General features: G+C 34.6%; 115 protein-coding genes, 1 tRNA gene, 2 pseudogenes and 1 riboswitch (2 of these 119 cut by a window edge). Of the genes and pseudogenes, 73 read left to right on the top strand and 45 right to left on the bottom strand.

All coding sequences use genetic code 11. The features are described 5' to 3' along the window. A protein-coding gene (locus ACKI3H_RS04940) for a YhgE/Pip family protein (protein WP_407371163.1) crosses the window boundary here: on the top strand, positions 1-1,819 show its 3' portion. Its footprint begins 1,001 nt before the window's first position; 1,819 of the gene's 2,820 nt are visible here — the last part of the coding sequence; the start codon falls outside the window, past its left edge; its stop codon occupies positions 1,817-1,819. Between the two features lie 47 nt (positions 1,820-1,866). Here ACKI3H_RS04940 and ACKI3H_RS04935 read toward each other — a convergent pair whose 3' ends face one another. Further along, on the bottom strand, positions 1,867-2,598 hold the full coding sequence (locus tag ACKI3H_RS04935) for an amino acid ABC transporter ATP-binding protein (RefSeq protein ID WP_407371162.1): 732 nt from the start codon (positions 2,596-2,598) through the stop codon (positions 1,867-1,869). Next, complete coding sequence (locus ACKI3H_RS04930; protein ID WP_407371161.1) at positions 2,591-4,045, bottom strand: amino acid ABC transporter substrate-binding protein/permease; 1,455 nt, start codon at positions 4,043-4,045, stop codon at positions 2,591-2,593. The genes ACKI3H_RS04935 and ACKI3H_RS04930 overlap by 8 nt, the downstream gene beginning before the upstream one ends. 187 nt (positions 4,046-4,232) lie before the next feature. Between ACKI3H_RS04930 and ACKI3H_RS04925 the strand changes: the two genes are divergently transcribed. Continuing rightward, positions 4,233-4,793, top strand: a complete 561-nt coding sequence (locus tag ACKI3H_RS04925; protein WP_407371160.1) for a GNAT family N-acetyltransferase — start codon at positions 4,233-4,235, stop codon at positions 4,791-4,793. A 47-nt stretch (positions 4,794-4,840) separates the two neighbouring features. On the opposite strand, the gene ACKI3H_RS04920 is transcribed toward ACKI3H_RS04925, so the two are convergent. The 3 genes from ACKI3H_RS04920 to ACKI3H_RS04910 form a co-directional block, all read right to left on the bottom strand. Then, complete coding sequence (locus ACKI3H_RS04920; RefSeq protein WP_407371159.1) at positions 4,841-5,359, bottom strand: LURP-one-related/scramblase family protein; 519 nt, start codon at positions 5,357-5,359, stop codon at positions 4,841-4,843. A gap of 116 nt (positions 5,360-5,475) precedes the next feature. After that, the gene (locus ACKI3H_RS04915) at positions 5,476-5,640 is read right to left on the bottom strand and encodes a YvrJ family protein (protein WP_407371158.1); all 165 of its coding nucleotides are present in this window, start codon (positions 5,638-5,640) and stop codon (positions 5,476-5,478) included. 120 nt (positions 5,641-5,760) lie between these two features. Further along, on the bottom strand, positions 5,761-6,669 hold the full coding sequence (locus ACKI3H_RS04910) for a Cof-type HAD-IIB family hydrolase (RefSeq protein WP_407371157.1): 909 nt from the start codon (positions 6,667-6,669) through the stop codon (positions 5,761-5,763). A 228-nt stretch (positions 6,670-6,897) separates the two neighbouring features. On the opposite strand from ACKI3H_RS04910, the gene ACKI3H_RS04905 reads away from it, so the two are divergent. The 5 genes from ACKI3H_RS04905 to ACKI3H_RS04885 all read left to right on the top strand — a co-directional run bounded on the left by ACKI3H_RS04905 (position 6,898) and on the right by ACKI3H_RS04885 (position 10,564). Next, a complete protein-coding gene (locus ACKI3H_RS04905; protein WP_407371156.1) occupies positions 6,898-7,581 on the top strand; it encodes a uracil-DNA glycosylase in 684 nt (227 codons plus the stop codon). Positions 7,582-7,681: 100 nt separating this feature from the next. Next, on the top strand, positions 7,682-8,662 hold the full coding sequence (pta, locus tag ACKI3H_RS04900) for a phosphate acetyltransferase (protein ID WP_407371155.1): 981 nt from the start codon (positions 7,682-7,684) through the stop codon (positions 8,660-8,662). 145 nt (positions 8,663-8,807) lie between these two features. Further along, on the top strand, positions 8,808-9,446 hold the full coding sequence (locus ACKI3H_RS04895) for an NAD(P)-dependent oxidoreductase (protein ID WP_407371154.1): 639 nt from the start codon (positions 8,808-8,810) through the stop codon (positions 9,444-9,446). A 117-nt stretch (positions 9,447-9,563) separates the two neighbouring features. Further along, entirely contained in the window at positions 9,564-10,043 is a 480-nt protein-coding gene (gene tsaE, locus ACKI3H_RS04890) for a tRNA (adenosine(37)-N6)-threonylcarbamoyltransferase complex ATPase subunit type 1 TsaE (protein WP_407371153.1), read from the top strand. After that, on the top strand, positions 10,040-10,564 hold the full coding sequence (locus tag ACKI3H_RS04885) for a GNAT family N-acetyltransferase (protein WP_407371152.1): 525 nt from the start codon (positions 10,040-10,042) through the stop codon (positions 10,562-10,564). The genes tsaE and ACKI3H_RS04885 overlap by 4 nt, the downstream gene beginning before the upstream one ends. Before the next feature lie 79 nt (positions 10,565-10,643). On the opposite strand, the gene ACKI3H_RS04880 is transcribed toward ACKI3H_RS04885, so the two are convergent. The 5 genes from ACKI3H_RS04880 to ACKI3H_RS04860 form a co-directional block, all read right to left on the bottom strand. Next, on the bottom strand, positions 10,644-11,375 hold the full coding sequence (locus ACKI3H_RS04880; protein WP_407371151.1) for an amino acid ABC transporter ATP-binding protein: 732 nt from the start codon (positions 11,373-11,375) through the stop codon (positions 10,644-10,646). Next, positions 11,368-12,825, bottom strand: a complete 1,458-nt coding sequence (locus ACKI3H_RS04875; protein WP_407371150.1) for an amino acid ABC transporter substrate-binding protein/permease — start codon at positions 12,823-12,825, stop codon at positions 11,368-11,370. The genes ACKI3H_RS04880 and ACKI3H_RS04875 overlap by 8 nt, the downstream gene beginning before the upstream one ends. Positions 12,826-13,008: 183 nt before the next feature. Beyond that, the gene (locus ACKI3H_RS04870) at positions 13,009-13,542 is read right to left on the bottom strand and encodes a 3'-5' exonuclease (RefSeq protein ID WP_407371149.1); all 534 of its coding nucleotides are present in this window, start codon (positions 13,540-13,542) and stop codon (positions 13,009-13,011) included. Positions 13,543-13,693: 151 nt separating this feature from the next. Then, positions 13,694-16,330 (bottom strand): cation-translocating P-type ATPase, encoded by a 2,637-nt coding sequence (locus ACKI3H_RS04865; protein WP_407371148.1) that lies wholly within the window; start codon positions 16,328-16,330, stop codon positions 13,694-13,696. Positions 16,331-16,831: 501 nt separating this feature from the next. Next, complete coding sequence (locus tag ACKI3H_RS04860; protein WP_407371147.1) at positions 16,832-17,593, bottom strand: exodeoxyribonuclease III; 762 nt, start codon at positions 17,591-17,593, stop codon at positions 16,832-16,834. 148 nt (positions 17,594-17,741) lie between these two features. Between ACKI3H_RS04860 and ACKI3H_RS04855 the strand changes: the two genes are divergently transcribed. The 11 genes from ACKI3H_RS04855 (at position 17,742) to ACKI3H_RS04805 (ending at position 29,225) form a co-directional block, all read left to right on the top strand. Continuing rightward, positions 17,742-18,653, top strand: coding sequence for a Gfo/Idh/MocA family protein (locus ACKI3H_RS04855; protein WP_407371146.1), 912 nt, complete (start codon positions 17,742-17,744; stop codon positions 18,651-18,653). A gap of 110 nt (positions 18,654-18,763) precedes the next feature. After that, positions 18,764-20,143, top strand: coding sequence for a TrkH family potassium uptake protein (locus tag ACKI3H_RS04850; RefSeq protein ID WP_407371145.1), 1,380 nt, complete (start codon positions 18,764-18,766; stop codon positions 20,141-20,143). Between the two features lie 11 nt (positions 20,144-20,154). Then, complete coding sequence (locus ACKI3H_RS04845) at positions 20,155-20,826, top strand: potassium channel family protein (RefSeq protein WP_407371144.1); 672 nt, start codon at positions 20,155-20,157, stop codon at positions 20,824-20,826. 230 nt (positions 20,827-21,056) lie between these two features. Continuing rightward, complete coding sequence (gene murB, locus ACKI3H_RS04840) at positions 21,057-21,995, top strand: UDP-N-acetylmuramate dehydrogenase (RefSeq protein ID WP_407371143.1); 939 nt, start codon at positions 21,057-21,059, stop codon at positions 21,993-21,995. A gap of 178 nt (positions 21,996-22,173) precedes the next feature. After that, on the top strand, positions 22,174-22,716 hold the full coding sequence (locus ACKI3H_RS04835; protein WP_407371142.1) for a helix-turn-helix domain-containing protein: 543 nt from the start codon (positions 22,174-22,176) through the stop codon (positions 22,714-22,716). A gap of 73 nt (positions 22,717-22,789) precedes the next feature. Next, positions 22,790-23,884 (top strand): ABC transporter ATP-binding protein, encoded by a 1,095-nt coding sequence (locus ACKI3H_RS04830; protein ID WP_407371141.1) that lies wholly within the window; start codon positions 22,790-22,792, stop codon positions 23,882-23,884. Positions 23,885-23,894: 10 nt separating this feature from the next. Then, on the top strand, positions 23,895-24,710 hold the full coding sequence (locus ACKI3H_RS04825) for an ABC transporter permease (RefSeq protein ID WP_407371140.1): 816 nt from the start codon (positions 23,895-23,897) through the stop codon (positions 24,708-24,710). Then, positions 24,707-25,540 carry an ABC transporter permease gene (locus ACKI3H_RS04820; protein ID WP_407371139.1) on the top strand — a complete coding sequence of 278 codons (834 nt, stop codon included), beginning with the start codon at positions 24,707-24,709 and terminating at the stop codon, positions 25,538-25,540. Before ACKI3H_RS04825 ends, ACKI3H_RS04820 begins: the two co-directional genes overlap by 4 nt. Further along, on the top strand, positions 25,537-26,610 hold the full coding sequence (locus tag ACKI3H_RS04815; RefSeq protein WP_407371138.1) for an ABC transporter substrate-binding protein: 1,074 nt from the start codon (positions 25,537-25,539) through the stop codon (positions 26,608-26,610). Before ACKI3H_RS04820 ends, ACKI3H_RS04815 begins: the two co-directional genes overlap by 4 nt. A gap of 497 nt (positions 26,611-27,107) precedes the next feature. Next, entirely contained in the window at positions 27,108-27,779 is a 672-nt protein-coding gene (gene rpiA / locus ACKI3H_RS04810) for a ribose-5-phosphate isomerase RpiA (protein WP_407371137.1), read from the top strand. A gap of 144 nt (positions 27,780-27,923) precedes the next feature. Beyond that, positions 27,924-29,225 (top strand): pyrimidine-nucleoside phosphorylase, encoded by a 1,302-nt coding sequence (locus tag ACKI3H_RS04805; RefSeq protein WP_407371136.1) that lies wholly within the window; start codon positions 27,924-27,926, stop codon positions 29,223-29,225. A gap of 43 nt (positions 29,226-29,268) precedes the next feature. Here ACKI3H_RS04805 and ACKI3H_RS04800 read toward each other — a convergent pair whose 3' ends face one another. After that, a complete protein-coding gene (locus tag ACKI3H_RS04800) occupies positions 29,269-29,478 on the bottom strand; it encodes a pyrimidine-nucleoside phosphorylase (RefSeq protein WP_407371135.1) in 210 nt (69 codons plus the stop codon). A 179-nt stretch (positions 29,479-29,657) separates the two neighbouring features. Here ACKI3H_RS04800 and ACKI3H_RS04795 point away from each other — a divergent pair, with 179 nt between their 5' ends. The 3 genes from ACKI3H_RS04795 to ACKI3H_RS04785 all read left to right on the top strand — a co-directional run bounded on the left by ACKI3H_RS04795 (position 29,658) and on the right by ACKI3H_RS04785 (position 31,588). Then, positions 29,658-30,380 (top strand): AzlC family ABC transporter permease, encoded by a 723-nt coding sequence (locus ACKI3H_RS04795; protein ID WP_407371134.1) that lies wholly within the window; start codon positions 29,658-29,660, stop codon positions 30,378-30,380. Beyond that, positions 30,373-30,696, top strand: coding sequence for an AzlD domain-containing protein (locus ACKI3H_RS04790; RefSeq protein WP_407371133.1), 324 nt, complete (start codon positions 30,373-30,375; stop codon positions 30,694-30,696). The genes ACKI3H_RS04795 and ACKI3H_RS04790 overlap by 8 nt, the downstream gene beginning before the upstream one ends. A gap of 106 nt (positions 30,697-30,802) precedes the next feature. Next, positions 30,803-31,588, top strand: a complete 786-nt coding sequence (locus ACKI3H_RS04785) for a GNAT family N-acetyltransferase (RefSeq protein WP_407371132.1) — start codon at positions 30,803-30,805, stop codon at positions 31,586-31,588. 70 nt (positions 31,589-31,658) lie between these two features. On the opposite strand, the gene fni is transcribed toward ACKI3H_RS04785, so the two are convergent. From fni to ACKI3H_RS04755, 6 genes are read right to left on the bottom strand one after another with little or no spacing between them, the layout of a single operon-like run. After that, positions 31,659-32,729 carry a type 2 isopentenyl-diphosphate Delta-isomerase gene (gene fni / locus ACKI3H_RS04780; protein WP_407371131.1) on the bottom strand — a complete coding sequence of 357 codons (1,071 nt, stop codon included), beginning with the start codon at positions 32,727-32,729 and terminating at the stop codon, positions 31,659-31,661. 42 nt (positions 32,730-32,771) lie between these two features. Beyond that, positions 32,772-33,848 (bottom strand): phosphomevalonate kinase, encoded by a 1,077-nt coding sequence (locus tag ACKI3H_RS04775; protein ID WP_407371130.1) that lies wholly within the window; start codon positions 33,846-33,848, stop codon positions 32,772-32,774. A gap of 44 nt (positions 33,849-33,892) precedes the next feature. Beyond that, on the bottom strand, positions 33,893-34,879 hold the full coding sequence (gene mvaD, locus ACKI3H_RS04770) for a diphosphomevalonate decarboxylase (RefSeq protein WP_407371129.1): 987 nt from the start codon (positions 34,877-34,879) through the stop codon (positions 33,893-33,895). After that, a complete protein-coding gene (mvk, locus tag ACKI3H_RS04765; RefSeq protein WP_407371128.1) occupies positions 34,872-35,816 on the bottom strand; it encodes a mevalonate kinase in 945 nt (314 codons plus the stop codon). Before mvk ends, mvaD begins: the two co-directional genes overlap by 8 nt. Positions 35,817-35,868: 52 nt before the next feature. Then, the gene (locus ACKI3H_RS04760) at positions 35,869-37,227 is read right to left on the bottom strand and encodes a tripartite tricarboxylate transporter permease (RefSeq protein WP_407371127.1); all 1,359 of its coding nucleotides are present in this window, start codon (positions 37,225-37,227) and stop codon (positions 35,869-35,871) included. Between the two features lie 27 nt (positions 37,228-37,254). After that, positions 37,255-37,500, bottom strand: a complete 246-nt coding sequence (locus tag ACKI3H_RS04755) for a hypothetical protein (protein WP_407371126.1) — start codon at positions 37,498-37,500, stop codon at positions 37,255-37,257. Positions 37,501-37,718: 218 nt separating this feature from the next. Between ACKI3H_RS04755 and coaA the strand changes: the two genes are divergently transcribed. The 7 genes from coaA to ACKI3H_RS04720 all read left to right on the top strand — a co-directional run bounded on the left by coaA (position 37,719) and on the right by ACKI3H_RS04720 (position 44,351). Continuing rightward, positions 37,719-38,642, top strand: a complete 924-nt coding sequence (gene coaA, locus ACKI3H_RS04750) for a type I pantothenate kinase (RefSeq protein ID WP_407371125.1) — start codon at positions 37,719-37,721, stop codon at positions 38,640-38,642. Between the two features lie 116 nt (positions 38,643-38,758). After that, positions 38,759-40,309, top strand: coding sequence for a glutamine-hydrolyzing GMP synthase (gene guaA, locus ACKI3H_RS04745; protein WP_407371382.1), 1,551 nt, complete (start codon positions 38,759-38,761; stop codon positions 40,307-40,309). Positions 40,310-41,132: 823 nt separating this feature from the next. Next, positions 41,133-41,393 (top strand): hypothetical protein, encoded by a 261-nt coding sequence (locus ACKI3H_RS04740; RefSeq protein WP_407371124.1) that lies wholly within the window; start codon positions 41,133-41,135, stop codon positions 41,391-41,393. Beyond that, positions 41,374-41,913 carry a hypothetical protein gene (locus tag ACKI3H_RS04735; RefSeq protein ID WP_407371123.1) on the top strand — a complete coding sequence of 180 codons (540 nt, stop codon included), beginning with the start codon at positions 41,374-41,376 and terminating at the stop codon, positions 41,911-41,913. The genes ACKI3H_RS04740 and ACKI3H_RS04735 overlap by 20 nt, the downstream gene beginning before the upstream one ends. A gap of 5 nt (positions 41,914-41,918) precedes the next feature. Beyond that, entirely contained in the window at positions 41,919-42,167 is a 249-nt protein-coding gene (locus ACKI3H_RS04730; protein WP_407371122.1) for an ABC-three component system middle component 6, read from the top strand. Then, positions 42,142-43,827 carry a hypothetical protein gene (locus ACKI3H_RS04725; RefSeq protein WP_407371121.1) on the top strand — a complete coding sequence of 562 codons (1,686 nt, stop codon included), beginning with the start codon at positions 42,142-42,144 and terminating at the stop codon, positions 43,825-43,827. The genes ACKI3H_RS04730 and ACKI3H_RS04725 overlap by 26 nt, the downstream gene beginning before the upstream one ends. Positions 43,828-44,189: 362 nt before the next feature. Further along, entirely contained in the window at positions 44,190-44,351 is a 162-nt protein-coding gene (locus ACKI3H_RS04720; RefSeq protein ID WP_407371120.1) for a hypothetical protein, read from the top strand. Between the two features lie 315 nt (positions 44,352-44,666). Here ACKI3H_RS04720 and ACKI3H_RS04715 read toward each other — a convergent pair whose 3' ends face one another. From ACKI3H_RS04715 to ACKI3H_RS04705, 3 genes and pseudogenes are all read right to left on the bottom strand, one after another. Next, positions 44,667-45,323: a hypothetical protein gene (locus tag ACKI3H_RS04715; protein WP_407371119.1), complete on the bottom strand. Its 657-nt coding sequence runs from the start codon at positions 45,321-45,323 to the stop codon at positions 44,667-44,669. A gap of 3 nt (positions 45,324-45,326) precedes the next feature. Next, the gene (locus ACKI3H_RS04710) at positions 45,327-45,527 is read right to left on the bottom strand and encodes a hypothetical protein (RefSeq protein ID WP_407371118.1); all 201 of its coding nucleotides are present in this window, start codon (positions 45,525-45,527) and stop codon (positions 45,327-45,329) included. A 556-nt stretch (positions 45,528-46,083) separates the two neighbouring features. Beyond that, positions 46,084-46,314, bottom strand: a pseudogene (locus tag ACKI3H_RS04705) (DUF961 family protein). A gap of 891 nt (positions 46,315-47,205) precedes the next feature. On the opposite strand from ACKI3H_RS04705, the gene ACKI3H_RS04700 reads away from it, so the two are divergent. After that, positions 47,206-47,508, top strand: coding sequence for a hypothetical protein (locus tag ACKI3H_RS04700; RefSeq protein ID WP_407371117.1), 303 nt, complete (start codon positions 47,206-47,208; stop codon positions 47,506-47,508). Between the two features lie 389 nt (positions 47,509-47,897). Beyond that, on the top strand, positions 47,898-49,436 hold the full coding sequence (locus ACKI3H_RS04695; protein WP_407371116.1) for an ATP-binding cassette domain-containing protein: 1,539 nt from the start codon (positions 47,898-47,900) through the stop codon (positions 49,434-49,436). A gap of 92 nt (positions 49,437-49,528) precedes the next feature. On the opposite strand, the gene ACKI3H_RS04690 is transcribed toward ACKI3H_RS04695, so the two are convergent. Then, positions 49,529-50,719: an NADH-dependent flavin oxidoreductase gene (locus tag ACKI3H_RS04690; protein WP_407371115.1), complete on the bottom strand. Its 1,191-nt coding sequence runs from the start codon at positions 50,717-50,719 to the stop codon at positions 49,529-49,531. Positions 50,720-50,871: 152 nt separating this feature from the next. Between ACKI3H_RS04690 and ACKI3H_RS04685 the strand changes: the two genes are divergently transcribed. Further along, positions 50,872-51,246, top strand: coding sequence for a winged helix-turn-helix transcriptional regulator (locus ACKI3H_RS04685; protein ID WP_407371114.1), 375 nt, complete (start codon positions 50,872-50,874; stop codon positions 51,244-51,246). 97 nt (positions 51,247-51,343) lie between these two features. Here the strand turns inward: ACKI3H_RS04685 and ACKI3H_RS04680 are convergent, their stop codons facing one another. From ACKI3H_RS04680 to ndk, 3 genes are all read right to left on the bottom strand, one after another. Then, a complete protein-coding gene (locus ACKI3H_RS04680) occupies positions 51,344-51,520 on the bottom strand; it encodes a hypothetical protein (protein ID WP_407371113.1) in 177 nt (58 codons plus the stop codon). A gap of 40 nt (positions 51,521-51,560) precedes the next feature. Then, positions 51,561-52,016, bottom strand: coding sequence for a hypothetical protein (locus ACKI3H_RS04675; RefSeq protein WP_407371112.1), 456 nt, complete (start codon positions 52,014-52,016; stop codon positions 51,561-51,563). A 535-nt stretch (positions 52,017-52,551) separates the two neighbouring features. After that, complete coding sequence (gene ndk / locus ACKI3H_RS04670) at positions 52,552-52,953, bottom strand: nucleoside-diphosphate kinase (RefSeq protein WP_407371111.1); 402 nt, start codon at positions 52,951-52,953, stop codon at positions 52,552-52,554. Positions 52,954-53,228: 275 nt separating this feature from the next. On the opposite strand from ndk, the gene ACKI3H_RS04665 reads away from it, so the two are divergent. Beyond that, positions 53,229-53,681 (top strand): hypothetical protein, encoded by a 453-nt coding sequence (locus ACKI3H_RS04665; RefSeq protein ID WP_407371110.1) that lies wholly within the window; start codon positions 53,229-53,231, stop codon positions 53,679-53,681. Positions 53,682-53,730: 49 nt separating this feature from the next. Here ACKI3H_RS04665 and gpmA read toward each other — a convergent pair whose 3' ends face one another. Next, on the bottom strand, positions 53,731-54,417 hold the full coding sequence (gene gpmA, locus ACKI3H_RS04660) for a 2,3-diphosphoglycerate-dependent phosphoglycerate mutase (protein WP_407371109.1): 687 nt from the start codon (positions 54,415-54,417) through the stop codon (positions 53,731-53,733). 229 nt (positions 54,418-54,646) lie between these two features. Here gpmA and ACKI3H_RS04655 point away from each other — a divergent pair, with 229 nt between their 5' ends. The 4 genes from ACKI3H_RS04655 to ACKI3H_RS04640 all read left to right on the top strand — a co-directional run bounded on the left by ACKI3H_RS04655 (position 54,647) and on the right by ACKI3H_RS04640 (position 59,798). After that, the gene (locus ACKI3H_RS04655; RefSeq protein WP_407371108.1) at positions 54,647-55,432 is read left to right on the top strand and encodes a glucose-1-dehydrogenase; all 786 of its coding nucleotides are present in this window, start codon (positions 54,647-54,649) and stop codon (positions 55,430-55,432) included. 238 nt (positions 55,433-55,670) lie between these two features. Then, complete coding sequence (locus ACKI3H_RS04650) at positions 55,671-56,651, top strand: glycosyltransferase family 2 protein (protein ID WP_407371107.1); 981 nt, start codon at positions 55,671-55,673, stop codon at positions 56,649-56,651. Continuing rightward, on the top strand, positions 56,626-57,042 hold the full coding sequence (locus tag ACKI3H_RS04645) for a GtrA family protein (protein ID WP_407371106.1): 417 nt from the start codon (positions 56,626-56,628) through the stop codon (positions 57,040-57,042). Before ACKI3H_RS04650 ends, ACKI3H_RS04645 begins: the two co-directional genes overlap by 26 nt. An 8-nt stretch (positions 57,043-57,050) precedes the next feature. Then, positions 57,051-59,798 (top strand): YfhO family protein, encoded by a 2,748-nt coding sequence (locus ACKI3H_RS04640; protein ID WP_407371381.1) that lies wholly within the window; start codon positions 57,051-57,053, stop codon positions 59,796-59,798. Between the two features lie 53 nt (positions 59,799-59,851). Here ACKI3H_RS04640 and ACKI3H_RS04635 read toward each other — a convergent pair whose 3' ends face one another. The 3 genes from ACKI3H_RS04635 to ACKI3H_RS04625 form a co-directional block, all read right to left on the bottom strand. After that, a complete protein-coding gene (locus ACKI3H_RS04635) occupies positions 59,852-60,559 on the bottom strand; it encodes an MgtC/SapB family protein (protein WP_407371105.1) in 708 nt (235 codons plus the stop codon). A gap of 123 nt (positions 60,560-60,682) precedes the next feature. Continuing rightward, positions 60,683-61,255, bottom strand: a complete 573-nt coding sequence (locus ACKI3H_RS04630; RefSeq protein WP_407371104.1) for a chromate transporter — start codon at positions 61,253-61,255, stop codon at positions 60,683-60,685. Then, positions 61,252-61,830 (bottom strand): chromate transporter, encoded by a 579-nt coding sequence (locus ACKI3H_RS04625; RefSeq protein WP_407371103.1) that lies wholly within the window; start codon positions 61,828-61,830, stop codon positions 61,252-61,254. Before ACKI3H_RS04625 ends, ACKI3H_RS04630 begins: the two co-directional genes overlap by 4 nt. Positions 61,831-62,099: 269 nt before the next feature. Here ACKI3H_RS04625 and ACKI3H_RS04620 point away from each other — a divergent pair, with 269 nt between their 5' ends. Further along, positions 62,100-62,951 (top strand): glycosyltransferase family 8 protein, encoded by an 852-nt coding sequence (locus ACKI3H_RS04620; RefSeq protein ID WP_407371102.1) that lies wholly within the window; start codon positions 62,100-62,102, stop codon positions 62,949-62,951. Between the two features lie 67 nt (positions 62,952-63,018). Further along, the gene (gene gorA, locus ACKI3H_RS04615; protein WP_407371101.1) at positions 63,019-64,371 is read left to right on the top strand and encodes a glutathione-disulfide reductase; all 1,353 of its coding nucleotides are present in this window, start codon (positions 63,019-63,021) and stop codon (positions 64,369-64,371) included. 82 nt (positions 64,372-64,453) lie between these two features. Here gorA and ACKI3H_RS04610 read toward each other — a convergent pair whose 3' ends face one another. Beyond that, a complete protein-coding gene (locus ACKI3H_RS04610; RefSeq protein WP_407371100.1) occupies positions 64,454-64,681 on the bottom strand; it encodes a glutathione reductase in 228 nt (75 codons plus the stop codon). Positions 64,682-64,812: 131 nt separating this feature from the next. Continuing rightward, positions 64,813-65,040, bottom strand: a complete 228-nt coding sequence (locus ACKI3H_RS04605; protein WP_407371099.1) for a glutathione reductase — start codon at positions 65,038-65,040, stop codon at positions 64,813-64,815. 287 nt (positions 65,041-65,327) lie between these two features. Further along, positions 65,328-65,428: riboswitch (purine riboswitch) on the top strand. 167 nt (positions 65,429-65,595) lie between these two features. Between ACKI3H_RS04605 and ACKI3H_RS04600 the strand changes: the two genes are divergently transcribed. Both ACKI3H_RS04600 and ACKI3H_RS04595 read left to right on the top strand, forming a co-directional pair. Beyond that, a complete protein-coding gene (locus ACKI3H_RS04600; RefSeq protein ID WP_407371098.1) occupies positions 65,596-67,056 on the top strand; it encodes an NCS2 family permease in 1,461 nt (486 codons plus the stop codon). 192 nt (positions 67,057-67,248) lie between these two features. Continuing rightward, positions 67,249-67,725 (top strand): AI-2E family transporter, encoded by a 477-nt coding sequence (locus ACKI3H_RS04595; RefSeq protein ID WP_407371097.1) that lies wholly within the window; start codon positions 67,249-67,251, stop codon positions 67,723-67,725. A gap of 51 nt (positions 67,726-67,776) precedes the next feature. Here the strand turns inward: ACKI3H_RS04595 and ACKI3H_RS04590 are convergent, their stop codons facing one another. Together ACKI3H_RS04590 and ACKI3H_RS04585 are read right to left on the bottom strand one after the other, a co-directional pair. Continuing rightward, a complete protein-coding gene (locus ACKI3H_RS04590) occupies positions 67,777-68,529 on the bottom strand; it encodes an NAD-dependent epimerase/dehydratase family protein (protein ID WP_407371096.1) in 753 nt (250 codons plus the stop codon). An 85-nt stretch (positions 68,530-68,614) separates the two neighbouring features. After that, the gene (locus ACKI3H_RS04585) at positions 68,615-68,812 is read right to left on the bottom strand and encodes a CsbD family protein (protein ID WP_035020045.1); all 198 of its coding nucleotides are present in this window, start codon (positions 68,810-68,812) and stop codon (positions 68,615-68,617) included. Between the two features lie 256 nt (positions 68,813-69,068). Here ACKI3H_RS04585 and tsaB point away from each other — a divergent pair, with 256 nt between their 5' ends. From tsaB to tsaD, 4 genes are read left to right on the top strand one after another with little or no spacing between them, the layout of a single operon-like run. Next, positions 69,069-69,791, top strand: a complete 723-nt coding sequence (tsaB, locus tag ACKI3H_RS04580) for a tRNA (adenosine(37)-N6)-threonylcarbamoyltransferase complex dimerization subunit type 1 TsaB (protein ID WP_407371095.1) — start codon at positions 69,069-69,071, stop codon at positions 69,789-69,791. Next, positions 69,775-70,353 carry a ribosomal protein S18-alanine N-acetyltransferase gene (gene rimI, locus ACKI3H_RS04575; RefSeq protein ID WP_407371094.1) on the top strand — a complete coding sequence of 193 codons (579 nt, stop codon included), beginning with the start codon at positions 69,775-69,777 and terminating at the stop codon, positions 70,351-70,353. Before tsaB ends, rimI (ACKI3H_RS04575) begins: the two co-directional genes overlap by 17 nt. An 11-nt stretch (positions 70,354-70,364) precedes the next feature. Next, positions 70,365-70,835, top strand: coding sequence for a ribosomal protein S18-alanine N-acetyltransferase (rimI, locus tag ACKI3H_RS04570; protein WP_407371093.1), 471 nt, complete (start codon positions 70,365-70,367; stop codon positions 70,833-70,835). A gap of 49 nt (positions 70,836-70,884) precedes the next feature. Next, complete coding sequence (tsaD, locus tag ACKI3H_RS04565; RefSeq protein WP_407371092.1) at positions 70,885-71,904, top strand: tRNA (adenosine(37)-N6)-threonylcarbamoyltransferase complex transferase subunit TsaD; 1,020 nt, start codon at positions 70,885-70,887, stop codon at positions 71,902-71,904. Between the two features lie 83 nt (positions 71,905-71,987). Here tsaD and ACKI3H_RS04560 read toward each other — a convergent pair whose 3' ends face one another. Beyond that, positions 71,988-73,934, bottom strand: a complete 1,947-nt coding sequence (locus ACKI3H_RS04560; RefSeq protein ID WP_407371091.1) for an ABC-F family ATP-binding cassette domain-containing protein — start codon at positions 73,932-73,934, stop codon at positions 71,988-71,990. Between the two features lie 316 nt (positions 73,935-74,250). Here ACKI3H_RS04560 and ACKI3H_RS04555 point away from each other — a divergent pair, with 316 nt between their 5' ends. Continuing rightward, a complete protein-coding gene (locus ACKI3H_RS04555) occupies positions 74,251-74,892 on the top strand; it encodes a redox-sensing transcriptional repressor Rex (protein WP_407371090.1) in 642 nt (213 codons plus the stop codon). Positions 74,893-74,909: 17 nt separating this feature from the next. Here the strand turns inward: ACKI3H_RS04555 and ACKI3H_RS04550 are convergent, their stop codons facing one another. Continuing rightward, positions 74,910-75,068, bottom strand: a complete 159-nt coding sequence (locus ACKI3H_RS04550; protein ID WP_407371380.1) for a DUF4305 domain-containing protein — start codon at positions 75,066-75,068, stop codon at positions 74,910-74,912. 79 nt (positions 75,069-75,147) lie between these two features. Further along, entirely contained in the window at positions 75,148-75,798 is a 651-nt protein-coding gene (locus ACKI3H_RS04545; protein ID WP_407371089.1) for a CPBP family intramembrane glutamic endopeptidase, read from the bottom strand. 302 nt (positions 75,799-76,100) lie between these two features. On the opposite strand from ACKI3H_RS04545, the gene groES reads away from it, so the two are divergent. Then, positions 76,101-76,385: a co-chaperone GroES gene (gene groES / locus ACKI3H_RS04540; RefSeq protein WP_407371088.1), complete on the top strand. Its 285-nt coding sequence runs from the start codon at positions 76,101-76,103 to the stop codon at positions 76,383-76,385. A gap of 52 nt (positions 76,386-76,437) precedes the next feature. After that, a complete protein-coding gene (gene groL / locus ACKI3H_RS04535; RefSeq protein ID WP_407371087.1) occupies positions 76,438-78,063 on the top strand; it encodes a chaperonin GroEL in 1,626 nt (541 codons plus the stop codon). 96 nt (positions 78,064-78,159) lie between these two features. On the opposite strand, the gene ACKI3H_RS04530 is transcribed toward groL, so the two are convergent. From ACKI3H_RS04530 to ACKI3H_RS04520, 3 genes are all read right to left on the bottom strand, one after another. Continuing rightward, positions 78,160-78,471 (bottom strand): hypothetical protein, encoded by a 312-nt coding sequence (locus ACKI3H_RS04530; RefSeq protein WP_350450648.1) that lies wholly within the window; start codon positions 78,469-78,471, stop codon positions 78,160-78,162. 266 nt (positions 78,472-78,737) lie between these two features. Then, complete coding sequence (locus ACKI3H_RS04525) at positions 78,738-78,929, bottom strand: helix-turn-helix transcriptional regulator (RefSeq protein WP_407371086.1); 192 nt, start codon at positions 78,927-78,929, stop codon at positions 78,738-78,740. Next, on the bottom strand, positions 78,929-79,294 hold the full coding sequence (locus ACKI3H_RS04520) for a hypothetical protein (RefSeq protein ID WP_407371085.1): 366 nt from the start codon (positions 79,292-79,294) through the stop codon (positions 78,929-78,931). The genes ACKI3H_RS04525 and ACKI3H_RS04520 overlap by 1 nt, the downstream gene beginning before the upstream one ends. 392 nt (positions 79,295-79,686) lie before the next feature. On the opposite strand from ACKI3H_RS04520, the gene ACKI3H_RS04515 reads away from it, so the two are divergent. Beyond that, a tRNA-Leu gene (locus ACKI3H_RS04515) sits at positions 79,687-79,770 on the top strand. Positions 79,771-79,857: 87 nt separating this feature from the next. Here ACKI3H_RS04515 and ACKI3H_RS04510 read toward each other — a convergent pair. Continuing rightward, positions 79,858-80,781 carry an AEC family transporter gene (locus tag ACKI3H_RS04510; protein ID WP_407371084.1) on the bottom strand — a complete coding sequence of 308 codons (924 nt, stop codon included), beginning with the start codon at positions 80,779-80,781 and terminating at the stop codon, positions 79,858-79,860. 204 nt (positions 80,782-80,985) lie between these two features. Here ACKI3H_RS04510 and ACKI3H_RS04505 point away from each other — a divergent pair, with 204 nt between their 5' ends. The 3 genes from ACKI3H_RS04505 (at position 80,986) to ACKI3H_RS04495 (ending at position 82,383) form a co-directional block, all read left to right on the top strand. Beyond that, entirely contained in the window at positions 80,986-81,522 is a 537-nt protein-coding gene (locus tag ACKI3H_RS04505) for a GNAT family N-acetyltransferase (RefSeq protein ID WP_407371083.1), read from the top strand. A 22-nt stretch (positions 81,523-81,544) separates the two neighbouring features. Further along, the gene (locus ACKI3H_RS04500; protein ID WP_407371082.1) at positions 81,545-81,925 is read left to right on the top strand and encodes a VOC family protein; all 381 of its coding nucleotides are present in this window, start codon (positions 81,545-81,547) and stop codon (positions 81,923-81,925) included. Positions 81,926-82,002: 77 nt separating this feature from the next. Beyond that, positions 82,003-82,383 (top strand): VOC family protein, encoded by a 381-nt coding sequence (locus ACKI3H_RS04495; RefSeq protein ID WP_407371081.1) that lies wholly within the window; start codon positions 82,003-82,005, stop codon positions 82,381-82,383. Positions 82,384-82,465: 82 nt separating this feature from the next. On the opposite strand, the gene ACKI3H_RS04490 is transcribed toward ACKI3H_RS04495, so the two are convergent. Then, positions 82,466-82,891: a hypothetical protein gene (locus tag ACKI3H_RS04490; protein WP_407371080.1), complete on the bottom strand. Its 426-nt coding sequence runs from the start codon at positions 82,889-82,891 to the stop codon at positions 82,466-82,468. Between the two features lie 615 nt (positions 82,892-83,506). Between ACKI3H_RS04490 and ACKI3H_RS04485 the strand changes: the two genes are divergently transcribed. The 3 genes from ACKI3H_RS04485 (at position 83,507) to ACKI3H_RS04475 (ending at position 87,129) form a co-directional block, all read left to right on the top strand. Continuing rightward, on the top strand, positions 83,507-84,784 hold the full coding sequence (locus ACKI3H_RS04485; RefSeq protein ID WP_407371079.1) for an alkaline phosphatase family protein: 1,278 nt from the start codon (positions 83,507-83,509) through the stop codon (positions 84,782-84,784). 4 nt (positions 84,785-84,788) lie between these two features. Further along, positions 84,789-86,063 carry an MFS transporter gene (locus ACKI3H_RS04480; protein WP_407371078.1) on the top strand — a complete coding sequence of 425 codons (1,275 nt, stop codon included), beginning with the start codon at positions 84,789-84,791 and terminating at the stop codon, positions 86,061-86,063. A 130-nt stretch (positions 86,064-86,193) separates the two neighbouring features. Then, complete coding sequence (locus ACKI3H_RS04475; RefSeq protein WP_407371077.1) at positions 86,194-87,129, top strand: dipeptidase; 936 nt, start codon at positions 86,194-86,196, stop codon at positions 87,127-87,129. Positions 87,130-87,201: 72 nt separating this feature from the next. On the opposite strand, the gene ACKI3H_RS04470 is transcribed toward ACKI3H_RS04475, so the two are convergent. Then, positions 87,202-88,860, bottom strand: coding sequence for a peptide ABC transporter substrate-binding protein (locus ACKI3H_RS04470; protein ID WP_407371076.1), 1,659 nt, complete (start codon positions 88,858-88,860; stop codon positions 87,202-87,204). Positions 88,861-89,052: 192 nt separating this feature from the next. On the opposite strand from ACKI3H_RS04470, the pseudogene ACKI3H_RS04465 reads away from it, so the two are divergent. The 3 genes and pseudogenes from ACKI3H_RS04465 to ACKI3H_RS04455 form a co-directional block, all read left to right on the top strand. Beyond that, positions 89,053-89,370 (top strand): annotated as a pseudogene (locus ACKI3H_RS04465) (YrhK family protein); the annotation flags it as partial. Positions 89,371-89,664: 294 nt separating this feature from the next. Continuing rightward, positions 89,665-91,203, top strand: coding sequence for a glucose-specific PTS transporter subunit IIBC (gene ptsG / locus ACKI3H_RS04460; RefSeq protein WP_407371075.1), 1,539 nt, complete (start codon positions 89,665-89,667; stop codon positions 91,201-91,203). Position 91,204: 1 nt separating this feature from the next. Beyond that, positions 91,205-91,897 (top strand): N-acetylmannosamine-6-phosphate 2-epimerase, encoded by a 693-nt coding sequence (locus ACKI3H_RS04455; protein WP_407371074.1) that lies wholly within the window; start codon positions 91,205-91,207, stop codon positions 91,895-91,897. Positions 91,898-92,037: 140 nt separating this feature from the next. Here the strand turns inward: ACKI3H_RS04455 and ACKI3H_RS04450 are convergent, their stop codons facing one another. Further along, positions 92,038-92,844 carry a MurR/RpiR family transcriptional regulator gene (locus ACKI3H_RS04450; RefSeq protein WP_407371073.1) on the bottom strand — a complete coding sequence of 269 codons (807 nt, stop codon included), beginning with the start codon at positions 92,842-92,844 and terminating at the stop codon, positions 92,038-92,040. 137 nt (positions 92,845-92,981) lie between these two features. Further along, on the bottom strand, positions 92,982-93,833 hold the full coding sequence (locus tag ACKI3H_RS04445) for an alpha/beta hydrolase (protein WP_407371072.1): 852 nt from the start codon (positions 93,831-93,833) through the stop codon (positions 92,982-92,984). Between the two features lie 179 nt (positions 93,834-94,012). On the opposite strand from ACKI3H_RS04445, the gene allC reads away from it, so the two are divergent. The 7 genes from allC to arcC are packed head-to-tail and all read left to right on the top strand — an operon-like array spanning position 94,013 to position 102,050. Beyond that, a complete protein-coding gene (gene allC, locus ACKI3H_RS04440; RefSeq protein ID WP_407371071.1) occupies positions 94,013-95,239 on the top strand; it encodes an allantoate deiminase in 1,227 nt (408 codons plus the stop codon). A gap of 18 nt (positions 95,240-95,257) precedes the next feature. After that, a complete protein-coding gene (allE, locus tag ACKI3H_RS04435) occupies positions 95,258-96,043 on the top strand; it encodes a (S)-ureidoglycine aminohydrolase (protein WP_407371070.1) in 786 nt (261 codons plus the stop codon). An 11-nt stretch (positions 96,044-96,054) separates the two neighbouring features. Next, positions 96,055-97,125, top strand: a complete 1,071-nt coding sequence (allD, locus tag ACKI3H_RS04430; protein ID WP_407371069.1) for an ureidoglycolate dehydrogenase — start codon at positions 96,055-96,057, stop codon at positions 97,123-97,125. A 32-nt stretch (positions 97,126-97,157) separates the two neighbouring features. Beyond that, complete coding sequence (gene fdrA, locus ACKI3H_RS04425) at positions 97,158-98,921, top strand: acyl-CoA synthetase FdrA (RefSeq protein ID WP_407371068.1); 1,764 nt, start codon at positions 97,158-97,160, stop codon at positions 98,919-98,921. 15 nt (positions 98,922-98,936) lie between these two features. Further along, a complete protein-coding gene (locus ACKI3H_RS04420) occupies positions 98,937-100,202 on the top strand; it encodes a DUF1116 domain-containing protein (RefSeq protein WP_407371067.1) in 1,266 nt (421 codons plus the stop codon). A gap of 34 nt (positions 100,203-100,236) precedes the next feature. Next, positions 100,237-101,121, top strand: coding sequence for a DUF2877 domain-containing protein (locus ACKI3H_RS04415; RefSeq protein WP_407371066.1), 885 nt, complete (start codon positions 100,237-100,239; stop codon positions 101,119-101,121). Next, positions 101,106-102,050 carry a carbamate kinase gene (arcC, locus tag ACKI3H_RS04410; protein ID WP_407371065.1) on the top strand — a complete coding sequence of 315 codons (945 nt, stop codon included), beginning with the start codon at positions 101,106-101,108 and terminating at the stop codon, positions 102,048-102,050. Before ACKI3H_RS04415 ends, arcC begins: the two co-directional genes overlap by 16 nt. A 44-nt stretch (positions 102,051-102,094) precedes the next feature. Here arcC and ACKI3H_RS04405 read toward each other — a convergent pair whose 3' ends face one another. Continuing rightward, entirely contained in the window at positions 102,095-103,723 is a 1,629-nt protein-coding gene (locus ACKI3H_RS04405; RefSeq protein WP_407371379.1) for a PucR family transcriptional regulator, read from the bottom strand. A 172-nt stretch (positions 103,724-103,895) separates the two neighbouring features. Here ACKI3H_RS04405 and ACKI3H_RS04400 point away from each other — a divergent pair, with 172 nt between their 5' ends. The 5 genes from ACKI3H_RS04400 to ACKI3H_RS04380 all read left to right on the top strand — a co-directional run bounded on the left by ACKI3H_RS04400 (position 103,896) and on the right by ACKI3H_RS04380 (position 111,125). After that, positions 103,896-105,110 (top strand): pyridoxal-phosphate-dependent aminotransferase family protein, encoded by a 1,215-nt coding sequence (locus ACKI3H_RS04400; protein ID WP_407371064.1) that lies wholly within the window; start codon positions 103,896-103,898, stop codon positions 105,108-105,110. A gap of 250 nt (positions 105,111-105,360) precedes the next feature. Beyond that, positions 105,361-106,623, top strand: a complete 1,263-nt coding sequence (locus ACKI3H_RS04395; RefSeq protein WP_407371063.1) for an MFS transporter — start codon at positions 105,361-105,363, stop codon at positions 106,621-106,623. 128 nt (positions 106,624-106,751) lie between these two features. Then, positions 106,752-107,984, top strand: a complete 1,233-nt coding sequence (locus ACKI3H_RS04390; RefSeq protein WP_407371062.1) for a dicarboxylate/amino acid:cation symporter — start codon at positions 106,752-106,754, stop codon at positions 107,982-107,984. A 250-nt stretch (positions 107,985-108,234) separates the two neighbouring features. Next, positions 108,235-109,605, top strand: coding sequence for an allantoinase AllB (gene allB / locus ACKI3H_RS04385; RefSeq protein ID WP_407371061.1), 1,371 nt, complete (start codon positions 108,235-108,237; stop codon positions 109,603-109,605). 197 nt (positions 109,606-109,802) lie between these two features. Beyond that, a complete protein-coding gene (locus ACKI3H_RS04380) occupies positions 109,803-111,125 on the top strand; it encodes an FAD-dependent oxidoreductase (protein WP_407371060.1) in 1,323 nt (440 codons plus the stop codon). Between the two features lie 208 nt (positions 111,126-111,333). On the opposite strand, the gene spxA is transcribed toward ACKI3H_RS04380, so the two are convergent. After that, positions 111,334-111,738 carry a transcriptional regulator SpxA gene (gene spxA, locus ACKI3H_RS04375; RefSeq protein ID WP_407371059.1) on the bottom strand — a complete coding sequence of 135 codons (405 nt, stop codon included), beginning with the start codon at positions 111,736-111,738 and terminating at the stop codon, positions 111,334-111,336. 269 nt (positions 111,739-112,007) lie between these two features. On the opposite strand from spxA, the gene gcvT reads away from it, so the two are divergent. The 4 genes in view from gcvT to gcvPB are tightly spaced (at most 31 nt apart) and all read left to right on the top strand, a layout consistent with a single transcriptional unit that may run on beyond the window. Continuing rightward, positions 112,008-113,120 (top strand): glycine cleavage system aminomethyltransferase GcvT, encoded by a 1,113-nt coding sequence (gene gcvT / locus ACKI3H_RS04370; RefSeq protein ID WP_407371058.1) that lies wholly within the window; start codon positions 112,008-112,010, stop codon positions 113,118-113,120. A 31-nt stretch (positions 113,121-113,151) separates the two neighbouring features. Further along, positions 113,152-113,550 (top strand): glycine cleavage system protein GcvH, encoded by a 399-nt coding sequence (gene gcvH, locus ACKI3H_RS04365; RefSeq protein WP_407371057.1) that lies wholly within the window; start codon positions 113,152-113,154, stop codon positions 113,548-113,550. Between the two features lie 4 nt (positions 113,551-113,554). Further along, positions 113,555-114,901, top strand: coding sequence for an aminomethyl-transferring glycine dehydrogenase subunit GcvPA (gene gcvPA / locus ACKI3H_RS04360; RefSeq protein ID WP_407371056.1), 1,347 nt, complete (start codon positions 113,555-113,557; stop codon positions 114,899-114,901). After that, positions 114,898-115,343 carry the 5' end (the start) of an aminomethyl-transferring glycine dehydrogenase subunit GcvPB gene (gene gcvPB / locus ACKI3H_RS04355; RefSeq protein WP_407371055.1) on the top strand. Its footprint extends 1,015 nt past the window's final position, so the window shows 446 of its 1,461 coding nt (coding positions 1-446); it begins with the start codon at positions 114,898-114,900; its stop codon lies off the right edge, out of view. The genes gcvPA and gcvPB overlap by 4 nt, the downstream gene beginning before the upstream one ends.

Below are 115,343 nucleotides of genomic sequence, written 5' to 3'. Positions count from 1 at the left end.
TAAAAGTTTATCAAAGGAGAATACTGAACAACTACAATTTTTAATGGAAAACTTGTCTTCAATGAACATAGGAATTCAAAAGTTAGATGCCGTTCTTAATGGACAAGCGGATGGTAATGACTTTAGTGGAATTCAAACGAATTTACAACAATCTGGCGTAAGCTTAAATGAAGTTGCTCAAGATATTGGAAAAACGGGAGAGGATTTATCTGGGGTAACGGCTGAAGTTGATGCACTTGAAAAAACGATTCAAGCAGACAATGAAGCTGCTATTGCATTACTTGATGCAACTACTTTTGATAGTCTAACTACTGAACAAAAAAATGAATTGCTAAATGCAGTAGAAACATCAACTGAACAAAAAAATACAGAATTAGCAACTCTTAAAAATCAGCTAGGTATTGCAAATGAAGATGTAAATAATACAGCAGCAGCTGCAAATGAAATGGGCACTTCGTTAACCGATTTGCAGACAGAATTAGCTGCTGTTAGTGGGCTTACGGATCAATTAACTGAACTAAAAACGCAAGTAGATACATTAGCTCAAAGTTCAAATCAACTATTACCAGCAACCAATCAAGCAATGAATGAGTTGATCACAGGTTTAACAGGTATTCAATCAGCATTGGAACGTCAAGGGACCAATTCGAATAAAGGAATCATTCAAGGGATGACTGAATTGAATCAAGGATTATCAGCTATTCAGAGTGGTTTATCAGGAGATAAGGGTCTAGTTGACGGAGTAACAAACTATACAAATGGAGTAAACTCCTTACAGGCTGGAGCAGATGAACTAAATGCAAATTCAACAGCATTAAACACAGGTTCTGAAAAATTAAACAGTGGTATAGGACAATTAACATCCCAATTGCCAAACCTTATTGCAGGAATTGATCAGTTGAGTAGTGGATCAAATCAATTAGCCCAAGGAACATCTCTTTTGAACGAAAATTCGGCTAGTTTAACTAATGGTGCAACAAGCTTAGCAGATGGTTCGGCACAGCTTAGAGAAGGTTCAAAAGCACTGAGCAGCGGATCCCAAACATTAGGCAATGGAATCAACTCGCTAAAAGATGGAACTAGTCAATTATCAACTAGTTTATTGGAAGGTTCCACAAAAGTTAATGAAGTAGATGCAACGGATAAAACAATGGATATGTTTGCAGATCCAATCGAATTAAACCAAGAAAAATATAGTGAAGTACCAAACTATGGTGCAGCATTAGCACCCTATATTATGTCAATGGCACTGTATATTGGAGCAGTTGTCTTTACTACAATATATCCTGTTCGTAAGAGGTCACTTGAAGGGAAATCCGGTTTTGAGTGGTGGCTTAGCAAAGTTTCTGTAGCTATACTTGTAGCAACCTTGATGGCTGTATTTGAATGTGGCATCTTATTAATGATCGGATTAAATGTTTTATTTATAGGGAAATTCTTTTTATTAGCCGTACTAACTTCTTTAGCCTTTATGTCTATTGTGTTGACTTTAGTGGTGGCACTAGATAACGTTGGGCGCTTTTTAGCAATGGTTTTACTCGTCGTGCAATTAGGCGGCTCTGGTGGAACGTTCCCTATTCCATTAACGAACGGGTTCTTCCAAGCTATTCATTTACTGTTGCCAATGACATACTCTGTTTATGGGTTTAGGCAAGCCATCAGTAATGGTCTAGGAAATGATATTTATTGGCATGCTAACTTTGTGATGATTGGAATCATACTGTTTTTCAATGGTTTATTGATTGTAACGATGCATATCTTACAAAAAAAGAGCCAAAAGAATGAAGAAAACGAAGTAGATGAAACAATTAAAGCTTAAAAAAAGATCTGCCCCACGAGAATTTACTCGTAGGGCAGATCTTTTTTTTAAACTAAAACTTTTTCTAAAAAGTTCTTTGTCCGTTCGTGTTGAGGATGGTTAAAGAGTTGTTCAGGTTTGCCTTCTTCAACGATGTATCCACCATCCATGAAAATAACGCGATCGGCTACTTCTTTAGCGAAGCCCATTTCATGAGTCACGACCAGCATAGTCATACCTTGTTCCGCCAGCTTTTGCATGACTTCCAACACATCGCCAACCATTTCTGGATCAAGAGCACTTGTGGGTTCATCAAACAACATAATATCTGGATTCATTGCTAAAGCACGTGCAATCGCGACACGTTGCTTTTGTCCACCAGATAATGATTTAGGGTAATCATTTGCTTTTTCAGAAAGTCCGACGGTTTCCAATAATTCTAGTGCATGGTTTTTAATAGCCTCAGTAGAATCCTTTTTGAGTTCTTTAGGTGCTAAGGTAATATTCTCTAAAACCGTTAGATGAGGGAACAAGTTGAATTGTTGAAAAACCATTCCAATATTTTCGCGTACTTTATTGATGTCTTGTTTTGGATCAGTAAGGTCAAAGTCATCAATGATCACTTTACCACCAGTAATTTCTTCTAAAGCATTCAGACAGCGGAGAAATGTACTTTTACCAGACCCTGAAGGACCGATGATACAAACGACTTCTCCTTCTTGAACTTCAACATTCAAGTCTTTTAAAACTTCTAAACTTCCAAAATTTTTCTTTAGATGTTCTACTTTTACTTTAGTCATTTGATGTTCTCCTTTCAATATAGTTCGAAAACTTCGTTAGAATCGTGATGATAATAATGTACATCAGTCCAACAATCAACCACATATCTCCAGAAGAGTAAGTCCGGGCAATAATAATTTTTCCGGTTTGAGTCAATTCAACGATACCGATAACGGAAAGAATTGAAGTATCTTTAAGGGTAATAACAAATTGATTAATAAAAGACGGAATCATTATTTTAACAGCTTGTGGCAATACAACTTTACGCATAGATGTATTGTAAGTAAGTCCTAAACTTCTTGAAGCTTCCAGTTGACCAGTATCTACTGCTTGGATACCACCACGAACCAATTCAGCAATATATGCTGTGGTATTTAAACTTAGCGTGATCACACCAGCAATGTAAGCAGGTATTTGGATACTTAAAAATTGAGGAATAGAGAAGTAAATGAAAAACGCTAATACAATCAACGGGATACCACGTAAAATATCTACGTAAATCGTTGCTATCCAGTTTAATACTTTATTAGGCGAAGCGTTAAATAATCCTAAAATAACACCAAAAACAGTAGCAATAGCGAAAGAAATAATAGTTAGTAATAATGTTCTACCTAGTCCTTTTAATAATTCTCCACCATTTTGCTGAATCAAACCAAAGAAACCAAGATTAGCTGATTCATTTACGGTAGATGTATCACCTAGGTAAGTATCTAGTATTTCATCATAAGTTCCATTGGCGCGTATATTGATCAGACCGTTATTAAACATTTCCAATAACTCAGCATTTTGTCCTTTATTTACAGCAAAACCATAATTGTCTCCAGGTTCAGCTTCAGTCGGTATTTGCAAACCTAATCCTGACTGAATAGCATAAGCCATTACAGGGTAATCTTCAAAAGCAGCATCTGAATTTCCTGTTAAAACATCTTCATACATATTTGCAGAATCTTCAAAAGTATTTAATTCGAAACCGAATTCTTCTTGAATTGATTCAGCAAAAGCAGCGCCCGTTGTTCCAACTTTAACAGCGACTGTTTTCCCTTCTAAATCTTCATAAGAAGTTATTTCATCATTTGTTTCAGAAGTAGCCATAACAACGCCACTCTCGAAGTATGGTTCAGAAAAATCAAAAGATTCCTGACGTTCAGGTGTAATGCTCATTCCAGCAATCATACCGTCTATTTGATTTGATTCTAAAGCTTGCAGTGCAGCACTGAATCCCAAAGGTCGTAATTCATAGTTGAAGCCTTGATCTTTGGCGATAGCATCTAATAAATCCACATCAATTCCTTTGTATTCCCCATCAACATCTTTGTATTCAAATGGAGCAAAGGTAACATCCGTTCCAATAATATAAGTTTTGTTTGTTTCTTTGGCAGAAGCTGTACCAGGCAATAGTGTAGTGAAAATGACTGTCAGTAGTATAGCTGTCATAAGTGTAAAAAGTGATCGTTTTCGTAAATTCATTAATAAACCTCCTTGTCTAAGTTATTATTCTAATTTAAGTTTAACTCGATTGCAACAATAATGTAATATTATCATGTGATATGTTCTTACATATATATGTTCTTATGGATAAATTAAATAGTTGAATAGGTATCTCTCATTCGCTATGATAGAAATGAAAATAACTCTAAAGAAAGGTGGTAGGAAAATGATTCGAAAAGCTGAAGTTTCAGATATAGAACAATTAGTAGAATGGGTATGGATTATTTTAGAAGATATGGAACTGCCATTGCTAACAGAAATAGATTCTATTAGCTTAAAAAATATGATGAAAGAAGCTATGGAAAATAAAAATTATCGTTATAGTTATCATCGTGCAATTATCTGTGTCCGTGATGGAAAAAGAGCGGGAGTATGCTTTGGTTACAAAGGCGAGTTGGAAGCTGTAATTGATGACCCATTAAATGAAAAATTGAAAGAACACGGGATAGTGGAACCACTGTTTAAAGATATTGAAACAACTAAGGGAGAGTGGTACTTAGATTCTCTAGTAACAGATGAGAATTTTAGGGGACAAGGTGTGGCAACAGAATTGTTAGAGGCTTTGCCCGCTATTGTAATGGCAGAAAATGAAAAAATTATTGGGTTGAATTGCGATCAACAAAATAAAAAGGCACAACAACTTTACCTTAAAGTAGGTTTTAAAAAGACTTGGAAATGTACTTTAGGCAATCATTTGTATGATCATATGCAATGGAAAGTGAATTAAAAAAGCATTGACCTGAAAAAAAATCAGATTAATGCTTTTTTCGTAGGTTAAAAAGATTGGAGAGCTCGGTTAACTTTTTTTGGAGATGGTTTAGGCAATCGTGTTAAAGTTAGATTATCAACAATCAAAGCAATACACAAACAAACGGGTGCATGCTGGGCTTCTGGGACAGACAACTTGTAATAATCTCCAAAGGGCGTATAAGCTTTATCCAATTCCATAATAAGGTGATTCTCGCAGTGTACAAAATAATGATGATTATAAAAGTCTCCAGTTACAACCCAATTTAATGGAGTAACTTTAAAATAAACCATCTTTAAAGTACGATGTTTCGCTATCGAGCCTACTTTTTTGTTTTGACTATAAATATCAAACTTAGGAAATAAGGATAATACGGTTTGTTTGAATTCTACAAGCAAAGTTCCATCCATAGCGTATAAAGAGATACTGTCGCCGACTCTGCCCCACTTACCTGAAATTAGGTACATGTCTTTGCCTTGTTCATTTTTTACGAGGATTTTTTCTTGTTTTGAAACGTATTCTTGTTTCATATACAAAAGTACCATATTGAACGCTCCTCTAATGTTAAATTAAGCGGTTACATGTTCGTCTTAATTATACCAAAAAAAATAATGAAACGGAATAAAAAAAAGAATCCACCGTCATAAACGGTGGATTCTTTTTATTCAGCTGACTTAATGACTTGACTCAGTTCATGAAGAGCTTTAACAACATCATCAAGTTTGGTTTCCATACGCTGAAGTAGAAAAAAAGCGATAAAAATAGGAAAACCAACATTACCGACCATTTCTATTACAGTGGAAAACCATTGTGTACTGGCATCCATAATAGTCTCTCCCTTCATTCAATAGGTAGCGAAGCGAATATAAGCCTACTGCTAATAACGAAAAAAGAAAGCGAACTGTTACATTTCAATTACATCATTAAATGTCTGGGGGAATTACCTTTATTCTGCATTTTCCATGATACTTGGGGCTTTAGCTGATTCCAAATTGTTGTTTAAAGCTAAGGTTATAGCATGTGCTACGCCATTGCTGTTATTGCTGGTTGTCCGGTATTTCGCATATGTTTTAACTTCTTCCTCGGCATTTTCCATAGCAAAACTATAACCAGCTACTTTCAACATAGAGACATCATTAAAATTATCGCCCAGAGTCATGATATTTTCAAGTGGGATATTCAATTTTTTTGCAGCTTCTTCAAGAGCGATTCCTTTTTGTGCGTTAATATTATTGATTTCAATATTATTAACGAAAGAAGCTGTAACAGCAAGATTTCCAGATTTTTCAAGGTCCTCAGTAAGTGGCCCCAGTACTTTGCGACCTTCATCGCTAAACGCAATGATTTTTAAAATTTCAATGGAGTCATCATGTACAAGTTCTTCGTAATCCTCAACGTAATTGATGTTCATAATTTCTAAACGGGCAGCTGCTAAAACAACAGCCATTTTGTATGTCGTATCAGGGTTAGTTTCGTATAATAAAGAAGCCACAGACTCAATACGTTTAGCTTTATTGTCTGAATAAATTCCATTTGATGTCGTCATCTCACAATAAAGATTTCTTTTCTTTATTTCAGCGACGATTTCATGAACAGTTTTTTTATCAATTCCAATATTTTGGATTACTTTACCTTCTTCGTTATATACTTGAGCTCCATTTAAAGTGATGAATGAACAGTTAATGCCCACTTCTTCAAGCAACGGATGAGCTTCAGTAAAGCCGCGTCCTGTTGCAACCATAAAATGGATCCCTTGTTTCATAGCCGCCTTAATAGCATTAGCGTTTGTTTCAGAAACTTTCATTTTTTCATTTAATAATGTTCCATCCATATCAGATACAATAAGCTCTATCATTTTGTTTCCTCCCAAGATTCATTTGTCTTAATAAGTCTACCATTAATAGAGACAAAATAAACGCAAAATGCCTTTTCTTCTTAAATTTTACCAAAAAGAAACATGAAAATAACAAACAAAAAATAATGATCAGATGAAGAGTAGAGTTGTGTGAAGCGACTAATTCTTGTAGGATAGAAGTAAAGTAAAAAGAAGAAACTTTTTTAAAGAGACAAAGGAGGATTCATGGTGAGCGTACCTGTAGAGAATGATTGGCTGCCAATTTTGCAAGAACAAACAAACACAACATCTTACCATTTACTGAAAGAATTTCTTGTACAAGAATATCAAGAAACAATCGTTTATCCAAAGATGCATCACATTTGGCAAGCTTTTGAATGGACACCTTATAATGAAGTGAAAGTAGTTATTTTAGGACAAGATCCTTATCACGGGCCAAATCAAGCTCATGGATTAAGTTTTTCTGTGTTGCCAACTGTGAAAATTCCCCCTTCACTAGTTAATATCTATAAAGAATTAGAAAGTGATTTAGGAATTGCGCCTGTAAAGCATGGTTATTTAGAATCATGGGCTAAACAAGGTGTTTTATTGCTAAATACTGTGTTAACCGTGCGTAAAGGACAAGCTCATTCACATAAAGGAAAAGGATGGGAAACACTAACCGATGCTGTCATAAAGAAATTAAGCGACCGAGATCAGCCAATAGTATTTATTCTATGGGGCAATCCTTCAATAAAAAAGAGAGTATTGATTGATGAATCAAAACACGTTGTGTTGACCTCAGTTCATCCAAGCCCTTTATCCGCTTACCGTGGTTTTTTCGGATCGAAACCATTTTCTAAAGCAAATGAGGCATTGATCAAATTCGGCGAAGAGCCGATAAACTGGCAGTTGCCTGAATCGGTTCAATAAGGAATACTTATAGGTTTTGGGCTCAAAAGACTGTCATTTTCATGAATATAAGAGTATGATAGTAATGTATAAATAATCACAAATAGTGGAGGTTTTTAGTGTGGAACTAATTGAAAGTTTATCAGCAAAAATTAAAGGTAAAAAAGTACGTATTGTATTTCCAGAAGGATCTGAACCTCGTATTCTTGGTGCTGTAGTTCGTTTAGCATCTGAAGATTTAATTCAACCCGTATTAATTGGAAATCCTGAAGCTGTAAAAGAAGCTGCAAAAAATCGTGGTTTTAATGTAGAAAATATTGAAATTATTGATCCAGCTAATTATGATAAATTAGATGAAATGATTGCTTCTTTCGTAGAACGCCGTAAAGGAAAAGTTACCGAAGAAAAAGCTATTCAATTATTAAAAGATGAAAATTACTTTGGGACAATGTTAACATACATGGGATTAGTTGATGGTTTAGTAAGTGGAGCAATCCACTCAACAGGGGATACTGTTCGCCCAGCATTGCAAATCATTAAAACTAAACCAGGCGTTAGCCGTACAAGTGGCGCATTTATCATGATGCGTGGCCGTGGACAAGAAAAATACTTGTTCTCAGATTGTGCAATCAACGTAAATCCAAATGCTCAAGAATTAGCTGAAATCGCTGTTGAAAGTGCTAAAACAGCAGAAATGTTTGGGATTGAACCAAAAGTTGCCATGCTAAGCTTTTCAACAAAAGGATCAGCTGTTGCTGAAGAAGCAACTAAAGTAGCAGAAGCTACTAAGATTGCTCAAGAACTTGCTCCTCAATACGACATTGATGGTGAGATGCAATTTGATGCTGCATTCGTTGCTTCTGTTGCTGAACAAAAAGCTCCAGATTCAAAAGTTGCTGGACAAGCAAGTGTATTTGTTTTCCCAGAACTACAATCAGGAAACATTGGCTACAAGATTGCACAACGTTTTGGTAATTTCGAAGCTATTGGACCAATTTTGCAAGGGTTAAACAAACCAATTTCCGATTTATCCCGTGGTTGTAATGAAGAAGACGTCTACAAATTAGCAATTATTACTGCTAACCAAACCTTAATGGGTTAATAAGGCTAAAAAACTGACTCGATTGAGTCAGTTTTTTTGTTTTATCATTTTTAATATTTTTTAATAAAGGGAGAATAGTTGCTCAATTGGATACTTTCTCATTATAATTAAATAAGAATAATCAGCAGCATAAGGAGGAAATTATATGAAAATCGGAATTATCGGTGCAACAGGTAAATCAGGTTCAAAAATTTCAGCAGAGGCCTTGATTAGAGGGCATGAAGTCATTCCTTTAGTTCGAAACGCTTCTAAGCTTACAGACAGTAAAGATAGCCGTTATATTGAAAAAGATTTATATGACTTAGATTTTGATGATATAAAAGAGTTAGATGTAGTGGTCGATGCATTTAATGCCCCACAAGGAAAAGAAGAACTGCATCAAACAAGTCTAGCTCATATTGTATCCTTAATTCAAGGACATGATAAACCACGTCTAATCGTTGTTGGTGGAGCAGGCAGTTTATATATCGATGATACAAATACAACACGTTTGATGGACACTGCAACTTTTCCTGAGGAAGCAAAACCTACAGCACTTAATATGGCAAAAGCTTTTGACCTTTTAAGTCAAACAGAAGATATCAACTGGACCTACTTAAGTCCATCTGCTTTTTTTAACCCTGAAGGGGAAAGAACTGGAAATTATCAATTAGGTCAAGACATATTATTAACGAATAGTGAGGGAAATAGTGAAGTGAGTTACGCTGACTTTGCCTTAGCACTCGTTGATGAGATTGAAAATCAAAATTTTATTAACCAACGGATAACGGTATGTAGTGAATAAATGTACTAAATAAAAAATCAATCAAACAGTTATTCATTTGATTGATTTTTTATTTAGCTTTTTTTACATACTTGAATTACAATAAAAGGTAAGTAGAAACGGATAGAGGAGAACAATATGAAACGACTAAAAGCACATAATGAAGAAGAAACTAGATCAATAGCTGCAGAGTTAGCAAAATTTCTTGAACCAGGAGATGTCATTCTTTTAGAAGGAAATTTGGGAGCAGGTAAGACAACCTTTACAAAAGGCTTAGCCCAAGGTCTTGGTATCAGCAAAGTGATTAAAAGCCCAACCTATACGATTATTAGAGAATATTTAGAAGGGAGACTTCCTTTGTATCATATGGATGTCTATCGACTAGAAGAAACTGGTGGGATTGATCTAGGATTAGAGGAATATTTTGAAGGAGACGGTGTTTCCATTATTGAATGGGCAACATTTATTCCAGAAGATTTACCACAAGAATATTTACAGATCAAACTTGTTCCTGTTGGAGAAGAATTATTGGAACGTGAGCTGACTTTTGATCCTGTTGGAAAAAGATACGAAGAATTGCTTTATTCATTTGAAGAGGGTCTGGGTGATAGCAAATGAGAGATGAGATAACTATTCGTGAAGCTATCCCTAGCGATGCCCAAAATGTGCTGAACCATTTGCAGAGAATTGCAAGTGAGACAGGTTTTATGACAATGGGGGCCGAGGGGCCAAATAAAAGTATAGAAGAAGAATATAAAGAAATTGAAGCTATTCTAGAATCTAATAGAACAGTTTTATTAGTCGCTTTAGATAAAGAAGAAGTCATAGGTATTGCTGAAATCCATGGAAATGATAAACCTAAATTGAATCATATTGGAGACATCAGTATTTCAATTGTAAAAGAGTATTGGGGTTTACGATTAGGTACCACGATGATGGAGAAATTGATTGAATGGGCAAAGGGTCCATCAAGTAATATAAAACGATTAGAATTAACTGTTCAAGCTCGCAATGAACGAGCACGCCGCCTTTATCAAAAAATGGGCTTTGAACTTGAAGCTATCATGCCAAGAGGGGTTAAAGATAATGGTGTTTATTTGGATGTTTGTCTGATGAGTATGATGATTGGAGATATATAAAAAAGGCTGGGACAAAATCCCAGCCTTTTTACTATATACGAATATTTATTCTAAAAGCTTTTTGTCACACTCTCTTTTTTTAGATCAATACTTTCTCTAAAAAGTTTTTTGTCCGTTCATGTTGAGGATTACCAAAAACATCTTCTGGAGTTCCTTCTTCAACAATGTATCCACCATCCATGAAAATAACGCGATCGGCAACTTCTTTAGCGAAGCCCATTTCATGCGTTACGACTAGCATAGTCATACCTTGCTCCGCCAGTTTTTGCATGACTTCCAACACGTCACCAACCATTTCTGGATCAAGAGCACTTGTGGGTTCATCAAACAGCATAAGGTCTGGATTCATTGCTAAAGCACGTGCAATCGCGACACGTTGTTTTTGTCCACCAGATAATGATTTAGGGTAATCATTTGCTTTCTCAGAAAGTCCAACTGTTTCCAATAGTTCCAATGCACGTTTTTTTATGTCTTCCGAGGAACCTTTTTTGAGTTCATTAGGTGCTAAAGTAATATTTTCTAGAACCGTTAAATGTGGGAACAAGTTGAATTGTTGAAAAACCATTCCAACATTTTCGCGTACTTTATTGATGTCTTGCTTTGGATCAGTGAGATCAAAATCATCAATAATGACTTTCCCACCCGTAATTTCCTCCAAAGCATTCATACAACGTAAAAAGGTACTTTTACCAGACCCTGAAGGACCAATGATACAAACAACTTCACCTTCTTGGACTTCAACATTCAAGTCTTTTAATACTTCTAAACTTCCAAAGCTTTTCTTTAAATGTTCCACTTTTACTTTAGTCATTTGACATTTTCCTTTCCATCATGTTTGATAGTTTCGTTAATATAGTGATTAAAATAATATACATAATTCCAATAATCAACCACATGTTTCCAGAAGAGTAGGTCCGGGCAATAATAATTTTTCCGGTTTGAGTCAATTCAACGATACCGATAACGGAAAGAATTGAAGTATCTTTAAGGGTAATAACAAATTGATTAATAAAAGATGGAATCATTATTTTAATTGCTTGTGGTAAGATGATTTTCCGCATTGACGTTTGATAAGGTAAACCGAGACTTCTTGCTGCTTCTAATTGTCCTACAGCTACAGCTTGAATACCTCCACGAACCAATTCAGAGATATAAGCCGTCGTGTTAAGACTTAAGGTAATGACACCTGCTACATAGGCTGATAATTGAATATTTAAAAATTGAGGAATCGAGAAGTAAACGAAAAAGGCTAGAACAATCAACGGAATGCCTCGCATAATCGTTACATAAATAGAAGAAATACCAATCAACAGTTTATTTGAAGTAGCACTAAATAACCCTAAAATAACTCCGGCAACTAAGGCAATGCCAAAGGAGATAAGAGTCAATACTAATGTACGTCCAAGACCGGTCAATAATTCTTTGTAATTATTTTGAATCAAGGCCAAGAAACCGTTACTACTTATAGCAGCTTCTGAGTCTTCACCCGTATACTTAGTTGTGATTTCTTCATGAATGCCATTTTCCTTGATATTAGCTAATCCAGCATTAAATTTTTCCAACAATTCTGGATTTTGATCTTTATTAACGGCAAATCCGTAGACATCACCTGCTTCTGGATCAAGTGGGAATTGAAGTTGAAGACCTTGTTGAACAGCATAAGCCATAACAGGATAATCATCAAATACGGCATCCGAATGACCAGCAACGACATCTTCGTACATCGTAGCCGAGTCTTCAAATTGATTGACGTCAATATTAAATTCTTTACTTAGTTCAGCTACAAATGCTGCTCCGGTTGTTCCCACTTTAACAGCAACGGTTTTTCCATCTAAGTCTTCATATGACGTTACTTCATCGTTATTTTTTGCTACAGCCATAACTGTACCAGCTTCGAAATAAGGGTCAGAAAAGTCAAATGACTCTTTACGCTCATCTGTGATGCTCATAGCAGCAATCATTCCATCAACTTGGTTACTTTCCAAAGCCTGTAAACCTGCGCTAAAAGCCAATGGTCGTAATTCATACGCGAATCCTTGGTCTTGCGCAATAGCATCTAAAATTTCTACGTCAATACCGACATAATTCCCATCTGCGTTTTTAAATTCAAATGGAGCATAGGTGACATCAGTGGTGATCATGTATGGATCACTTTCTGTTCCTTTTTCTGCTGAAACGGAAAGGGGGGTTGCTAAATTTATGAATAAACCTAACATCAGTATAAAGACAGCTCCTAAAAACTGTTTTTGTTTTTTTATCATGTAAATTCCTCCAAAGTATTTTTGCTATCATCTCAAAATATAGCTAGTATATTAAAAGTACGGGAATCGTTTGAGCATTTCAACTAATAACACTTAATAGAAATGCAAAAAAAACGACTTATTTTTTAAAATAAGTCGTTTTTTTTGTTGTAAAGTGTTTAGAAAAATCAATCCTAATCGAAACTAGACATGCTTAACAAGTTTTTTTAAAGGATCTGTTCCAAAATGATCTTCTAAATACAGAAGAATAGCTGCACAAGCATTGCTGTCTTCGAGTGCATTATGATGGTTGTCTAATCGGATTCCTAAATGGTCACAAACTGTGTTCAATTTATGATTAGGAATTTCGGTGATCAATTTCCGACTCGATTGGACCGTGCAAAGTGTTTGGAAATGAGGTTGTTGCAATTGATAATAATCAAGACAACCTTGTAAAACACCACGATCAAATGGAAGATTATGAGCAACGATCAGTTTGTTTTCTTTGAAGAAAGGTTTTATAGTTTCCCAAACTTCTGGAAAAGATGGAGCAGTTTGAACATCTTCTTTGGTAATGCCGTGAATTTGAACATTACGCCAAAAAAATTCAGTTTCAGGTTTAATGAGAGAGTAATAATGATCAACGATTTGACTATTTTTTACAACCGTTAGTGCGATTGAACAAGCACTATGACGTTGATGGCTAGCCGTTTCAAAATCCAATGCAACAAAGTTCATGTTTCTTCCTCCTCGAACAAGCATTCGGTTAATAGTATAAAGGATTTAACCGAACTTTGCTAGCGATAAATTTCAGTAAAAAAGAAGAAAATCTCTAGCTGCTAATTTTATCAGCAGACAAAAGATTTTCTTCTTTTTTCAGTTAGTTGTCTTAAGCTTCTTTTTTATGAGGGAGAAATTTAGCTAATTCCATTAGAATAACGGCAACTAAAGCTAAGCCTGCAGCAATTCCCCATTGTTCCCATCCAAAATTATCTGGAATATTAAAGATTGAACGAACACCTGGAAGAACTGTCACACCATATAAAACAGAACAGAATAAAACAGCATATATAGCATACATATTAGAGAAGAAACCTGCTCCAATGGATGTTTGTGTATTTGAACGTGCTGGGAAAGTTTGTAACGTACGAGCCAGGATAAGTGTAGTAAAGGCCATAGCAATACTCATTTCATTTGAATAACCTAATCCGATATATTGTGAGATGACAACAGCGATACCAATAAGCACACCACGATAAAGAACAGATCTTAAAGTATCACCTGCGAAGATGCCTTCGTTCGGATCTCTAGGTTTACGTTCCATAACATTTGGTTCGCCTTTTTCCATTCCTAAGGCAATAGCAGGAATAGAGTCATTAACTAAGTTGATGAACAATAATTGTAAAGCAGTGAATGGGTTAACCCAGTTCATTAGTAACGCAACAATGATTGCGATAATAGCACCAAGGTTACCAGCAAATAGGTAAGCAACAGCTTTTTTGATGTTATCAAATACATTACGACCAACTTCAACGGCACTAATGATTGAAACAAAGTTATCATCTGTCAATACCATTGCAGCAGCATCTTTAGCTACGTCAGTTCCGCTACCCATTGCGATTCCGATATCTGCTTGTTTCAATGCAGGTGCATCGTTTACACCATCACCAGTCATCGCAGAGATCTTATCTTTATTTTGCCAAGCGCGAACGATTCTGATTTTATTTTCTGGAGAAACACGAGCATAAACTGAAATTTTTTCTAGTTTAGCATTTAACTCATCTTCACTTAAAGCGTCTAATTCTTGACCAGTCAAAGCAATGTCGTCTGGTTCTGAGATTCCGATATCACGAGCAATTGCACGTGCAGTTGTTTTGTGGTCACCGGTAATCATAACTGTTTTGATACCAGCTTTTTTAGCTTGTTCTACAGCGCCATAAACAGCTTCACGAGGCGGATCAATCATAGCAACTAAACCAACTAGGATCAAATCATTTTCGTCTTCAAAGGTAATCGTTTCTCCTTCTGAAACTGGTTTATAAGCAAATGCCAATACGCGTAAAGCACGATCTGAAAAGACTTCATTTTGTTCAGCTAAAGATTTCAGGTTGTCATCTGTTAAAGGAACGACTTTTCCGTCAATCAATATTTTTGAACTGCGGTTAAAGACTACATCGGGGCCACCTTTAGTTAACATAAGATTTTCGCCGTCAATGACATGAACAGTAGACATTAGCTTACGATCTGAATCGAAAGGCAACTCAGCTAATCTAGGGTAAGCATTACGTAATTCATGATAAGGTTTGTTCACTTTATTACTGAAAGCAATCATAGCAACTTCAGTTGGGTCACCAAGTTCTTGACCTTGGTCGTTAATGTTTGAATCATTTGCTAATACAGCAATCTGCATTAAACGAGCTTCATCAGTCGTCCATGTATCAGGAGTAGAATTGAAGTCGCCAGTTTGTCCATTTGGTAAAAAGTAATCAACGATAGTCATTTTGTTTTGAGTCAATGTACCGGTTTTGTCTGTACAAATAACACTTGTTGAACCTAATGTTTCAACTGCTGGAAGTTTACGAATAATCGCATGTTTCTTAGCCATTTTGTTTGTTCCAGTAGAAAGAACGATAGTAACGATAGATTGTAATGCTTCAGGGATAGCAGCAACGGCTACTGCAACTGCGAACATAAATGCATTTAACAATTCAGTGTTTACATCTGTTGCTCCACCAAAGAAGATACGAGCGGCTTGGATAGCAAAGATAATAATAGAAAGGATAAGAATACCAAATCCTAATTTTTTACTAAAGTCGTCTAATTTTCTTTGCAATGGTGTTTGTTTAGCCACTGCGTTATCAATTAAGCTAGCAACTTGACCGATTTCAGTGTTATTACCTGTACCTGTAACAACCACAAGACCACGACCATACGTAACTAAAGTTCCGCTATGAACCATGTTTGAACGATCTCCAACAGGTACTTCTTTTTCAATAACATCGATATTTTTGTCTGCCGGAACAGATTCACCAGTTAGCATTCCTTCATTGATTTGAAGTGATCCTGCTTCTAATAAACGTCCATCCGCTGGAACGTAATCCCCAGCATCTAAAATAACAATATCTCCTACAACAAGTTCTTTTGCCGGAATGGTTACTTTAACGCCATTACGGATTACTTTCGATTCAGGAGCAGAGAGACTGGACAACGCATCAAGTGAACTTTCAGCTTTTTTCGTTTGAATAACACTGATAACAGAGTTGATCATTAAAACAGCAAAAATAATCAATGATTCAACCACTGAACCTAAAGCCATTTGGATAACGGCTACTATTAATAGCACGATAACCATTGCGTCTTTAAAAGTTGCTAAAAATAATTTAAGAACGGAATCTTTAGTTTTTTGTTTTAATTCATTTAAGCCATCGCGTTCCTGACGTATTTTGACTTCTGCATCTTGCAAGCCTTTTGGTGAAGTCTGTAATTCTTTTAATATTGTTTCTTGGTCTTTTTGATAATTTTCCAAGTGATACACCCTTTCGTAAAAAAAATTAGACGGTTTGCTAACAAACAATCAGAGTTGCCTGTAGAAACTGTTGTTAAGAAGAACTAATAAAAATAATTTCATTATAGTACAGTTGCCAAAAATAGTAGCATATTCATTATCATCAAACAAGTTTTATGTTGATTGGCAATGATCTTGTAAAAAACTAGACGAATCATTAGCTAAGCTTGTTTTTGTACGCTCAATATCCTCCTTTAATTAATGGTCAGTAAAATCGATAAAAAAAGAGACTTATGCAGGATTGTCCTTATAGAGAACAATGTGCATAAGTCTCACTATTTAAGACAACACCAGAAGATTGTTGCAAATCTACTTGTTGGTGACGTTGCCACAGCTGTTGCTGCCAGTTACTCCCTTATGAAAAACTATCGATTTCATCTTAATTAGTATATAGTTTTAAAAAAAAATTTGCAACAAAAAAATTCTTTTAAATGAATAGTATTTATTTCATCTAAAAATTAATTATATTGTTTCTTTTAAAATTAATTCTACAGGACAATGATCTGAACCAACGATACCATCTAAAATTCGAGCCTCTTGCAAATATTCCTGTAGGCGAGTAGAGACACAGAAATAATCAATTCGCCAGCCAGCATTTGTCTTACGGGCATTAAATCGATAATTCCACCATGTATAAGCTCCTTCCATATCAGGATAGAAATAACGAAAAGTATCAATGAATCCAACATCTAATAACGCAGAGAATTTTGAGCGCTCTTCTTTGCTAAATCCCGCACTTAATTGATTCGTTTTCCAGTTTTTTAAATCGATGTTCTCGTGAGCAACATTTAAATCGCCGCAGAGAATAACTGGTTTTTCGGAATCCAATGTTTTTAAGTACAATTGGAAATCATCTTCCCATTGCATACGATAGTCTAAACGTTTCAGCTCACTTTTAGAATTAGGCGTATAACAAGTTACTACGTAATAATTAGGGTAGTTTAAAGTGATTACTCGTCCTTCTTGATCGTGTTCGGGTTTCCCAATGCCATAAGCCACATCCAATGGTTTATGTTTGGTAAAGATAGCAGTTCCAGAATACCCTTTTTTTTCTGCATAATTCCAATAATCATAATAACCTGGAAATTCCAGCTCAATTTGTCCTTCTTGAAGCTTTGTTTCCTGTAAACAAAAAAAATCCGCATCTAATTCTTCGAAAATTTCAACAAATCCTTTTTTTACAATGGCCCTTAAACCATTAACATTCCATGAAATAAATTTCATCAATAGATTCCTCCTAATGTAACAAGTTATCTTTATTGTACAAAAGTAAAACAATTAGTAAACTGTAGAGCATTTTAAAAGAGTAAATTCAGTTGAAATATGATAGGATATGAGATGGAAATGAAAAATAGAAAAGAGGGACTGAATAATGAAAATTGGAATTATTGGTTTAGGAAATATTTCTCAAAAAGCTTATTTACCTGTAATGATGGCGCTAGATTTTGAAATAGAATGGCACTTATTTACACGGGATCAAGAAAAATTAGCTAAAATTGGTAAAAAATACCGGATATCAAATTTATATTCTTCAATAGATGAGTTATTGAACAGCGGCATTGAAGCTGTGTTTATACATACGGCCACACATACTCATGAGGCGCTTATCAGAGAGTGTATCGAAAAAGGCATCCATGTTTATGTGGATAAACCAATCAGCGAAAATCTTGAAGAAGTAAAAGCGTTAATGGAATTGGCAAAAGAAAAAGATATTTTATTGATTACAGGTTTCAATCGCCGATTCGCACCGATGATTCAAAAAGTTAAAGAAGTTTCCAATAAAAATATGGTTTTAGTTCAAAAAACAAAGCCAAACAGTTTAGGCAGTGTAAAATATGCGATTTATGATTTGTTTATTCATGTAGTTGATACCGCTTTATTTTTATTGGATGAACCAGTTACACAAACACACTTTAGCATTAAAGAAGAAAATGGTGAGTTGAAAACATGTGTTTTACATCTTACTACAGAACATTCCGAGTGTATCGCAACAATGAATTATGTCTCTGGCGCGAATTTCGAATCTGTAGAAGTTCAGTCTCCAACTGGAACTCATCGAGTAGTTAACTTAACTGATTATGAAATCGAAACTGCAGAATATAAGCAAATTATACCCTTTGGTGATTGGGACCAAACTCTTGAAAAAAGAGGTTTTGCTCCATTAATTCGACTAGCAATAGACGGTTTCCAAAATAATAAAAATCCTGTAAGTATGGATTCTTCTTTAGAAAGCCACCATGTATGTCAACTGATTGTAGACAGTTATGAACAAAGAATGAACTAAAAAACAGAACTCTAACATCTTTTTTTCTTATAAATAGAATAATGCTTTACTTTTGTATATATAAGAATATAATACATTTTTGTATGAGAAAAAAGAAAGAGGAGAATAAGATGTTTTCTAAAAAGCTCAGGAGTATACCTCCGGCTGCTAAAATAGCTTTAACTTTTGCACTTGTTATATTCATTGGGTCGCTTTTATTAACGCTACCTATAAGCAATCTTGAAATTTCAGAAACAACGTATTTTGATAATTTATTTGCAGCAGTTTCAATGGTATGTGTGACTGGTCTCTTTATCTTGCCAGTTGCAACTTCATATACATTATTTGGCCAAATTATTTGTATCATTCTTATGCAAATAGGTGGGTTGGGATTAATGACAATACTTGCAACTTTAATTACGAGAATGGGAAAGAAGATGCGGTATTCGAATACAATTGCTGTTAAAGAAGCTCTCAATCATAGTGAACTGGGAGACTTTAAAACTTATTTAGCTTCAATACTTAGATATACATTTATTATCGAAGGAACAGGAATGCTTCTCTTAGCCATTAGATTTGTACCTGAGTTAGGGTTAGCAAGTGGTCTTTTTGTCTCATTATTTTTAGCAGTTTCTAGCTTTTGTAATGCAGGATTCGATAATCTAGGAGCTTACAGCCTACAAGAATACGTTCACGATCCGTTGATAAATTTAGTGATCACAACGTTGATTATTTTGGGTGGTATTGGTTTCTCAGTTTGGTTTGATGTTACTCACAATATCCAATCTACTATAAAAAATAAGTGTAGAAGTGGTTGGCGAAGAACCTATCGTATGTTGAAAATCCATACTCGATTAGCAATCAATATGACTTTAGCGCTAATTGTAATAGGAACATTGGTATTCCTTGCGGTTGAATGGAATAATCCAAACTCTATTGGAACATTCACATTTGGAGAAAAAGTCTTAGCTTCTTTTTTTCAAACCGTCACAATGAGAACAGCTGGGTTTGCTACACTTGATTATGAATTGATCAAACCTTTTTCTTTGTTATTTTTTATTGGTACAATGTTTATTGGTGGTTCTCCCGGTGGAGCTGCTGGTGGAATTAAAACCACAACATTTGCTTTAATGGCTTTATTGATCATTAGTGAGATCAAAGGACAAAAACATGTCAATTATGCTCACCACACGATTCCTATAGAAATTATTCGTCGCGCAATTGTTATTGTTGCAACTTTTATTCTATTTTTATTTGCGGGTATAAGTGTCCTTATGTTAGTTGAAGATCAGCCATTTTTATACTTACTGTTTGAAGCTGTATCTGCATTGGCAACAGTAGGGGTTAGTGTGAATTTAACGCCAGAATTGTCTTATATTAGTCATATCGTATTAATGGTCTTAATGTTTGTTGGCAGAATTGGACCCATTACGATTTTATTGAGTTTGAGTCGGAAAAGTAAACTGACCAAAGACCAACAATATGCAAAGACAACAATTTTAATTGGTTAGGAGAAATAAAAATGGCAATAAAAACAATAGGTGTATTGGGACTTGGAATCTTTGGGTCATCCATTGCAAAAGAATTAAATGAATTTGATTGTGATGTCATTGCGGTTGATAGAGACATAGATAATGTTGAACGCATTGAACCTTATGTAACCCAAGCTGTACAAGGAAATATCACAGATTTAAATTTTTTACGTAGTATTGGTTTAGATAATTGTGATGTAGTGGTAGTGGCAACAGGTACAAGTTTGGAATCCAGCGTTTTAGCGATTATGAATTGTAAAAAATTAGGTGTAGCTTCTATTATTGCAAAAGCGAAAAACAAATCATTTATGGAAGTGCTTTATGAAATTGGAGCAACAAAAGTTATTCGGCCTGAAAAAGAAGCTGGAACTCGCGTAGCAAAAAATGTGTTAAGAAAACACATTACTGATATTGTTGATTTAGATGAAGATTACGCAGTTATTGAATTCAGACCGCCAATTCGTTGGATCGGTAAAACATTCGATGAATTAGACTTGCGACAAAAATATGAAATTAATATTATTGGAGTCAGAAAAACAGCTCAAAAACGGATGGATGTTTCATTTAGCCCAGACTATCGTATCGAAGAGGGAACGGTTCTTGTAGGAATAGCAGAATCAGAAATATTTGAACGCTACGATTATTTAAACAAATTGAAGTAACTTGAGTTTATATAGGATTGGGACACTTGTCTCAGTTCTATTTTTTTAAAACGAAAGTTATGTTAAAAAACTACTAAATCTTTAGTTTAAAGCGAATCTAAACTACAAAAAAGAAAGATTGCATGTTAAACTAGGGATAATGATGGAATTTTTTTGAGATAAAGAGAGTTGTTAAATCCATTAAAAAGTAGAGCAATAGGCTCCACTCAGACGAAAGGGTATTAAATATTATGTTAATCGAAGAATTTAAGAAAGACTTCCCTAATTTGATTATAAAAGAAAATGAGCCATTGTCACTTTACACCTACACTAAAACCGGTGGACCAGCAGATATTTTAGTTTTTCCAAAAACGACAGAAGAAGTTAAGGAAGTTGTTAACTGGGTAAAAAAAGAAAATTTACCATTAACTGTTCTTGGCAATGCAAGTAATCTTATTGTTAAAGATGGCGGCATCCGTGGCGTTGTCATGATATTAACAGAAATGAAGCAGATCAAAATTGAAAATAAAAAAATCATTGTCCAAAGTGGAGCCCGTTTAATTGATACTTCTTATGCAGCTTATGAAGCTGAATTGACCGGATTAGAATTTGCATGTGGTATTCCTGGTAGTATTGGTGGAGCAGTCTATATGAACGCAGGAGCCTATGATGGCGAAGTGAGTGAAGTCATTGAATCTGTTACAGTATTGACCCGCGAGGGAGAATTAAAGACATTTGATAATCAAGAGTTGGAATTTAGCTACCGCCACAGTCGGATTCAAGAAATACAAGATATTGTCTTGGAAGTTGTTTTTCAATTAAAAAAAGGTCATTCAAGGGATATAAAAATTAGAATGGAAGAATTAACTTTTTTAAGAGAATCCAAACAGCCTTTGGAATATCCTTCATGCGGCAGTGTCTTTAAACGACCGGCCGGTTATTTTACTGGTAAATTGATTCAAGAAGCTGGTTTGCAAGGGAAAATATGGGGTGGAGCACAGATTTCAATGAAACATGCAGGTTTTATTGTGAACATCAATCATGCAACTGCTACAGATTACATTGAACTGATCGACCACATTCAACAAGTTATTTTTGAGAAAAATAACATTAAACTTGTACCAGAAGTTCGGATTATTGGCGAAGAATTATTAATAGTAAGTCATCTTGAAACAAAAAATGTTTTATAAATAAAGGACTATCAAAAAAATCGTAACCTGTTTATATGGATTGCGATTTTTTTATTGCATTTTATTTGAAAAAACTTATAATATAAAAGGCTATGGTAAACATTAACCTTGCTGACAGTAAACTTTAGTGAGTTGTAGTTTACTTGTGGTAAACAAGTGAATTCGAAGGAGAGTTTTTATGGAAATTGGGAATCGAATTAAAAATTTAAGAATTCAAAAAAATCTAACACAAGAAGAGTTAGCAGAACGCACTAATTTGAGTAAAGGATATATTTCTCAAGTTGAAAGAGATTTAAGTGTGCCATCGATGGAAGTTTTTTTTGATATTTTAGAAGTTTTGGGATGTAGTCCAAAAGATTTCTTCGACGAAAAACAAGAGGAACAACGAGTGGTTTATACAAATGATGAGATGACCGTCTATGAAGATGATGAAAAAGGGTATGAAATAAAGTGGCTTGTACCAGAATCCAATGAAAATGAAATGGAACCTGTTTTTCTTAAATTTGCTGAAAAAGGTCAATTTAAAGAATTTAGTCCTTCATTATCCGAAACATTTGGCTATGTTTTAGAAGGCGAAATTTGTATTGAAATTGGATTAAAGAGGTATTTTGCTAAAAAAGGCGAATCAATTTATTTTCATGCTACTCAAAACCATCAAATGACGAATCAATTCAACGGTGAGAGTTTATTGTTGTTAGTAGTTACAAATTCTTATCTTTAATAAATCCTTCCACTAAGTTGTTTGATAGCTATCTGGTAAGAAAGTAAAAATTCATTATAAGGGAGAAAAATAAATGACAAATAGTGCAATTATTACATTTGAGAATGTAAAAAAACAATACGATGATGATGAACCCGTTTTAAAAAATATCAATTTTGAAATTGAACAAGGAAAATTTTATACATTGCTTGGACCATCCGGATGTGGAAAAACAACCATTTTAAATTTAATTGCTGGTTTCACGGAGACATCAGAAGGTACGATTACATTGGATGGAGAAAAAGTAAATGATGTTCCTGCTAATAAACGTAAAGTAAATACAGTTTTTCAAGACTACGCTTTATTTCCACATATGAATGTTTTTGAAAATGTAGCTTTTGGCTTAAGAATCAAAAAATTAGATAAAAAAATTATTAAAGGTAAAGTAGAAGACGTGTTGAAGATGGTTCAGTTATCGGGTTATGAAGACCGTGCAATCAGTGAAATGTCTGGTGGACAACGTCAACGTGTCGCTATTGCACGTGCATTAGTAAATGAACCAGAAGTTTTGTTATTAGATGAGCCTTTATCCGCACTTGATTTAAAATTGAGAACAGAAATGCAATATGAACTGCGCGAATTGCAACAACGTTTGGGTATCACATTTGTGTTTGTGACTCATGATCAAGAAGAAGCATTAGCAATGAGTGATGAAATATTTGTTATGAAAAATGGTGAAATTATTCAAAGCGGTACTCCAGTAGATATTTACGATGAACCAATCAATCGTTATGTTGCAGATTTTATCGGAGAGAGTAATATTGTTAAAGGCACAATGGTTCAAGACTATGAGGTTTCTTTTGTTGGCCATAATTTTGAATGTGTAGATGCAGGGATGAAACCGAATGAAAAAGTTGAAATCGTTTTGCGTCCAGAAGATTTAGCCTTAACTACAGTAGAAAAAGGGAAGTTAACCGTTAAAGTGGACACACAATTATTCCGTGGTGTGCATTATGAAATTATAGGTTATGACCGCGAAAATAACGAATGGATGGTACATTCGACTAAAAAAGCAGTCGTGGGAAATGAAGTAGGCTTGTATTTTGAACCGGAAGATATCCACGTTATGCGATTTAATGAAACAGAACAAGACTTTGATGCACGTCTTGAAAGTTACGAAGAAGAATAGGAGGAGAATAATGACGAAAAAAACAAATGTGTTTTATTTTATACCGTACACTTTTTGGTTGCTCTTATTTGTTGTTGCTCCTTTACTCTTAATAGTGTATCAATCATTTTTTACTGTTGAGGGGCAATTTACCTTAGGGAATTATCAAACATATTTTCAATCAGGTACATATCTTAGAATGACTTTGAACTCATTTTGGTATGCATTCCTCATTACATTGTTTACTTTGCTAATAAGTTATCCAACTGCGTATTTTTTGAGTAAAACAAAGCACAAACAATTGTGGCTATTATTGATTATTTTACCAACTTGGATCAATTTGCTGTTAAAAGCCTATGCGTTTATCGGTATTTTTAGTGCAAATGGTACAGTTAACGATTTCCTTTCTTTTGTCGGAATAGGAAGACAGCAGTTACTATTTACAGATTTCAGTTTCTTAGCGGTTGCGACGTATATCGAAATTCCATTTATGATTTTGCCTATATTCAATGCACTTGAAGAAATGAATCCTTCTTTTATTAGAGCAAGCCGTGATTTAGGTGCAAATAGTTTTGAAACGTTTAGAAGAGTAGTGTTTCCTTTAACCCTAAATGGTGTTAAAAGTGGCGTTCAAGCAGTCTTTATTCCTTCTTTATCCCTCTTCATGTTGACACGTTTAATCGGTGGGAACCGAGTGATCACTTTAGGAACAGCTATTGAGCAACATTTTTTAGTTACTCAAAACTGGGGTATGGGTTCGACAATTGGTGTCGTATTGATTATTGCAATGATTCTTATCATGCTCTTTACGGGAGAAAAGAAAAAGAAAGGGGCAGTTCGTAAATGAAAAAAAAGCGATTCAAATGGTCCAACCTCTACTTGATTTTTGTATTTATCGTTTTGTATGCACCGATTGCCTTCTTAATCTTTTACTCGTTTAATGACGGCGGAACTATGAATAGTTTTACAGGTTTTACATTAGATAATTATATCTCAGTATTTGAAGATACACGATTGATCGGTATCGTTTTAGATACGCTCCTCATCGCGTTGCTGTCTTCATTATTAGCAACGACTATTGGAACATTTGGAGCAATTGGAATTTACTTTTTGAAAAAAAGAAAAACAAGAAATACTGTACTAAGCTTCAATAACATTTTGTTGGTTTCCCCTGACGTAATTATTGGAGCAAGTTTTTTGATTTTGTTTACTTTCATCGGATTTCGTTTAGGGTTTACATCGGTACTGTTATCACATGTTGCTTTTAGTATCCCGATTGTCGTGTTAATGGTGTTGCCAAAGTTACAAGAAATGAATGACACGATGATTAAAGCAGCACGAGATTTAGGCGCAAATACTTGGCAAGTACTGACAAAAGTAATTCTTCCCAGTATTACTCCAGGTATTTTAGCAGGCTATTTTATGGCATTTACTTACTCGCTAGATGATTTTGCGGTAACGTTTTTTGTCACAGGAAATGGGTTCACAACCTTAGCTGTAGAGATTTACTCTAGAGCTCGACAAGGAGTGAGTTTGGAAATCAATGCTTTAAGTGCTTTAATGTTTGTCTTTGCATTGATTCTAGTGGTTGGTTATTACTTTATCCAACAGCACAATTTGACAAAAAAACAAAAGAGCAAAAAAAGACAACATGCTGAGGCGGTGGGCATGCGATGAGAAAATTACTATTCATGGTTTTAGTGATTCTAATAGTTTGTGGGGGCTTGTACCTTGGTGCAGATCAATTAGAAAAGGCACAAGGAATCACAGGAGAAAATAGTTTGAATTTATATAACTGGGGAGATTACATCGATCCAGAATTGATTACTAAATTTGAAGAAGAAACAGGTTATAGAGTAACCTATGAAACCTTCGATTCTAACGAAGCAATGTACACAAAAATAGAACAAGGTGGAACGAATTATGATTTAGCCGTTCCTAGTGAATATATGATTGAAAGAATGATTGATGAAAATTTATTGATTGAACTAGATCAGTCAAAAATTAAAGGACTCAATCATATTGATGCTCAATTTTTGGATCAACCCTTTGACCCAGATAATCAATATTCTATTCCTTATTTTTGGGGGACATTAGGAATCATCTACAATGATAAATTTGTGGATGAAGATGTCATTCAACATTGGGACGACTTATGGAACCCAGCTTTAAAAAATAAAGTCATGTTGATTGATGGAGCGCGTGAAATTATTGGTTTATCATTAGACAGTGAAGGACATTCTCTAAATTCAAAAGATGATAACCAACTAGCTGCAGCAGCTGAAAAATTAGGCAGTTTGACGCCTAACGTAAAAGCTATTGTTGCAGATGAAATCAAAATGTATATGATTCAAGAAGAAGCTTCAGTAGCCGTTACTTTTTCTGGAGAGGCATCTGAAATGTTATGGGAAAATGAAAATCTTCACTACGTCATTCCAAGCGAAGGCTCAAACTTATGGTTTGATAATTTTGTTATTCCAAAAACGGCTAAAAACTTTGATGCCGCATATGCATTTATCAACTTTATGCTAGAACCAGAAAATGCAGCGCAAAATGCTGAATACGTAGGCTACTCAACACCCAACGAAGAAGCTAAGGAGTTATTGCCCGCTGAAATAACAGAAGATGAACAATTTTATCCAAATGAAGAAACTATGAAAAACCTAGAAGTCTACGAAGACTTAGGCTCCGAATACATCGGCATCTACAACGACTACTTCCTAGAATTCAAAATGCACAGAAAATAAGGATGCGAAGTGACACTGAAAGACACGCAGTAAAAACAGGAAATCACAAAGAGGATGTTCCATCTTCGGCGTGATTTATCTTTTTTACAAAGTGTCTGGGTTTCGCAGCTCAACTAAAGGATGCGGAGTTCGACGTTTAGGCTCGAAAGAAAAACAAAGAATTTAGTAGAGGATGTCTCATCCTCGCAGAGATTCTGTTTTTTCCGAGAGCCTGTCGAACGCAGCTCAACTAGAAGGATGCGGAGTGTCCTGCTTAGCTCCGTAAAACCTACACAAAAACCCACTGAAGGCACAACCTCTTCAGTGGGTTTTACTGTTTAATGGACAAATAAAGCATGAATTCTCGAAGAGTTGTCCATTTTGAAACTAAAATTGACTGTTTCATTAACAAATAAAAAATTCTTTTTATGGATTATTTTTATTTGTTAATACTCTATAGAGTAAGCGTTATGCTATACTAATACTGAATAAAAGTATGCATCAGGAGGATCAAAAGTATGAATTTAAAGCAATTAGTTGGGGAAAAGGCAGCAGAATATGTAACAGAAGGTATGGTTGTTGGATTAGGAACAGGATCAACGGCTTATTATATGGTTGAAGCTCTTGGAAAGCGTGTTAAAGAGGGATTAACAATTACTGGAGTAACAACGTCCACTCGTACAAAAGAACAAGCTGAACAGTTAGGTATTCCACTGAAAACAATTGATGAAGTTGAAAAAGTAGATGTAACGATTGATGGTGCTGACGAGATTGACGCTCATTACCAAGGAGTAAAAGGCGGAGGAGGAGCTCTTCTATTCGAAAAAATTGTTGCTGACTATTCAAAAAAAGTGATATGGATCGTTGATGAAAGTAAGATGGTCGAAACATTGGGTGCATTTCCCTTGCCAATAGAAGTATTGCCTTATGGAAGTCAGCAATTGATGCGTTTATTTGATGAAAAAGGATTCCAACCGTCGATGAGAAAAAGTGAGACTGACGAGAACTATCTAACAGATGGCGGACATTATATCATTGATTTACATATGGCTAAGATAGAAAATCCTCAGTCATTAGCTTTATGGTTAGACGGGTTAACAGGAGTTATGGAACATGGACTGTTTCTTGATCGTGTGAACACCATCATTGTAGGGCGTGAATCAGGTTTAGAAATTATTGAGGCACGTTAAAATAAACGAAGATTCAGAACGTCACTATGGCTAAAAGATTGGCGATTGATGAGGAAATTGTTAGAATGTATAAATGGTGAAAACGTTTTTTTTAAGATTGTGGTAAGATAAATGAATCAATTTAAATAAAGGGGTATCAGCTAAATGAGAATGGTCGATTTGATTACAAAAAAACAACATGGAAATGCTTTAACTACTGAAGAAATCAATACCATGATCGAAGAATATACAGAAGGTAACATTCCAGAGTACCAAATGAGTGCAATGTTGATGGCAATTTACTTTAAAAATATGGATGATCGCGAGAAAAGTGATCTAACGATGAGTATTGTTCATTCTGGCGAAGAAATTGATCTGTCAGCCATTAAAGGTGTGAAGGTAGACAAACACTCGACAGGTGGAGTAGGCGATACCACAACGCTTGTTTTAGCGCCTCTAGTAGCAAGTTTAGGTATTCCAATGGCTAAGATGAGCGGTCGCGGTCTTGGTCACACAGGTGGGACAATTGATAAATTAGAAGCCATTCCAGGATTTAACGTAGAATTGACTCAAGAGAAATTTATTGAATTAGTAAATGAAAATAAAGTAGCTGTAATCGGGCAATCCGGTAACTTAACGCCAGCAGATAAAAAATTGTACGCTCTAAGAGACGTAACAAGCACAGTTGAATCTATTCCATTGATTGCAAGTTCGATTATGAGTAAAAAAATAGCAGCTGGAGCAGATGCTATCGTATTAGATGTGAAAACAGGTGCTGGAGCCTTCATGAAGACAACAGAGGATGCTAGATTGTTAGCTCACGCTATGGTTCAAATCGGAAACCGCGTTGGACGTAATACAATGGCCGTCATTTCTGATATGAGTCAGCCACTAGGTTTTGCAATCGGGAATGCTTTAGAAGTTAAAGAAGCAATTGACGCTTTAAATGGTAAAGGACCTGCTGATTTAATGGACTTGTGTTTAACATTAGGAAGTCAAATGGTTCACTTGGCTGGCATAGGAAAAGATTTAGATGAAGCAAGATCTTTATTAGAAGAATCCATTAGCAATGGTAAAGCACTTGAAAAATTTAAAACGTTTATTGCTTCTCAAGGCGGAGACACGAGCGTTATTGATAATCCAGAGTTATTGCCAAAATCAGATTTCCAAATTGATGTTTTAGCAAATAGAGACGGATTCGTTTCAGAAATTATAGCGGATGAGTTGGGAATTGCAGCAATGATGTTAGGTGCTGGACGAGCAACAAAAGAAAGCGAAATTGATTTAGCTGTAGGTATTGTCTTGCATAAAAAAGTAGGCGACGCTGTTAAAAAAGGTGAAGCGTTACTGACGATTCACACAAATCAAGAAGAAGTTCCAGACGTAGAACAAAAAATCTGGGAAGGTATCACAATAGCTGATTCAGCTACACCCATTCCTTTGATTCATGAAGTTATCTTAAATTAACAAATAAAAAAAGCGTGTTGAGATTTTTCTCAACACGCTTTTTTTATTTTTTATGAGGATCCGAAAATAAATAGTAAAGAACATAAAGGATAATACTAAAAATACCAACGACTAAGATGACACCCATTAAAGCGTGCAATATAGCCCAAAATCCTCCACTATAAACAGCATTTTTAAGTGCTGGTACAAAAAAGTACACTAAAAAATAAGCAATACTAACAAAGAAAGATCCAATGACTATTCTTTTTAACATGCATACTGACTCCTTTCCCATATCATTCAATAGGTTTACATTATCAAAAGTGGGAAAGAGTTACAATCTAATTAAATTAAACCAACTTTTTCGTAGTGCTAATTAAGAAGAAGTTCTACTAAAAAAACATGACAATGTGATATACTAGCTGTTACACGTTCGTTAGGAGGGATTGAAAAATGAAAAAACAAGATTGGATGGATGGATTAAAAGTGATTTATCCAGTCATGATCAGTTATGTGCCATTGGGGTTAGCCGGTGGTATGGTTTTATATGATGCAGGATTCAACGCGGTCACTATTTTAGCAATGAGTTTACTCGTTTTTGGAGGAGCAGCTCAATTTATGGCGGCTTCAATGGTGAGTATGGGAGCTTCAATTCCAGCAATTATTACCATGACATTCTTTTTAAATTTACGTCATTTATTGATGAGCTCCAGTATGTCTGGTTTTATTAAAAAACCATCGCTACCATTCACTCTTTTTTTCAGTCACACTCTAGCGGATGAGTCATTTGCTATTAACTACAATCAATTTAAAAATCATGAATGGACTGCAAATAAAGCTTTATCGATCAATATCTTAAATTACCTCACATGGTCTTTCAGTACTTTTATTGGTGCAATTGTTGGAAGTGCTTGGGTGATTGATACAACAATCATAAATTATGTTTTAATCGCTATGTTTATCAGTTTACTGGTCAGTCAATTTGTGTCTAAACTGTACATTTTTGTGGGTTTAACAGCCGGAGTATTGGCTGTTGTTTTTACGATTCTTTTACAACATACGATTGCACTAGTAATTGCGGCAATCTTGGCCTCTTTTATCGGTTATTTGGCTGATGAATACTTAATAACGAACAAAAAAGTAAGCATAGGAAATGAGGGGATAGATTATGACTAGTCAGCAACTACAGCTAATCCTAGGTATGGCAATCGTTACATATATCCCACGAGTATTGCCCATGCTTGTTTTAAGCAATCGTTCCATACCGGATAAAATTTCAAAATGGATGTCATTTATTCCTGTGTCCATATTTGCAGCTTTAATATTTTCGGATATTTTCTTTTGGGAAGGCCAATTTAATGTTGATCCAATTAATAACATAAAACTGATTCCTTCTGTAATTGTTTTTTTTGTGGCCTATAAAACAAAAAATCTTTTATGGTCTATGGTATTAGGGATTAGCGCTATTACTTTACTGGTGTATCTGTTTTAAAAATGAGAAAGAATAAATATTCAAATGAAGTGCAAAATGCTACAATTATTTTGTTGAAAAAGTATACTTAAAGGACTAAGGCCGTTATTGGAGAGGAAGAACGAAAATGATTTATAAATGTGATGAAAGTAAGCGAGAAGATGTATTGAATTTTCTCTATCAGGATCCAAGTGTAAATTTATTTGCTATTGGCGATATTGAAACATATGGAGTTGAGCATTTTGATGTAGATGTATGGACTTACGTCAACAGTAAGGATGACATTATTGGTGTTTTAGTGCGTTACAAAGAAAATATTATGCCGATTCATGGGAAAGATTTTGAAGGATTCGATACTTTCTTACCTTTGATTCAAAGTTTGAATCCTATGTATATCTCTGGCAGTGAGGAAGTTATTGCTCAATATGAAGAAGAGTTCATAGATTATGAAAAAGAAGAAACTTGTTTGGCTGAGTGTAAAGAACTGGAAATGGTAAGCCCGCTTCTTCAACAAGTTGCTCCCTTAAATAAAGAAGATATTCAATCATATATTGATTCTCTAAAAGAAACGGGTATGAAGCACGAACAAACAATTGAAGAAATTGCAAATGACTTGGATTTAAACACGAGTGGAATCCAAGTGATCAAAGATGAAAATGGTAAAATTATTTCCTCTGGTAGAATTGCCATTGAAACAAAGCTTTCAGGTATGATATTAGCTGTTGGTACGATTGAGAGTTACCGTAAACAGGGATACGCAACAGCTGTAGTATCTGCCTTAGTGAATTATTGCGACCTGAAGAATAAAACGGCTTGTTTATTTTATTCTGATCCGGATGTCGGCCGATTGTATCAACACTTGGGTTTTAAAGATACACAAAAGTGGATCATGTTAAAAAATAAAGAAGCGTAAGAAACAGAAATACAAAAAAGGTCAACCAGTGAATTCACTGGCTGACCTTTTTTGTATTGCATTAGAAGAATCAGTGCTGTTGTGAAGAGCGATTAGCAAAGATAGAAGCATCGATCTTGCGAAGATCACACCAATCTTTTACTTCTCCAAGCAAGATAATATCAGCTTGACTTAAATCTTTAATCGATTTTTTCCCAAGTAGAGTCATGATTGATGCGATTTGATTCTTCCAGGCATTTACTTCTAGAATAGTAGCCTCTACACCATCTCTTAAAGCCATATGCAAGAATAGACCTGAAATACCAACACCTTTTGCTCCCAGAGATAAGGATTTAACGATGTCTAAGGGGTTGCGTATACCGCCTGAAGCCAAAAGTTCTATTTGATTGATAAACGGCTGAGCTTCTACTAAAGAAATAACGGTTGATTGTCCCCAGTCTTCTAAATAATCGAATTTCTCGGTAGTTCGGCGATAGTTTTCAATCTGGGCAAAATTTGTTCCACCTTGTCCACTAATATCAACAGTTTTTACACCGATTGAAGTCAATTGCTGGATAGTTTCTCGGCTCATTCCGAAACCGACTTCTTTAACGATGACAGGTACAGCTAAATGGTGAACAATGTTTTCTAATTCTGTTAACCAATTGGAAAAATCACGATCGCCTTCTGGCATAACAATTTCTTGTGGTGAGTTTACATGAATCTGAAGTGCATTCGCTTGAATTAAGTCAACAGCCTTCTTAGCATTTTCAAGTGTTTGACCTGTACCTAAGTTAGCAAAGACGATCCCATTTGGATTAACTTCTCGGACAATGGTGTAACTGTCTTTAACAGAAGGATCTTTAAGAGCCGCACTGATCGAACCTGTTGCCATAGCGATGCCAGTTTCGCGGGCAATCAAAGCTAATTTTTCGTTTACCTTTTTTGTCCAGGCACTTCCACCGGTCATCGCATTAATATAGAAAGGGGACGCCATTTCTATTCCTGCAAAGGAAGTAGAGAGAGAGGCATCAGCTACGCTCATTTCAGGAAAAGAATGGTGAACAAAACGGAAAGAATCAAAATCTGATTTGCGTGTCTCTTTAGCAAATTTTTCGGCTAATGAAACATGTTCATTTTTTCGGTTATTCGTAGGTTTCATAATGTGCTCCTCCAAAATTTTTTATCCATAAGAAAGGGGGTATTACTGATCCGATTTTTTGAATACGTGTAATGGAAGATTTATGATTCCTTCTTTTTCCCAATTTGTAATCAGTGACAATAAGCCTTCTTTTCGATTGAAAATAACAATTCCACAATCTCCGCCACCAGCACCTGATGATTTAGCAGCTCCTTTAAACTCTTCTGCCATTGCGCACAATTTAGTCAAAGCAGGTGTTTCAATCGTGACAGAGGTGTCTTGGCTCATTTGAAGCAGAAGTTGTCGGTTTTTTCTTATTTGACGTTGAATCTCATTTACATTTCCTTCTTGAAAAGCATCTATCATCGCGTTAACACAGTGTTTGCTTTCTTTTAAAAAAGTCTCATATGCAATCGCATCTTGGCTGCGTTTGTTGGTTACTTCATCCACTAAGTGAGAAGTAGAAGCCGGCGAACCAGTCCATCCAATAACCAAACGTAAATCTTTTGGAGGAGTTAGCGGCGTAAATGATAAATGAGGCCATTCCATTTCGATCAATTCTTTTACTGTGTTGTGTTCTTTTTGTTCCAATACCCATTTAGGATCAAAAGTTGTAAAGGCTAACCATCCGCCATAAACGCTGGCAGCAACATCCCCACAGGAACCGTTACTTTTAACAGATAAATGAGCTAGAGCTGCTAATTTGAAAATAACGTTTTTGCTGTCTTCAATGCCATAAAAAAGACACAATGCTTGAACAGTTGCAACGGTAACAGCTGCACTTGAACCTAAGCCGTATTTTTTACCTTGTGAACTGTCTAACTCACTATCAACGGTTAAGTGATAAAAGGATAATTCTTTTCCTTGTTCCTTTGCGTATTCTTCGGTCAAACGGATAGCGGCTAAAATATAGTGAAAAGGATTCTCACGTTTATCAAGTACTAAACGATCATTTTCTCGTTTCCATAAAATAGGAAGATTTCCATATTGAAAAGAGGTAATGCTTCCTACGCGTTCCGATTGTTCAAGTGATACGGTAATAAATTGATCTACAGCTACTAAGATAGCTGGATGACCTGGTTCAACAACGGCGTATTCTCCCGCGATATATAACTTACCAGGTGCAGAAGCTTCAATCATACTGTAATTCCTCCTAAGTAATGAACACTGTTTTTTTCAATCTGTTAGAGTGTAACTTCTTTTAAGTCACTTCCAGGACCAGAGATAATCAATTGTTCTTCGCTAAAGTAATTTAAAAAAGCCATTTTTATTTTTTGGCTATCAGATAAACGGCAAAGTACTTTAACATTTGGGCCGGCATCCATTGTGAAGTAACAAGGAATTCCTTGCTTACGTAAGTGCCTTACGAGTTGCATAGCTACAACGCTATCGGGTTCCCAATAAGAAATTGGCGGGTTAGCTCCTAACATAGTACCATGCATTTTCATGCCATTGCTTTCTGTGATCTCGCCAACTTGTTCAAAGTCTTGTTTCCGGATAGCGTTCTTGATATTCACAAGATCAAGTGCGGTACTTTCGACCCATCCTGAATAAAAAGGAGACGTTGCAACGGTTTGTTTCATGCCTTCACGACTAGAGAGTTCTTTTTGTTTTTTATTTACTACCACCACAAGCATACCAATATCCCAAGCAGCATCGTCAATTTTTACAGCATAAGAATCCAGTGAAGAGGTCCCTTTTTGCCATTCAACAAAACCACCATAAATACTACGAGTTGCTGAACCAGAACCTTGTCTTGCGAAAATAGAAAGTTCTTGAGGAGACAGATTTAAGCCAGTTGCTAAATTAGCAGCTCCAGCTAGAGCAGCCATTCCAGAAGCAGAAGAAGCCAGACCTGCCGCTGTAGGTACATAATTGGTGCTTTTAATGATTGCAGGAGTAGTTACATCGGCAGTTTCTCTAAACAAATTTAAAAAGCGACTAACTTTCTGAGTAGCAGCTTCACCTTGAAGAGTATCATTTAAGTAAAACGTATCTTTTTCAGTAGATTCATCAAAAGACACCGAAGTTTCAGTATAAAAAGCATCTAAAGTGAGAGAAAGGCTACTGCTCGTAGGTAAAATAAGAGCATCATCGCGCTTTCCCCAGTATTTAATTAAAGCAATATTTGTATAGGCACGTACTTTTCTTGCATTACTCAACTTATTCATCTCCTAATTGGTGTGTCCATGTGTTTACAGCACCAGCATCTACTAAAGCATTTGAAATACGTGCAGCTGTATCTTTATCGGCTGCTAAAGCAATCATACAGCCTCCGCGTCCGCCACCCGTAAGTTTTGCGCCTAATGCTCCGTTAGTTCTTGCCGTTCGCACTAAATGGTTCAATCGTTCGTTGCTTACACCTAAAGATGAAAGTGTTTCGTGAGCGTCATTCATGACTAACCCTAATGTTACAGGATTAGCAGATTCAATTGCAAATTTTGCTTGTCGTGCCAAGTCGCCTAAGCCATGGATAGCAATCATTGTTGTTTGGGTATTCTCTTTATTTAATTGAGCAATACTAGCAACAGCATCTCTAGTTTGGCCTTTTAAACCTGTGTCGGCAACAATTAAATAGGCAGATAGAGATACTTTAAAAGGAACGAAAGGTTTTCCCTTTATATAATAAAGCGGGTGTCTACCGCTTGTCATTGCAGCATCTAAGCCGCTCGGATTTCCATGAGCGATTGTTTCTGAGATATTGGCTAACCTCAAAAGTTTATCATCTGTAAGAGGGACTGAAAAATAAGCAAATATCGCACGAACTGTTGCGATGGCTACTGCAGCACTGGACCCCATTCCTCTTTCAACCGGAATGGTACTTTCGATGGTCAATTTAAAATTAGTCAATTCTTGTTTCAATTCATTAACTGTTGATTCGACAACAGCTATCAGATTTTCTAAATGTTGAGGAGCTGAAGCTAAGTCTCCTTGATAATAGACACAGTCTAATTGGATAGGCCCTTCAATAGGCGTTATCGTCGCATGGATATGTGTTGCAGGAAAGGGAATGGCTATGGCCGGTTCTCCATAAACAACAGAGTGTTCACCCATTAGAATGATTTTTCCATTAGCTTTTCCTATTGCTGGTTGATTCAGATTCAACATGTTGTAACTCCTTTATTTCGTAATGTAGTGAACGAACTCAAATTAGGAAAGATTAAATTTGAGCAAGTTTTTCGACTAACCATGGAGCAGCATATAGTGTCATAAATTGTATACCATAGTTCATGCCCATTTTATTTAAGGTTCCACTTGCAATTCCAATCAAGAGAACGCCAAAGATATTTATTAAACCTGCATCCATATAAGCTAATAATAGGATAAAGGAAATGAAAAGACCTAAAATTGCTTCATGTGGAATTTTTAATAAAACAAACCGCGAAATTTTTCCAGCATAACGATTGATCACGATATAGCTGATAATTGCAGCAAGAATTGAACCAATTAGGATAGCAACGGTAAATTCGGTTGTACTCAAAATATGATGCAAGTTATGATCAACGGTAAAAACAGGAGGAGCATTAAATAAGGGACTTCCGGGTCCAATAGCAGTGGGAGATAAAGGTATTCCTAAAGCTATCAAGGGAATAATAATACCTGAAAGGTACGTTGATTGTGCTAAAGCACTCATCGTAATAATAGCAGTAGAAGCTTTTTCAACAGGATCCTGTTTTTTATTTGCAACTAATTCGCCAAATAAAATAATCAACCCAACTGGACTTAAGACAAAGAGGAAATTTGAAAAAAGTGCAGATAGGGATGCAGGTTTTAACTCGTTTTTGGATAAGACTTTGAAAGGATTTATTGTTTGATGAGCAGAAGTACTTTTAGGTAACGCAATTTTTTTATACTCATCGGTCAACATCTTCTCACGATTCACCTTATTTAACAGCGAAAGAAGTGAAATAATCAAAGGTCCTATTGTAATGCCTAAAAAGAAAGAGGTCGTAATATTGGTGTCTTTTGGAACAACACCAATTCCCCAATACAAATAGCGCAACCCTTGGAAAAGCATTGCCAAAGGAAGAATGCTCACTAAAGATAAAATTTTGTTTTTTCCTATTAAAGAAAGGAAAATAGCTCCAATAACAAATAAAAGTGAAGAATAAGGTTGAATGATTTCTGCAAAAGGCGTTAATAGATCAGCTAACACTAAAGCAATTGGAACAGATATCAGCGTTCCAATCAAAGATCCAGAAGCCATTTTTTTGATCGTAATCGCGGACATGCCTCGATTTTTTAAGTATAACGCATGTTCAATCATAGGGCTAGAAAGAACTCCGCCGGGGAGCCCAACTAGAGCAGTAGGCATTGAATTGGTTAAATTTAATGTCACGATCGCTGCGATAAAAAAAGTTAATACAATAATGGGTTGTACCCCAGATAAAATAATAGCTAACGTAACTGGCATTAATACAGATGTTTCATCGGTACCAGGGATGAAACCTATAAAAGTATACAAAACAATTGCTGCAAGAGCAGCTATGACCATTTGAATCAACAATAAGAATTCCATAATTTTTGTTCTCTCCAATACTCGTTCTTAACTGTTCTCTTGTTCGTCTTCTATCGTAATGATTCTTTTTGGTTTAATAATGAAAGTTGAAAGGATAAATCCAATCACTGCACCTGCTAGACCAAAAAAAAGTTGTTTCGTTTTGTCATCGCTTGGAGCCAAAAAATAAGCGCCCATAGTAGACCCGCTAGATAAAATGATAGAAATGATTAAGTCTTTTAATTCAACAACGTCTCCCCAAATTTCAAATTTTTCCTGTTTCCCTTTTTTCATTGCAATCTCCCTTAACTGTATCCTATTAGATAGGATGGATTGTAGTCTTATAATGCTATACCAAAATATATAGTACACTATATATAAGATAAATGGCTAGTTAAGTTTCTTTTAAGATAAGCAGTTTCTAATGATAAGGGAGAATAAAAACTATAAAACGAGACATAATTTTGGTACAATAGTCCGGAAGTCTAGGAACTTGGGGGATCTACTATTATATGAAAGAGTCTGCTACATTTCATATCATTGAGCGTGAAGAGTGGAAAAAATTAAACATTGATAGCATTGCTCCATTATCGTCCAATGAATTAGAAGAATTAAAAGGGTTGAATGACCAAATTTCGATTAAAGACGTGGAAGAGATTTACATACCAATTGTTCACGTGTTAGACGTGTATTTGAAAAATTATGAACAGCTACAAGCAAAAAAAAATAAATTTTTAAAGAGAGATACACTTCAAAAACCTTACATCATTGGAATTGCTGGAAGTGTAGCCGTTGGGAAAAGCACAACAGCACGGTTACTTCAAATGATGCTTTCAAGAGTATACAAAGACAAATCTGTGGAAATGATTACCACTGACGGATTCTTATACCCTAATAAAATACTGGTAGAAAAAGGAATCATGAACCGTAAAGGATTTCCTGAAAGTTACAATATGCAGCAATTGATTTCATTCTTAGGAGATGTAAAAAACGGCAAATCAACTGTTGTTTCACCTGTTTATTCCCATGAATCGTATGATATTGTGGAAGGTGAAGAACATGTCTTAGAACAGCCAGATATACTCATTGTTGAAGGAATCAATGTCTTACAACTTCCGGCAAATCAACAAATTTATATTAGTGATTTTTTTGACTTTTCAATTTTTGTAGACGCTGAAGCAGAATTAATAGAGAAATGGTATTTAGAACGTTTTGGCCTATTGTTAGGTACGGCATTTAAAAAACCAGGAAACTATTATTATTCTTACGCGCAAGGCGATCGAGAAGAAGCGTTTGAAATGGCTCGTGGAGTATGGAAAACGGTGAACTTGAAAAACTTGAAAGAATACATTTCGCCTACTAAGAATAGAGCAGAATTGATTATTCATAAAACAGATCATCATTACATCGATCAGCTTTTATTAAAAAAGTATTAAAAAGGAAAAGGGATACATCTACTGTGCGGTTGACCAATGTTAAAATAGTCGGTAGAATGAAAAAATACAATAAAAATTAGATTTGAAAATAATAATTTGGGGTGGACTGTGTGGTAATGGTTACAGATTTAACAAATGTTGAAAAAATGATAGTACTAGATTTTGGAAGTCAATACAATCAATTGATTACACGTCGTATTCGTGAATTAGGCGTTTATTCTGAATTGTTGTCTCATAAAGTGACTGCTGAAGAATTAAAAGGCATGAATGCTAAAGGGATCATTTTTTCTGGCGGTCCAATGAGTGTTTATGATGAAGGTTCTTTTTCTGTTGACCCTGAGATTTTCAATATGGGAATTCCTATTTTAGGAATTTGTTACGGTATGCAATTAATGACAACTGCTTTAGGTGGTAGAGTTGAAGGCAGCGAAAACAGAGAGTATGGTAAAGCAAGCATCAACATCAATGATCAACATGCTCCTTTATTTAACTCATTAGCAGAGACTGAAACAGTTTGGATGAGCCATGGAGATTTGGTGACTCAAGTTCCAGAAGGTTTTGTTATCTCAGCTACTAGCCCTCATTGTCCAATTGCTTCAATGTTTAACCCACAAAAGAATTTTCATGCCGTTCAATTTCACCCTGAAGTACGCCATTCAGAACACGGAAATGAAATGTTGAAAAACTTTACTTTTGATGTGTGTGGCTGTGAAGGAAACTGGAGTATTGCTGATTTCATCGATTCTGAAATTGCCATTATCCGCGAAACAGTCGGCGACAAAAAAGTATTGCTTGGATTATCAGGCGGAGTAGACTCAAGTGTTGTTGGCGTATTGTTACAAAAAGCAATCGGCGACCAATTGACGTGTATCTTTGTGGATCATGGTTTATTGCGTAAAGGCGAAAGCGAACAAGTAATGGAAAGCCTAGTTGGTAAATTTGGGTTGAACATCATTCGTGTAGATGCGAAAGAACGTTTCATGGCTAAATTAGCTGGCGTGAGCGATCCAGAAACCAAACGTAAAATCATCGGTAATGAATTTGTTTATGTCTTTGATGATGAAGCAACAAAACTTGAAGGTGTTGATTTCCTAGCTCAAGGAACGCTTTACACGGACGTGATTGAAAGTGGAACAGATACTGCTCAAACAATTAAATCGCATCACAACGTAGGTGGACTTCCTGAAGATATGCAATTCAAACTGATCGAACCTTTAAATACTTTATTTAAAGATGAAGTTCGTGAATTAGGAATTCAATTAGGCATGCCAGAAAGCCTTGTATGGCGTCAACCATTCCCGGGTCCTGGTCTAGGAATTCGTGTAATTGGTGAAATAACTGAAGAAAAATTAGAAATCGTTCGCGATAGTGACTTTATCTTAAGAGAAGAAATCGCTGCTGCCGGTCTTGACCGTGACATCTGGCAATACTTCACCGTTCTTCCTGGATTCCGCAGCGTCGGAGTAATGGGAGACGGACGTACGTATGATTATACTATCGGAATTCGTGCCGTAACTTCAATTGATGGTATGACAAGTGACTTTGCACGTATCCCTTGGGACGTCTTGCAAAAAATCTCTGTTCGTATCGTAAATGAAGTAAAACACGTTAACCGTATCGTGTATGACATTACGAGCAAGCCACCAGCAACTATAGAGTGGGAATAAAACATATAGATAATAAGGAATGGCAGTCCTGTTTGAATAGCTTTCTTTTCTAAATAGTTGAATCGAAAATGATTTGTAAGAAATAGTTCACCACCAATCTCCCTACCAAAAAGAAAGTGATTAGGTGTTATATTTGCTCAAAAAAGAAGGTCTTAAGAAAGCTCGTAAAGCTTCTCAATTCTCAAAACGTTAATTTTTTATTGTACCAACGTTTAAAGACACTTTCCAACTTGTTGGAAAGTGTCTTTTTTATTTTTTTGGCACATATATTGGGACTAAAAAGTGTTAGTATTTTACTTAGTAATAAAAAATTCAATTATATAATTAAACTCATATTTTTGTTTGTATAATATAGAATGATGTAGAGGGTATAAAATAAGTTACTACAAGCAAGAATTGCTATTGACATAACAAAGTTACTTGAATAATTAAAATGTATTATTTAGAAGAATTCAGATTTTCTATTATATGCGTTATGTTTTTAATGAAAGCTTGTGAAGAGTTACTACTGTTATCTGATTTTTAAGATGTTTATTCATACCAAATCAAGCTAGCAAAATACTATTATAAATAATCCAACTCTTTGAAATTAAGAATTTAGATAAGTGAAAATAATGATCTAGGTATAAAAAGTTCAAAAGAAATATCAACATTTTGACACACAAAACTCAGTCTAAATAAAAGGAAATACACGTGAAAACATTTGTAGAAATTTATAAATGTGAAGGAATCATCATACCTAGTGACATCCCAGCAACTCAAAAACTTCAACACATTGCAAAGTGAGTTTTATGTTATAATAAATCAAATTGGAGGAAGAAAAATGAAATTAGAGTTTATTAATATTATTTTAGGAATTATTGCATCTGGGCTTTCAATATATAGTTTGGTTAAAAGTAAAAAATCAGAAGATAAAGTAGAAAATTTAACACAAATATTAAACGATGCTGGAATTGAAATAAATTTTGCTAGTGGCAAAAAGAGTAAACAAGTTGTAGCAAAAGGTGGTTCTGTTGGATTTATGGGAAATAAAAATTCAATAAATTATAATAGGAGTAGTGAGGATGATGAGAATAGGAAATGATATATCTGCAACTGATTATTCGATAGCATTTAGCGGCAATGATAATATTGTTAATCAATATATTTCTCCTGTAAGACAACCAAAGAGAGCATTTATTTATGATATTTGTAAAATAATAGTTGAAAAAAATTTTGATGGAAGTGTTGAATACTCTATAAGTGATAATGTTAATTGGAGCTTAAAAATTGAGTATAATGAGATAGTGAAATATAAGATGCTATTTGATGAGTATTCGTTTGCAAGAGAAGATATTGAAGGATTATTGGATGGATATGAAAGTAGAACTATATTAATTAGGAGTTTTAAACGACTTTATGTTGATTCGGTTTGTGACTTTCCTGATAAAAGTAATGACGATAGATTAGATTGGATATTTAAAGAGTTATGTAAGGCAGTTGACGAGGCTAGTGATCCAATGGCTTCAATGTATATTGAAGAAAGAGATCAAGCAATACTTCAATTGATGTTTTATGCATTTACTAAGTGCCAAATATTGGAAAAACCTCCTAAGAAAGGATAAGTAGAATGGAAAGTATTTTAATTAATTTAGATGCTAAACCAAATGATAGTATATATTACATTTCGGCTTGTATTCTAGAAGAAGTAGAAAAAACTTCTAATGTTGAAAAATTATTTAATATTATGCAATCTACTTATAATGAAACACTTACATATCATGATTATATGTTATCGTTAAACTTTTTATTTTTGTTAGGTAAATTATCAATTAATGAAAGAGGTGATTTATTTGTTTATAAAAAGTCTAGCAATTAGAGAATCTTTAGAGGATAAAGAAATTAGAAAAATAACCTTTAAAAAAGGTATGAATATAATTACCGATGGAGCAAATAACGACGGAGAAAAAGGGAATAGTCTTGGTAAAACAACAGTTTTAAGAGTTGTAGATATATGTTTAGGATCCAAACATAGAAAATTTTTATATCATGATGCAGAGTTAGATAACACAAACACTATTTTAGAAAAATATATACATGAAAATAAAGTATATGCAGAAATGGAGTTATGTGATGATTTAGTAGATACTAAAACAATCGTTACTTTAAAAGTAGAATTGTTTCAGAGAGGCAAAAGGTATATTAATAATCAATTTTTAAATGAAACAGAGTATCATAAAAAATTAAATGAACTTTTATTTAATAATTTTTCGGAGAAACCAACCTTCAGACAGTTAATAGGAATGTTTGTGAGAATTGGACAACAGGATGATAATAATAGGTTTTTAAAATTTATAAATTATAATGTCGCTTCTGAGGTATATGAAAATATATATTCTTTTTTATTTAGATTAGATGATACAGTGCGTAGTGAACAGATATTACAGTTAAAAAATGATATAAAAAACCTAAATAATGATATTAAGCAATTTAAGTATTTTCATAGTATAAAAAATGAAAATATTTTAAAGCAACAATTGTTAAGTTTAAATTCAGATATAGAACGTATTACTAGTAATATGAATCAATTAGTAAATGCTGATGAGTACAAAAAAAATGAACAAAAGATACAGCAAATAAGATTAGATTATACAAACATGCTTGATGAAATAGATAATAGAGAATTTAAGTTATCCAAACTTAAGGGCAATTTAAAAAAAGCTGAGACAGAAAGTAACTCTAAAATTAATCTTTCAGTTTTAGAAAATTTATATACAGAAACTGAAAAAGAAGTTGGAGGATTACAGAAAACTTTTTTAGAACTAGTTGAATTCAATGATTCAATAACAAAAAATAAAATAGATTTTTATACAGAACAAATAAAAAACTATGAAATTAAAGTGGATGAAATAAATTCTCAAATAGAAAAATATTTTTTTGAGAATCAAAATATAATAATACTAATTAAAAATAATCAGTTAGAGGAATACCAGGAATTTGAAAATGAGAAGAACAAATTATTAGAAGATAAGGGACGTTTATTAGAAGTAAAGGAAAAGTATGAATCTTTACTAAGCAACCTTTTGAATGTGGAAAAAAAGTTGGAGGATATTCCTGAAACTTCTACAAATATAGATGAAGTAACAAATGATTTTAATGCTTACTTTAGATTGTATAGTGAAAAAATAATACAGGAAAAATTTATACTATATCCGACAGGGAAAACATTTCCAATAGGTGTTACAAATGAAGAGACTGGATTAAGTACTGGTACAAAAAAATCTGCTATAGCAGCATTTGATTTAGCTTATCAAAGCTATTCTAAAGATAAAGGAATAACAGTTCCTAACTTTATAGTACATGATGTATTAGAATCAATGGATAAAGTAGGATTAGATGGTATTATCGATATTACTAATTCTATTGATTGCCAGTATATTTTTGCTATTTTAAGTGAAAAATTAAGCAATTCTGATAAGATTAAACAAGAGGATATTCGTTTAACTTTAACTAGTGATGATAAATTCTTCAAAGTTTAATTTGATGAAAATCAATTATATAGACTGAATTAGTTTATGTTTTGAATATTATTACTAATACAAGTTGAATAATATTTTAATTATGTTTAGAGTACAAGAGACTCAAAGCTGATAGGATTTGTAGGTATTAGACTAAATCTTAAAAAATCCCGTAAGTCTTTTCAATTCTAAAAACGTTAATATATAGTATATATCAACATTTTTGACACTTCCTAATTTTTTTGGGAGGTTTTTTTTCTAAGATGATTGTTATAAGGAATGTTTAAATAATTTGTTGAATTGATCGAGGTACATTTTATTTTCAATTGATTTCAATAAATTAGTTAGTTAATAATTGATAAAGATTTTGGGAATTCATAACTATGATTGATAAAAATAAAGAAGTTATTGCGGATAAAGGTGTCGAGTGGTTCAATCAAAATAATTTAGAGTTATCTTCTTATGAAAAAAAATATTATATAAAACAGACATATCAAGCTTCACCAATATACTCACCACTGATACCTCAATTTAAAAAAAGCTAAAGGTAAGTGTTTTAAGAGAAACAGCTTCTCTTTAGTGGGAATAGTGAGTAAGAACTGAAAGTCCTTTAGTAATAACGGCTTTCAATTCTTTTTATGAGACTATTTAAAATGAAACTGTATCAGTATTAATGCAGTTATGGCTGAATTATATAGTAGATGTTTTTATTATACTGTTACGTGTTTGTCTTTGTATTAAAGTCAAAGAATCCTCTTTTCTAAAAAAACAAGCAGTTATTATAACTACTTGTTAGCGATAACAGTATAGATAGCTACTCGATAATTTCACCTCATTCAGATAGTAGTTATATTTCCTTTTTAACGTGTAATTATCTGCGAAAATGTATTGTTTTTTATTGTAGTAAGTTGAAAATAGTATTCGGGAAATTTAGGATTAGTAATTTCAACAAGTCTTTCTTCATTTTCATACGTTCTAACATCAATTTTATTACCATAAAAATCAAAGTTTTTAGAATATAAATACTCATTCAATTCATCAAATGTAATATGCGTATCATAATTAAAATGTGTTTCCAGTAATACATTTATATCTTTTGGAATAACAGTATTTACATTAATAGAAATTGTTACGGCTTCTCCTGCATCCAACATAAAGGGAAAAGAGAGCGGTGCGTTACCAATTGTAATGTTTTCTACTATGTTTGAATACTCTGTATGATTAGCATTATTTAGAAAGAAATCATAATTTAAAAAAGAAGCTTTTTGTTTTGAATTATTGGAAATTGTTATATCGTATACAACTCCATTTATTAGTCCAGAGCCATCAATGAATTTCTTGTATTCGCCTACATGGTTATAAGAAACAGACTTATTTATAATTGAAATATTTTCTTCTTCGAAATTTTTATCTTTTCTAATATCATAATTAAATTGTACAACAGTAAAACCAAAAGATATTATTGATAAAATTAAAGCAACTAGAGCAATAATGTTTTTTTTTATGAATTTTTTCAAAGCCTATTCCTCCTTATTTTGATTGATAGTTTTTTGAGAAACTTTTCCAGTTGATAAAGCCAAATGTTTTCTTTTATCTTTTTCATGATGAAAAATCAACTCTATTTTAGTAACACCCTCAATTTTGTACAAATCTTCATTTGAAATATAAATGGAATGCTTCAAGATTTGTATTTCTTTAGAATAAATATTTAATATATCCATTTCACTAACATTTGAAAAGGGCTGGTAGTATAATCAAATTTCTTCATTATTTAGTTCATCCAAATATATAATTTTACCCTCTTTGAAAAATTGAACTCTAAAATCTCTCATGATTCGTAGAAAATTAGTACCATTGTATATTTGAAATGTATAATTCAATTTATAGCCATAAAAATCATTATCTGTTTCCCTCCGTTTTCCAGCCCCGATGTCACCATAAGTTTGGTAAATACCTTAGAACTCTTTTAAATATAACTTAACTTTACCTTTTGATTTTAATAATTCAGTGGCAATTAAAATGGTTACACTACCAAGAACTATTCCAAACATGCCTTCAAATTCAAGTGAAGTTTAATCAAATTATCCACTTTTCTTCCTCCATATAAAATGATTTACAACATATATTATAACAGGATTTTCTTATTATGGTTGTAAAGTTCTATTTATTATTCTGATTAATTTCTTAAGTCGACTTAAACTAATTAATCTTATTTTGATCACTTTTTATTTTCCTTAGAATAATATCAGCTACTAATCGCATTATTTTTCTCTCTCTTTATTCTTTTACCATGTCAATACAGCATAAAAATATAATTAATAAATCAAGGGTACCGATTTTATAGTCCTTTATGAGTAATGCGCGGATTGAATAACTTCACACGTTCCTTAAAGCCGAAATGTTTTTTTTATTTTTAGTAGGAAGAACCAGCTAATATCATCTGCTTCTTAAAAGTCAACAAGAGTAGGAATGGTAGCTCCGAGATAAGACTGTTAATTATCCGCTGATTCTTCGTTATGCGACTTTATCCTCTTCAGTAAATTCTAAATTTCTGAATGTTTTTTCATGTTGGGAGTGACATTTGTTTATTTTTTTTCGGATCATTCCTTCATTTCAAAATAGACAAAAAAGATACTCTTCATTTTTTGAAGAGTATCTATATAGAAAAAATTCCACATTAATTATCACTAAAGACCACTTCCAGTATTAAATTTAGCAAGTTATAATTTTTATGTAGTTCCATCCAAGCTCTAGTAATGTTGATAGCCTAACTTTTTCATGATTTTACAAATAATAGTCCAGTTTTAAATTCGGATATTATCTGGAGCTTCCCATCCTCTAGGATCACCAGGAACATATATATCTACATCTTGAGTATCCTAATCTTTCTGGGTCAAATGCTCTAATCCAAAAGATCTCGTAAGCAGAGGTATTACTCCAGATTCATTTAAAAAATTAGTTGCTTTTAGAAATTCCTCAAATTTATTCTTCAAAGTACTTCCTCCAATTTTATAAAAGTTATTAGTTTTAACTTTCAATCTCAAAATGAGTATAACAATATTTAAACATATTTGGTGTTAAAATTAATTAGCTAGTCTATTGATTTAAGTATATTTATAGTAGTATTATAAAAAAAAAAAACTATTCACAATAAATCTTGAGATTTTTTTTGAAACTGTACAAAGGAGGAATTAACATAAGTATCTATAATTTTTTAGCTACTGACCTTAAGTTGCCTATTTCTAATAATGAAGAAGATATTCAATCTGTTAACGATTTGATAAAATTAGGGTACGCTAAAAAAACATACATAATAATTTTGGCAATATTTCAAAAGGCCTAGGTATTGATAATGATGAAAAATTTTTTCTTCTTGATGGTAAACAAAAGGAGACTAAGTTGGAAATTTATGAAGATAACCATAATCATTTCGCTAGATACTATTCACAAAAGAAATATATCTATCGGACAGAAGGTATCAATAGCGAATCCTTTTCCGCAATGATTTTAGACTTTTTAAACACAATCAAGATAGATTATAAAGAAATAGAATTATGGAATACTTGGCTAGATAACTATGAGTTAGATGAAGTAGAGTATGAAAAAACCAACTGTTCAAAACTTACTGTTGATAGGTTAGATACTTTTTTTGATGATTATACTTATTTGAATCCTAAAGTAATGCTTATGTACAAATATTAAAAGACGGGAAAAAATTTCTTTTTAAGCTAGTCAAATCTATAGGAAAAGGTATCCATTTTAAGCCAATGTTTCGCTACTAATTTGACTAATACTCTATTCATTGCGTACGCTAACATTATTTGATACAATGTACCTAATAAATCGAAAGGTTGTGCTTAAATGTACACTATCTAAAACAAATCGTAATTGAAGAAGAAACTTTTTCTGCCAATAGGGTAGGTTTCTTTGCAACGGTTTTTTTAGATACATCATTTAAACAACTTTTTGAATCGGTAATAGAGTTGCCATCTATAGGCATACTAGGATTCTCTCTGTTTAATTGAACTTGACCGACCGTCTGCAGAAATTTGCTGGCGGTCGTTTTTATTTATTAGATAGGAGGAATCAGTATGTTACAAGTGAGAAATTTGACCTTGTACCACTTAATGGATTTAAAAGAAATCATCAAGGACTTGAGTTTTACAGTCAATCCTGGAGAAAAGGTAGCGATTATCGGTGAAGAAGGAAATGGCAAGTCAACATTATTAAAATGGATTCTTGAAGATAAAAGTATCGAATCGTATATTCAAGCAGAAGGGGAATTGGTCAACCAGTTCAGTCGCACCGTTTATTTGCCGCAATCCTTACCTCAAGAATATATGGAGTATACTGTTGATCAGTACTTTTTCAGCCAAGCTGATGCTATGGACATCGACTACCAAATGCTCTATCAATTAGTGGGGCAACTTGGATTTGATGCTGATCGTTTAACAAGCTCTCAAACATTAAGCAGTTTATCTGGTGGCGAAAAAATTAAAGTTCAGCTACTAAAAGCACTCTCAACAGATCCTGATTTGCTATTGCTTGATGAGCCTTCTAACGACTTGGATCTTGATACAGTCAAATGGTTAGAGCATTTTATAAAAGCTACACCACTAACGATTATTTTTATCTCGCATGATGAATCTCTGCTTGCAGCGACAGCGACCAAAGTCATTCAGATTGAGCTGTTAAGGCATAAGACAGTACCCGTAGCGACTGTGTCCAAGTTATCGTATAAAGAATACATTGAACAAAAAGAAGCACGCTATGAACATCAATCTCAAGTTGCCAACAAGCAACGGGAAGAACACCAAAAACAAATGGACAAGTACCGACAAGTTGAAAGCAGTGTACACCATGCACAAGGAGCCATTTCAAGACAGGATCCGTCTGGAGCAAGGTTATTAAAAAAGAAAATGCATGCTGTAAAATCAATGGGCAAAAGGTTTGAACGCGAAAAGGAAAACTTTGAAGATATTCCGCTAAAAGCAGATGCTATTTTAGTGAAATTCTCAAATACCAAATCCCTTCCTGCAAATAAAACCATTCTCCATTTGGAAGATAAGAGTGTGAAACTAGGAGAAAAAGTTTTAGCACACTCACTGAATCTGCTAGTGAAGTCTCCACAAAAAATAGGAATTATCGGGCAAAATGGAGTAGGTAAGAGTACACTGCTGAAGCAATTATGGGCAGAATTAAATCAGCGTACCGATATTGCAGCTGGATATATGCCGCAAAATTATGCAGAGTATTTACGGATGGATGAAACACCGGTTGAATTTCTGAGTGAAACTGGAGACAGTGAAGAACGCACTCAAGTGATGACTTACCTAGGAAGCATGCGTTTTACGACAGATGAAATGCATCATTCGATCCAGTCACTATCAGGAGGGCAACAAGCCAAGTTGTTATTATTGAAAATCGATTTATTGGGACAGAATGTGTTGCTCCTAGATGAGCCGACACGAAATTTTTCGCCACTTTCCCAACCAGAACTTAGAAAATTATTTAAAAACTTCGAAGGATCGATTATTACAATCTCCCATGATCGGCTGTTTTTAAAAGAAGTCTGCGACCATGTCTATGAAATGAAAAATGATGGATTGGTTTGGGTAGAGATGGAATAGATTAATAGTAAATGAAAAAAGCCTGATCCTATTGGTAAATCAACAGGATCAGGCTTTTTTATGGAATAATAGTACTTTTTAATTAAATAGTCTTATAGTTTTTTCTCGTAGCCTTCCATTGGAGCAAATTGGTCTGAATACTCGTCGTTCAATGTAGCGGAATCAGTTGTAAAGTGCATAACAGAACTGAACGATTCGACTAGGTACACTTGCATGACAGAAGGGATAGCTAACTCATCCATATCCAGTGGGCTAAGTTCTTTACGAATGCTGCTTTCATCGTTGGAAGCAACTTTTTGTACCCATTGAGGTTCACGAATCAATTCTCTTCCCACTGCAACCAGATCAGCACCGTTTGCTAAAACGTCATCTGCGTCTTCAGGGTTTTCTACTGAACCGACTCCAATTAAAGGAACACTATTTTCTGTTATTTTAGCAAATTGATTCAAGATTGGAGTAACATCAGTCTTATCATTTAATGATGTACGTTTATAACTTGCGACTGATAAATGAAGATAATCTATTTTTTCTTTAATAGCATCTGCAAAATAAAGAGAATCTGCTAAACGAATTCCAGGAGTTTCTATTTCTTCTGGAGACATTCTATAGCCTAAAATAAATGGAGTTTTTGCGTACCGTTTAATCACATCTGTAGCGTGATCAATGACTGCTAGAGGAAAAGTAAGTCTCTTATCTCTTGATCCGCCCCATTTATCGGTTCTTCTATTTGAATGTTCTGAGTAGAATTGTTGTAGAAGGTAAGTGTTAGCACCATGCAACTCAACGCCGTCAAAACCAGCAGTTATTGCTCTGCGGATTGCTTCTCCAAAATCAACAATAATTTGCTCAATCTCTTCGTTCGTCAATTCTTTTGGCAATTCAGAGTCTGTTGGGTAAGGAGCAGCGATGGCACTTGCGCTTACGGGCTGATCGCCTTTTAAGATTCTTGAATACGTTTTTCTACCAACATGAAAAATTTGCAGAACAGCTTTTGTGCCTTTTTGTTTGATAGCTGTTGCTAATTTTTCAAGACCTGGAATCATAGAATCATCTGCAACGGATAATTCACCTTCGAATCCTTTACCATTATCACTCACATAAGCGACTCCAGTAATAATCATTGCAGGGCCTCCAGCGCGAGCAGCGTAATAATTGATTTCATCTGAAGTAACCATACCATTATGAAAGCTAGTCATTGTTGTCATTGGCGCCATTACAACTTTATTTTTCAATTGTTGTCCATTTTTAAATTCAAAACCATCTAAAAAATTATATTTAGTCATTCGTGTTCCTCCAACTAGTTATTTGAGAAATGAATTCTTCCCATCAAATCTTATATATGTTAGTATACGTGTTACAATCATATAAAATAAGTACGCACTTTAAAGTGCTATAGGTACCTAAAAGTGCCTAAAAGAGAGATAGGGGAATTAGCATGGAAAAAATTTATAATCTTGGTGTAGAGGCAACGCTCGAGGTGATTGGTGGAAAGTGGAAACCCATCATCTTATGCCAATTGGGTCATGGAGCGCTACGAACAGGAGAAATGAGAAGAAGAATCCCTGCCATTACTCAAAAAATGTTGACACAACAATTAAGAGAACTTGAAGGTGATGGTATTATTGCAAGAGAAGTATTTAACCAAGTACCCCCTAAAGTGATTTATTCTTTAACAAAAGAAGGAAAGTCATTAAGAGAAGTTTTGATTGCCATGTCCGTCTGGGGCGAAGACCGAATAAGCAAAGATCAAAAAAACGGTAAAAATGTCCAGATACTTAGCCCGGATTATACTGGATTTGTGGAAATGTAAGAACTATTCATAAATGATACTAAAAGAAAGAAGCAATCAAACTATTGAAATGTTTGGTTGCTTTTTTTTTCTATAAGAAATACTTAGACTCAATAGACTAGTAGATTTTCTTTTTTCTTTTGTTCATCTGCTTATCTTTAAAATAAAAATATAAAGCATAAAATTGTATGACTAAACCGATAAAAAAAATAAACTTGGTGTGCTCTTGAACCAGCAAGCCAACAGCTGTAATTAGTCCACCAATTAAATTATACTTATAAAATTTATCTTTCATTTAATCGTCCTCTTTTCTTTTCGAATAATACGGACAATAGTTAGTTGTTTTCTTGAAGAGCTACTTCTACTTTTTCTGTTACTTGCTGATTATCTTTTTCATAAACAAATTCAATAAAAATATTTTTTCCAGGTTCGATATTTTTAGAAGGGGCAATAAAGCCAACTAAATCGTCATCTAATAGAGTGGTACGCGTATCCAAGATTCCGTCTTGGTTTGCGCCAGTATTGATGGTGAAAAAAAGATTATCCTCTTCATCATAGAAAATCATATTGGCCTGTTTAACTAAATCAGCAGGTTTGCTATTCGCATGTTCAATAGCAAATAGGTGATAGGTTGGCTGAATATAGGATTCAGTTCCATTTGAAACAATTATCAGATTTTCAAGAGCAACATCTTTTGATCGGGCATCAACTGAAAAACTATGTAAGGTATTGGGTGTCGTACAGGCACTTAAAAATATAGAACATATCAAAAATAAGACAGTTTTTTTCATTTTTTGCCTCCTAATAGTAGAGCTTTTCTTAAGTATACAATAAAGAATAGTTAAATAAACCAGTTGTTTTTTTATAATTTAAACAAATCAACTATCGAAGAAGGACTAAAATTTTGACAGAATTACTTTTAACTAAATAGCACATAAATTTCTGGAGGAATAGGAGTTGCTTGTAGCCATGTCAAGGATTCAATGCGAATTAAAGAGCGTTAGTGCTTCAGCAATTACGCTCTATTTAAGGCTTGAAAACCTGAAGATTTACAGGCTTCAGGTGGTCCCATGGCTTTCCACAAGCAAATCCGTCCATTCCAGAAGAAATTTTCATTTTTTGTATTCTAGTCCTTTTCTAAATAATGTATTCAATAGGAAAAGAGCTATTATTTAGGTTTATTGATTAAATGAGATCTAAATAAGTCTCCATATTGACTAATAAAGTAGAATATTGATTAAATGAGCATCAAAGAAGTTTACATTTGACTAATAAATACAGACTTATCGGTTAATACCAAAATATAGTTTTATTTAGCCTGAGTTTTTAACCAAACCAGATGAATTGTTCTCTAATAGCACTTTCTTTTGAGTCAGAAGCGTGAACGGTATTTTCAGATAAACTAAGGCCATAAAGAGCACGAATGGTATTATCAGGGGAGGTTTCAGGATTTGTGGTCCCGTTCAGAGCCCGAACCCGACTAATGGCATTTTCACCTTCAAATACGAGAGCCACTATTGGACTTCTTGTAAGATAAGAAACCAAGCGGTTAAAAAACGGTTTTCCATTGTGTTCTGCATAATGTTTTTCTGCTAATTCTGTAGAGGCATGAATGAATTTCATATCACAAATTTTCAACCCATTTCTTTCATATTCTACTAGAATTCTCCCAATTAGATTTCGTTCTACAGCATCTGGCTTGATCAATACAAGTGTCTTTTCTGTCATTTTTAATCATCCCCCTATAAGTATACTTATTATGAGTTTAACATGTCCTGTTTCTTTAGTGTAGGAGAGTGTCTTTTATAAATAAATAAAGTGAGTGTCTGTAAAATAGGTAGCATAATGTAACATTACGCGGTTAAAATAGGGATAATTAGCTAATGATGATATACTTATTGTAATATAACGAAGACATTTTTAGGTGTATAAAATTCAAAAAGGATGTAATAGGTGTTGTATTCAATAGCATGCTAAAGAAAAACGATGGAGGAGGAAATAATATGGGATTAATGTTGTCAGAAAAAGAGATATTAGCAAACTTAGAAGCTAACGGGTTACTGAGTCCAATGACAGAAAGCACAGCCGTGTGGGCGCAAATTATGCCTTCTACAGGATCTTTAGTTCTATTTGGAGCCTATGCACAGTTGGCAAAGGGCTCTTATTTCATTTTATGTATGGAACAAGATAAAGTTATTTTGTTGCCTGTTCATAAAATAACTGGAAAAATAGATGCAAAAAAAGAACCAATCATCATGCCTTTTGAAGAATTAGACTCAGTCGAAGTGGGTAAAAATGCGTTATTACACAAGGTAACTTTTACAGCGGGCGAACAAGTGATGCCTCTAAAAATAAATAAAATTGCTGCTGGAACGAAATGGCACAAAAATAATTTAGAAAAAGCATTAGTAGAAATAAAAAAATGCCAATCACTTGTAGTTCAACAGACTACATAGGAATAAAATGAAAAATCCATCCTTTCTTTCGCGAAGGGATGGATTTTTGTTAGTCTAAATAATACTTTTTAGTAACAATCAATTCTTCATTTAGTTCATAAACAAGCGGTTGACCAGTAGGTATCTCCACTGCCATAATCTCATCGTCTGATATTTCTTCTAGGTATTTGATCAAAGCCCGGATGGAATTTCCGTGAGCAGCGATCAATACGGTTTTATTGTCTAAGATAGCTGGAGCGATATGATCTTCCCAAAAAGGAATCACACGTTCCAAGGTGACTTTCAAACTTTCACCCATTGGAATGGTCCGTTTTTGGAGGTTGGCATAGCGGCGATCATTTAATGCAGAGTTCGGATCATCTGGCTTCAATAGTGGTGGTAAAGTATCATAGGAACGACGCCAAATGAGAACTTGTTCTGGACCGAATTCTTCAACTGTTGCTTGTTTGTTTAACCCTTGCAAAGCCCCATAATGACGCTCGTTTAACCGCCATGATTTTGTTTCTGGAACCCATAATTGATCCGATTCTTCTAAGACAATATGGCAAGTCTTGATGGCTCTTTTTAAGACAGATGTAAAAGCAAAATCAAAATTAATGCCGGCATTTTTGATCTTTTGCCCTGCTTTGCGTGCTTCTTCATACCCTTGCTCGCTTAAATCAGCATCCATCCAGCCTGTAAATTGGTTTAATTTATTCCATTCGCTTAATCCATGTCGCACAAAAATAAGTTTCAATTTGAACACCGCCTTCTTCTATAATAGAAAGTAAACTTCCTCTTTATTTTACTCTTGTTTTTTATAAAAGCTAATCATATGGTAGCAACTCTTATGGCATAATGATGAATAATTTTTCTTGTAATGAAAGAGATGGGTTGTCGAGTGTTGAAAATAGACGCTCATTTATTAATGGGCTATACTTATTTTGAGTATGTATATAGGAGTTAGAGAAAATAGGAGGGATTAGATGTACACTGATTTAAAAGGGAAAGTAGCTGTCATTACAGGTGGTTCAAAAGGGATTGGAAATGCAATTGCTAGAAGATTGTCGGAAGAAAAAATGAAAGTAGTTATCAATTATCATAGTGATAAAGAAGGAGCCGAAGAAACGGTAGAAGAGCTTAAAAAAGTTGGCGGAGAGGCTGTGGCTGTTGAAGCTGACGTCAGTAGTGAAGAAGGTGTAAAAGCCTTATTGGATGCAGCGATTTCTAATTTTGGCGATTTAGATCTGTGGATCAATAATGCAGGCATGGAAAACAAAGTGCCCACTCATGAATTGACTTTGGAAGATTGGGATAAAGTCATCAATGTGAATTTAACAGGAGTTTTTCTTGGTTCTAAAGCAGCATTGAATCATTTCATAGAAAATGATAAAAAAGGAAACATTATTAACTTGTCTTCTGTACATGAACGTATTCCATGGCCAACATTTGCGCATTATTCAGCTAGTAAAGGTGGAGTGAAATTGTTCAATGAAACCATCGCTCTAGAATATGCACATAGAGGAATCCGGGTAAACAGCATTGCTCCAGGAGCGATCAATACACCGATCAATGCTGAAAAATTTGAAAATAAAGAAGAAAAAGAAAAAACGTTAACCATGATTCCAATGGATTATATTGGAAAACCGGAAGAAGTTGCAGCAGCTGCAGCTTGGCTAGCTTCAAATGAATCAAGTTATGTGACAGGTACCACACTGTTTGTTGATGGCGGTATGACGTTGTATCCATCTTTTGAAAAAGGTGAAGGTTAAAGAAATAATCAAAAGGGTCTTGAATAATGTAGTTTTTACCCTAGTAAATAGCTGTTTGTTGGGGCAAGAATAACAGTCGTTCAAGACCTTTTTTTTTCTGGATAATTAATAGATTTAAAAGAAATTTCTCATTTAAAGGGTGCAAAAATAGACGTCTATTTTACGGTAAGATATACTGGTTAAGAGACGAACGTTTACAACTATGGGTTCGATGTACGATAATGAAGGGTTAGATTGAATGAAAACTATTACAATATTGATTCCTGCTTACAATGAAGAGGCAGTAATTGACAAAATGTATGAAAAATTAGATAGCGTCTGTGGAGGTTTATCTCAGTACGCATTTGAATTTTTATTTGTGAATGACGGAAGTACCGATAGAACACTTGAGCAAATAAAAGCTTTTAAGGAAAAGGATTCACGTGTACAATATGTAGACTTATCTCGTAATTTTGGGAAAGAAACAGCCATGTTGGCAGGATTTGATTACGCTAAAGGAGATGCTTTGATCATTATTGATGCCGATCTTCAACAACCTCCAGAAACATTTGCTGAAATGATTCATTGGTGGGAAGAAGGCTATGATGATGTTTATGCGGTCCGTAAAGATCGCGAAGGGGAAACGTGGGTAAAAAAATGGACCTCTGAAATGTATTACCGTGTATTACAAAATGTTGCTAAAGTAAAAGTTTACCCGCAAGCAGGTGATTTTAGATTACTAGACAAAAAATGTGTAGCTGCATTGACTCAATTGAGAGAGCATGAACGTTATACAAAAGGAATGTACGGCTGGATAGGATTTAAAAAGAAAGAAATATCTTATATAGCAGAAGCTAGAGCAGCTGGAGAAACAAAATGGAAGTTGTCAGCTTTGATGAATTTAGCTTTAAATGGCATAACTTCATACAGTACGATGCCTTTAAGAATTTGGTCAATTATTGGATTTATCATTTCGATGTTTGCCTTTGTCTATTTGACGATTGAAATTATTCGAACGATGTTATTTGGAACGAGTGTTGCTGGTTATCCATCTTTAATTGCCGGTATATTATTTTTAGGTGGTATTCAACTGATTTCCCTTGGTATCATTGGGGAATATTTAGGTCGGGTTTTTGTGGAAACGAAGGAACGTCCTGTATATTTTATTCAAGAATATTCAGAAAAAGAAATGAAGAAAGAGATGGATGTAAGTGATGACAAAGATAAAGAGTCTCATTAGTAAGTACGAAGAATTAATTGGTTATTTGATTTTTGGAGGATTGACAACTATAGTAAACATCGTTGTTTTCTATTTGTTTGATTCGGTTTTTGAAGTACATTATTTATTTGCAAATGCAATTGCCATTGTTGTATCTATATTATTTGCATTTTTTACCAATAAAAAATATGTCTTTAAGTCTTCTACGCCTACATTCCAATTATGGGTAAAAGAATTTAGTTTATTTGTTTCTTTCCGTTTACTATCAGCTGTTTTTGATATGGGAAGTATGTGGTTGTTGGTTGACGGTCTGAATTTGAATGCGAATGTTGCCAAAATCATTACACAATTTATCGTTGTGGTATTGAACTATGCCTTCAGTAAATTTTTTATCTTTAAACAAGGAGAGTGATTCAGTTGATGAAAAACCTTGGCGAGAATTTAGTTGAAGAAAAAAAAATCACTAAGCTGACATTTGCTCTCTTTACAGGTTTATTTCTCATTATGATAACGGCTATTTATAGCTACTTTATCGTATTGCAAAAATCATTTATCTGGGAAGGCGATGGCTTTTCACAACATTATTTAATTTTTAAAGATTATTTATCTCTAATAAAATCATACTTTGCAGATCCGTCAGCTGGTTTACAGTTTTGGGATTGGACAAATGGCATGGGTGCAGATGTCTTAAGTGCGTATGGGTATTATGTAGTAGGTGATCCGTTTGTTTACCTAGGGTTGTTATTTCCTGCAAGCATGACGGAATTTGCCTATCATGTGCTCGTTTTACTGCGTGTATATGCTATAGGAATTGCTTTTTTATTTTATTGCCGCAGAATGCAACTAGCGAGTTCAGGTGCTTTAGTTGGTTCACTGATATATACCTTTGCTTTTTATGTGGTATTAAATGTTACACGGCATCCTTTTTTTCTAATGCCAATGATCTTTTTTCCGTTATTGTGTATCGGAATTGAAAAGATTTTGCACAATGAATCCAATACATTATTCATTGTAGTTATTTTTGTTAGTGCATGTAGCAATTTTTATTTCTTTTATATGTTGAGTGTACTAATTTTTATTTATGCAGTTATTCGATATTTTAATCTGTATGGTACTAAAAACAACAAATTACTGTTAGGTTATGTTTGGAAAGCTGTCTATTCTTATTTAATAGGGCTATTATTGTCGAGTGTTTTATTCGTTCCGATTGTAGGAGGGTTCTTACAATCATCTAGAGAGCCGGGAAATTTTGCCAGTGGGCTGCTTGTGTACCCCGTTAAGTATTATTGGTCATTAATCTTAAATCTATTTATTTCTGAACGTTACTTATGGACGGTCTTTGGCTATTCATCATTTGCACTGTTGATGGTGCCAATGCTTTGGATGCAACGCAAAATGTTTAGCTTTATTCCAGTCACTCTAGGGATATTTGCATTGATGTTGACACTGCCGGCATTTGGTTCCATTATGAATGGTTTCGCAGGCCCCTACAATCGTTGGACATTTGCTATTCCGTTGTTTGTATCTTTAGGAGCCGCAATACTCTACAATAGTCGGTTTAGCTTAAAGAAAAAAGAGATTTTAGCTATGGGCTGTATGATCCTGCTTTATGGAGGAATATTGTTTGTAGTTATCCAAGTAATCGATTTGAGAACAGCCTTTATCACTCCTCTGATTTTTGCAATTCTGATGTGGCTGGTATTACTTTTAGCAAATAAACAGCAAAATAAAAAAGTCTTAACAAGAGGTTTTAAAGGATTTTATTCCGCTGTATTATTACTGCTGATTATGGCAAATTTAAGCTATAATGCAATGGATTATTATTATTCATGGGGACAAAATACGATTGAGTTATCTGTAGATTACGGAACGATTGATGATGAGTATTTAACGACTTTTGATCGATTAGAGCAACAACTTCCACAAGATACGGATATCTCTCGCATTGGAGTAACCAGTAAAGACAATCATATAAAAAACCAATTCATTATTTTAGAGGAAATGGGACTGAATTCTTATCTATCTGTTTCAAATGGTTTTATTTCAAATTTTGCCCGTCAATTAGGAACCGGCCAATTTCAGCTTATTCAACCTTTACGAAATGGATTTGACGACCGACAAACTGCAAATAATTTTTTAGGTGTTCGCTATATTCTGACAGAAAAAGAAAATGAAGTTTATCTTCCATATGGGTACGAAGTAGTGGAAAACCTTTCTGATAAGAGTTCAGATTTTATTGTAGCTGAAACAAAAAATTATTTTCCTTTTGCATCTGCCAACCCGGTATATCTAACTTATGAGTTATTTGAAAAAATGAATCCTATCGAAAAAGAACAATTCTTATCTTACGGAGTTGTGATTGATTCAAAAGAGGTTGAGACAACGGATTTAACATTGTTTGATCAGCCGTTAAAAGTCAAAAGTGAAGGGTATCAATTAGTTTCGGAGAATAAAACTAAAATTAACATTGAAGAAGATGGAATAACGATAAAAGAGGATAATGGGAAAGTTGAACTGCTACTAGATGATCCGACAGCTTTGCAACAGGCTGAAGTGTATGTTTATTTAGAAGGGCTGGACTTTACACCTAGCGTAAGCGATCCTTTAACAGGAACTCCTACTGCGTTTAATGCTCAAGTAAAATTAGGAGAACGAAAAAAGACGATTCGTCAATCAGATGTATTAAGTTTTAGTTCCTATTTTAAACGGACAAATATGTTGTTTAATATGGGGTTTCAAGAGGAAAACAGCAAAGAAGAGAAAATTACTCTTCAATTTTCTAAAGCAGGAAACTATAAACTAGAAGATATTACTGTGTTCGTTGTTCCATTAGATAATGATTATTCAGACAGAGTGATGGAGAAGAGAGACAATCAATTAAACATTGAAACGTTCACCAACAAAATGATTAGTGGCTCAATTACTATGGCTGAACCATCGATTTTAGCTACTACAATTCCGTTTACTAAAGGTTGGAAAGCGGAAGTCAATGGTGAGAAAGTTGAAACTATTCTTGTTAATGAAGGTTTTATAGGACTTCCATTGAAGTCAGGAAATTCAGAAATAACATTTACGTATCAACCACCATTTTTAATTTTGGGAGCTTTTCTTTCTTTAGCAGGAATACTCTTGTTGATATTAAATCATGTATTTTGGAATAAACACTAAGAGTTAGTAGAATAAAAAAAGAACAAAAGTGAATCATTCACTTTTGTTCTTTTTTAATTTTCTCTTAACGTATGAATACGACGAATATATTCAAATTCTGATAGATCTTCTACTACAGAAGCAATCGATTTGGTATCCGGTAAACTAAGTGTGTAAAGGTTAATGTAACTATTTTTTTCAATATTATTAGTGTCTACACTGTAATCTAAGCCGAGAACATTGATTCGCATACTAGCAAAATAACTAGTAAGAAATTCTTTTGTCTCTTCACGATTTACATAATAAATTTCAATTCTCTTTGAACTTTGAACACGGAAGAGCTTTTTGATCACACGTAAAACAAGTAAAATGACTAAACAACCCATTAGAGCTAAAAAATAGCTTCCCATACCAACCGCTATACCTAAACCAGCAATAGTCCAAATAGAAGCAGCTGTTGTCAGTCCGGTAACACTTTTTTTAGTCACAATAATTGTACCGGCACCTAAGAATCCGATTCCACTGATGATTTGAGCTGGCATCCGAGTCATATCTGTATTTAGTACTTGAGCTAAATCTGGTTGGCTTAACCCCATTTCAACAGTACTGTACGTGACTTGTAGTTGAACTAAGGTAATGATACAGGCACCGGCACATACCAAGATATGTGTGCGTAAACCAGCATCATGCCCTTTTATCTCACGCTCATAGCCAATTACGCTTCCAACTGCAACAGCTAAGATTAAGCGGAGAAAGATTTCGCTGTATTCTAATTCAAACATTTAAACACCTACTTTCTAGGGGAACTATGCGAAATGAAAGTGCTTTAATTGACTCTTTTTCTTTAGTATAAAGCAGACAAAAAGATTCACAAATGATTTAACTTTAAAAGAATTATTATTTTTTTAGATGAGTGTGGTTACTCCATAAATTATGAGTCTAACTAGTCCCGCCGTCAACATGACAAATATTGGTCCAATTTTTGTTTTGCGCAGTAAAATTAAGCCAATACCAAACAAAATCAAGGAAATCCAATCTAATTCGACCCATTCAATTGGAAGGGAATCGCTATTAAACAAAGCAGTTAATAGAATAGACAACCCTGCCGAAGCAATCAAAGCCACAACAGCTGGACGCAAGCCTTTAATAACTCCTTGGACTAAAGACAACCCTTTGTATTTATAATAGAGTACTGCTAAAAGCAGCACAATAATAACAGAAGGTGTGATACATCCTAACGTAGCTATCAGTGAACCGGGGATTCCGGCTACTTTTGTCCCTACAAAGGTAGAAGCATTTAAAGCGATTGGACCAGGTGTCATTTGAGAGATTGTTAGAATATCAATGTACTCTGTACTAGACAACCAATTGTTTTGCTCTACTACTTGTTCTTGAATTAAAGGCAAGGCTGCATAACCGCCTCCAAAACTTAAAGCTCCAACTTGGAAAAAGCTCCAAAATAATTGCAAATAAATCATTTGTTTAGCCCTCCTTTAGGTATATGTGACTCTCTATAGGTTGTATACGCACCTATTGCGCCACAAATAAATAAAATAATGACAATATTAATTGATGTAAAGGCAGCTGCTAAGAAAGCAAAAAACATGACAATGATGGGTAGGATTTTTTTGTTTTTCGTAATTCCTTTGACCATGTCAATAACGACATTTACGATGACAGCTGCGACTCCAGCTTGCATACCAAACAATACAGCATTTACAATTGCATTATCACGGAAAGCTAAATAAAAATAAGAAACAATTGTAATGATTATAAGTGGAGGTACAGAAGTTCCTAATACAGACAAGAGAGCTCCTCGAATGCCAGCCATGCGGTAACCAATAATAATTGAAGCATTAACCGCGATTGGTCCAGGAGAAGATTGAGCAATCGCTACTAAGTCGAGCATTTCTTCTTCTGTGATCCATTTTAATTCCTTTACAAAACGTTTTTGCATAAGAGGAACAATTACATAGCCTCCACCAAATGTAAAAGCACTTAATGTGAAGGTAGATAAAAATAATGTCCAATAAAATGATGCATCTTTTTTCATGAAATTCTCCTTTGTATTATAAAATAAATTCATTAATTTCAGTATACATTAAATCAAAGTAAAAAAAAAAATGTGCGCTGCGAGGTATAGTAATTTTTTTTATAAAATAGTATTTTTTAAACTACTTTGATTGCAACTTAAACTTTTTTAATTCATAATTTAAAGTAAATACTAAGTTGATGGAAGAAAGAATATTTGAAAATAGTACATTAAAAAAAATTAGTAACAATTGAACTATAAAATAAGCAACAGGATATAGGAGAAATGTTATGAACTTATTATTTACACTTAATGAAAATTATTTAGATCCATTGTATACTGTTCTTCGTTCTATTTTTCGTTCAAATGATAAAGAAGAAATTACTGTTTATCTGATGCATCAAAATATACCGCAAAAAAAAATTACCGAAGTGCAACAATTTATAACCGAATATGAGCATACATTTTTTTCAATAGACTGCAAAAATCTTTTTTCAGAAGAAGTTGTGGTTAATCGATACTATTCAATTGAAATGTATTATCGCTTGTTAGCTCCATTTGTATTGCCAACAGAATTAGACAGAATCTTGTATCTTGACCCTGACATTGTAAATTTACAACCTTTTTCATCCTTTTATGAACAAAATTTTGAGGGGAACTTATTTGTAGCGACCACACATGATTACGCAACAAAATGGATACAACCCATTAATAATATTCGATTAGGAACACTATCATCTGAAGATTATTTTAATACAGGCGTTATATTAATGAACCTTCCATTAATCAGAAAGACGCGTAATCGGGAGGAAATATTTGCAGCTATAAAAATCAATAAGAAACGGTTAGTTCTTCCTGATCAAGACATTTTTAATTATTTGTATTGGAAAGAGGTCAAAGAAGCTGATTGGCAAATCTATAATTTGGATGCCCGTTTTTATTCCCAATTAAACCGTGTTTTTCCACGTAAATTTTCAAATGAATGGGTAGAAGAAAAAGTAGTATTTATTCATTACTGTGGAAAACATAAGCCTTGGATCGAAAGAGACAATTATCGATATAAATTAGGTGAGTATTATTATTATTTTGAGGATACTTTAAAACCAGAAAATGAGTTAAACTTGTTAATAGAAGACGAATAAGCAAGTGAATAGTCTTTGGGAAAAAGCTTACAGCAAATTGAAAACATAAAGAAAGTAGGAATAGTTAATGGTTATAAAGTATGATTACATTGCAATTGGTGGAGGAAGCGGCGGTATTGCTTCAGCTAATCGTGCTGGAATGTACGGAGCGAAAGTAGCTTTGATTGAAGGCAACGCTATTGGCGGAACCTGTGTCAATGTAGGGTGTGTTCCTAAAAAAGTTATGTGGCATGGCGCTCAAATAATGGAAGATATGGAACTATACGGAGAAGATTACGGCATTACAAGTAAGGATCGTCAATTAAATTTTGAAAAATTAGTAAAAAATAGAGAGGGATATATCTCTCGATTGCATACTATTTATCAAAAGAACTTAAATAATAATAAAGTCGATTTAATCAACGGCTATGCAACATTTGTCGATGCACATACTGTTGAAGTTAACGGAGAGCATTATACAGCGGATCATTTCTTAATTGCTACAGGTGGTCGTCCAGCTTGGCCAGAAATTCCTGGAGCAGAATATGGGATGGACTCAGATGGTTTCTTTGAGCTAACGGAACTACCTAAGCGAGTAGCTGTTGTAGGAGCTGGGTATATTGCTGTTGAATTAGCAGGTGTTTTACATGGGTTAGGTTCAGATACGCATTTATTTGTTAGAAAACATGCACCGCTAAGAAATTTTGATTCAATTATTGTCGAAGGACTTGTTGAAACAATGGCTAAAGAAGGAGCAGCTTTACATATCCATGCTGTTCCTAAAGAAGTGAAAAAAAATGAAGATGGTTCTGTCACTATTCATTTTGAGGACGGTTCTTCACATACAACAGATGCTATCATTTGGGCAATTGGTCGTGAACCAAATACAAAAAATTTAAATCTCGCGGTAACGGATGTCGAATTAAACGATGGCGGATACATTAAAGTTGATAAGTACCAAAATACTACAGCTAATAATATTTATGCTATTGGAGATGTAGTCGGTCGTATAGAATTAACTCCAGTTGCTATTGCCGCAGGACGTCGATTATCTGAGCGCTTATTCAATAATAAACCAAACGAGTTTTTGGATTATACGAATATTCCAACCGTTATCTTTAGTCACCCGCCAATCGGAACGATTGGAATGTCCGAAGAAGAAGCAAAGGAAACCTATGGTGAAGCAGATATTAAAGTGTATACATCCATTTTTACTTCTATGCACAGTTCCATAACAGCTAACAGACAAAAAACGTATATGAAATTAGTATGCCAAGGTGAAAATGAAAAAGTAATTGGTTTGCATGGACTTGGAAGAGGTTTGGATGAAATGGTCCAAGGATTTGCTGTGGCCATAAAAATGGGAGCAACAAAAGCAGATTTTGACAATACAGTTGCTATTCATCCTACTGGATCGGAAGAATTTGTTACAATGAGGTAATAAAAATAACTTGAATACAGCAAAATAAGGTTGAGGCTTGTTGCTCAACCTTATTTGCTTATGTCACAAATTTTTTTAAAGTTCAATACCAAGAACCATCAGCTGTATAGTGGGAAATTTTACCGTTTTTGAATGTGATAGATACAAAGTTTCGTTTAGAATCGACGTTGATTTCAACGATGTTATCCATAGTGTATTCTGGAGGGTTATGCAAGGTATCCATGTGGCGAGCATAAACTAAACTAAGAATTTGCATTTGTTCCTCATCTAAGTCGAAATAGCCTTTGATTTCAGTTTTTTTTGAGACCATAACAACCCCTCCTGTTGTTTATTACTAATTATACTATTAACCGAAAGTAAAAAAAAAACAGTTTTGAAACAATAAAAAGAGCACCAAAACATTCAATTGTTTTGGTGCTCTTTATGAATGATAAAATTACCCTACTCGTAAGTCCATTCACCAGTGCTATTGTAATGAACAAGTTCACCATTAACAAAGTGAATGTCTACAGTTTGGAGACCGTTGTTCCAGGAAACTTTTTTAATATTTTCTAAATTATATTTTACAGGATCATCCAACGTATCCATATGTTGGGCATAAACATTTGCTAACCAACTGATTTGATTTGAATCTAATTCATCATAGCCTTTTATTTGTGTGAAATCCATAAAAAATACCCCCTTGTTAATTATAAAACTATTGTAACGTATTCTAGATGAAATGAAAAAGAGAACGCTTTATTAAAGGGTTTGAAATTAGATGGGTATAACAATAAACTAACGAAAAAAATAAGAAAGCGGTTAAGAATTAAAAACAAATAAGAGGGATTGAAGCTTTATTTTTTATATATTCTTAATATAACTGATTTTTACAGGCGAAACACGAACGATTAGTTAATTAATTTGATGGAATATTTATTATATGGTTGTTTTATAATGAATCATCTTCTATAATTGGAAATGCAATGTTTAGAACCGAATATAATTAAGCGATATGGGCTTTAAGTTTCTACCGGACACCGTAAATGTTCAGACTATTGGTTCTAAATAAACTCATTTAGGTTTATTTAGAGAGTCATTAGACATATTGGAAGAACTGCGATTATTTAGAATTATTTTTTTGTCCTTATATTTTTACGATGCAGTTAGGTAGAAAAACTAAAACTCAGTAGGTTTAACTATTCAGGTTCACTTGTAATACAAAAAAAGTGAGGAAATAGTAAAATGGAAAAGTTTTTTAAATTGAAAGAAAATGGCACTAAAGTAAGCACTGAAATCACGGCAGGTCTAACAACTTTTTTTGCAATGTCGTATATTATTTTTGTTAACCCAGCAATTTTATCTTTAACAGGTATGCCTACACAAGCTGTTTTCTTATCTACTATAATAGCTGCTGCTATTGGTACGTTAGTAATGGGATTATTTGCAAATGTCCCTTATGCACAAGCTCCTGGAATGGGATTGAACGCATTCTTTACGTATACAGTTGTTTTTGCACTAGGTTTTTCATGGCAAGAGGCTTTAGCAATGGTGTTTATCTGTGGAATAGTAAATATCTTAATTACGGTAACAAAAGTACGTAAATTAATCATCCATTCAATTCCAGAAAGTCTGCAACATGCAATCAGTGCTGGAATCGGTGTTTTTGTTGCTTATATCGGGATTAAGAATGCAGGTTTTCTTCAATTTACTTCAGAGCCTGGCAATATTGAAACAATCAACAATGCACCTTTTGATGCAGCTTCTTCTTATCCAGATGGTATCTCAAGTGTTGTAACTGGTGGAGGAATTGTTCCTGCATTAGTGAATTTTACAAGTCCTGGATCATTATTAGCCTTGATTGGTTTAATCATTACAGTGATTCTATTAGTTAAAAATGTTAAAGGTGCTATTTTGATAGGAATCATTCTTACAACAATTATTGGAATTCCAATGGGAGTGGTTGATTTATCTGTCGTATCTAATCCAGCTAATTCACTAGGAAATGCTTTCTCAGAATTAGGAACAACTTTTGGTGCAGCATTCGGTAATGAAGGAATGATTTCATTATTTACAGATGTTTCACGCTTACCTCTAGTTATTATGACGGTTTTTGCTTTTAGTTTATCGGATATATTTGATACTATTGGAACCTTTATTGGGACTGGTCGTAAAACAGGAATATTTAGTGCTGAAGACGAACTAGCACTAGACAATAGTGCTGGTTTCAAAACAAAAATGGACAAAGCATTATTTGCAGATGCAATTGCAACTTCTGCAGGAGCAATTTTTGGGACTTCAAATACAACAACTTATGTTGAAAGTGCGGCCGGTATTGGTGCTGGTGGAAGAACTGGTTTGACAAGTGTTGTGGTAGCTGTATTATTCTTATTAACAAGTTTATTTTCACCACTAGTAGCACTTGTACCAACTCAAGCAACCTCGGCTTCTTTAATATTAGTAGGTGTAATGATGATGTCATCATTCTTAGAAATCAATTGGGAAAGCTTGGAAGAAGCCATTCCAGCATTTTTTGCTTCAATATTTATGGGATTGTCTTATAGTATTTCATATGGTATTGCTGCAGGATTCATTTTCTATGTTATTGTTAAAGTTGCTAAAGGAAAAACAAAAGACATTCATCCCGTATTATGGATCTCAACAGGACTGTTTGTTCTTAATTTTGTAATTATGGCCTTTATCTAAAAGAAAGAAAATATAAATAAGTTAACCTAAAAATGATCACATATACTTTAAATCACCTTAATCGATACAGGAGAAAAAAATGTATCGATTAAGGTGATTTTTTGTAGCTTTAAAGATACTACTCAAGTTGGATTGCATCAATTCATTCTTCTTGTACAATAGAAGAAATGAATGAAGAAATGAGGAGTAAAAATGAATGATATAAAAGAAATTTTATCTCAATCAGCAAAAGGAATCAAAGGGTATTTTAAAGCGGAATTAAAATTATCGGTGTTGACCTTTATCCTACTGTGCATAGGTTTTGTTATCATTGGAATTGATCATTGGGGATTAAAAGCTTTAGGGATTGCTATTGTAGATATGGTTCCAATTTTAGGAAGTGGAATCATTATGATTCCATGGGCATTAATTCATTTCTTTATGGGAAATACCACATTGGCTTGGCAACTAGGATTATTGTACATCGTTATCAATGTTATCCGTCAAATTGCTGAACCGTTTGTCACAGGTAGAGAGATTGGTGTAAGACCTCTGTACACCTTTATTTCGACTATTGCTTGTATCCTGCTATTTGGTCCATTTGGAGCAATATTAGGAGCGCTCGTAGCTATAGTTATAAAAGCAGTTTATGAAGTGAAAATGGTCCGGAAAAGTTATCCAAGTAAATAGAAAAATAGTAAAAAGGCTTTGTTACTCTATTTTAGAGTAACAAAGCCTTTTTTATTCATCTTTTGTAAAGTAACCGAGTAGTTTAAAACCGTCATCTTGTGGTTGGTAGCCAATATCAACGCGAGCTTGGTCAATATCTAAACGTGGGAAAGTATTGTTCGAGATACCATTAACCAGTAAGAAAGGTTCTTTCAATGTTGCAGTTAAACAGCAGTCTACAAGATGGCACATATCTTTGCCTGATAAGTAATTGGACATGGCATCCGGAGTAGCTAATGCAGGCAATTCATCGCCTTTAAAATCTCCAATCCGAAGGCCAATCGATTCTAGCCCGGTTGTAAAAGCGTAATGGCTTGCTAAACCTTCTAGATAGACTTTAGACACTCCATACAAATCAGCAGGACGTACGGGATCATTTGTAGCGACTTGTACATTTCGCGGATAGGCATCAACAGAATGGATTGAACTAGCAAAAATAATCCGTTTGATGGATTCACTTTTGGAAGCTTCTAAGTAAAGATTATGTGGAATCTTATAATTTAAATCTAAAAGACTATCATAAAGTTCTGCGTCAGGGCTAGGATCTCCAGCTAATTGAATGACGTAATCTGCTCCATTTAATAGGCCATTCCAGTTATCTAAAACGGATAAATCTAACTCTTTTGTAATGGTACCATCTACAAGTTCTTTATCTGACTCAGAAAAATCGATATCTACTAAAGTTAACTTATGGTTCTTTTTAAGATGAGTTGTTAAAACTTCTCCAATGGTTCCCGTTGCACCAGTGATTAGGATGTTAGCCATATTATAATCTCCTTAGTAAAAAATAAGTTAAGTTAAAAAGAGCACTACGTTAGCAGTACTCTTTAGGGGGAAACAAGTTTAAAGGTTACTTGTTGTTCTTGTCATCTAAGTCGCTTTTCACTTTGCCGACCTTTTTTTGAACTTCGCCTTTGGCTTTTTGAGCTTTACCTTCAGCTTGTTTGCTATGGTCGTTTGTAGCATCACCATATGAATCTTTGGCTTCTCCAACGACTTTGTCTTTAATACCTTTTGCTTTATCTTTCATTCCGTTATCTTTTTCCATGTTCAATTCCTCCTATGAAACTAGATTTTTTGGCGGTGAACCTATTATCTAACTAAAATTTTAAGTGTAAACTTAAAAATTTTGGAGATGAGATAATAAATATCTTTTACATAAAGAAGCATAACTTCTTGTAAATAAAAAATCAACTAATACGCTTTCAGATTAGTTTGGGAAATAAGGAATTTAAGTTTTTTTAAGATATGTGCTAAAATAAAATTAGAATAAGTGGCCTAGTCATATAAAAAGGAGTTGTCTCATGAAGGTATTAGCAATAGACACTTCTAATCAAGCAATGAGTATTGCAGTGTTAGATGGAGAAAGAATTATAGGAGAAATTACGACAACTATTAAACGGAATCATAGTGAGAGTCTGATGCCTGCTATTGACGAGTTAATGAATGATGTTCAATGGAAACCTAGTGAACTAGATAGAATAGTGGTTGCTAAAGGGCCGGGTTCTTACACTGGTTTGCGAATTGGTGTAACGATTGCTAAAACGTTAGCGTGGACTTTGGGTATTGAATTAGTTGGTATTTCTAGTTTGAAAACACTAGCTGGAAATTGCGAATCCTCAACACACTATCTTGTTCCTTTATTTGATGCACGTCGTAAAAATATTTATACCGGTTTATACCAATGGCAAAAGGGGAATTTGGTTCAAGTTGAACCCGATGCGCATATTTCAGCAGAATTATGGGCTGAGCATTTAAGTAAAAGAGAAGGCACGTTTGAATTAATTGGAGAAGACCGTTCTTTGTATATAGATACATTTGAACAGCATTTAACGGACCGGGTGTTTGAAGCGCCATTAAAAGATCATCTGCCAAAAGCTGGTGTTTTAGGTTTATTAGGGATAAAGGAAGAACCTGTAGATGTACACATGTTCATACCTGACTATTTGAAACTAGCAGAAGCGGAGGAAAATTGGCGTAAAGAGCATCCAGATCAACTGGAGGAATCTTATGTTGAAAAAGTTTAAGCAGTGGTTTATTAATGAGGAAGTCTTTACCCCTATTAGTCAAACAAGTCACAACAAAAAGCTGGCGAAACGAGCGCAATTAAAAAATAAAACCTTTCAGTTGGATGATGGCTCACTTTTGCAAGTTTCGATTGGTTCAGAAGCTGATATTTCTACTATTTTAAAAATAGAAACGCTTTGTTACAATGGGAAAACACCGTGGAATAAAAAAGCGTTAGAAAATGAAATCAAAACAAATACTCGCTCTATCTACTTAATTGCTCGAAAATCTAATCAAGCAATTGGCTTTATCGGCGCGTGGTTAGTCGATGAAGAAGCTCATGTTACAAATGTTGCTGTCATTCCAGCTCATCAAAAACAAGGGATTGCTACCTTTTTGATTTCGGAATTGCAGATAATTTCCCAACATGAAGGCATGAAAAGAATGAGTTTAGAGGTTCGTGTCTCTAATGAAACTGCACAACGATTGTACAGTAAACTAGGTTTTGAAAAAGGAAAGATAAAAAAAGCTTACTATACCGGTGACCGAGAAGATGCACTAGAAATGAGTAAGCCGTTATGAGGAATTAAACAATGAATAATTATTTAAAGGAAGAGACAATTTTTTTATTTAATCAAAACGGGAATTTAACAGCTTATGAATTATTTCAATTGGCTGAAAGCAGTTATCCTAATGGGAGCCCTTGGCCTATTGAATCATATAAAAGTGAATTAGCAGGATCCCAGAACAAATACGGAATAGCTTTGCAAAATGCAGAAAAAGTTGGTTTTATAGGGTATACTCAACTTTTTGATGAGGTAGAAATCACCACATTTGGAATTCTAAAGCCTTTTAAAAATCAAGGAATCGGCCAATCCTTTCTAAGAGCATTTATCAAACAGGTAAAATCTGAAGATATCAAAACAGTCTTTTTAGAAGTTCGAGAGCAAAATAAAGCTGCGATTGCTGTATATGAAAAAGTTGGTTTTGAAATGATTGCGCTACGTAAGAATTATTACCATGACCCAGTTGATCATGCCTTGATCATGCAGCTGAAGATTTAAAAAATACAGATATAGGTTGAATAGATTCTAGTACAGAAAGAGTGAAAGCATGACTATAAAGAGAAATCTAATTTTAGCAATTGAATCGAGTTGCGATGAAACCAGTGTGGCTGTGGTTGAAGACGGGATGATTGTTCATTCAAATATTGTTGCTTCACAAATAAAAAGTCATATGCGTTTTGGTGGAGTAGTACCTGAAATAGCCAGTCGACATCATGTTGAACAGATTACCCAATGTATTGAGGAAGCGATGATTGAAGCGGACGTTAATTATGAAGACCTTTCAGCAGTAGCTGTTACACAAGGACCAGGATTAGTTGGTGCACTGTTGATTGGAGTTAACGCTGCAAAGTCCGTTGCTTTTGCACATCAATTACCGTTGATTGCTGTTAATCATATGGCTGGCCACATTTATGCCAATCGTTTGATTAAACCGCTTGTTTTTCCACTCTTAGCATTAGTTGTTAGTGGGGGACATACTGAGTTGGTTTATATGAAAGAAGATGGAGATTACACAATTATTGGCGAAACAAGAGATGATGCAGCAGGAGAAGCCTATGATAAAATCGGTCGCGTATTAGGATTGCCTTATCCTGGCGGGAAAAAAATAGACGAGATGGCTCATCTTGGAGAAGATACTTATCATTTCCCAAGAGCTATGTTGAAAGAAGATAACTATGATTTTAGTTTTAGTGGATTAAAAAGTTCTTTTATCAATACTGTCCATAATGCCAATCAAAAAGGAGAACCGCTAAATGACATAAATTTAGCTGCTAGTTTTCAGGCAAGTGTGATTGAAGTTTTAGTTTCAAAAACGCTAAGAGCTGCTAAAGAATTTAATATAAAGCAATTAGTTTTGGCAGGAGGAGTAGCGGCAAATAAAGGGCTGCGTGATACGCTTACGAAAGTTATAGCTGAAGAATTGCCAAATGTAGACTTGGTCATCCCACCATTGTCGCTGTGCGGAGATAATGCAGCTATGATTGGAGCTGCTGCTTCTGTTCAGTATCAAAAAGATCAATTTACGGATTATGCGTTGAATGCTAAACCAGGATTAACATTTAACTAATAATGAGAACAAAAGATTTAGTTCTGCTTTCTAAATCAAAATAAAAAGGAAGAGACAAAAGTCTCTTCCTTTTTATTTTGATTTTATTGTAATTCTTCTAATTGCAAACTTTTTTCTTCCCATTCACTCACTAACCTGTCTAGATTTTCTTGAGCAACGTTAATTTCTGTGTTCAGTTCCTGTACACGTAAATGGTCACCAAATACTTCTGGATCAATTAATTGTGTTTCACAGTTTTTAATAATCGTTTCAAGTTCATCCATTTCTACTTCGATTGTTTCAATGCGACGTGTCAGTTGACGAAGTATTTTTTGTTCAGCTTTGTTGATTTCACGATTTCCTTTGACAGTTGGAGTGATTTCAACTTTGGACGTTTCAGTGTCCTTCGCTTCGGCCAATAAACGTAATTCTTCTTGTTCAGCTTTTTTTGCAAGGTAATAGTCGTAATCACCTAAGTAAAGGGTACTGCCATTCTCAGAGAGTTCAATGATCGTTGTTGCAATTCGGTTGATAAAATAGCGGTCATGAGAAACGAATAGTAAGGTTCCATCAAAATCAATTAAAGCATTTTCTAAAACCTCTTTACTATCGATATCCAAATGGTTTGTTGGTTCATCTAACATTAGAAAATTGTTTTTATTCATCGCCAGCTTAGCTAGAGCCAATCGTGCTTTTTCTCCTCCGCTTAGTGAAGAGACCGATTTTTCCACATCAGCACCAGAAAATAGGAAACTACCTAAAATGGAGCGAATGTCTTTTTCAGGAGTAGTCGGATGTTCATCCCAGAGCTCAGCCAATACAGATTTCGTTGAATTTAAATCAGATTGTTCTTGGTCATAATAACCTAGTAATACATTTGTTCCTATGTGCTTTTCGCCTTGAATCAAAGGAAGTTGTCCAATTAAGGATTTTAATAAAGTTGATTTTCCAATTCCGTTTGGCCCCACTAATGCAATCGAATCGTATTTTCGAACATCTAATTCAATAGGACTAGATAAAATAGTATCATCATAGCCAATGGCACCATTAGCCAAAGTTAAGACAACATTTCCACTTTCTTTTTCTGATTTGAAAGAGAAGCGAGCAGACTTTTCATCTCCTTGAGGTTTATCGATCCGGTCCATTTTTTCTAATTGCTTACGTCGGCTTTGTGCGCGCTTAGTTGTTGAAGCACGGACTAAATTGCGACTGACAAAATCCTCTAGTTTTGCTATTTCACCTTGTTGTTTTTCAAATTCTTTCCATTCTTGTTCAAGTTGAGCAGCCTTTAAGTCCAGGTATCTCGAATAATTTCCTTTATAATGAGAGATTTTTTGACGACTGATCTCATAAACTTCATTGACTACTTTATCTAGAAAGTAACGGTCATGAGAGACAATCAGTAGTGCTCCAGTATAAGACTGTAAATAATTTTCTAACCAACTCAACGTTTCGATATCTAAATGGTTTGTAGGCTCATCAAGAATCAATAAGTCTTTCTTTTCTAATAATAACTTGGCTAAAGCTAATCGAGTTTTTTGTCCACCAGAAAGCTGGCTGATGTGTTTAGAATAATCGTCTTCGTAAAAACGAAACCCATGCAAGACAGAACGAATCTCAGCTTGATAACTAAAGCCGTTTTCTTCACGAAAGCGATTTTGAAGGTGATCATAGCGGTTTAAAGTTGACTTATAGAGTTCTTCATTAGAAAGTAATACAGGATCTCCGAGTTGTTGTTCAATATTGCGCATGTCTTTTTCTAATTGAATGACCGGTTCAAAGACTGTTAGCATTTCATCCCAAATACTTTTTTCAGAAGATAAGCCAGTGTTTTGAGCTAAATAACCAATAGTCACTTGTTTTCCTTTGACAATCTTTCCAGCATCAGGCTGCTCGATATCCGCAATCATTTTTAAAAGTGTTGATTTTCCGGTACCATTTCTACCGACTAATGCAATGCGTGAGTTTTCTTGAATCTCTAAATAAATATTTTCAAATAACACATCTGCTCCAAAATAACGAGCAACATGTTGCGCTTGTAATAGAATCATAGTTTTGGTCCTCATTTCATCATTCTCAATAATAGTTTAGCACATATTGAGGACGAGGGAAATTACAATCCAAGAAAAGCTAACTTTTTAGAAGCGGCTTCACAATCTTTCTTGTGAATTTTAATAAGATAATAAGTAGTGAGAAAAAGGTTGTCATTATTTTTTGAAATTAGTGGTAGTATTAAAACCAAAAAATGATATAATAAGAACGTTCACTAAAAAAAGATTGTGAAGAAAAAAATATAACGATTTGCTTGTGAAATGAAACAACGAATCAATCATGAAAGTAGACTAATGACTGATGGAGGAAAAAAGAATGGTAGAGAAGAAAATACCCAATGCAACGGCTAGGCGATTGCCAATATATTATCGCTATTTGCGATTCTTACATGATTCCGGAAAAGTACGTGTTTCTTCAACTGAATTGAGTGATGCTATTAAGGTGGATAGTGCAACAATTCGGAGAGACTTCTCTTATTTTGGTGCTTTAGGAAAAAGAGGATACGGATACGATGTTGAAGATTTAATGAATTTCTTTAGCAAAACACTTAAACAAGACCGATTAACCAACGTTGCCTTAATCGGAGTAGGGAACTTAGGACATGCTTTATTAAACTATAACTTCCATCAAAGCAACAACATGCGAATAAGTGCAGCTTTTGATATAAACGAAGAAATTGTTGGCACTATTTTAAGTGGTGTTCCTATTTATCATATGGATGATATGGTTGAACAATTGAAAATTCAGCAAATCGAAATTGTCATTATTACTATTCCATCAGATGTAGCACAAGCAACAGTTGAACGCTTAGTTGAAGCAAATGTAAGAGGAATTTTGAATTTTACTCCTATTAGATTATCTGTACCAGACAATGTGAGAGTTCAAAATGTTGATCTAACCAATGAACTACAAACATTGATTTATTTCCTAGATCATTACAAACCTGAAAATGCGTAAAAAAAGCCCAAACCGTTTTATGGTTTGGGTCCTTTTTTTATTTTAAAGTAAACTTCAAGTATTTTTGAAGCTCTAACGAAATAACTGGTAGAAAAAACGACATAGAGGACAGAAAAAAATGACCAACCGGTATCCTGTACAGAACTAATCGCAAACCAGATGAATACTCCTGACATCAAGTAAGTAAAAATGATTTGCATTATAAAATTACGTTTATTTATCAAATGAAAATTCCTTTCTACACTTAGCACATACTTATAAGAAATTTACTAATATAACTACTGTGTTCATAATAATATGGGTAATAATGGGAGTGGCAATATTTTTAGTTTTACTATATAGAAAACAAAAGACAAAAGCCATAGCAGAGTACAATAAAATATGTCCATCAAAATGCATAAAAGCAAATATAAGAGAACTGATCACTGCAGCACCTATTCCACCAGTGAGGTCATATAAAAAACCAAAAATAACTTTTCTGAAGACAAATTCTTCCATAATTGGTCCCATAATAGAGACAACAATTATGTAAATTGGATAATTGTCAACGAACACAAGTATATTTTGAGTATTAACAGAATCTATTGGAATTCCTAATAGTAAAGTTTCAATTAAGTTTGCCATGTATTGAGCGAAAAGCACTAGTGGGATTCCGGCAATACCCCAGTAAATAATACTTTTTCTAGGTAATGATGGGCTTAATGTCAAAGAATTTCGTATGGTAGATTTTCGATTAAGTAAGATCATACCTATTGCGCCTAAAGTAAAACTAAAAATCGTCCCGTAAACGGAAGCTTCAGTATGGAGATTTTTGGGAGCTAGAGAAATGATGATGATCGGTAAAAATTGAGCAATTAAATAAAATAAAATAATTAAAATCGATGTGTGACTCGTAAGTTTCTTCATATGATTAAAACCTTCTTTTTTTCAAGATAGCGTACACTCGTTTATATACAGTTTAGTAGATAGCGACCAAATAAACTGAAAATAACTTCGTTTTTCAGTATAACATAAAAGGTGTAAAAAGGGGTATAACAATAGATGTCATCGAACCCTGTTCAATAAACCGAGCGCTAGTTAAAAAGGGATCGAAATCAAGTTTAAAATTCTTGCAATCTTTTTTATATTTGTTATTATAAAGAAGTAGTTTAGCACTTGGTATGTTTGAGTGCTAAAGATGAAGAAATAATTTAGATGGAGGGATTTACGTGTTAAAACCATTAGGAGATCGTGTCATCATTGAAGTTGCTAAAGAAGAAGAAAAAACAATCAGCGGGATTGTTTTACCGGGTTCAGCTCAAGAAAAACCTCAAACAGGTTCTGTAATAGCTGTTGGGGAAGGTCGTGTTTTAGAAAACGGATCGACAGTAGCTTTGTCCGTTAAAGTAGGCGATACCGTATTGTTTGAAAAATACGCTGGAACAGAAGTGAAGTACGATGGAAAAGAATATTTAGTGGTAAAAGAGCACGATATCGTTGCAGTCATAGATTAATCAGATAAATAAAGGCAAATGAACAAACTAAATGGATGAGGTGAAGGAAAAAATGGCAAAAGATATTAAATTTTCTGAAGATGCACGTGCATCAATGCTACGTGGAGTAGATATTTTAGCAGATATTGTTAAAGTAACATTAGGACCCAAAGGAAGAAATGTTGTTTTAGAAAAATCTTACGGCTCACCACTTATTACAAACGATGGTGTTACAATTGCAAAAGAAATTGAATTAGAAGATCATTTTGAAAATATGGGAGCCCAACTTGTTTCAGAAGTTGCTTCTAAAACAAATGATATTGCTGGAGATGGTACTACAACAGCAACCGTTTTAACTCAAGCTATCGTTCGAGAAGGATTGAAAAACGTAACAGCTGGAGCTAACCCTGTTGGTATTCGCCGCGGAATTGAAATGGCAACAAAAGTTGCTGTAGAAGAATTGTTGGCTATTTCTAAAAAAGTAGATTCAAAAGAATCAATTGCTCAAATTGCTGCTATTTCTTCAGGAAGTAATGAAACAGGAGAATTGGTTGCAGAAGCAATGGAACGCGTTGGAACAGATGGTGTTATTACAATTGAAGAATCTAAAGGAATCGAAACAGAATTAGGTGTAGTTGAAGGAATGCAATTTGATCGTGGTTACCTTTCTCAATACATGGTAACAGATAACGATAAAATGGAAGCAAACTTAGAAAACCCTTATATTTTAATTACTGATAAAAAAATCTCAAATATTCAAGAAGTTCTACCTTTATTGGAACAAATTTTACAACAAGGACGTCCATTGTTAATCATTGCGGATGATGTTGATGGAGAAGCTCTTCCAACATTAGTATTGAATAAATTGCGTGGAACATTTAATGTTGTAGCAGTTAAAGCTCCTGGATTCGGTGATCGTCGTAAAGCTATGCTTGAAGATATTGCTATCTTAACTGGCGGAACGGTTATTACTGAAGATTTAGGTCTTGAATTGAAAGATACTGAAATCAGTCAATTAGGTCATGCAAGTAAAGTAGTTGTGACGAAAGATGCTACCACGATCGTTGAAGGAGCTGGTTCAGCAGAATCTATCCAACACCGTGTAGCCTTGCTTAAAGCTCAAGCAGCAGAAACAACTTCTGAATTTGATAAAGAAAAATTACAAGAACGTCTAGCTAAACTTTCTGGCGGAGTTGCAGTTATTAAAGTTGGAGCTGCTACTGAAACAGAATTAAAAGAACGTAAATTACGTATTGAAGATGCTTTAAATGCAGCTCGTGCAGCTGTTGAAGAAGGAATCGTTTCTGGTGGTGGAACAGCGTTGATCAATGTTCAACGTAAAGTATCAGAAATTGAAGCAACAGGCGATGAAGCAACAGGTGTGAAAATTGTGATTCGTGCTCTTGAAGAACCTGTTCGCCAAATCGTAACAAATGCTGGTCTTGAAGGATCTGTCATTGTTGAAAAACTAAAAAGTGTGGACTTAGGCGTAGGATATAATGCAGCTACTGATGAATGGGTAAACATGATTGATGCTGGGATCATTGACCCAACTAAAGTAACTCGTTCGGCTTTGCAAAATGCAGCTAGTGTTGCAGCACTATTGTTAACAACTGAAGCGGTTGTTGCAAACCAACCAAAACCTGATGCTCCAATGGGCGGAATGGGAATGGATCCTGGAATGGGCGGCATGATGTAAGCTCATTACCTTGAGACTTAAATAAAAAGTAGAGTAAAAAAAGAGTTCTGACAAATGTCAGAACTCTTTTTTTATGCAGATAATGATTCCGTCAAATTATTCAAATTCTAAATCATTCATCATTTCATCTAAATTTTCTAAAGCTTCATTTTTTTCAAAAAATTCAATCCAAGCTTGATAAGGATCAGATGACTTTGTATTAATTGTTGTTTTGAATTTATCATAGATACTTCTAACGATATCTGTCCACATTCTATTAACTGCTCGTTCTAATTTTGCTTCATTCCATCTTTTTGCGGGGGGTCTTCTGCCGTTACGTCTAAGTTGATCGTCCATAGCTTTTTCGAAAAAGATACTTTTACTTCCCAAATTAGCGTCTAAATACTCTTCGAACTCTTTAAAATTCAATTATATCACCTTTCTAATACTCGTTTTTTAACCCTTTATACCTAGTTCTACTCATCTAACTATCAGAGAATTTAATAGCGGAGCCTACAGCTAAACTTAACTTCTTCAATCCTTTGCAACTTTCTCAACAAGGATAGTAGGTATCTTTAATCATACCATAAAGCATAAAGCAATAGAAAGCTACCGGGAGATAAAAGTGTCTGATAGACAGAATAATTATAGGTGTATTATGATTTATACTGGGAATTTATGAGAAACTATTCTATTCAGTCTGGAGTAAAGAGATTATCAACTTCAGTGTTCAGTATTTTAGACAATGAAAAGGCCAGTTGTAGAGTAGGGTCATATTTATTGTTTTCGATAGCATTAACAGTTTGGCGGGTTACATTACAGGCTTTTGCTAAGTCAGCTTGTGTCAGCCCTTTATCTTTACGTAATTGTTCAATTTTATTTTTCATTAGTCTCCGCCTGTTTTTCTCTTGTTGATAAATAAGCAGATTCCTAGGACACTCATCATTGCAGAGACTACTCCAATAGAAAGATTAGAAGCTGCCATTCCAAAATGAAGTAGGTTCCAAAGACTAGTTAGTTGATTTACATTAGCAGCAGTTACAATAAGTTCTAGGATGTAATAGCTGAGATAAAAAATGAGCAGTATACTAAAAGCATGAGCTGTGCTGCGTAGAACAATAAATTTTTGGCGTTCATCTTTTGACTTGAAGTAGGCATAGTAAACGGCGTAAGCACCATAAATGGATGAGATCCATAGGACTAAAGTTAAAAGTACAAAAGAGATAAAATAACCAAGTTGACCAATATTCATAATTATTCCTCCTTAAATGATATGTCAAAAACTATTTACATTTTATAGTTCAAACTATAAATCATTTCTTTTACAATGTCAAAAGTTTTTGACTTTTAATAAACAAAGTATACTTTATGAATACAAAATTGTCTTTTCATTTGATGATTTGTTATGGTTCATTAAGCTACTATTTTGCCATTTTAATCAAAGGAGTATAAAAGTAATAGAATAAGGTGAAAATACAATAATATCAAAAAATTGTGAGTATTTATTCATTAGTGGTAAGTGGAAAGAAAGAGGAATAAAAAAACGTTTAGTTGGGATATTAACGGGATCTTTTGCAAAAAAGGGATTTCGACAAACCTTTACAATTGATTAATGCATTGATATAATAGTCGTTGTTATCATAAGCGGTCGTGGCGGAATGGTAGACGCGCCAGCTTGAGGGGCTGGTCAGGGTAACCCTGGTGGAAGTTCGACTCTTCTCGGCCGCATTAAATAAAATTTGTTATTATATAGCGAAAAAGAAGCAACATTGAGAAGACTGTCTTCTCAATGTTGCTTCTTTTTTAATACTTATTTTAGTTCATTGAAAACGCAAATTCAGCAATTTGTAAAACCATAGGCATACTGATGATGGAGAGCAAAGTAGATAAAACCACTAAGCGCGCACCGTATTCATAGTCTCCACCATAAAGCTGTGAGAATAGGGCTGTATTTACAGCAATAGGAGCAGAAGATGCAATGGCTAATACAAAATAGACTAAATAGCTATCTAAAGGCAGTAGCCATAGCACAAAGATACTGATAAGCGGAGATAGAATCAAGGATAAGAAAGTAGTCCAGTAAGCTCGTGGATGAGTAAATACATCCATTAATTTAGACTGCGCAACATAACTGCCTAATAAAATCATAGCTAGTGGTGTGTTTAGATTCGCGATTGTATAAAGAGAATCGCTGAAAATAGTAGGCAACTGTATTTGAAGTAAATAAAAAATTAAACCTAGAAGAGAACCTAAAGAAGCAGGATTCAAAAAAGAATTTCTAGGAGTGATTAATGATTTATCTCCAGAAATAAGGTAAAGTCCATAAGTTCTTTGCACGATATTAGTCACAGTAATAAAAGCCGATACAAAAAAGACTCCTTCATAGCCAAGAACGGCGAGAACTAGCGGAATCCCGATAAACCCTGCATTTGTAAAGGTTGTTGCGTAACGGTCTGTTCGAGAAGAATTGCGTAAGAAAAAATGATTTACTAAAATGCGCACGGCCATCAACAAGATTGTGATGGCTATTGTTGCTAAGAACCATTTAAATTGATTAGCTTCATATGATTGCTGAAAAGACATAAATAAAAGTACGGGTGTAATGAAATTTGCTAACATATTAGCAAATTGTTTAGTTCCTGATATATTCAGGACATTTTTTTTAAAAAGTATGTATCCGAAAAAAATAAGAACAAACATACTGCCTAATTGTTGCAATATGATATTACTGATCGTCAATTGAGCATATCCCTCCTTATAAAAAGTAAACTATATGAAGTATACCGTAAATCATTCTGTTACGGCAAAAAAATGTTTTAAATTAAAACAGTAAGCTCGTGACAAATGAGTTATTTAATGCTAATTTAGAATAGCCAAGAAAGTACAGCTGAGAAGGGTAAGAGCTGAATACTTTATTAGGAATTTGAATAAAGGAGCAAAATTATGGAATCAATCAAAGTTGGAGAATCTTCAGATTTTGAAGAAGTTCGTATCGAATTAGCAACTGCTGAAGATGTGGATGAAATTGTTGCGATTTGTACACAAGGGTATGCTTGTACTGCTGAAGCTGTAAAGGATAAACAAAAAGTTCAAGAAAAAGTTGAAGAATACTATAATCCTAAAAGAATCCTAAATGAAATTGAAGAAGTATCGGCTAAATGGAGTGGCTGGATTGTGGCTCGGTTAGACGAAAAAGTAATTGGTGTTATCGGCGGTGGAATCGTTGATTCTAAAGTGGGGAAAGTTTTTGTTTTATATGTCAATGTCGATTATTTAAGAAAGGGTATTGGAACGCGTTTGGTAAATCATTTAACACAAATGCAACAGTTATTAGGAAACAACACTCAATTGGTTAGTTTTCTTAAGTCTGATAAAGTGAGTAGTCAGTTTTATGAAGCTCTTGGATTTCATTATCTTCAAGATATTGAGGATAATGAAAATGTAGAATTTACTAGTATTGAAATGATCCGCGATATTTAAAAATTAATGGAAGGAATGTTGTATGAATATTAAAGGCATTCATCATGTTGCAATCATTGCATCTGACTATAAAAAATCAAAACAATTTTATACTGAAGTATTAGGTTTAGAAATCTTAAGAGAAAATTATCGTTCAGAACGGGATTCTTACAAATTAGATTTAAAGTTAGGGGCTAGTGAAATTGAATTGTTTTCTTTTCCTCATCCAACAGAGCGGCCAACTCAACCAGAAGCGGCAGGCTTAAGACATCTATGCTTTTATGTAGATGATTTTGACGAAGCCATTCAATCATTGAATGGAAAAGGTATTGAAACAGAACCCATTCGTATAGATGAGTACACAGGTGGAAGATTTACTTTTTTTAAAGATCCAGATAATTTGCCATTGGAAATACATGAATGACATATTTTTTGAACTCTTTATAAAAAACCATTAAGATAAAGAAGTACAAATAATCGTAATGAGAGGATGAAGGACAGATGGCAAAAAAAATGTTGCATACTTGTGTTCGTGTGAAGGATTTAGAAAAATCGATGGAATTTTATACAACTGTATTAGGTTTTAAAGAAGCGAAGAGATTAGATTTTCCGGAACTTAAATTTACATTAGTTTATCTAGCTTTGGATGGAGATGACTATGAATTGGAATTGACATATAACTATGATCAAGAAGAAGCATATACCCTTGGAAATGGATATGGTCACATTGCAATTGGTGTGGATGATTTAGGCGCAACACAAAAAGAATATAAAGCTAGTGGTTATGAAGTAACTGATTTAAAAAGTCTTCCAGATAATGCAGCAAACTTCTTTTTTATTACAGATCCAGATGGCTATAAAATCGAAGTCATTCAAAACTAGAATCAAACAATTTGCTTTTACCTACGTTAAGGATAAAAAAAAACGATTTTTAGACAATAAAGTCTAAAAATCGTTTTTTCTATTACGTAGATTCCTTGAAACCAAAACGTTCAATTAATCGTTCCAGATTTTCTTTATGCCAAGGACAATCGGCAACTTCTTTAGGAACTTTGTATTTTTTTATTCGATCATCGGTAGCAGTAGCGTCGTTATATTGAATGAGTAGGTTATAGAAATTGGATTGCTTTTTGAAATAGATAGATTTAACTTCTGTTAAAGGAACTTGGGCATAATCGCCTTCAATAGGGGTCATAGAATCTTTTTCAATTGGCAATATAACGAATTCTCTTTCAGCAAAATTCAGGTAAATTTTTTCAGTTTCATTCTTACCTAACAATGTAGCATACCATTTTCGATTCCGAGTTTTTCTTTCAACCAAAATGGTATCACCTGTTTTTGCATCTAAGCCATGACGTTGTAGATAATGTATAATGACTTCTTCTTTCATAAAAAGGCCTCCTTAAATTAAAGTCTTGCCTAGGAATGAGAAAAACTCTTCTAATGAATCACCCCTATTATAGAACAGCTTTTTTGTTAGTACCAATGATATGCATGGAGAACAACAAGAGAAAGATTTGTGAGAGGTTCAAAGATGATATAATTCCTTTTGATCTAGTGCGGTAAAGGAAATTCAAATTTTTTGTTTTGATAACTCAATGAATAAATGATTGAAAATAACTTGTATTTAGTAAATAAACATGTTAAAGTACATACATGCGATGAGTTGACCTCCAATCAGGTGACTTCGGTCATTTCGCTGCGGCGACAAGTGATTGGAACTTTAGACAGGGCACAACCGTACTTCGGTACAACTGCAAGATGCAGGTGTTTGGACCCCTCTGTTTTGTGGAATTCACGGGACCTATTTATGCAAATGAATACTGTCGGAAAAAACACTGATTTTATCAGTGTTTTTTTTTTTGTAAAAATAGATAAAATGAAATGTTTGCCAAGCTACTTAACGTATACAAAAAATTAAAATTCTTTACTTAAATATAACACAGATGCTCTTTCTCTAAAAGTAAGCTTGTGGGATAATAAATTAATTAAGGGGGAAGAATGAATGCAGAAACAACGTCTATACATGATTTCTTTAGATGCTTTTGGTGCAAAAGATTTAGAATATGCCCAAACGCTTCCAACATTTAAGTATTTATTGGATCGAAGTGCAAGAGTAGAAAAAGTAGAAACGGTTTACCCATCTTTAACCTATATGGCTCATACATCAATTGTTACGGGAGTATATCCTAATAAACACGGTATTACAAACAATACATATGTACAACCAAAAAGAGAGTCACCGGATTGGCATTGGTATGCTAAAGATATTAAAGTTCCAACTTTATTTGATATCGCTCATGAATCAGGATATACGATTGCTTCTTTTTTATGGCCGGTTACTGGACGAAACAAAGCCATAAAGTATAATTTAACTGAAATTTTCGCCAATCGTCCTTGGCAGTCACAAGCATTAATCTCGTTGTGGTCATCTTCACCAAAATTCGTTTTAGATTTAGAGCGTAAATTTGGCAAAATGCGTAAAGGTATTCAGCAACCAGAATTAGATCATTTTTTAACTGCTGGAATTGTAGATACGATTCACTCTAAAAACCCTGATTTAATGGCGATACATCTAGTTGATTTAGACAGTACGAGACATCATTTTGGTGTTGATTCCCAAGAAGCAAAGGCTGCTATTAGACGCATGGATGATCATCTGAATCAAATCATTACAGCTATGAAAGAAAAAGGAATCTTTGAAGAAACCGTGTTAGCACTATTTGGTGATCACTACCAATTAGACACGCACACAGTGGTTAGACTAAATCAATTGTTCAAAGCACAAGACTGGCTAAAAGAAACGAAAGATGGACTGATTCAAGAGTGGGACGTTTTAGCTAAGGGAGCAGATGGTTCTTGCTATATCTATACAAAACCGGAAGTAGACCTAGCTGATGTACACCAACTTTTAACACAGTATTCGGAACAAATCGAAACGATTTATACTCAAGAAGAAGCCGCTTGTTTGGGAGCAGATGAGACGTGCAGTTTTTTAGTTGAAGCAAAAAAAGGGTATTATTTTATTAGCGATAGCAATGGTCCGTTTTTAGAAGAAATTAAAACTAATGAAGCAACTCCTTTTCATAAAGGAACACATGGCTATAGCCCCAAAAAAGAAAACTACGAAACCACATTATTTATTTCTGGACCAGGTATAAATGTGGATGCACGAATACCTGTAGCTCGTTTAATTGATGAAGGACCAACTTTTTTGCATGCAATGGGGTTGGAATTTCCACAGGCTGTTGATGGAAAGGTTTTAAAGGGATTATTTAATTAGCGAGGTGAGAGCAGTGGAAATAGGCAAAGAACGGTTTAAATACACAAAAATAGAAAAAAGTTGGATTTTACAAGATTGGGCTAACTCAGCCTATTCGATTATGATTACTACAGCTGTTTTTCCGTTGTTCTTCAAAGCAGTTTCTGAAGGGGCAGGTGTGAGTGCGGTAAATTCAACTGCTTATTTAGGGTATGCTAATGCAATTGGAACTTTAGTTGTTTCGCTGTTAGCTCCTATATTAGGTGCAATTGCTGATTATAAAGGTTACCGAAATCCAATGTTTTCTTTAGCAACAGGACTAGGAATCATTGCGACTTTTAGTTTTGCATTTATTTCAGATGAAAACTGGTTGTTATTATTGATAATTTACTCAGTATCTTCGATTGGTTTTGGTGCTGCCAACATTTTTTACGATGCATCTTTAATTGACTCTACAACATTAAATCGAATGGATCGTATCTCTAGTGCAGGATATGGGTGGGGTTATATTGGCAGTTCCATTCCATTTGTTATTTTTATTTTCTTTCAATTAACTCAAATTCTTCCTATTTCACAAATTGCTCTTATCAAAGGTGGATTTGCTGCAACTGCTCTTTGGTGGTTGATATTTACCATTCCCTATTGGAAAAATGTCGAACAAACAACGTATATAAACAAACAACCACATGTTGTTAAAAGTAGTTTTTTAAGATTGTGGGAGACACTTAGGAATATACGTCAGTACCGCAATGTATTTTTATTTTTAATTGCCTATTTTTTCTATATTGATGGAGTAGGGACTATTTTTCAAATGGCAACCGCTATCGGATCAGACGTCGGACTAATGGCCAATGATTTGATCGTAGTGATGATGATCTGTCAATTTGTAGCATTTCCATTTTCTATTTTATATGGAGTATTAGCGGGTAAATTTGGCAATAAAAAAATGATTTATGTAGGAATAGCTACTTATACGTTTATTTGTATTTTTGCATTATCGTTAGATTCTTTATTAACGTTTATTATATTAGCGGTTCTTGTAGGAACTGCTCAAGGTGGTGTTCAATCGCTTAGTCGTTCTTTATTTGGTCAATTAATTCCTAAAGAAAATGCAAATGAATTTTTTGGTTTTTATAATATTTTTGGCAAATTTGCAGCAGTTGTCGGACCCCTTCTTGTTGGGATCATCGCTCAAGTGACAGGGAATTCATTAAATGGAGTATTTGCGTTGATCATCCTCTTTATTATTGGAGGAACCGTTCTTTATTTTGTGGAAGAACCTGTTCGTGAAATAAATTAACCGATACGAATGATTTTAGATAGGCAGTTTAGCTATTTAAAATCATTTTTTTGTATTGCGCTTCTATGATGGTTAAAGTATGATGAGAAAATATAAGATGAGTGCGTAAAAGCGGAAAGTAGGAATCCATTTGAATAGTATTGATATGCATTGTGATGTTCTTTATAAGATGCAAATGAACCAAGGTAGCTTAGATTTTAAAGACTCAACTCATTTAGAAGTAAATCTTAAACGATTGAAAGAAGGAAAGGTTAAAGTTCAGGCTTTTGCTATATTTATCGAGCCCAGTCTGCCATCAGATCAGCAATTTGCAGCGGTCTTAGAACAAATTGCATTTTATCAAAATGACGTACTTGGTAAACATCCTGAAGTAAAACAAATAAAAAAATGGTCAGATATACATGAATTGAAAGAAAATGAAATAGGATCATTTCTCACTCTTGAGGGTGTGTCTTCTATTGGGAATGATTTAGATAAGTTAGAGTATTTGTTGGATGCTGGAATACTATCAGTAGGATTGACTTGGAATCCAGCTAATCTTGCAGCTGATGGAGTTGGAGAACCAAGAGGCGGTGGATTAACAACATTTGGCTTTGAAATCGTCAAACGCTTGAATGAGCGGAAAGTCTTCACTGATGTTTCTCATCTAAGTGTTCAAGGATTTTGGGATGTGATGAAGCATGCGCGTTATCCTATTGCTACTCATTCGAATGTTTTATCTTTATGTAGTCATGTGAGAAATTTAAATGATGATCAGATCAAAGCAATGGTTGAACGCAATGCAATGATTCACGTCATTTTTAACCCAACATTTACGATTGAAGAGGGAGAAACTAGTCCAGTAACTATAGCAGATTTGGTTCCTCATGTTGAACGGTTGGTGGAATTAGGCGCAGTTAACAATATCGGTTTCGGATCAGATTTTGATGGCATCAGTACGTACATTGAAGGATTGTCGCATGCTGGAGAAACTCAAAATTTTATCCAAGCTTTACTTGAAAAATTTACTGAAGAAGAAGTTCAGGGTTTTGCTTCTAAAAACTTCTTAAACCATTTACCAAAATAAAAAAAAGTTCAACAGCAAACCAAATGCTGTTGAACTTTTTTTATAGATATATGCTTAAACTAAACTAGTAAATTAGTCGATAATGTATGCGTCTTTATAGCTGTATCTAGCGCCTACCGAATTGATGTTTATATTTTTGATATTTGGATTTCGCAACATTGCTTCGCCTTTTTGGTATAAGGGAATGAGCGCTACATCTTCTAAAGCGATTTGATGTGCTTTCAACATGTCATTCCATCTTAAGCTAGCCTGATTTGCATGAATTCCTTTTGCATCATCAATTAATTGATTTACTTCTTCATTTGAATAGCCTCCATTGTTATAAGAAGACGTACTATACAATACATCTAACATAATCATTGGATCTGAAACGTATCCGCTCCAACCAGATGAAATCAAATCAAAATCACCTGCTGCAGCTTTAGCTAGTCTAGCACTGAAGGGAACATTTAGGATGGTAATGCTTACACCATCTAAATTATTCTGTAGTTCTCCTTGTAGATATTCCATAACTCGCTTACTTGTTTCATCATCATCTCCGAGTAATTCTAATTCAATCGTATCTACTCCAAGCTCAACTTTAGCTTCCTCTACTAACTTTTGAGCTTCAGGCAGGTCATACGTATAAAAATCTCCGGCTTCTTCGGCAAATTCAATATCTGATTCAGGATTTTTGACAAAGTGATCTGGAACCAATCCAGTGATTGGTAAAGAACCATTATTTAAAATGACTGAAGTCAATTCTTCACGGTTAATAGCAAGTGATAGTGCTTTTCTGAAGGTTTGATTTTTTAAATAGGTGTTGTCTGTTTGATTAACTTCTAGGTAGTTGGTTCTTGAGAAGTACTCAACTGTGTAACTAGGATCTTTTTGAAATTGTTTAGAATATTCACCAGATAATAACGCATTGTCTACATCGCCTTTTTCAAATAAATTTACTCCAGTAGACACATCTTTAATTACTTGATTTGTAATTTTAGTTAAATGAACATTTTTTGCATCCCAATAAGATGGGTTTTTTTTATAATTCCAGCTTTCATCTAATCCATTATCCCAATCAGATAGTAAGAAAGGACCGTTTGTTAGAGTTGTTTCGCTACTAGTGCCATATTGATCACCAGCATTTCTTACAAATGCTTCATTTTGTGGAAAAAAAGAAACAAATGACATAAGAGAAGGGAAGTAAGCAATAGGTGTTTCAAGAGTGACTTCTAAAGTTGTCTCATCCAATGCTTTAACTCCGAGTTCTTCAAGTGGAAGTTGTTCATTCATTATGTCAGAAGCATTCTTTATATCTTCAAACAAGTACGCATAAGCAGCACCAGAAGTGGGATCAACATTTCTACGCCACGAAAAAACAAAGTCATGTGCAGTAACAGGTTCGCCATTTGACCATGTAGCATCATCTCTTAGATGAAATATGTAGGTTAATCCATCTTCTGAAATTTCTTCACTTTCAGCTAAAGCAGGGATGGGCTCGTTATTTTCATCTAACCGATAGAGGCCTTCAATAAATTGATTAACGCCAGCAAAAGTAATATTTTCAGCAACTAAAACACTGTCAGTAGTTGCTAATTCACTTTCTACAGTCAAGTGCATGATTTGTTCAGGAGCATGTTCAGTCTCTGCTAATTCTTTCTGGTTATTAAATTTTTCGTTTAATCCGCAAGCCGTTAAAAAAATTAGTAAGGTAAAAACTATCAATTGGGATATCTGTTTCTTTGTATTCAAATTTATTTCCTCCAAAAACTTTATTTCTCAACTTATCAAGTTTAATACTAGAATAAAAAACGTGCAAGTTCTCATTATTCAGTAGGCATTTTTTAATGACATTGGTTACTGATTCGTTTTTTTTGAAAGGTGATACGGAGTTTTGTATACTACCTATTATACGATTATGAAAAAAAGTGAGGATAAGTCAAAATGCCAAAAATAGAGCGGAAAAAACATGAGGTTATTCCTGACAAAGAAGAAGATATTGAAATTAAGACTGGACGATTTCGTCTGTATTTTCAAAATCGATATACACTGATATCCTTAACAAATGATATCTTAACGGGTATCTTTTATATGATTGGAAGTTTAGCAACACTAACACCTATTCCAGATGTTTATGGAACCTATCTTTATCTCATAGGTGGTTTTTTTCTAACTGCGCGACCAATTCTGAAAATTTTCCATAATGTCTTTATTTACGACGATGAAAAACTAGCACAAAAAGAAGAGCAAGAAGCAAAAGAAAAAAATGAAAAAGAAGAAAATGACCCAGAAGAAGAGCAAGAATACAATGAAGAGTATTATGGTAGAGACAATGATCAAGAATATGAAGAAAAAGAGCAACAACTTGATGATAAGTAAATAAAAGGTTGAGCACTAATGTTAAATTTAAAAAGTGCTCAATCTTTTTTTGTTCTCCACTTTGATAGAAAGGTCTTTTTAACCATTTGGAAATATTTTCTTTTAAAAATCATTGACGGAAATGTTTTCATGGTATAAACTAACTGTAAATCAAAAAGAGAAGAGGAGAATGAGAAAATGAAAACGTTTTTTGAGAAAGCACAGCAATTTGGAAAATCCTTTATGTTGCCAATCGCAATTTTACCTGCTGCAGGATTACTTTTAGGAATTGGAGGATCATTATCTAATCCCAATACAGTTAGTGCTTATCCCGTTTTAGATGTAGCTTGGTTACAAGCTGTCTTTACCATTATGAGCAGTGCTGGAAATATTGTTTTTAGTAATTTACCTGTTATATTTGCGGTAGGGGTAGCCATCGGGTTAGCAAAATCAGATAAAGGGACAGCTGCATTAGCAGCGTTGATTGGCTACTTGGTTATGCATTCGACAATAAATGCTATTTTAACTATTACTGGATCATTAGCTGTAGATAATCTTGCTGCTGTTGGTCAAGGAAGCACCTTAGGTATTCAAACACTTGAAACAGGAGTATTTGGTGGGATTATTGTTGGGATCTTAGCAAGTTATTTACACAATCGCTTTAATAAAATTGAATTGCCAACGTATCTTGGATTCTTTGGTGGTTCGCGTTTTGTTCCAATCATTACGTCATTTTCAGCAATTATTTTAGGAGCTATTATGTACTTTGTATGGCCTGTATTCCAAGGGTTGATTACAAATGTAGGAGATGTAGTTAACGCTACGGGTTACTTGGGAACATTCTTATACGGATTTATTCTACGTATGCTTGGACCTGTTGGATTGCATCATATTTTTTATCTTCCTTTTTGGCAAACAGCAGTTGGAGGAACAATGGAAATTGGTGGAGAACTTGTCCAAGGAACACAAAATATTTTCTTTGCACAATTAGCTGATCCAGCAACGCAAGAATTCTTTAGCGGAACAGCACGCTTTATGTCAGGACGTTTTATCACAATGATGTTTGGTTTAGTCGGTGCAGCATTTGCCATCTATAGAACAGCAAAACCAGAAAATAAAAAAGTAGTTGGTGGGTTGATGTTATCCGCTGCTTTAACATCTTTTTTAACAGGAATTACAGAACCGCTTGAGTTTTCATTTTTATTTATAGCACCTGCGTTATATGTTGTACATGCTGTATTTGATGGACTTGCATTTATGTTAGCGCATATCTTTGAAATTACTATTGGGCAAACTTTTTCAGGTGGATTTATTGACTTTATCTTATTCGGAGTCTTGCAAGGAAATGAACGAACAAATTGGATCATGGTTCTAGTTATTGGTGTTGTTTGGTTCTTCTTGTACTACTTTACGTTCACATTCCTAATTAAGAAATTTAACTTCCAAACACCTGGTAGAACAGATAAAGTAGAAATAGCTGGCAATAAAACTAAAGTAGAAGGACGTGCACTAGATATTATCAACGGTCTTGGTGGCGAAGAAAATTTAGTGAATGTTGATAACTGTGCAACAAGATTACGTGTTACAGTTAAAGACGAGACTTTAGTGAATGAAGAACTATTAAAAGAAACTGGAAGCCAAGGACTGATCAAAAGAGGAAATGGTATTCAGGTCGTTTATGGTCCACAAGTATCGGTTATAAAAAATGAAATTGAAGAAATGTTAGGAGACGAATAAAATGAATATGTTAGATAAAGTTAAATCAGAATTAATTGTTTCTTGCCAAGCATTAGATAATGAACCTCTGCATAGCTCATATATTATGGGAAGAATGGCAGTCGCTGCTGAAGAAGGTGGAGCAAAAGGAATTCGCTCGAATTCAAAAGCAGATATTATTGAGATTAAAAAGAACACTGAATTACCGGTTATTGGAATTGTAAAAAGAGATTATGATGACTCAGAAGTTTTTATTACGGCCACGATGAAAGAAATTGATGAATTAGCTGAATCTAAATGTGATATGATAGCTTTAGATGCTACAAGTCGTATTAGACCAAATGGAGAAACGTTAGAGTCATTTGTCCAAGCTATTCGTTCAAAATACCCTTCAATTTTATTAATGGCTGACACAGCAACTATTGATGAAGCAATTGAAGCAGAACGATTAGGCTTTGATTGTGTCTCTACTACTTTAATGGGATATACTAAAGAATCAAAAGGCGATAATATTGCAGATAATGATTTTGAACGTCTAAAAATTATTTTAGAATCTGTGAAAGTTCCTGTCATTGCTGAAGGACACATAGATACACCAGAGAAAGCTAAAAGATGTAAAGAGCTCGGTGTTCATTCTATTGTAGTAGGAAGTGCGATTACTCGTCCTCAGTTGATTACGGCTGAGTTTGTTGGGAAAATGAAAGAAGTAAAGTAAACATATAAAATTAAAAAGTTAGTAAGGAAGTGGGGTTAACGCCACTTCCTTACTAACTTTTTTAGTTGGGTCTGTTATTGTTACTACTTATAGACTAGTTCGGTTACTTACTAGAAATTTAGTTGAACTACTAGTATTTTTTAATGTAAGTCTAAAGCAGACAACGTTTTTTTACGGTTATTTTTATATAATTTATTTTCTAGCAAGACATAGCACAATACATCCAAAATAAAATGAATCGGCAATTGGCTGTTGACAAATTGGTCATCTGGAATAGACGTTCGACCTGAAGCAAAAAGTACTTGATCGGCAATAGCTGTTAAAGGCGTGTGATTTTGATTGGTAATGACAAAAACGGTAGCATGCTCTTTTTTTGCTATCGTACAGGCATCAATGACAGCTTGTGTTTGTCCATAATTTGAAATAGCAATCATCAAATCATATTTTTTTAATAATACGGCGTCCATTAACATCATATGGGGATCGGTGACGACGTCAACGATCAAGCCCATTCTAACTAACCGATACTTCAATTCCATAGCACTCAATCCGGAATTTCCCACTCCACAAATTAAAATTTTATTGGAAAGATGAATCGCTTCCACAAAATCAGTAATTTGATTCGTTTCAATCAGTTGGGAAGCAGAGTTAATCAATTGTGTATAATAGCTGGCAATTTTAACAGGTACTTGTAAGGGTACTGGGTTCTCACCTAATTCTTGCGTTACAAATGTCTTAAACTCACTAAAATTTCGATAATGTAATTTTGAACAAAAACGTGAAATAGTAGCATTGGAAGTCTCTGTTAAACGTGAAAGATCTTTAATATTCCAAGACTCCACATCATTTTTATGTTCAAGTATAAATGCGGCTACGTGTTTTTCTTTTTTTGATAGTAACGGATAATTTTGATTGATTCTATTAGAAAGATCAAGATTGTTTGTCATAAGTAAAATAACCTGCCTCTAAGTCCTTTTTTTTAAGGATACCATTTATAACGGATGTTTACAAAAGGCAATTTGTAATTCTTTCTTTAAATCAAATTGAAACGAACCGAATAACATAATTTGAGTAAAATCAATCATTATTGAAGCTGATCTAACCAATTAATGGCAGCTTGATAGACGCACTTTCCAACTGGATTAGAGATATCTGAGTCGAAATCGTGTGGCAATCCTAGCACAGGATGAAACTTTACGTTAGGAATGATCTGAGAGAGTTGCTGTGAAATGCTATAAGGAACATCTTGATCAGCAGAACTAGCGGTTAGAAAAACAGGCGGCAATTTTTTTAACTCTACTTCATTCAGACTGTAGTCGTTTAATAAAGACCGATCAGATAATAGCAACGACAACCAAGAACCCGTTTGCCTAGCTCTAAGGTAAATGGGGAAACGGTCTTGAATAGAGGCATTTGTTAGACGTGTCGTTTTTATCAAACGGGATACACTACTGCTGGTTATTTTAGGAAAGTGATTGTAATAAGAACTAGGGTTAGTAAAGCTAGTTTCTATTAGCGAAGAATAACCATAAAAGCTCATAATTCCTTTTGGAGAAATAGGAAGTGACTGATTGGCAAGTAAAAAGCTAAGATAGGCGCCAGCAGATCTTCCGAATAAAACATAATCTGATGAATGCAAATTCAAAGTATTTTTGGCATGAGTACTGAACCAGTCGATTCCTTCTACGATAGACTCTACTATAACAGGTAAGGGATCTTCGGGAGCGAGTGGGTAATCAATGGTTAAGATAGAATAACCTGCACTTAAAAACATTTCTCGATAAAGAGTAGGAAGGTCATCTCTTTCTCCATAAATAAGAGCGCCACCATGTAAATAAAGCAAAGTACACTGTTTATCATATTCAGGAATAGCTGGGAAGAAAGTCAATTGTAAAGGGGAATCATTATCTTTGGTATAAGTATAAATAGTAGACATTAGCGTCATCCTTTCATAAATAAGTAAAGTTCAGTATGTTAATAGTACAGAAAATCATTATCGTTACAAACTGTTTAACTTGCACAAAAAGACTATTTAAATTGTCAGTTATGATAATGTTATAGATTTTAGAAACGCTTACAATGAACATAAGATAAGAAATCATGGAGGTATAAATGATGGATATTAAAACTCTGTTAGAAAAAAATATTGATTTATTTACAAGTATTGGAAATGATCCTACAGGTGGTATGACTCGCTTGTTGTATTCAGATTCTTGGTTAGAAGCACAAAACCAGTTGAAAGCAACCTTAGAAGAAAGTGGAATGACGGCTCAATTTGATGAGGTTGGAAACTTATTTGGACGCTTAGAAGGTTCACTGTATCCAGATGAGACTATTTTGTCAGGTTCACACATTGATACAGTTGTGAATGGCGGTAACTTAGACGGACAATATGGAATCATTGCTGCCTACCTAGCTGTACACTATTTAAAAGAAACTTACGGTCAACCTTTACGTTCATTAGAAGTGATCTCAATGGCTGAAGAAGAAGGCAGTCGTTTTCCAATGGCATTTTGGGGCAGTAAAAATTTTGTTAATGAAGCTAAGAAAGAAGATGCCATTGAAATGGCTGATTTTAAAGGAATAAAGTTCGTTGATGCTATGAAGGCATGTGGATTCGATTTTAAGCCTGAGACAGCTACAAAAAGAACGGATATTAAAGCATTCCTTGAGATACACATTGAACAAGGAAATGTATTAGAGAACAAGAAACTTCAAATTGGTGTGGTCAACAATATTGCAGGACAGAGACGTTATACAGTTACCTTAAAAGGGGAAGCAAATCATGCGGGTACCACTCCAATGGGTTACCGAAAAGATGCTGTATATGCATTTAGTAAAATTTGTTCAGAAGCGATTGGTAAGGCAGAAGAAGTTGGAGATCCGTTGGTACTGACATTTGGGAAAGTTGAACCTAAACCAAATACGGTCAATGTTGTGCCAGGTGAAGTATTGTTTACAATCGATTGCCGTCATACCGACAAAGAAGAGCTAAAGACCTTTACTGAATCCCTAGAAAAACGAATGCAGGAAATCGCTGAAGAAATGGGGATGACAATCGATATTGATCTATGGATGGATGAAGCTCCAGTTCCACTGGACAAATCAATCGTTTCAGTTATCGAAGAAGCCGTTAAAAGCGAAAACATCGATTACTTAATCATGCATAGTGGTGCAGGCCATGATTCACAAATCATTGCGCCACACTATCCTACAGCTATGATATTTGTTCCAAGTATCAAAGGGATTAGCCATAATCCAGCTGAAGAAACTAAAATAGACGATTTAGTTGCAGGAGTCAAAACTTTGGCAGGAGCTTTGTATCAGTTAGCTTACAAATAAAAAGAATGGGTGATAAAAATGGGATACAAAAACAATGTACAAGGGTATAGAGACGGGTTGCTTGAGTCACGTTCCGTTATTAAGAGACAAAACTATGCGCTGATTCCACATGATGGATTAGTAAAAAATGTTGTGCCAGGATTTGAAAATTGTGATCTAACGATACTTGCTTCACCAAAACTTGGAGCAAACTTCGTTGATTACATTATTACCTTGCACGAGAATGGTGGAAATACACAAGGGTTTGGCGAAGATGGTATAGAAACGTTTGTATATGTTATTGAAGGAGCCTTAAAAGTAGGCGACGGTACTCAAGAACAAATTCTTACAGCTGGTGGGTATGCCTATGTACCCGCGGATTTAAAAATGTATCTTGAAAATGCACAAACACAAGACACAGAGATTTTCTTATACAAAAAAAGGTATGAACCACTAGAAGGCTATGCTGCGCATACCTTATTCAATAATGTTGAACACCTTGAAGCGACAAAGTATGAAGACATGGAAGATGTTCTCATATGGGATTTATTGCCCAAAGATTTAGGTTTTGATATGAACTTCCATGTTTTATCCTTTAAACCAGGCGCCAGCCATGGATATGTCGAGACACATGTGCAAGAGCATGGTGCTTATATTTTATCTGGTCAAGGAATGTACAACCTAGATAATGAATGGATGCCAGTAGAAAAAGGCGATTATATTTTCATGGGTGCGTATAATCCACAAGCTGCCTATGCTGTTGGTCGTAATGAATCATTGAGTTACGTTTACTCTAAAGATTGCAATCGCGATCCAAAAATTTAAAGGGAGGGTGAATGAATATGAAAGAAAATACAGTAATTGTACCCTCTTCGGATCTGCATCAATTGATCAAGGTCAAACTTGAAAAAGCAGGATTATACACTGAACAAGCTCAAGAAGTAGCAAATCACTTAGTATTTGCTGATGCTTGCGGCATCCACTCACATGGAGCCGTTCGTGTAGATTATTATGCAGAACAAATTGCTAAAGGTGGTGTTACATTGGATCCGCAAACGCATTTTGAAGTAACAGGACCAAGTACAGCTATTTTCCATGGAGATAACGGCGTAGGTCAATTTATAGCCAATAATGCACTAGCAGAGGCGATTCCTTTAGCTAAAGAATCCGGGGTCGCTGTAGTAGGAATATCAAAAATGAGTCATAGTGGTGCATTATCTTACTATGTTAAAAAGGCAGCTGAGCAAGATTTGATTGGCATTTCAATGTGTCAATCGGACCCAATGGTTGTGGCATTCGGAGGGACAGAAAATTATTATGGGACTAACCCAATTGCATTTGCAGCTCCCCGAAAAACGGGTGCTCCTGTAGTATTTGATATGGCGACAACCGTTCAAGCTTGGGGGAAAATCTTAGATGCACGATCAAAAAATTTAGAAATCCCTAGTACCTGGGCAGTAGACAAAGATGGAAAATCGACAACGGATCCTCATGCTGTAAATGGCTTGTTGCCGATTGCTGGACCAAAAGGTTACGGCTTGATGATGATGGTTGATGTCTTGTCTGGAATTCTTTTAGGATTGCCATTTGGAAAACACGTAACTTCTATGTATGACAAAATTTCTGAAGGACGTGATTTGGGACAATTATTTATATTGATTGACCCAAAACGCTTTACGGATCTCGATTTATTTAAAGAAAAAATGGATCAAGTTGTTTTAGAATTGCATGAGACGAAACCAGCTGATGGTTTTGAACAAGTCTATTATCCAGGGGAACTCAGCCAATTAAATTATGAAAAGTACCAAAAAGAAGGTATTCCGATTGAAAAAAGTATTTATGACTACTTAACAAGCGAAACTGTTCATTTTGATCAGTATGGCGGGAAAAGTGCATTTGCTGACTAAATAATTACAAAATAAGAAAGAGGGGCCACAATATGTTAACGACGATTATAAAAAAAAATAGTTACCAAGATTCGATTGTCCTAATGCTATTAACGAATAAAATCAATACAGTTGAAGGCGTAAATAATGTGTCAATTATGATGGGAACACCTGCTAATAAAGACATCTTTAAAACAGGAGGTCTTTATACACCAGAATTAGAAAAAGCTTCAGCTAATGATATGGCTGTCGTTCTAGATGTTAAAGAGGAATCTGTTGTTCCTAACGTCATGGAAGAGATTGATGTATTTTTAGAAGAACAATCAAAAGGTATGGATAATAGTGACGCTCAAGAGTCTGTTCGAACATGGGATAAAGCCATCAGTTTATCTAAAGATGCGCCAGTTGCTTTAATCTCTATACCAGGAACACATGCCCCTTTAGAGATTGAAAAAGCTTTGGATGAAGGTAAGCATGTATTTTGTTTCAGTGACAACGTTTCAATTGAAGATGAAAAACGCTTAAAGCTAAAAGCACATGAAAAAGGATTATTATTAATGGGACCAGATTGTGGTACAGGTATCATCAATGGCATTCCATTAGCCTTTACAAACGTTGTTCGAAAAGGAGCTGTTGGAATTGTAGGAGCTTCCGGAACAGGAATTCAAGAAGTTTCCACAATTATTCATAAATTGGGTGGTGGTGTAACGAATGCGATTGGAACAGGCGGACGTGATTTAAAAGAAGAAATTGGCGGAATTACGTTGATGGATGGCATTGTAACACTTGAAAATGACCCAGATACTGATGTCATTGTTGTGATCTCAAAACCACCTGCTCCAGCTGTTCGTGAAAAAGTGTTAACGTTATTACGTAAGATCACTAAACCTGCAGTAACGATTTTCTTAGGTGAAAAGCCGACTTATCACGAAGCAAACCTTTACCATGCGTATACATTAGAAGAAACAGCTAGAATTGCTGTTCAACTATTAAACAACGAAGCAGTATCCGTTGAAGAACAAGCCTTAGAACTTCCTGAAGTAACTTTTTCATCTGATCAAAAATATATTAAAGGATATTACTCAGGTGGAACACTAGCCAACGAAGCGGCGATGCTGATAAAAGAAGGACTAGAATTAACCGGTAGTGCTGATAAAAAAGAAGGCTTTATTTTAAAAGATGCAGGATATGAAATCATTGATTTAGGTGATGACATCTACACGCAAGGAAAGCCACATCCAATGATTGATCCAGATAAACGAATTGAGATGATTGAGCAAGCAGCAGATGATTCTGAAACCGCTATTATTTTATTGGACATCGTATTAGGATACGGAGCACACATCGATATGGCTACTGAATTAGCTCCAGCGATTAAGAAAGCACAAGATAAAGCTAAAGAAAAAAACAAACAGCTAGTATTTATTGGAACAATCGTAGGAACGGATGAAGATCCTCAAGATATTAAAAAACAAAAAACGATCCTTGAAGAAGCAGGTGTGATTGTTGCTGAAAGCAACAACCAAGCTGTTCGTATGGCATTAAAATTAGTTACTATTTCATTAGACGAGGTTGAAAAGACTATTCAAACGGTTGAAGCACCAGATTTTGAAGGAGAATTGATCCCATCAGAACAAATGATGGATATGTTAAGAACAAAAACCTTCTTAAACATCGGTTTACGCAGCTTTTCTGATGCTATTCGTGAAATGGGAGGTACTTCTATTCAATTCGATTGGCGTCCAGCAGCAGGTGGGAATGTTACATTACAAAAAGCGCTATATTTCTTGAAAAATTACACGAATGAGAACAACTAAGGGAGGAAATGAACAATGAATTATCAAACAATCGATGAAGCTAACCAGGCTGTTATTTCTAAAATTGTAGCTGGATCGCCTTTCTTATTAGACGTGGTTCCAGCAAATACCGTTATTAAAGAATTCAATCAAGGAAAAGTATTACTTCATGCAGGTCCACCTATTACTTATGATAAGATGGTTGATCCTATCCAAGGTGCATGTATTGGTGCAGTATTGTTTGAAGGATGGGCAGAGAATGAAACTGATGCTCGTATGTTACTTGAATCTGGCGAAGTGACATTAATGCCATGTCACCATGTAAACGCAGTAGGCCCTATGGGAGGCATTACTTCAGGAAACATGGCTGTCTTAGTTGTTGAAAATCGTACGGATGGCAACGTTGCTTATTGCACAATGAATGAAGGAATAGGAGCTGTTTTACGTTTTGGTGCTTATTCTGACGAAGTAGTCACTCGTCTGCATTGGATGCGTAATGTACTTTGTCCAGTATTAAGTAAAGCATTAAAGACAAAAGAAAGTGGTTTGAATATTAATGTAATGATTGCTAAATCCATTGCAATGGGGGATGAATTTCACCAACGCAATATTGCAGCATCATTAGTATTTTTAAAAGAAATGGCACCTAGTATTGTCGCTTTAGAGATTGATAAAAAAGAAAAAGAAGAAGTCATCAAATTCTTAGCAGACACCGACCAATTCTTCTTAAATATTATGATGGCTGCAGCTAAAGCTGTAATGGATGGGGCACGTATGATCCAAGAAGGAACGGTTGTAACCGCAATGTGCCGGAACGGATACGAATTTGGTATTCGGATTGCCGGAATGGGGGATGAATGGTTTACAGGTCCTGTAAATACGCCACAAGGTTTGTACTTTTCAGGCTTCACCGAAGAAGATGCTGCACCAGATATGGGGGATAGCGCAATTACTGAAACGTTTGGGGTTGGAGGAATGGCGATGATCGCTGCTCCAGCAGTAACACGCTTTGTGGGTTCAGGCGGTTTCCAAGATGCCTTAAATACCAGCAATGAAATGAAAGAAATCTGTATTGATCAAAATCCTAACTTTACTGTTCCAACATGGGATTTCCAAGGGATTTGTTTAGGAATTGATGCGGCTAAAGTTGTTGAAACAGGGATCACTCCAGTTATCAACACCGGAATCGCTAATAAAAATGCGGGTTTAGGTCAAATTGGAGCAGGAACAGTACATCCACCAATTGACTGTTTTGAAAAAGCTATCTTAGCTTATGCAAAAAAACTTGGTTTTAATGGGTAAAATGTAAAAATAGATGAACACAGGAGGGACCACGATGTTTGAAAAAGCCATTTTGTTTGATGAGGCATTAAGAGAAACGTTATTTTCAACTAGTGAGTGGTCTGTCCAAAGTGTTTTCGACAAAAGCATTAATCTGCAGAATGAGAAAAAGAACGAACTGATTTTAGTTTGCGGCTTAGATTATCCAAAATTGCCGCATGCCATTTATGTTGAAAAAGAGTGTTTGCAATCGTTAATCAAAACCACAATGAAAAATGAAAGAGTAAAAATTACGAGTGGTTGGGTCAGAATAGGTAAGACTCAACTGAGCCTGCACAACTCTGATCACTACTCTTCAGTTTTTGAAAGTGAGAGTAAATTAAATTCAGCTAGTGTTAAAAAACTATTCGGTTATCTGCATCAAGTGACTGATTTGAATGGGTTTTCTTTTCCCTTAAGCGAATTAGGCTGTGTAAAGGACTTTAACAGTAGATGGGAAATGGATGCACTAAAAAAAATAGTATGCGGAATTGAAAGAGAACAGACTAGTGGTATTGACTATTTGTTAGGCAGAGGAAAAGGACTCACCCCTTCTGGAGATGATATGCTGATTGGTTGCTTAGCAGCAGATCTCTTTTATAAAAGACTGAATTCCTATTTTAAAAAAACATTAAAATTAAAGTTACATGGAGAACCGGTTCTGACCACTACTGTAAGCATTCATTATTTAAATTGTGCGCTTCAGAAAAAATGGAATGAACCGATTCATCATTTAATTCAAGTCTTATCAAATGATTCAACTGAAAATGAAATCGAAGAAATCATCCAAAACATTATTAGAATTGGTCATACTTCTGGATTAGATATGTTAACAGGATTTGCAGCAACTATGATTTTATTTGATAAAAATGAAGGAGGAAGAAAATGGCTAAACGTGTAGTGATCGCTTTGGGAGGAAATGCAATATTACGACCAAACCAAGAAGCGTTTTATGAAAATCAGTTAGAAAATGTGAGAAAAAGTGCAGAATTGATTGCAGAAATTGATAAATTGGATTATGAAATCGTCTTGACTCATGGAAATGGTCCACAAGTTGGGAATATACTTCGTCAAAATGAAGAAGCAAAAGACGTTGTGCCACCATTTCCATTAGATGTATGTACTGCAGAATCTCAAGGTTTTATAGGGTATATGATGGAGCAATCTCTAAAAAATGTATGGCTGCAAAAAAGTCTAACCAGCAATATCGTTAATTTATTAACGCAAACAGAAGTTTCACCTGATGATGAAGCTTTTCAAAAACCAAACAAACCGATTGGTGTATTTTATACTATTGAAGAAGCAGAAAAAATGAAGAGGGAAAAAGGCTGGACGATGATGGAAGATGCTGGTCGTGGATACAGAAGAGTCGTACCGTCGCCACAACCTTTAAAAGTACACGGTGTAGAGTCTATTCTTACACTCTTAAAGCAAAATACAGTTGTTATTGCAGCTGGTGGAGGCGGAATCCCAGTAGTTCTAGGTGAAGACAATCAACTTAGAGGGATTGAGGCTGTTATTGATAAAGACCGTACAGGTAAAAAATTAGCAGAGCAAGTTGACGCCGATATTTTTATGATGCTAACGGATGTACCAAACGTGTACATTAATTATGGGAAATCAAATCAAGTACGATTAGATGAAGTCACTCTCGAGGAAGCGCAAAAACACTTAGCAGACGGTCAATTTGCTGCTGGGAGTATGGGGCCAAAAATGGAAGCAGCCATTGATTTTGCTAAAAAAGGAAAAACAAGTATTATTTGTTCCCTTGAACAAGCTGCTGATGCTGTAAAAGGAAATGCTGGAACACGTATTGTGGGGATGAATTAAAAAAAGAGCTGGAGACAAAATTCTCCAGCTCTTTTTCTTAAAGTCTAATATTGCGTTTCTTTCTGTGACAGAGAGAGAGCTAAACGTAAGCTCAAGCTAGTAGTTGGATCAGCAATAGGTGTACCAAGAATCGTTTCGCAATGATCGATGCGGTACTTGACTGTATTGCGATGAATGAATAATTTTTTAGCGGTTTTCGCAATTTCACATTGAAAATCAAGATAAGCTTGCAATGTTTTTCGCAATTCGATGAGCGAATCTTCTTTTGGATAAGCTAGTTCCCTTAAAATCGATTGACAAAAGTAGTGTACTTCACTGGATTCTACACGTTCAAATAAATTGATCATTCCTCGGTGGTGGTAGTAATAAAAAGTAGGTTGATGATCCATGGCAGAAGATTCTTCATAAGCTAATTTTGCTTCGATATAAGAATTTCCAATATTATCTACACTTTCATGTGCATTTCCAAATGAAAAAGCTAATTGTATTGGCAGTGCTTCACTGAGGTTATTTAGTGTGGCCTCCAGAATGCTCTCTACATCTTCTTGTTTTTTTTGAAAGAGAATGGTTAGATGAGTCGTGTTTTTCAAACGGAAAACAACGGTATCTCTCACAACCGCAAGTAAAGTTTGATCCAACCATTGAGCAGCAAGATTTATCATTTCTTCTTGATAGGCAAAAGGATTACTATTAACGCCTTTGTTGATACAATTAACATAAACTACTTGATAGTAGTTAGAGTGCTGCATACCAAATTTGTTTCCTAAATCGACCCAATCTTTTTGTTTAGGCTGAGTTGATTGTTGAGTTTCGATCAGTTCAGCAAAATAGTCACTTTTTAGTATATTTAAAGATTCGTCAACTTTTTCATTTTTAAAGATAATAAATGAGAGAACTAAACAAGCTTGATCAATAGCAAATTCAGATATAGGATAGGGAATTTGTTCAGGCCGCAAAATCAACAAGTAAAAAGGGAAATGATTATTTGATTGAACAGGATAAACAGAGATTTGTGCTTCAATATCGTCTGTATCTTTAATCAAGAAGGCATCTGTTTCGTTTGCTTTCCATTGTTGTTTTCGCTGAATGATTTGATTGACAAAATATTCGGCAGGTTTACTTGAATGACTGAAATGTTTTGAATGCGCAACAACTTTTCGAAATGGGTCAAGCAAAATGACAGGAGTTTTAACTAATTTACCAAATTCTGCAATGAAACGAGCATAGCTTGCGTCATTCATTAAAAGAGTAGAAAATCGTTTTTGAATATCTAAAGCGTAAGAAAGTTGTTCAGTTTTTGTATTCCATATATAATTTAATAATTGATGCAACAGAGAACCCAATGGAACGGTGCTTGGAATTTGAATAATCGGAAAGCTGAGTTCATTTGCATAATCTAAAACAGATTGATCAATCTCATCTATAAAACGACCCACTTTGATACCTAGACCAGCAGAATTTGCTCGTTTAAGAGAATCGATTAAAGGAATAAGTTTAGTCTGATCATCTTTATAGATCATGGCTGTTGTAAGAATGAACGCGTTCTCGGGGATGTAAAATGCAACATCAGGCGTTTCTGTAATTTCTATGCTGTCAACCTTATGTTCAAGATGGTTGATAGACGTTAAGGATCTTAAAGTTGAAAAGCGTGGAACAGCTAATAAATCTTTCATAATTGTCACAAAATCACCTCTTTCCTTTAGTTTAAATGAAAGTAGCGTTTACAGCAATTATTTGTGCATTTAAAACAATTTGCTAGGAAATTTAGTTGTATTGTCCAATGAAGTTTTGTTCTAGTTTGGTATTATAGTCTAGAGATAACATAAAATAATGGGAGGCAGTTATATGTATAATGAATTAAATACACCTATTCGAACAATAATGACCCCAGGACCTGTTGAAGTACATCCTCGAGTAAGGCAAGCAATGAGTACACCTATTCTAGGACAATTTGATCCAGCATTTTTAAAAATTATGAATGAAGTTAGAGAAATGATCAAGGTACCCTTTGAAACAAAAAATAAACAAGCTTTTGCTATCGATGGAACTTCCAGATCAGGTTTGGAAGCAGCTTTAATTGGACTGATTGAACCGGGTGATAAAGTGTTAATACCCGCTTACGGACGATTTGCTTATCTATTAGGTGAAATTTGTGAACGTGCAAAAGCAGATATTGTATATATAGAAAAAGAATGGGACAGTGCGTTTGAGCAAGTAGAGATTATTGAAGCTATTGCTAAGCATCAACCAAAAATAGTTGCCATGGTTCATGGTGAAACGGCTAATGGACAAATACAAGCTCTAGACCAAATTGGTGCCTTTTGTCAAAAAGAAAATGTTTTCTTAGTGGTTGATACAGTTGCGACTTATGGTGGAGTTCCTGTAAAAGTAGATGAATGGGGAATTGATATTGCGATTGCCGGAACACAAAAATGTGTCGGTGTACCTGCTGGTCTTTCATTGATCACTTATAATAAACGTGTGGAGAAAGTATTGACCGCTCGTTATCAAAAAGAATTAGGATTAAGCAAAGATTTTCGTAATGACAGACATATCAGCAGTAATTACCTTGATTTAAGCCAATTGCAACGTTATTGGGACGGTAATCGGATCAATCATCATACTGAAGCGACAAGCATGATTTACGCTTTGCATGAAGGCTTACGGATGATGTTACAAGAAGGTATTGAAAACGGCTATGACAGACATCAATTAAATGATAAAGCCATTCAAGCAGGAATTAAAGCTATGGGGTTAGAATTATACGGTGATCTTGAAAGTAAAATGGCTACTGTGACTCCAATTCTTATACCTAACGGAGTAGATGGTGAGGCTGTAAAAAATACATTGTTAGAATTATTCGGCGTAGAAATTGCCTCTTCTTTTGGGCCATTGAATGGTAAGATATGGCGATTCGGAAATATGGGATTCAGCAGCCGCAGAGAAAATGTTTTACATGTACTAGGTGCATTTGAAGCAACACTCCTATATTATGGAGTTGACATTCATACTGGAAAAGCAGTACAAGCTGCATTGGAAGTTTACCTTTCAGCAAAATAAGTAATAAAAAGCAACTATAAAATCTGTTTATAGTTGCTTTTTTATACATATCTTAATTGATTGTTTTTTGTGTAATTAGCACAAGTAACTTCATCTCTTTGTAAAAAATGCCAATGTTTAGAAGAGTAATAACGCTTACAATTGAGGTATCAAACAAGTTGGAAAGGAGTTAATTATTTTCTTATAGAACTTATTAGTTGTATATAATAAAAAATATAAATTTTTAGGAAGAAATGGAGGAGAATTTAAAATGGAAAAAACGGAAACTACCGCTAAAAAAGGTATGGAATATTGGAAGAAAATAATTGTTTTACTATGTGCTGGGTGGGTGGCTATTTGGATCTATCGTGCAGCTTTAACACCGTTGTACCCTCAGATTAATCAATCTTTAGGCGGAAATATTTCAGATACAGCATTAGGATCTATCTCAAGTTTTTATTTTATGGGATATGTTTCAATGCAGATTCCAGCAGGATTTTTAGTAGATAAAATAGGAAAGAAAAAAGTTTTGATTCCAGGATTCATTTTATTTGCTATTGCAGCATTCCTTGTTGCACAAGCATCAAGTTTAACAATGATTTATGTAGGTAGTTTGTTGGCTGGTGTTGGTACAGGCTCATTTTATGGTGCTGCTTATTCTTTGACTGCACAAAATATACCTAAAAATAAAAAAAGTTTTTCAACAGCTATTGTCAACAGTGGTTCAGCAGTAGGGTCTGGTTTAGGAATGATTTTATCCAGTTACTTAGTTGTTCAGTTAAAAATGCCTTGGCAGACTATGATGTATCTTTCTATTGTACTAATAGTATTTATGATCCTAGCTTTTGCTTCTGTGATTAGAAGCAGCAAATTAGAAAAAGAATATTTAGTTGAATCTACTATTAAAGAAAAAGTGAAAACTCCAAAAGAAAAAGTATCATTAAAAACTTTGTTAGCTCCACGTATGTTGTTCTCATATATCTTATACTTTGCAACTTGTTATGCTTACTACATGACGGTTACTTGGTTACCGAATTTTTTAGCAACTGAACGCGGTTTTGAAGGAGCAGCAATTGGATTTTCTTCTTCACTAGTTGCATTTGCTTCAATTCCAGGAGCTTTAATTTTTAGTAAATTAGCGGATAAATATATGACTCATAAAGTTAAGTTTATTGTAATACTTGAGTTACTAGCAGCGGGGATGTTATTGTTGACAGTACAAGCTACAAACTCAACTTTTTTACTAATTTCACTAATAATGTATGGTTTTTTAGGAAAATTAGCAGTAGAGCCAATAATCATTTCATGGCTTGGTGAAAATGCTCCATCTGTAGGGATTGGAACAACTCTTGGAGTCTTTAACTTTTTCGGAATGATGTCTTCAGTTGTTGCTCCAGCTTTGACAGGTCTTATCTCGGATAATACTGGTTCAAAAGTATTAGGATTTTATATCTCAGTAGGATTACTAGTTATTGGAGCGCTATTATTTTTAATGGCTAATTTATCAAAAAAACGAAGCATAGTTAAAAAGTAGCATATCCTTTTAAAAACTCTAAAGGTGTTAGTGATTTATACACTAACACCTTTAGTTTTATAGTATTTTTTTGTTAACGTTAATAAATGGAATTGCATCCTACTGGATAATATAAGAGGTGATTAATTATGGCAATAATAAAAAAAATGAATATGACAAATCAAATCATGATAGCAATGGTATTAGGTATAGTTGTTGGACTTGCAGTAGGGCCATCTATTGAACCAATAAAAATTTTTGGAGATATTTTTCTTAATTTAATCCAGATGTCTGTTGTAGTATTGGTTATGGGAGCTGTAATAGAAGCAGTTGGAGATTTAGATGCCAAAGGGCTAGGTAAACTAGGGTTGAAAATGGTGATTTGGTTTATGGCTTCTACTTTTTTAGCAGCTGCACTTGGTATTATTTTGGGATATCTTATACAACCTGGAACTGGAGTAGAAGCTCAACTTAGTGGCATGGTTGTAGAAACTAGTAATAGTAGTTTAAGTGAAATTATTTTAGGTTTTTTTCCTACAAATATTATTGAATCTATGGCCACAGCAAATATGATTCAAGTAATAGTGTTCGCAGTTTTATTTGGACTTTCAGTTAGTATTGTTTCTACTAAAATGGATGTTTCGATTTTAAAGACAGGTATAAAGCAATTTAATATGATTATTTTACAAATTATTAAAATCATCATGGTAATGGCACCTTTAGGAATCTTTTCTTTACTTGCATGGGTAACAGGAACAATTGGAATAGCTGTAATCATTCCTTTAATTAAATTTTTAGCAGCGATGGCCATAGGCACGATTGTATTTCTTATTGTATGGATTATTATAACCGCAGTATATGTTAAAGTTAACCCTTTAACATTAGGAAAGAAATTATCAAATATGACACTTGTAGCATTTACTACTACTTCTTCAGCAATCGCATTGCCTGTAAAAATGGAAGATCAAGAATTGAAATTGGGTATTAGTAAAAGAATTTCTAGACTGGTAGGTCCTCTTGGAATGGCTTTAAATAGTAATGGACTAGCCCTTTATTTATCTTTAGCCGCTATTACGTTAGCGCAGTTTTATGAAGTGTACTTTACGGTGACGGATATGTTACAAATAGTAGTTCTTTCAACTCTAGCTTGTCTTGGAACGGTAGTTGTTCCAGGAGGTGGACTGGTTGCATTAGCGATAGTTATACCATCTCTAGGATTGCCAACTGAAAGTATTGCTTTATTAGCAGGCATTGATTGGTTCTCTGGAATGTTCCGTACAGTACTGAATGTTGATGCTGATGCCACAATTGCAATGATTCTTGCTTATGATGAAAAAGAATTAGATTATTCTGTATTTAACGAAGAAAAAATAAAGGAATAATAAGGATTGTTACTTATTAATGGATGTTAGTGGAGAAAATCACTGACATCTATTTTTATTTATAAATAGTATCAAAAATTTTTAAAGAAGAACTAGACTCTTTAATAGCAGCATACTAAAAAATCTAGTAAAACAGATAAATAAAGTCGTTCATGATAGACTCAATTTAAAATGATGATTAAATTAGAATTAAATAAATGGATATACTGTATCAATTTAATAAAGAATAGCTATTAGGAGGAAATGATTTATGAGTTATGATTTGATTATAAAAAATGGTTTAGTGATTTTAGATAATGGTGAATTAGAAACGGATGTAGCTGTAAAAGATGGGAAAATTAGTGCAATAGGTACTGATTTAGGAGAAGCTTCAGAAGTAATAGATGCTAAAGGACTTGTTGTAAGTCCAGGCATGCTAGATGCCCATGTTCATATTACCGATCCAGGTGGCAGCTACCGCGATGATTGGGAAGGTTATTTAACAGGAACAAAAGCAAGTGCTAAAGGTGGAGTCACTTCTTTTATGGAGATGCCTTTAAATCAAGTTCCAGCAACTGTAGATCAAAATTCATTACAAATAAAATTAGATGCTGGTGTTGACCGTTTAACAGCTGATGTTGCTTCATTTGGTGGCTTGGTTCCTTTTAACTTAGAAAATGGCATCCAAGAGTTACATGATGGCGGAGTTGCAGCTTATAAATGTTTTATGGCAACATGTGGAGACCGGTCAATTGAAGGTGATTTCATGAATTCAGATGATTATACACTTTATGAAGGAATGAGACAAATTGCTAAAACAGGTAAAGTATTAGCAATCCATGCAGAAAATGCAACAATTACGGATAGATTAGGTGAAATCGCATATAAAAATGGCGAAACAACTTTGAAAGCTTATGCTAAAACTCGTCCAATTTTTACAGAAGTGGAAGCCATTAGACGGGCTATTTTTTTTGCTAAAGAAACAGGCTGTCGTATCCACATTTGTCATGTTGCTTGTCCAGAAGGTGTAGAAGAAGTAACACATGCACGTAATGAAGGCATAGATGTGACGTGTGAAACGTGTACGCATTATCTTTATTTTGATGTAGATGAGTTAGATGCTATTGGACCAATTTCGAAATGTTCACCGCCAATCCGTGATAAAGAAAATCAAAAAGGTATATGGGAAAAATTATTAGCAGGAGAGATTGATTTTGTTACATCAGACCATTCTCCATGTACACCTGATTTAAAGGATAATGATAATGCTTTTGAAGCTTGGGGAGGTATTGCTGGGGTCCAAAATATTGTAGATGTCTTATATGATGAAGCGGTTCAAAAACGCGGCATGTTATTGAAACAATTTGCAAATATTATTGCTGCCAATCCTGCAGATCGCTATGATTTAAATACAAAGGGTAGAATTGCGATTGGTAAAGATGCAGATTTTGTTTTCATCAAACCAAACGCTCCTTATACCTTGAAAACAGAAGATTTAGAATACAAAAATAAAATCAGTCCTTATATTGGTCGTGAAATTGGAGCTCAAGTTGCACGTACAATTTTAAGAGGTCAAACAGTATATAGTCTTGAAGAAGGGGTTGTCGATACTAAACCTGGAAAATTTATAGTTATTAAATAATAAGGAGAATAGATACAAACTTGTTAGATGTCTTGCTTAATATAGTTGATTTCAGATGTCGCAGTATTAAAAGTAGGTGCCTTGTCAGTAAGGATACTTGTAGTAGGCTAATCAATTTTTACTTTTCATCTAGAGTGTTATACTAAAATTGTAAAAAAAAACGAATACCACTAAACTTAGAAAGGAACGGTGTTATTTTGAAAAAGTATGATGCGATTATTATTGGATTTGGCCAAGGTGCTCGTACCTTAGCAACTAAGTTAACGGCGAATGAATGGAAAGTAGCATTGATTGAGAAGAATGAGTTAATGTATGGTGGATCTTGTGTAAATATTGGTTGTATCCCTACAAAAATTTTAGAACACGACGCAAGGGAAAAAAAAGATTATGCTACAGCATTAAAACGAAAAAATGACGTGACTCAAAGAAATCGAAATACAGAGTTTACAAGTATGCAAAAAAATGAATTGGTTGATTTATACACTGGAACAGGAGCGTTTAAATCGAATCATGCTGTAACTGTCGATTTAGGCGATAAAAAAGAAGAGGTTGAAGCAGAATATATTTTCATTGATACTGGTTCAGAAAGCTTGTATCCGCCAATTGAAGGATTGAAAGAGACAAATAAAATTTATAATAGTACCGAGTTTCAATCATTACCTGAAGTACCTAAAAATTTAGGTATTATTGGTGCAGGGAATATCGGGTTAGAATTTGCTTCTATCTATGAAATGTTTGGAGCGAAAGTAACTCTTTTCGAAACGGGCGAACAATTTATGCCAAAAGAAGAACGCGAAGTAGCAGAAGCTGTCCAAAAAGTTATGACAGATAAATCGATTGATATCCAATTAAATGCAAGAGTAAATAAACTCTCAAACGAAAACGAACAAGTTAAGATCGAAACAGAGGAAAATGAAACTTTTTTATTTGATGCTGTTTTAATTGCTACGGGGCGAAAACCTAATACGGCTTATTTAAATCTAGGTGATACAGATATTGTAATTGATGAAAAAGGCGGAATTGAAGTCAACGACTATTTAGAAACTGCTGTAGAGAATGTATTTGCTTTAGGAGATGTTAAAGGAGGCTATCAATTTACGTACATCACCATTAATGATGCAAAAATCATTGCTGATTATGTATTAAACAAAGGCAACCGTAAACGTTCTGAACGCCAAAATGTTCCTTATTCCATTTTTATCGAACCTTCGTTTGCTCGAGTTGGTTTAACTGAAAAAGAAGCAAAAGAACAAGGCTATCAAGTCATCACGAACACTGCTCCAGTTAGTGGAACAACTCGCTCAGATGTTATTGATGATACTAGAGGATTATATAAAGCTGTTGTTAATAAAGAAACAGATGAGATTTTAGGAGTTACTCTTTTCGGTGATCAAGCGCATGAATTGGTCAATCAAGTTAAGATGGCAATGGATAATCATATTCCATACACCTATTTGAGAGATCAAGTTGTTACTCATCCTGTTATGTCTGAGATTTTTAATACTTTATTTGATCTTTAAACAAAAAATTCTTTTCACTTTAAATAGTGAAGAGATTTTTTTATTTATAAAATTCGCTAAATGATTCTTGGATAATTAACTATGTACAAATGAATAATCATTCTGTCCAAAGAACAGAAAAAGCGGATAAGTACTGCGAATTTACACATATACTTATCCACTAAGAACATAGAATAACCAATTTTTTTAAAAGTTTATTCCATGTTCGTTAATAATTAACCGGTAATTGATCGTGTAATTTTGATAGTTCAAGTTTTCTAATTTCTCTAGGCAAAAAGCAACGAATGTCTTCTTCGTTATAACCGACGAGTAACCGTTTATTATCGACAAGAATAGGGCGACGCATAATACCTGGATGTTGCTGAATAAGTTTCAGCACTCTTCCTAATGGCATTTCTTCTATGTTGATATTCAATTCTCTGAAAGCTTGAGAGCGTTGCGAGATGATTTCATTTGTTCCATTTTCCGTTAGTTGCAAGATAGCTCTCAATTCATCATCTGTTACCTTTTCAGTGAATACATTTTTTTCAGTAAATGGAATGTCATGTTCTTCTAACCATGATCGGGCTTTGCGACAAGAGGTACAACTAGCTGATGAATATAACGTAATCATGTGTAACCCTCCTTCTCAATTTCATTGAATAGTAGTATACTATATCAATAAGCGTAAACGTTTTCAATCAAAAGCTTAAGTGAAATGACCTTGAAAAGCAATCATTTTGCCTACAGTTAACTAGATGAATAAAAAAATATTCTTAACAATTTTGATTGTATACTATGAAATTGTTCGTTAAAATGGTAAGTTTAATAGCATAAATCAGTTGAAATGGAACGACAAGAGAATGAAGTTTAGCATATTACGATAGAATAGGGGGATATAAAATGGAAAAAGAATTGAATAAAACACCTTTATTCAATTATTATAAAAAGAATGATATCAAGTTAATAGATTTTGGAGGTTGGGCTTTACCTATTCAATTTTCCAGCATAGCAGATGAACATAAAAGCGTACGTGAAAAAGCTGGTTTATTTGACGTCTCACATATGGGAGAGATCCTTGTAAAAGGAACAGGCTCGGAGGGGTTTCTCAATCATTTGTTAACGAATGATGTTTCAAAACTTAAAGTTGGCCAAGCTCAATACAATGCTATAGTGTATGAAAATGGTGGTACAATTGATGATTTAATTATTTTTAAATTAGATAAATTAGGATATTTAGTAACTCCTAATGCGTCGAACACAGAAAAGGTTTTTCAATGGATGAAAAAAGAAATTGCCAAAGATGTTATTTTGGAAAATAGATCTGAGGATATTGGGTTGATTGCACTTCAAGGGCCATATGCTGAGCGGATTTTGCAAAAACTAGCAGATGATGATTTAAGTAAACTTAAACCGTTCCATTTTTTTCAGCATGTTGCTTTAAACGATATTACGTCGGTACTGATTTCTCGCACGGGATACACTGGAGAAGATGGTTTTGAATTATATTTAGAAACTAATGAAACTGAGAAACTATGGCATCTTATAGTAGAAGCCGGTATAGAAGAAGGGTTACAGATTTGCGGGCTGGGTGCTCGTGATACTTTGCGGTTAGAATCGAGTCTTTCTTTATATGGAAATGAATTATCAGATGAGATTTCCCCTCTTCAAGGGGGAATTGGATTTGCTGTTAAGACGAAAAAAGAAGCCGATTTTATTGGCAAGGCTGCTTTAACAGCTCAACTAAAAAATGGATTGGACAAAAAAATAACAGGTCTTGAACTCATAGGAAAAGGAATTGCACGACATGGATACAAGGTATTTAATGAAACTGGTTCAGAAATTGGAGTAATCACTTCAGGAACAAAATCTCCAACACTTGGCAATAGTATTGCATTAGCTTTATTGTCTACAAACGGAAATGAAGTTGGGACAAAAGTGAAAATTGAGATACGTAATAAATTGGTGGATGCTGTAATCGTGCAACTACCATTTTATAAAAGAGAAATCGACTAAAAAAGAAGGAAAGAAAAGGAGTGGTTTAATCATGGCAGAGGATAGATTATACAGCAAGGAACATGAATGGATATTACCATTAGGAGAAGATGCAGTACGTGTTGGGATTACAGAGTATGCAGTCAAACAATTGGGAGATGTTGTTTATGTAGAAGTACCCGAAGTGGATGCGGAAGTTTCAATCGGTAGTGAAATGGGCACGGTAGAATCCATTAAATCAGCTTCAGAAATTTTTGCGCCAGTTACTGGAATTATTTTAGCAGTTAATGAAGAATTGGAAGATGCTCCAGAATTAGTCAATGCTTCTCCTTTTGAAGAAGGTTGGTTTGCTGAAATCCAAATAGAAAATCCTGTTGAATTAGAAGGATTATTAAACGAAGAAAGTTACCAAGCCTATGTTGCAGAACTGGCAGTTGAAGAGGAGGCATAAGCGATTGAATGAATTTAGATACCTGCCTGATACTGCACAAGATCAAAAAGATATGTTAGACTTTTTAGGAATTGAGTCAGTTGAAGAATTATTTTCAGATATTCCAGCACACATCACCTTAAATGAAGGTTTAGCCATTCCGTCTGCTCTTCATGAATCGGGGCTAACAAAAAAAATGAGACAGTTAGCAGCTAAAAATGCTACTGCACATGAGTACAGCCTCTTTTTAGGAGCAGGAACATATGACCATTACATTCCAAGTGTAGTAGACCATGTGATTTCTCGTTCCGAATTTTATACGGCCTACACGCCTTATCAAGCAGAAGCTAGCCAAGGAGAACTGCAAGCATTATTTGAATTTCAATCAATGGTGTGCGAATTGACCGGTATGGATGCAGCCAATTCTTCACTATATGATGGATTCACTTCACTTGGTGAAGCTGCTACTTTAGCTATTGGAGCCACAAAGCGTTCTAAAATACTTATCTCTAAAGCTGTTCATCCACAAGGAAGAGAAGTTTTGCAAACTGTTGCAAAGGGGCAAGAATACCAAGTTGAAGAGATTGATTTACTTAATGACAGTACGAATTTATCTTTATTAGCAGAACAATTAGATCATGAAACAGCAGCAGTTGTGGTCCAATACCCTAATTTTCTTGGTTCAGTTGAGGATCTAGTGGCTATTAAAGAAGTGGCAGCAGCCAAAAAAGCATTACTTATTGTCATGGCAAATCCTTTAGCTTTAGCCTTACTAGAATCACCTGGTAATTTAGGAGCGGATATTGTTGTGGGGGACATGCAACCCATGGGATTAGCCATGAACTTTGGCGGACCACATTGCGGTTATTTTGCAGTGAAGAAGAAGTACATGCGTAAAATACCAGGACGTATCGTTGGGCAAACGACGGATACTGAAGGGAAGCGTGGCTTTGTTTTAACTCTTCAAGCACGCGAACAGCATATTCGTCGCGAAAAAGCGACTTCTTATATGAGTTCAAATCAAGCGTTAAATGCTCTAGCTTCATCTGTTTTTATGTCTGCTTTAGGTAAAGAAGGCATAAAGAAGATGGCCCAACTTAATATAGAAAAAGCAGCTTACATGGCGAAACAATTGGAGAGCAAAGGTTTCTCAGTAAAGAATAAAGCAGCCTTTTTCAATGAATTTATTGTTCAACTAAATAAACCAGCCGGAGTAATCAATCAGGAGTTGCTTCAAGAAGGTTTTATTGGTGGATATGATTTGGAGCCTGATTATGGCTGGGAGAATGAGGTCTTAATAGCTGTTACGGAACAACGAACAAAAGAAGAAATCGATCAATTTATTGAAGCACTGGAGGGGATGACTAAATGACGGAATACAATGAATTGATTTTTGAAATAAGTCAACCCGGGCGTACTGCTTTTAGCCTTCCTGAAAGTGATGTTCCTTCAGTTGATTTGATGGCTAAGTTTCCGGAACACTTGATTCGCCAAGAGCCAGCTGACTTGCCAGAAGTGTCAGAACCTCAATTGATGAGGCATTATACTTCTTTATCAACGAAAAACTTTGGTGTGGATAATGGCTTTTACCCACTGGGTTCATGTACGATGAAATACAATCCAAAAATTAATGAAGATGTCGCTCGTTATGACGGATTCGCAGCAATCCATCCCTTTCAACCAATTGAAACGGTTCAAGGAGCTTTTCAATTGCTTTATGAATTACAAGAAAATCTTCAAGTGATATCCGGTATGGATGCCATTACTTTGCAACCAGCTGCTGGTGCTCAAGGGGAATGGACGGGGTTAATGAT

Source organism: Carnobacterium sp. (assembly GCF_045617425.1).
Taxonomy (GTDB): Bacteria; Bacillota; Bacilli; order Lactobacillales; family Carnobacteriaceae; genus Carnobacterium_B.
This window is presented reverse-complemented; position numbering and strand designations above follow the sequence as displayed.

What these genes read in the sequence shown, in the direction of transcription:
- ACKI3H_RS04785 (WP_407371132.1), top strand. Translation starts at nt 30,803, where the DNA reads ATGATTTATAAATGTGATGAAAGTAAGCGAGAAGATGTATTGAATTTT.
- groL (WP_407371087.1), top strand. Translation starts at nt 76,438, where the DNA reads ATGGCAAAAGATATTAAATTTTCTGAAGATGCACGTGCATCAATGCTA.
- ACKI3H_RS04685 (WP_407371114.1), top strand. Translation starts at nt 50,872, where the DNA reads ATGGAAAAAATTTATAATCTTGGTGTAGAGGCAACGCTCGAGGTGATT.
- ACKI3H_RS04630 (WP_407371104.1), bottom strand. Translation starts at nt 61,255, where the DNA reads ATGATTTATTTGCAATTATTTTGGAGCTTTTTCCAAGTTGGAGCTTTA.
- mvk (WP_407371128.1), bottom strand. Translation starts at nt 35,816, where the DNA reads ATGTTGAATCTGAATCAACCAGCAATAGGAAAAGCTAATGGAAAAATC.
- ACKI3H_RS04555 (WP_407371090.1), top strand. Translation starts at nt 74,251, where the DNA reads ATGGTAGAGAAGAAAATACCCAATGCAACGGCTAGGCGATTGCCAATA.
- tsaB (WP_407371095.1), top strand. Translation starts at nt 69,069, where the DNA reads ATGAAGGTATTAGCAATAGACACTTCTAATCAAGCAATGAGTATTGCA.
- ACKI3H_RS04550 (WP_407371380.1), bottom strand. Translation starts at nt 75,068, where the DNA reads ATGTCAGGAGTATTCATCTGGTTTGCGATTAGTTCTGTACAGGATACC.
- ACKI3H_RS04485 (WP_407371079.1), top strand. Translation starts at nt 83,507, where the DNA reads ATGCAGAAACAACGTCTATACATGATTTCTTTAGATGCTTTTGGTGCA.
- ACKI3H_RS04645 (WP_407371106.1), top strand. Translation starts at nt 56,626, where the DNA reads ATGACAAAGATAAAGAGTCTCATTAGTAAGTACGAAGAATTAATTGGT.
- ACKI3H_RS04820 (WP_407371139.1), top strand. Translation starts at nt 24,707, where the DNA reads ATGAAAAAAAAGCGATTCAAATGGTCCAACCTCTACTTGATTTTTGTA.
- ACKI3H_RS04665 (WP_407371110.1), top strand. Translation starts at nt 53,229, where the DNA reads ATGGGATTAATGTTGTCAGAAAAAGAGATATTAGCAAACTTAGAAGCT.
- ACKI3H_RS04710 (WP_407371118.1), bottom strand. Translation starts at nt 45,527, where the DNA reads ATGGATATATTAAATATTTATTCTAAAGAAATACAAATCTTGAAGCAT.
- ACKI3H_RS04855 (WP_407371146.1), top strand. Translation starts at nt 17,742, where the DNA reads ATGAAAATTGGAATTATTGGTTTAGGAAATATTTCTCAAAAAGCTTAT.
- ACKI3H_RS04850 (WP_407371145.1), top strand. Translation starts at nt 18,764, where the DNA reads ATGTTTTCTAAAAAGCTCAGGAGTATACCTCCGGCTGCTAAAATAGCT.
- ACKI3H_RS04845 (WP_407371144.1), top strand. Translation starts at nt 20,155, where the DNA reads ATGGCAATAAAAACAATAGGTGTATTGGGACTTGGAATCTTTGGGTCA.
- ACKI3H_RS04880 (WP_407371151.1), bottom strand. Translation starts at nt 11,375, where the DNA reads ATGACTAAAGTAAAAGTGGAACATTTAAAGAAAAGCTTTGGAAGTTTA.
- ACKI3H_RS04740 (WP_407371124.1), top strand. Translation starts at nt 41,133, where the DNA reads ATGAAATTAGAGTTTATTAATATTATTTTAGGAATTATTGCATCTGGG.
- ACKI3H_RS04795 (WP_407371134.1), top strand. Translation starts at nt 29,658, where the DNA reads ATGAAAAAACAAGATTGGATGGATGGATTAAAAGTGATTTATCCAGTC.
- ACKI3H_RS04520 (WP_407371085.1), bottom strand. Translation starts at nt 79,294, where the DNA reads ATGAATATTGGTCAACTTGGTTATTTTATCTCTTTTGTACTTTTAACT.
- allB (WP_407371061.1), top strand. Translation starts at nt 108,235, where the DNA reads ATGAGTTATGATTTGATTATAAAAAATGGTTTAGTGATTTTAGATAAT.
- ACKI3H_RS04620 (WP_407371102.1), top strand. Translation starts at nt 62,100, where the DNA reads ATGAACTTATTATTTACACTTAATGAAAATTATTTAGATCCATTGTAT.
- ACKI3H_RS04490 (WP_407371080.1), bottom strand. Translation starts at nt 82,891, where the DNA reads ATGAAAGAAGAAGTCATTATACATTATCTACAACGTCATGGCTTAGAT.
- ptsG (WP_407371075.1), top strand. Translation starts at nt 89,665, where the DNA reads ATGAAAACGTTTTTTGAGAAAGCACAGCAATTTGGAAAATCCTTTATG.
- gorA (WP_407371101.1), top strand. Translation starts at nt 63,019, where the DNA reads ATGGTTATAAAGTATGATTACATTGCAATTGGTGGAGGAAGCGGCGGT.
- tsaD (WP_407371092.1), top strand. Translation starts at nt 70,885, where the DNA reads ATGACTATAAAGAGAAATCTAATTTTAGCAATTGAATCGAGTTGCGAT.
- ACKI3H_RS04500 (WP_407371082.1), top strand. Translation starts at nt 81,545, where the DNA reads ATGAATATTAAAGGCATTCATCATGTTGCAATCATTGCATCTGACTAT.
- ACKI3H_RS04815 (WP_407371138.1), top strand. Translation starts at nt 25,537, where the DNA reads ATGAGAAAATTACTATTCATGGTTTTAGTGATTCTAATAGTTTGTGGG.
- ACKI3H_RS04735 (WP_407371123.1), top strand. Translation starts at nt 41,374, where the DNA reads ATGATGAGAATAGGAAATGATATATCTGCAACTGATTATTCGATAGCA.
- ACKI3H_RS04595 (WP_407371097.1), top strand. Translation starts at nt 67,249, where the DNA reads ATGAATGATATAAAAGAAATTTTATCTCAATCAGCAAAAGGAATCAAA.
- ACKI3H_RS04545 (WP_407371089.1), bottom strand. Translation starts at nt 75,798, where the DNA reads ATGAAGAAACTTACGAGTCACACATCGATTTTAATTATTTTATTTTAT.
- ACKI3H_RS04405 (WP_407371379.1), bottom strand. Translation starts at nt 103,723, where the DNA reads ATGAAAGATTTATTAGCTGTTCCACGCTTTTCAACTTTAAGATCCTTA.
- ACKI3H_RS04730 (WP_407371122.1), top strand. Translation starts at nt 41,919, where the DNA reads ATGGAAAGTATTTTAATTAATTTAGATGCTAAACCAAATGATAGTATA.
- ACKI3H_RS04935 (WP_407371162.1), bottom strand. Translation starts at nt 2,598, where the DNA reads ATGACTAAAGTAAAAGTAGAACATCTAAAGAAAAATTTTGGAAGTTTA.
- ACKI3H_RS04860 (WP_407371147.1), bottom strand. Translation starts at nt 17,593, where the DNA reads ATGAAATTTATTTCATGGAATGTTAATGGTTTAAGGGCCATTGTAAAA.
- ACKI3H_RS04675 (WP_407371112.1), bottom strand. Translation starts at nt 52,016, where the DNA reads ATGAAAAAAACTGTCTTATTTTTGATATGTTCTATATTTTTAAGTGCC.
- tsaE (WP_407371153.1), top strand. Translation starts at nt 9,564, where the DNA reads ATGAAACGACTAAAAGCACATAATGAAGAAGAAACTAGATCAATAGCT.
- murB (WP_407371143.1), top strand. Translation starts at nt 21,057, where the DNA reads ATGTTAATCGAAGAATTTAAGAAAGACTTCCCTAATTTGATTATAAAA.
- ACKI3H_RS04590 (WP_407371096.1), bottom strand. Translation starts at nt 68,529, where the DNA reads ATGGCTAACATCCTAATCACTGGTGCAACGGGAACCATTGGAGAAGTT.
- arcC (WP_407371065.1), top strand. Translation starts at nt 101,106, where the DNA reads ATGGCTAAACGTGTAGTGATCGCTTTGGGAGGAAATGCAATATTACGA.
- ACKI3H_RS04455 (WP_407371074.1), top strand. Translation starts at nt 91,205, where the DNA reads ATGAATATGTTAGATAAAGTTAAATCAGAATTAATTGTTTCTTGCCAA.
- fni (WP_407371131.1), bottom strand. Translation starts at nt 32,729, where the DNA reads ATGAAACCTACGAATAACCGAAAAAATGAACATGTTTCATTAGCCGAA.
- ACKI3H_RS04800 (WP_407371135.1), bottom strand. Translation starts at nt 29,478, where the DNA reads ATGTTAAAAAGAATAGTCATTGGATCTTTCTTTGTTAGTATTGCTTAT.
- ACKI3H_RS04390 (WP_407371062.1), top strand. Translation starts at nt 106,752, where the DNA reads ATGGCAATAATAAAAAAAATGAATATGACAAATCAAATCATGATAGCA.
- ACKI3H_RS04835 (WP_407371142.1), top strand. Translation starts at nt 22,174, where the DNA reads ATGGAAATTGGGAATCGAATTAAAAATTTAAGAATTCAAAAAAATCTA.
- ACKI3H_RS04650 (WP_407371107.1), top strand. Translation starts at nt 55,671, where the DNA reads ATGAAAACTATTACAATATTGATTCCTGCTTACAATGAAGAGGCAGTA.
- mvaD (WP_407371129.1), bottom strand. Translation starts at nt 34,879, where the DNA reads ATGAATAAGTTGAGTAATGCAAGAAAAGTACGTGCCTATACAAATATT.
- ACKI3H_RS04655 (WP_407371108.1), top strand. Translation starts at nt 54,647, where the DNA reads ATGTACACTGATTTAAAAGGGAAAGTAGCTGTCATTACAGGTGGTTCA.
- ACKI3H_RS04755 (WP_407371126.1), bottom strand. Translation starts at nt 37,500, where the DNA reads ATGAAAAAAGGGAAACAGGAAAAATTTGAAATTTGGGGAGACGTTGTT.
- ACKI3H_RS04690 (WP_407371115.1), bottom strand. Translation starts at nt 50,719, where the DNA reads ATGACTAAATATAATTTTTTAGATGGTTTTGAATTTAAAAATGGACAA.
- ACKI3H_RS04790 (WP_407371133.1), top strand. Translation starts at nt 30,373, where the DNA reads ATGACTAGTCAGCAACTACAGCTAATCCTAGGTATGGCAATCGTTACA.
- ndk (WP_407371111.1), bottom strand. Translation starts at nt 52,953, where the DNA reads ATGACAGAAAAGACACTTGTATTGATCAAGCCAGATGCTGTAGAACGA.
- ACKI3H_RS04885 (WP_407371152.1), top strand. Translation starts at nt 10,040, where the DNA reads ATGAGAGATGAGATAACTATTCGTGAAGCTATCCCTAGCGATGCCCAA.
- ACKI3H_RS04775 (WP_407371130.1), bottom strand. Translation starts at nt 33,848, where the DNA reads ATGATTGAAGCTTCTGCACCTGGTAAGTTATATATCGCGGGAGAATAC.
- ACKI3H_RS04925 (WP_407371160.1), top strand. Translation starts at nt 4,233, where the DNA reads ATGATTCGAAAAGCTGAAGTTTCAGATATAGAACAATTAGTAGAATGG.
- ACKI3H_RS04495 (WP_407371081.1), top strand. Translation starts at nt 82,003, where the DNA reads ATGGCAAAAAAAATGTTGCATACTTGTGTTCGTGTGAAGGATTTAGAA.
- ACKI3H_RS04635 (WP_407371105.1), bottom strand. Translation starts at nt 60,559, where the DNA reads ATGTTTGAATTAGAATACAGCGAAATCTTTCTCCGCTTAATCTTAGCT.
- fdrA (WP_407371068.1), top strand. Translation starts at nt 97,158, where the DNA reads ATGTTAACGACGATTATAAAAAAAAATAGTTACCAAGATTCGATTGTC.
- ACKI3H_RS04605 (WP_407371099.1), bottom strand. Translation starts at nt 65,040, where the DNA reads ATGGATTTCACACAAATAAAAGGCTATGATGAATTAGATTCAAATCAA.
- ACKI3H_RS04895 (WP_407371154.1), top strand. Translation starts at nt 8,808, where the DNA reads ATGAAAATCGGAATTATCGGTGCAACAGGTAAATCAGGTTCAAAAATT.
- ACKI3H_RS04720 (WP_407371120.1), top strand. Translation starts at nt 44,190, where the DNA reads ATGATTGATAAAAATAAAGAAGTTATTGCGGATAAAGGTGTCGAGTGG.
- gcvT (WP_407371058.1), top strand. Translation starts at nt 112,008, where the DNA reads ATGGAAAAAGAATTGAATAAAACACCTTTATTCAATTATTATAAAAAG.
- ACKI3H_RS04825 (WP_407371140.1), top strand. Translation starts at nt 23,895, where the DNA reads ATGACGAAAAAAACAAATGTGTTTTATTTTATACCGTACACTTTTTGG.
- coaA (WP_407371125.1), top strand. Translation starts at nt 37,719, where the DNA reads ATGAAAGAGTCTGCTACATTTCATATCATTGAGCGTGAAGAGTGGAAA.
- ACKI3H_RS04870 (WP_407371149.1), bottom strand. Translation starts at nt 13,542, where the DNA reads ATGAACTTTGTTGCATTGGATTTTGAAACGGCTAGCCATCAACGTCAT.
- ACKI3H_RS04680 (WP_407371113.1), bottom strand. Translation starts at nt 51,520, where the DNA reads ATGAAAGATAAATTTTATAAGTATAATTTAATTGGTGGACTAATTACA.
- spxA (WP_407371059.1), bottom strand. Translation starts at nt 111,738, where the DNA reads ATGATTACGTTATATTCATCAGCTAGTTGTACCTCTTGTCGCAAAGCC.
- ACKI3H_RS04525 (WP_407371086.1), bottom strand. Translation starts at nt 78,929, where the DNA reads ATGAAAAATAAAATTGAACAATTACGTAAAGATAAAGGGCTGACACAA.
- ACKI3H_RS04400 (WP_407371064.1), top strand. Translation starts at nt 103,896, where the DNA reads ATGTATAATGAATTAAATACACCTATTCGAACAATAATGACCCCAGGA.
- ACKI3H_RS04875 (WP_407371150.1), bottom strand. Translation starts at nt 12,825, where the DNA reads ATGATAAAAAAACAAAAACAGTTTTTAGGAGCTGTCTTTATACTGATG.
- gcvH (WP_407371057.1), top strand. Translation starts at nt 113,152, where the DNA reads ATGGCAGAGGATAGATTATACAGCAAGGAACATGAATGGATATTACCA.
- ACKI3H_RS04695 (WP_407371116.1), top strand. Translation starts at nt 47,898, where the DNA reads ATGTTACAAGTGAGAAATTTGACCTTGTACCACTTAATGGATTTAAAA.
- guaA (WP_407371382.1), top strand. Translation starts at nt 38,759, where the DNA reads ATGGTTACAGATTTAACAAATGTTGAAAAAATGATAGTACTAGATTTT.
- rimI (WP_407371094.1), top strand. Translation starts at nt 69,775, where the DNA reads ATGTTGAAAAAGTTTAAGCAGTGGTTTATTAATGAGGAAGTCTTTACC.
- ACKI3H_RS04625 (WP_407371103.1), bottom strand. Translation starts at nt 61,830, where the DNA reads ATGAAAAAAGATGCATCATTTTATTGGACATTATTTTTATCTACCTTC.
- ACKI3H_RS04930 (WP_407371161.1), bottom strand. Translation starts at nt 4,045, where the DNA reads ATGAATTTACGAAAACGATCACTTTTTACACTTATGACAGCTATACTA.
- ACKI3H_RS04920 (WP_407371159.1), bottom strand. Translation starts at nt 5,359, where the DNA reads ATGGTACTTTTGTATATGAAACAAGAATACGTTTCAAAACAAGAAAAA.
- ACKI3H_RS04445 (WP_407371072.1), bottom strand. Translation starts at nt 93,833, where the DNA reads ATGTCTACTATTTATACTTATACCAAAGATAATGATTCCCCTTTACAA.
- ACKI3H_RS04915 (WP_407371158.1), bottom strand. Translation starts at nt 5,640, where the DNA reads ATGGATGCCAGTACACAATGGTTTTCCACTGTAATAGAAATGGTCGGT.
- ACKI3H_RS04600 (WP_407371098.1), top strand. Translation starts at nt 65,596, where the DNA reads ATGGAAAAGTTTTTTAAATTGAAAGAAAATGGCACTAAAGTAAGCACT.
- ACKI3H_RS04830 (WP_407371141.1), top strand. Translation starts at nt 22,790, where the DNA reads ATGACAAATAGTGCAATTATTACATTTGAGAATGTAAAAAAACAATAC.
- ACKI3H_RS04450 (WP_407371073.1), bottom strand. Translation starts at nt 92,844, where the DNA reads ATGACAAACAATCTTGATCTTTCTAATAGAATCAATCAAAATTATCCG.
- rimI (WP_407371093.1), top strand. Translation starts at nt 70,365, where the DNA reads ATGAATAATTATTTAAAGGAAGAGACAATTTTTTTATTTAATCAAAAC.
- rpiA (WP_407371137.1), top strand. Translation starts at nt 27,108, where the DNA reads ATGAATTTAAAGCAATTAGTTGGGGAAAAGGCAGCAGAATATGTAACA.
- ACKI3H_RS04560 (WP_407371091.1), bottom strand. Translation starts at nt 73,934, where the DNA reads ATGATTCTATTACAAGCGCAACATGTTGCTCGTTATTTTGGAGCAGAT.
- allE (WP_407371070.1), top strand. Translation starts at nt 95,258, where the DNA reads ATGGGATACAAAAACAATGTACAAGGGTATAGAGACGGGTTGCTTGAG.
- allD (WP_407371069.1), top strand. Translation starts at nt 96,055, where the DNA reads ATGAATATGAAAGAAAATACAGTAATTGTACCCTCTTCGGATCTGCAT.
- ACKI3H_RS04640 (WP_407371381.1), top strand. Translation starts at nt 57,051, where the DNA reads ATGAAAAACCTTGGCGAGAATTTAGTTGAAGAAAAAAAAATCACTAAG.
- ACKI3H_RS04395 (WP_407371063.1), top strand. Translation starts at nt 105,361, where the DNA reads ATGGAAAAAACGGAAACTACCGCTAAAAAAGGTATGGAATATTGGAAG.
- ACKI3H_RS04610 (WP_407371100.1), bottom strand. Translation starts at nt 64,681, where the DNA reads ATGGTCTCAAAAAAAACTGAAATCAAAGGCTATTTCGACTTAGATGAG.
- ACKI3H_RS04760 (WP_407371127.1), bottom strand. Translation starts at nt 37,227, where the DNA reads ATGGAATTCTTATTGTTGATTCAAATGGTCATAGCTGCTCTTGCAGCA.
- ACKI3H_RS04505 (WP_407371083.1), top strand. Translation starts at nt 80,986, where the DNA reads ATGGAATCAATCAAAGTTGGAGAATCTTCAGATTTTGAAGAAGTTCGT.
- ACKI3H_RS04415 (WP_407371066.1), top strand. Translation starts at nt 100,237, where the DNA reads ATGTTTGAAAAAGCCATTTTGTTTGATGAGGCATTAAGAGAAACGTTA.
- ACKI3H_RS04420 (WP_407371067.1), top strand. Translation starts at nt 98,937, where the DNA reads ATGAATTATCAAACAATCGATGAAGCTAACCAGGCTGTTATTTCTAAA.
- ACKI3H_RS04805 (WP_407371136.1), top strand. Translation starts at nt 27,924, where the DNA reads ATGAGAATGGTCGATTTGATTACAAAAAAACAACATGGAAATGCTTTA.
- ACKI3H_RS04585 (WP_035020045.1), bottom strand. Translation starts at nt 68,812, where the DNA reads ATGGAAAAAGATAACGGAATGAAAGATAAAGCAAAAGGTATTAAAGAC.
- ACKI3H_RS04910 (WP_407371157.1), bottom strand. Translation starts at nt 6,669, where the DNA reads ATGATAGAGCTTATTGTATCTGATATGGATGGAACATTATTAAATGAA.
- allC (WP_407371071.1), top strand. Translation starts at nt 94,013, where the DNA reads ATGGATATTAAAACTCTGTTAGAAAAAAATATTGATTTATTTACAAGT.